We start from the raw sequence: 115343 nt of genomic DNA on the forward strand, positions 1-115343 counted from the left end.
CTGCTCTCCTCGAACCGATAGGGACGGCGAGGTGGGCAGTGCTACTACGAGCTGGGCAGTCCCCTCTTGAGCCACGCCTCGTCACGGTGCCCGGCGAAACGCAGTCCAGATGAGAGCCACACCCAAAGCTGAGTGAGCAGCCGCGATTGAGAGCGTCCCGCCAGACACCTGGATCGAGTCTGGCCAGACACCGATCCTGCGTGAAGTCTCTTAGTAGCCGCGATCCGAGTGCCACGGATGGTGACCACCTGCGTCCGGAGGGACGTCCGGACATGTCGATGAGCGTCCGGCCGGTCCGGCCCGTAACGCAGGACGGGGACGGGCCCGGCGCGGAGAGCGGTCCTCCGCGCCGGGCCGCGAGATCGGGTGGGGTCAGCTGGCCGCGCAGGTGGCCGTCGCGCCCGGGCCGGTGCCGGTGCCCTGGAAGCCGAAGTTGGTCGACTGCCGAGCGCCGACGTGTCCGTTGTAGCTCACGTTGGTGAACCGAACGGTCCCGCTGGCGCCGCTGGCCTGGGCGTTCCAAGCGCCGGTGATCGCGGCGCCCCCGGGCAGCGTGACGGTGACCGTCCAGCCGTTGATGTCCGCAGAGCCGGCAGTGACCGTCACGCTTGCGGTGAAGCCGCCGGACCACTGGTTGACCGCCACCGACGCGGAGCAGCCGTTACCGACCGGCGGCGTGGTGGTGGGGGGAGCGGTGGTCGGCGGCGCGGTCGTCGGCAGGGCCGTGGTCGGGGGAGTGGTGGTCGGCGGCGTGGTGGTCGGCGGTGCGGTGGTGGGTGGGTTGGGCGCATCGTTGGCCAGGCTGTAGGCCAGGTCGGGCTGGAACGAACCGGCCGTGTACCGGCAGCCGTCCGCCTCCCCCGGCGGCTTCACCCAGAGGTACGCGTCGATGTTGCTGTCGCCGGTGTTGGTCGTCGGGTACGTCCCGATGCGCCGGTCGGTGTTGTCGTCGGCGCACCAGTCCCCGCTGGCACCCCCGTTGCGGCTGGTGTCGATGACTTGGCGCTTGCCCGGGATGCCCATGCCGGAGAGGGCGGAGATGACCGCCCGGCCGAAGTTCGCCTCGCCCGAGGTGGAGTTGAAGTTGGACACGTTGGTGAAGAAGCCGTCGGCGTACTGTACGCCGGCTGCCCGGAGCCGGTTGGCCTGCTCGCTCGCGCTGTTCCAGGTGGAGTGGCCGCCGTCGAGGTACACCTTGGCGTTGGGGTTGGCCGACTTGATGGTCTGGGTGGCCGTCGTGAGCGCCTGGTTGCGCGCGCTGATCTCCCCGCTGCTCAGGCACGTCTGCAGGGCGAGCGAGTCGGTTTCCAGGATGATCATGACAGTCTGGTTGCCGAGTCCTCTGGCGAAGTTGGACACCCACGTCTGGTACTGGTTGAGGTCCGGCGCCCCGCCTGCGCTGGCCCCGCCGCAGTCCCGGTTGGTGATCTCGTACACCGAAAGCACGGGGATCTGCTGCGCCGCGTTGGCGGCACTGATGAACCCGGAAACCTCGGACTGCACGGTCGACGGGTTGAAGTTGGCGAACCAGCGGGCCTGCGGCTGACTCGCGATCTTGTCTCGGATGACGGCGGCACGCGAGTCGCCGGGATTGGCGGCGACCCAGCGGACAACGGCCGAGCTCGGGTCGCGGTAGAGCGACCCGGACACCGTGCCGGCGGAGGCGCCGCCCACCGCGAGGCCAACGCCGGCGGCGGCGATGCCCGCGATTGCCGCCACACTGATGGCCGCCGATCTGCGGCGCCGGGGGGAGAGGATAGCCACGACGTGTTTCCTCCTGATCACATAGATGCATCTAAGTCGGTGGGAGCGTTCCCATGGACGGTAGCGGAGGTGCGCCCCGCTGCCAAGATGTGAAGACTCGTCGATGAGGCAGCGACCGGCTGCCCGGGCGAACGGTGCAGACAATGCCGTCGTGAGCCCAGGCGTACCGTCGCTGCGCCCAGCAGGGTCGCGGCGGCCAGCGGCAGCCACAGCGCCGCCGCGCCCAGGCTGAGCAGACCGGTGACGATGATGGGATCGACGGCCCGGGCCAGGCCGTAGCTGAGCTGCCAGCGGGCGAGCGCGCGCCCCATCAGGTGTGGCGGTGCTGACTCGATCACCAGCGGAACACTGCTGCCGGTGTAGAGAATTTCACCCAGCGTGTAAGGCACGACGGCCAGCGCGACGAGCACCGTGCCGGGGCGGGCTCCGGTCGCTCCGCCGAGCCAGAAGGCGAGGTAGGAGGCGGCGAGCAACAGGCCCGACCAGAACAGCACGGTGCGGTGCGGCCACTTCGCCAGGCGCACTACCACGACCAGTTGCAGCGCAATCACCATGACGGTGTTGGCGACGAAGATGCCCGAGGACCACGCCAAGGACGCGTGCAGGCCCTGCACCAGCAGCAGCGGCAGGGCGATCTCGAGAATGTCGGCGTGAAACGCGTACGGAATGCCGGCCAGGGCAAGGGTGGTAACGGTGCGTAGGCCGGCGCCGCGCGCTTCCGTCGTTGCCGCAGCCGGGGCGGGGGCCGGAACATCGTGATGGGGCAGCGGCACCCGGGCGATCACCGCCGCGCCGAACGCGCACCCGAGCGCCGTCGCCAGCGCGAGCCAGCGGAGGACCTCCGGCCCGGTCGTGACCAGAATCGTACCGAGCAGGGCGCCGGCGCCCAGGCCGGCGTTGCGCAGCGAGCGGCCCGCGGCCAGCGCCGCCGCACGCTGGGCCGGGCCGGCGAGCGCGGCGACAAGCGCGGAGTTGGTGGGTGGAGCGATCTGCGTGCCGACGCCGATGAGCACCGCGCCGGTCGCGAATCCGGCAATGCCGGGTACCAGGGCGAGCAGCAGCGACCCCACCGCTCGCACCAGTAGGGCGGCGACGGCGGGGGCACGCCGCGCCCCGCGGTCGATCCACCATCCGGCGAGCGGGACGGCGCCGAGGCCGGCCAGCATGCCGACGGTCAGTGTCATTCCGGCCTGGGGCCCGCTGAGCCCGATCAGCACGGCGTAGATGACGATGAACGGGCGCAGCATCCCGGAGGTCGCTGCCTCGACAGTGGCGCTGAGCGCATAGCGGCCGCCGCCCGGGATGCGGACCAGTTCACGAAGCGTCGTACGGGTGGTCGTCACGGCTCCGATCGTCCGGCCACACGGCTGCCGAGGGATTCAGGTTGGCCAGCGTCGTGAATCCACGGCTCGTCGATTGACAAACGACGTCAATCGGTCTGCCCCGGCGCGCACCCCTGCCATGATCGGTACCGTGGTCACCTCGGTCGACATCGCCGGCGTACCAGCCGATCGGATCCGGATAACGCCGTCGCCGCTCGCGGAGCTCGGCGCGGTGCTGCACGTGCTCGCGGAGCCGCAGCATCATCCGGACACCGCCGCGGCGGTTGCCATGATGGCGGCTGCCCTTCCCGCAGAGCTGGCTCCGGAACTCGAGGAATTCGGTCTGCTCTGGCACTCCGGCCGGGCCGACTTTCTCTTCCCGTCCGATCCACGACCGAGCCTGCGCGAGGAACTGGACGACGTCGACCGCCTGGACGACGAGCGCTGGGTCGCTGCGGCGCTCGCCGCCCATCGGGCCGTCTCACCGGCGCCGCGAATGTGGTCGCCGCTGCGTGACCCGATCGTGCGGCAACGGGCGCTGGCCGCGGCCCGCGCCCGAGGGCCGCGGCAGGCGGCGTGGGCCGAGCGGGTGCTCGCCGATCCGGCCGCCGAGCGTGAGCGGGTACGACGCTTTCTGCTCGCCTGCGAGTCCGCCTTCTTCGGCACGGTCTGGAGACGCGTCCGCCCAGCGCTCGCCGAGGAAGCCGACCGTCGACGCTTCGACCTGGCCCGCGAGGGTATCGGCGCCCTCGGCCGGATCTCGCACGCAATCGGGGTCGACACCGAGCGGGGCGTTCTGACAATCGACAAGCTGCAGGACCAGACCGCAGACGGTCGCGGCGGCGGGATGACGCTCATCCCGAGCGCGTACGGCGCACCGCACATGACCGTCGTGTACGCGCCCGGCTGGCTGCCCGTGCTGCAGTACCCGGCACCGGGCTGGGACCCGCGCCCGGTGTTGCGGGTGGCCGAGCTGGATGCTCGGCTGACCGCGCTTGCGCACCCGTTGCGGTTACGTTTTTGCCGCACGCTCGCCCGAGGTCCGCACACGACCGGCGAGCTGGCCGACTTTTGGCGGGTCACGGCGCCGGAGGTGTCCAGGCACCTCGCGGTGCTGAAGGCCGCCGGGCTGCTGATCTCGGCGCGCCGGGGGCGCTACGTGACGTACCGCCTGGACATGGAGGCCTGCACCGGACTGGGGCAGCAACTGGTGGACATCCTCGGGCGCTGAACATCCTGCTCGCAGCCTCCGGCCAGCCGGCCCGGCGGGGGAGTGCCGCGGTCCTGCTCCCGACACCAGCCGGCAACATCCGCGCAGCAGACGATCAACCATCTGCACGACCTCCGGCTCCGAGTCGAACTCCCAGCGCAGCACCTTGCCGGCCTCGACCGCATGCAATCGCCTGCGCCTCGCCCGGAACTGGGCGCCGCGCGGACCCGCAGATCAGCCGACCGTGCTCCGGGATGAGGCGGTGCCGTAACTCTGGATCGCAGGCCGGCCGGAACCAACGACAGCCCGCCAGGGTGGCAGATGGCCGATATGCGCATGCCTGGATGCTCTCAGTGGGAAGATGCAGACGTGCGAAATGCGTCGACTGGAATGACCATGCCTCAGATCTCGCCGCTTACCGGCGAGCCGATCAAACGTGCCGACGCCGAGCGGCTCGCGGGGGTCCTCAAGGCCCTCGCGGACCCCGCCCGGCTGCGCCTGCTCAGCCTGATCCAGTCGTCCCCCGAGGGGGAGGCGTCCGTCTCCGATCTGACCGCGCCGCTCGGGCTCTCGCAGCCCACGGTCAGTCACCACCTGCGCATCCTCACCGAGGCCGGCTTGCTGGAGCGGGAGAAGCGCGGTGTCTGGGCGTACTACCGACTGGTGCCGGCCGCGATCGCGATGATCGCGGATCTGCTGACTCCGCCGCGGAAGCGAGCGGCGCGGAAGACCCGCTGACGCTTCACCGATCTGACCGGCATCGGCCTCCGAGGTCTTGCGGCCCCACAGCCTCTCGCGACGCGCGTCTGCGACCGGCACGAGGGGCAGCGCCTGTTCCGGCGGCCGTGGGCGCGGTACGACGGAACAGGGGCAACCGGCAGATCGCCCACGCGGTCGACCGCGTGCTCCGCCCGATCGACCTGCGCGGACCCGGTCTGGTCGGCGCCCGGCGCACACGCCGGCCGCGGACCCACGACCGCGACGCGCGCCGGACCGGGTCAGCGGAACTGGAGCCGGTTGACCGTGTCGAAGAACCGGGCACCGAGCGGCGGTGACCAGGTAGCGGGTGCGGGGCCGGCGGGCGGTCACGGCCCGCTCGATCACTCGCGCCACGGTGTCCGGCGTCGCCGACAGAAGCTTGTTCTCGGCACCTCCACCGTGCTGACATGCTCGGCAACCGCGTGGCCCCCGGGCCGCTCGACCGGTACCTGGCCCGCACCGGATGCGAGTCCCAGCAGACGGGCCACCCCGCCGACCGCGACCATTCTCATTGCTGGCCGGGCTGGGGCGTGGGTGCTGCCGTCAGACTCGTGGTCATCATCGTGACAACTTTCTGATGGCCTAGCAGGCCGCGCCGTGGAGCCGCCTCACGGTAAAGGGGCGCCTAACCCGGTGAACCATCGCTCGGCATCGGGCTCATTGTTCAGCCCGACAAGGCGGGACGTTGTGCAGGTACGCGATGCCGCATGCCTCACCGCCCGATGTGCTCTCATGTCTGGGGCGGCATCTTGGGTCGCCTTCCTCACCTTCGCGTTGAGTGCCTGCACCGAACGGAGATGGTTGTGCAACCGACGTGGCTCGTGATGCTTGCGTGGGCCTCGCTCCTTGTGGTGTTGGCCAGCACCGCCGTTGTCGCTGTTGACCAATTTGTTCTCGGATATCGTCAGCCGGTCAAGATCATGGAGATAGTCTGGCCGGCAACCGCCCTCTACCTCGGCCCGGCAGCCGTCCTGAGCTACCGAAAATGGGGTAGACCCCAGTCTCCCCGGTGGTTGGATCGGCACGGCAACCCGCCCCCGGCGTCGCGACATGCTCCCACGACAATCCAAACTTATCATTGTGCAACGCACTGCACTCTGGGTGTCATCATTGCTACGCCTATCACCTACGGCGTGGGCATCGAAATATTCGGCAGCACCCTGTGGCCCGAAGTCGTCGGCGATTATGTAGGCGCAGTGGTCATCGGTGTTGCATTTCGCTACTCTACTGAGGCTCACACGGGTGGTCGAAGGGCATGGGCCGCAATGCGGAAATTTCTCCGAGGCGACCTGCTGACCGTGTCCGTCTTCGAGTTCGCCCTATTGGTTTGGCTGGCGCTGATGCATCTCCGTGTTTTCCACGAGACCCTGCAGCCCAGTAGTCCGGTTTTTTGGCTCATTATCCAGGTCGGGTTGATCATCGGCTTCTTCGCCGCTTGGCCGCCAACCTGGTTGCTGATCCGCCGCGGCATCAAGACGGAATTGCTGGGCACGCCGCAGTAGGTGGTAATGCGCGCCATGAGCCGGAGGGGGCACGTTGAGCCAACGGGCGATGTTGAGAACCTCAATGGCCAGGTGATCAGCTGGCTGCCCCGCCGCTCATCGCGATGTCGCCGTTGAGACCAGAGGGGTAGAAGCCCCCGGAACTCGCCGGGCTCGCGTTGAGGTAAACGATATTCAGGATCGCCTCGGCCGAGCGGCCGTAGGCGATGCCGTTGGCGTCCGTCGGGATGAGGTTCGCCTCGGTGCTGGTGCCGATGCCCTGGTCGTCGTCGACCGGTCCGTCGAGACTGTTGCGGGCGTCGGAGAGCTTCTGCACGCCCGCGAAGACGGCATCGTCGATCATGCCTTCGTTGTAGAGCGCGGAGCGGACGATCCCGGCGTGGTACGCCTCCGTAGCGAGCAGACCCGCGGCAGCGTCCAGGTAGGTCTTGTTGGACAGCAGCGGTGCCGCGCCCTTGAAAGCGGAGACGCCGACGTCTTCGAACAGGAACGCGGCGAACAGAAAGTTGAGATCGTTGGCGTACGGGTCGAACATCTCGCCCGACTTGATGAGCCCGGCCGCGGTGGCCGCCGCGGTGAAGCTCGTGTCGAGGGAGATCTTCGGACGGGAAACGGCGTGCTCCCCGAGGGCGGACCGCAGGAAGGCCACATGCTGCTGCTCGTCGGAGGCGATCTCTCGTGCGAACTTGCGCACTGTCGGGTTGCTGAAGTTGACCATGCCCCCGCCGCTCACCTCACCCCGGGTGCCGGTACCGGTTGTCATCTCGTCCGGCAGTCCCTGCCCGGTGGTGGCGCGAAGGTAGAACTCGGCTTCGAGGTATTCGAGGTTGAGGGCGAAGTTCAGGATCGTCGCGTCACTTGGCCCCGAGCCATCCGGCGATTGCGCTGCAGGATTCGTCGGGTCTGTCATCGACGAGAGCTTCTGTCGATCGTCATCCGACTCCGCACTGCGCGACACCGCCTCTTTGATGAACTTCTTTACCATGGAAGTCGACCCCCGTTCCGATCCACGACACGCCGGATGTTCCATCGATATGTGGCCGATGCGCCGCGCGCTGAATGCCGTCGCCGCTGACGCTAGTGCGTGGCTGTGTCGGCCGTACTTCTTCCGAAGAACCTTCATCCTTGGGAGGTGCACGGCGGGGATGGGCGGTCGTCGATGTGACTGAGAGAGGCAGCGTGAACTGATTCAGGTGGTGTCCAGGTGACCACGCTGGTGCAGGACGAACAGCAGCGCCATGGCCGGCACGACGAGCAGCAGCGCCGCGGCGGCGACAAGGGTGAGCGACGCCAGGGTGGCGTCGGGAGCGGCGGCCTCGTCGATGCGGAGGTGGGTGCCCAGCAGGTACGGGTACTGCGCGACACCCCAGCCCGCCACCACCGTGCCGGCCGCGCCGACGGCGAGCGCCTGCAGCAACCGCGGCGCCGCCCGATGCAGCAGCGCGATGCTGGCCAGCCCGCACGCCGCGGAGATCAGCACCAAGGGCAGGCCGCGGCTGGTCAGCCCGTCGAACAGGCGGCCGGCGTCGGCGTGCAGGATGGCGATCCCCGCCAGCGCCACGGCCCCGGTCGTCACGGCGCTGGCCTGGGCCCGACGGCGGAACCAGCCCTCCAGGCGGGCGTCAGCGCGCGTGCGGGCTTCGGCGGTGAGGAACACCGCGGCGACGAACGCGCACACCCCGACCGCGAGCACCCCGCCGAGCAGCGACGTCGGGTTGACCCAGCTCGTCACGGGATCGCCGTGCCCGTCGGCGGGCACCCGCCCGGAGGCGATTCCACCGGCGACCGTACCGAGGAAGAACGGCGTGATCACCGACGAGGCGGCGAACGCCGCCCCGGTCGCCCGCTGCTGGTCGGTCTTCACCACCACCTTCCGGAACGCGAACCCGCTGCCGCGGACCACGATGCCCAGAGCGGCGAGGCCGAGCGGGATGTAGAGCGTGGTCATGATCGCGGCGAACGCGGCCGGGAAGCCCGTCCATAGCATCACCAGGCAGAAGATCAGCCATACGTGGTTGGCCTCCCACACCGGCGCCAACGTCTGATCGATCAGGTGCCGTGAGTTTCGCCCGCGTCCCGCACCACCGGCGGTGAGATCCCAGAACCCGGCACCGTAGTCCGCGCCACCGAGCACGGCGTAGGCGGTGACGCCGATGAACAACACGACGGCGGCGAACGTACTCATGCATGACCTGCCGCCGGCGTGGCCTCCGGGCCCCGGGCCGGGCCGTAGGGCACGTCCGTCTCGGTCGCCCCGCCCTGGTCGCGCCAGCGGCGGCGCAGTAGCCGCAGGACGTACACGGTGGTGGCGCCGACCGCGACGTACAGCGCCACGGTGGCGGTGAAGAACAGCCACAGGTTGCCGGACGTGGTGACCGCGTCCCGGGTGAGGAGGTGACCGACGACCGTCCACGGCTGCCGGCCGACCTCGGTGACCACCCAGCCCGCCTCCAGCGCCACCACCGCGAGCACCCCACTGATCGTGGTCGCCCGCAGGAACCACCTGCTGCGCGGCAGGTCACGGCGTCGCCACCAGGCCAGGGCGTACCAGGCGGAGAGGCCCAGCAACGCCGTGCCGATACCGACCATCACGTCGAAGCTCAGGTGGACGATCGCGACCAGCCGGTCCGGCGGCCGCACCTCGGCAGGGATGGCGTCCAGTCCCTGGATGCGGGTGGACGGCGAGTAGCCGGACAACAGCGACGCCCCCGAGGGAATCTTGATGCCGCCGTGCACCTTCCCGTTCGCGTAGAAGCCGCCCAGCACCTCCGGCACGTGGGTGCCTGTGGTCGGTACGGCCTCGATCGCGGCGAACTTTGCCGGTTCGTTCCGGTAGACCTCGCGCGCGGCGAGGTCGCCGACGAAGATCTGCACCGGGGTGACCAGCGCCGCGACGGTCAGCGGTATCGCCAGGCCGAGCCGGTGGTACCGGTCGCGGCGGCCGCGCAGCATCCCGGCGGCGTACACGCCGGCGACGACGAACCCGGCGACCATGTACGCGGCCAGCAGCATGTGGAGGGCCTCGTACCAGAATGCCCCGTTGAAGATCACCTCCAGCGGGCGGACCTCCACGATCTTGCCGTCCCGCATGGTGAATCCGCCCGGCTGGTTCATCCACGCGTTCGCCGCGACCACCGACAGCGTGCCGCCGATCCCGGACAGGACCACCGGCACACCGGTCCAGAAGTGCGGCCACGGCCGCATCCGCCGCCACCCGAAGACGTAGATGGCGACGAAGATCGCCTCCAGGAAGAAGAACAGACCCTCGATCGCGAACGGGATGCCGAACGCCGCGCCGTAGGCGCCCATCAGACGCGGCCAGAGCAGCCCGAGCTCGAACGACAGCACCGTCCCGGACACCGCGCCGACGGCGAACAGCACCGCCGCCACCTGCGACCAGCGGCGGGCCAGCAGCAGCGCGGTCTCGTCGTTCCGACGAATGCCCCGGGCGTTCGCGATCAGCATCAGGAAGGTGAAGGCCACCCCGAACGGCACCAGGATGATGTGGAAGCCGAGAGTGAAGGCCATCTGCTCCCGGGCCGGCAGCAGCTGCGCCGGATCGGCCGGCACCAGAGCGGCGCCGACCGTCACCAGTGACAGACCAGCCATGGCCCGTGCTACCCGGTCACGGCTGCCGCAAACGTACCGATGGGGTGAGGATCGGGCAGAGCGCAGGGTAACGGGCGGCCCCCGGGGGCCCGCAGCCGCAGTGCCTAGTCAGCGACGTGGATGACGATCTTCCCTCGGCGTTTGGCCGTCTCAAGCGCCTCGTAACCTGAGCGCGTCTCGCTGAGGGGCACCACCCTGTCCAGCACCGGCCTCAACTGACCGTTGTCGACGAGCTCGGCGATGGAACGCAGCGCGTTCCGGTCGGGCTCGACGATGAAGTACACCCCGCGTACGCCATGCCGGGCTGCTTCCTGCTGGTCGGGTGGGGTCACGAGGGTGACCAGCACACCGCCCGACTTCAGGACCGACCAGGACCGCGACTGGGTGGCTCCTCCGACGAGATCAACGACCACGTCGACGTCGCGAACGTGATCCTCGAAACGGTCGTGCGCGTAGTCGATGACCTGCTCGGCACCCAGACCCTTGACGAATTCCACGTCGGCCGCCGCCGCCGTGGCGCTGACGCGAGCACCGAGACCGGCCGCGAGTTGCACCACGTAGATCCCCACGCCGCCGGCGCCGCCCTGCACCAGCACGTGCTGACCGGCCTGCAGGTCGGCGTGGTCCACCAGCGCCTGCCACGCTGTCAACGCGGCCAAGGGGAGCGCTGCGGCGTGGTCGTGATCAACGCTGGCGGGTTTGGCCGCCAGGACGGCCGCGGGCAGGGCGACGTACTCGGCGGCAGCGCCATCGCTGGTGAAAGGGATCAACCCGTAGACGGCCTCTCCCTCGGCGGGGCTCTCCACCCCCGCCCCGCACGCCGCGACGACGCCGGCGAACTCATGCGACGGGATGATCGGAGTGCGCTCAGGCCCTGACCCGTCCGAGCTGTGCGTCCACGTCTGCGGCCAGGTGAGCTCAGTGGGTGTCATGGAGGCAGCCTTCACCGCCACCAACACCTCACCGGGCCCCGGCTCAGGCCGCGGCGCCTCCTCGTACACGAGCTGCTCCGGCCCGCCTCTGGTGTGAGCTCTCACGGCGTGCATCGTGCTCATCCGACGACTGCCCCCTCCCGGCCACATGTTGATCGGCCCGCCGGCCGCCGCTGGGGACAAGCCGGAGGCCAACTCCCGCATTATCGGGCGGTTCGGCAGCGCGGCGGTGGGACTTCCGTAACCCTTGCCCCTTCGGTTCAGATGCGCGGAATCAGGGACGTCGTACGCGATCTAGCGTCCGCTCCGGCCGGTGGGACGTCAGGGCGGTGAGGTGCGCGCGCCCTCGGTGCGTGTGGCGGGTTCAAGCGGGTAATGGTCCCCAGCACGCCGACCGTCGACACAGCGACTAGGAGCGAGCGATGGGCACACGACACGCCTCGGCCGATGACGTCGCTTCCGTAGGCCTCTCGGTCCTGCGCTCCGCACTGGCGGCGAACATCCTGTGGATCGGTGCCCTCAAGTTCAAGCAGTACGAGGTCGAGAATGACGAGCCCCTGGTCACCTCGAGTCCGCTGTTCTCCCGGTTCCGCGCGAAGCTGGGCGCCCGAAAGCTCAACCGACTCATCGGGGTCACGGAGATCACCGTAGGCTCCCTGATCGCCGCGAAGCCGGTGGCGCCCAGAGCGTCGGCGATCGGTAGCTTCGGGGCGGTCGGGATGTTCCTCACCACCCTCAGCTTCCTGGCCACGACGCCCGAGGCTCGGCAGGAAGGGCAGGGAGTCTTGAGTCTTTCCCAGCTGGGCCAATTCCTGTTGAAGGACACAGTGCTCCTCGGTGCCGCCCTCATGACAGCTGCCGAGTCGCTGCGCGCCGCCCGCTCCTGCTAAGCCTCTCGGCGAGCGCCCGATGCGTACGGTTCTGAACTCGCCATGCTGGCTCTGCCGGCCGTGCCGATGTGCGGGTTGCGGGCAGCGAGGACAGTGAGCAGGGCGGCGACGATGGCGAGTCCGCCGTATCCGAGGACGATTTGCGATAGCGCGAAGGTCTTCGATAGTTCCCCGGAAATGAGGCTGGGGAAGGCGGCGCCGCTGTAGCAGAGGACGTAGATCAGGCTGAAGATCGGTGCCCGGTCGGCCAGGCTGCTGTCGTGCAGCAGGCCGCGGGTGGCGGCGCTGATGGCGATGCCTTGACCGGCACCGGCGACGACGGTTGCGGCGACGAACAACGCCAGGGTGCCGATGGTGATCGCGGTGATGATGCCGATCCACCCGGCCAGGAAGATGATCATGCCGATGCGTTGGGCCGCCGCGGATTTGAACCGCCCGCCGAGGGGAGCGCCGAGAACGCTGGGGGCCATGTAGGCGGCGAACACCAGTCCGAGGACGAGCGGGCTGTGAGTGTGGAGCTGATCGTCGACCAGCGCGGGCACGAAGGCCTGGTAGAAGGCCCCGGTCGCCCAGGTGGCCAGGAACACCGCCGCCGCGACAGGGAGCAGATGCCTGACCCGGGCCGGTACGCGGACCCGCGGTGACAGCGATCGCCACGCGCCCGCCGTTGGCCTTGCGGTTTCCGGGCTGATGACGATGAGCGCGGCGGACAGTACGAGGAGACCGGAGCAGACCAGGTAGATGAGGTCGCGTGGCCAGGGACCGAACTGGACCAGAGCGCCGGAGGTGATGGCACCGAGGGTGAGGCCGAGCATGGGTCCCTGGCTGGAGGCGACGGCGGCCAACCACTGCGGCCTGTTGGGTGCGGCGTCGACGATGTAGGAGGTGAGGCTGCTGCTGGCCAAGCCGGTACCCACCCCCATCAGCAGCCGACCGGCCAGCAGGGTGCCGATGTCGTGTACCTGCAGCAGCAGCAGACAGCCCAGCAGGAGCAGGCCGAGGCTGGCGATCGCGGTGCGCCGTCGACCCAGATGATTGGACAGTCGCCCCAGCACCAACAGTGCGGCGATCGTGCCGACGGCGGTGGTGACGACGGCCATCGAGATGCCGGCGTTGGTGAACCCGTCCTCAGCCCGGTAGACGTTGAAGAGGGGGATCGGCGCGGCCGACGCGGCAAACGTGGCCACCAGGGAGACCACCGCAGATGAGAACGCCAGCCGGAGCGTCCCGCCCCGGCCAGCCGGGTTGATCACTGGTGCCATGCGTTGCATCGATACGTGCCTTCTCCTTGGTCTGAACCGGCCCCAGAGTTTCTGGAGGCTTCGGGTGGATGCGCAGACACTCGACCGGTCCGCTGAGGTGTGCCCTACGAGTCGTCCGACCCCGACCACGTCGCTGACGTTCATGCAGGAGGGCCTGATAGCTGGCCCCGAGTCATGGACGAACGCGGATGACCGTCTTCCCCTTGGTCCGCTCGGTCGGGTTGAGAGCGGCGACGGCGTCGTCGAGGGCGGCCACGGTGCCGATGTTCGTCCGCACGCGTCCGTCCCGGACCCGCCGGACGATCTCACCCAGCTGGGCGCGGTCGGACACGACGACGAAGTCGATCGCCAGGCCCTCAGCGGGCCGCGCCTCCGGCGGGCCGGTGACGGTCACCAGCGTCCCTCCGGCTCGAACCAGACCCGCAGACCGCTTCTGGATGTCGCCGCCGATGACATCGAAGACCAGATCGACTCCGCCGACGTCTTCCAGGGTGTCGCTGTCGAGGTCGACGAACTCGTGCGCGCCGTAGTCGACTGCGGTCTGCCGGCCGCTGGCACGTCCGGTGCCGATGACGTAGGCGCCGGCCTGACGGGCGAGTTGCGTCGCCATCGAGCCGACTGCGCCGGCCGCGCCATGCACCAGGATGCTCTGCCCCGCCAGGAGGTGGCCGTGATCGAACAGCCCCTGCCACGCGGTCAGGCCCGCCATCGCGACGCCGGCGCCCACCGTGAAGTCAACGTCGCCGGGCAGCGGCGCAAGGTTGCGCGCCTCGACGACGACATACTCCGCCAGTGTGCCGTCGCGAGTCCAGTCCGTCAGGCCGAACACCCGCTGTCCCACCGACAACCCGGTTGTTCCATAGCTGAGAGCGGTGACCACCCCCGCCACCTCGTGGCCGGGGATCGACGGCGTCCGGTCACGGCCGAGGCGATCGATCCAGGTCGAGGGCCACTCCAGCTCATTCCCGGTGAATCCCGATCCATGAACGGCAACGACGACATCGCCGTAGTTCGCGCCCTCAAGGCTGGCCAGCGCTGCCGCGTCCGGCTCGGGCCGCTCCACGAGCCTCATCCCCGCCGTTCCCGCGGCCCGGTCCGTCACCACGATCGCTTTCATCCGACTACCTCTCTCAGTAACGGTCCTGGTCTGTCCGCGCCCTTGCCGATGGCCCCGGATGATCTTCTTGCCCCTGGTCGTTCGGTCGCCTTGACGGCGGCGTCGCCATCGTCGAGGGCCGCGACGGCGCCGGTGTCGGTCCGCAGCCGACGGTCCCGGACCTGCCGGCGGCTCGAGCGGTCTGCGATTGCGCCGGTGGGCGGGGCCACCCAGGCCGTCAGCAGGCGGGTTCAGGACACGTGGGTGTGTCCCTGGGCTGCTCCCGGGTGCTCGGGGTCGATGAGGTCGGCGTACGCGGGGTTGTGGTCGATGAAGGTGCGCACGACCGGGCACATGATGGTGACCGTCTTGCCTCGCCCACGCACGTCGTTCAAGACGCGTCGGATCAGCTCGGTGGCGATGCCCTGTCCGCGGAATTCGGGGATCACCGACGTGGCCAGCAGCACGAGCCGGTCGTTGCCGGCGACGTTGTAGGGCAGCCCGGCCACCTCTCGGTCCCCGACGGTGGCGCCGTAGATGCCGAGTTTCTCGTCGTTGACGACGTGCAGGTCGAACGCGGGGGCGTGGGGCTCGCCGATCACCTCGTCGATGAGGACGGCCTGGTCCTGGTGGAGGGTGCCGTCCTCGTCGGGGTGTCCGGCCTCGTCCGGGTACGCGAAGGCGTAGTGGGCCGGCTCGGCAGCGTCGGTCATGGAGAGTTCGCCTTCGTTGATGGTCATCAGATCACTTCCGGGTCGTGGCGGTAGTCGTGCTCGCCCAGCCGCATGTCGTCGAAGGGGAGGCGAAAGCCATCGACGCACCTCGCGCTCCTGAGTCCTTACGGGCGAACGCGGATGATCGTCTTTCCCGTCATCCGCTCGGTCCGGTTGAAGGCGGCGACGGCGTCGTCGAGGGCCGCGACGGTGCCGATGTTCGTCCGCAGCCGGCCATCCCTGATCCGCTGGACGACCTCACCCAGCTGCGCGCGATCGGCCTCGACAACGAAATCAACCGTCAGGCCGTCCGCCGGCTGCGCTTCGGGCGGGCCAGCAATGGTCACCAGCGTTCCTCCCGCTCGGACCAGGCCCGCGGAGCGCTTCTGGATGTCGCCACCGATCACGTCGAAGACCAGATCGACGCCGGTGACGTCTTCCAGGGTGTCGTTGTCGAGGTCGACGAACTCCTGCGCGCCGAAGTCGAGCGCGGTCTGGCGGTCGGCGGCCCGTCCGGTGCCGATGACGTAGGCGCCGGCCTTTCTGGCGAGCTGGGTCACCATCGAGCCGACTCCACCGGCCGCACCATGTACGAGGACGGCCTGCCCCGCCTGGAAACGGCCGTGCACGAACAGTCCCTGCCACGCGGTCAGGCCTGAAATCGGCAGGCTCGCGCCCACCGTGAAGTCGACGTCGCCGGGCAGCGGCGCGAGGTTGCGTGCCTCGACGGCGGCGTACTCCGCCAGGGTGCCGTCGCGGTTCCAGTCCGTGAGGCCGAACACCCGCTGTCCCACCGACAGTCCCGTCGTGCCATACCCGAGGGCGCTGACCACTCCGGCCAGCTCGTGCCCGGGGATCGACGGCGTCCGGTCCCGGCCAAGCCGATCGGTCCAGGTCGAGGGCCACGTCAGCTCACCCGGAGTGAATCCCGACGCATGAACCTGGACAACGACGTCGTTCAGCGCCGGCTTCGGGTCAGGCCGCTCCACCAGCGTCATCCCGGCCATTCCCGCTGCCTGGTCCGTCACGACGATCGCCTTCATGGGAACTGTCTCCTCGGTCATTTGTCTCTCTGGTGCCGATGCGGCAGGCGGGGAAAGCCCGTTTCGGCGTCTGATGGCCAGGGGTTACCGGGACGCAGCCGGCCGGTCTGGCCAGCGCCGGCTTGCCACGTGCCTCGCTGAACACGCGTCGCTCACAGCGGACGCGAAGGATCGTCTTGCCAGTCGGGCGCCCCGAACGTAGCTGCGCGAAAACTGGTCTGTCAAGTCCAGTTGAGGGGCAGCAGGATGCTATAGTGAGGGCGATTCAACGCAGGTCATACGGTACGACTGAGGCACCCAGTCGACCAGTCCCGGACATTGTTTCCGGACTCCGCAGTCCAATTCCGAGCGGTCGGCGGTTGCAACCCGCACATTAGGTGCATTTCGCCTGATCCCGTAGCTTCGCACCCAAAGGGCGGGAAGTGAGAGCTGTGCACCAGCGGGCCCTGGAGAACGCCGGGTACGGCGAATGCCGCACGCTGTTCATCGAGTGACACCAACGACAAGTAGGGAGACGACGTGACCACCGAAAAGGCGATCCTCGCAGGCGGCTGCTTCTGGGGGATGGAGGAGCTGTTCCGCCGCCAGCCCGGCGTCGTTTCCACGCGCGTCGGTTACAGCGGCGGAGACGTCCCGAACGCCACCTACCGCAACCACGGAACCCACGCGGAGTCCATTGAGGTCGTCTACGACACCGAGAAGACCGACTTCCGCGCGCTGCTCGAGTTCTTCTTCCAGATCCACGACCCCTCGACGAAGAACCGCCAGGGCAACGACATCGGCACCAGCTACCGCTCGGCGATCTTCTACACGAGCGACGAGCAGAAGCGGGTCGCCGAGGACACGATCGCCGACGTCGACGCCTCGGGCCTGTGGCCCGGTAAGGTCGTCACCGAGGTCACCCCGGCAGGCGACTTCTGGGCGGCTGAGCCCGAGCACCAGAACTACCTGCAGACCTACCCCAACGGTTACACCTGCCACTTCCCCCGCCCCGGGTGGAAGCTCCCGAAGCGGGCGACGGCCTGACACCTCCGGCGCGCGGACCCCGGGTCCGCGCGCCGGCCGGGGCCAGGTGCCAGCGACAGGATGAGGACCGAATAGTCCGGGAAAGCCTCACCCTGTCGATGATCGCGGGGACCTGGCACCCGTTCGACCCAGATGGCCGCGCGCTTCATCATTCACCAGGACGCGAATGCGGCATGCCGCCGAGCGGACTTCAAGGTCCCATTTTCCAGGGATTATCTGGCGCGCTGGATACACTTGGCCGATGAGCGACGAGCAGGTGGCCGCGCCGACGAGTCGGCGGAGGATCAGCCAACGGGGCCTCGCGACGCGAGAGCGGATCCTCGAGGCGGCGAACCGGCTGATGTTCGTACGCGGAGTGAACGCGACGACCCTTGACGACATCCGCGAGGCAAGCCAGACCAGCAAGTCTCAGCTTTATCACCACTTCGCCGACAAGCAGGAGCTCGTGCGAGCGTTGGTCAGATATCGGGGCGCGCTTGTGCTTCAGCGCGAGCGCGGAGGGCTCGAACGGCTGAGATCGTTCTCGGGGCTGGTCCGGTGGCGCAACGCGTTGGTCCAGGCCAACTCGCTCAACAACGGCAGATACGGGTGCGGCCTCGGGTCGATGGCGGTCGAGCTGTCCGATCAAGATGAGCAGGCTCGATCGATGCTGCTGGAGACGTTCGCGGAGTGGGAAAAGCTGATCAGCGATGGTCTGCACCGGATGCGGGACAGCGGCGCCCTGCGCCAGGACGCCGACCCGGAGAAGCTGGCCACGGGGTTGATGGCGGCTTTGCAGGGCGGCTATTTGTTGGCGAACGCCGCACACAACGTCGCACCCATGGAAGTCGCGCTGGACATGGCGCTGGACCACATCAAGTCCTACCTCTCGGAGCCGTCCGGCGAGCCGACCCGCTGATCGAGCCCTTGTCAACGCCTGACGAGCGTCGACTGGTCAGGCGCCGGCAGCTGGCAGGTAAGTCGTCATCCTGAGGCCTGAACGACCGAAATCTTACCGGACTAACGAGTCCAACTGTGAGATTGGCATTGATTGGTCCCCAGCTGGGAGTATCTTGGCCCTAGCCGCCTTCCAGTGCAGCTTAACACCCCCGATGATGGCTGTTGAGGGCTGGGCGGCTCTGGCGATGAGCGGTCAATTGGACTATCCGGTCCGCCCGAGGCTAGCCTTCGGAGGTACCCGGTTGCGGGACCATGCGCCCGGCCGCAGCCCCCGCTCAGACTGCGGCTCGGCTGCTGCTGGATCCGCGTACCTGGACCGTCACTATCAGGATCTACAGGAAGGCGCGGCTGGTGGAAACCAATCAGGATCGTGTCGTCGCATCCGCCCGAGCTGTCCTCCCGGCCACCGAGCGCCGGCGCACGGACGTGACCACCGGCGGCTTCACGTTCGTCGCGGATGAACCGCACAACGGCGCGCTCGGCGACGGCCCGACGCCGACGGAGTACCTGTTGATGGCGCTCGCGTCGTGCACTGCTCAGACGCTCCGGCAGTACGTCGACTACAAGTACGACACCGCGGGTGACATCACCGTCGAGATCGACTACCACGAACCCGAGCAGGAGGGCGCAGAGCGTTACCTGCAGCGCACGATCACGCTGAGCGAAGAGCCTGACCCCGACGACCTGAAGGTGATGCATGACATTGCCGAGAAGTCCCCGGTGACCCTGCTGATCCAGTTCGCCTGGAGCGTGCGGACCGAGTTCGTCGGGCCGCGCTGAGATCAGGCCCGCCCACTGCTCGGCGATCACGGCCGAGCAGCACCCGGCTGTCGGTCCGCCCCTGGGGCGGCGACAGTGTTCATGAGCCGGCCGCATCCGGAAGGGCATCGGCGGGCCGTGTCGCTCGCTCCACACCCGGCCACAGATGGGCAGCGCGATCAGTACTGAAGCGGGCGGTCGCGTGCCCGCAGCGCGGCACGTGATCTAGCTATCCATGCTGGCACGGCCAGCGCGCCCGGAGGTGACGTGTGACCGAAACCAAGATGAACGGCCGAACGGCCTGGAAGCCGAGTCTGGCGGCCCCGCTGCGAGCCTTTGTGCGGACCGAGGCCGGCAGCGCCGGCGTGCTCGTGGCCGCCATCATCGCCGCACTGCTCTGGGCCAACATCGACCCCGGCTCCTACGAAGCCATCTGGCGCACCCCACTGTCCCTACGCCTCGGGCACCTCGAGCTCTCCCGCGACCTGCACACCTGGATCAACAGTGGCTTGATGACGCTGTTCTTCCTGGTCGTCGGCCTTGAGACACGGCGCGAGTTCGACCTCGGCGACCTACGCGACCGGCAACGTTTCGTGCTGCCCGCCGTGGCCGGCGTGATCGGCATGCTGATCCCGGTGCTGATCTTCCTGGTGATCAACCATGGCGGGCCGGGCGCGCACGGCTGGGGCGTGGCCATGTCGACCGACACCGCCCTCGCACTGGGCCTGCTGGCACTGCTCGGCCGGGGCGTGCCCGACCGGGTCCGGATCTTCCTGCTCACCGTGTTCGTGGTCGACGACCTGATCGCACTCATCGTCATCGCCCTGGTCTACAGCGACGACATCAAGCTGATGCCCATCGTGGTGGCCGTAGCGGCGTTCGCGGTCATGCTGGCCATCCGCACAGCCGGCGTCCGACGTGGCTCGGCGTACGCGCCGGTCGCCATCGTGATGTGGGGCGCGCTGCTGGTCAGCGGAGTCGACCCGGTGGTGGCCGGACTCGCCATCGGGTTGACCGCGTTCGCCTACTCTCCCGGCCGAGCTGAGCTCGAGCAGGTCAGCGGGCTGTTCCGGTCGTTCCGTGAGCAGCCGACGCCCAAGCTCGCGCGTACGGCGTCGATCGGCCTCGCGAACACGCTGTCGCCCAACGACCGCCTTCAGCGCATCTACCACCCCTGGTCCAGCTACGTCATCGTGCCGCTGTTCGGCCTGGCCAACGCTGGCATCAGCATCGACGGCCCGTTCCTGGCCCGGGCGTTCGCGTCACCGGTCACCTGGGGCGTGCTGCTTGGATACGTCGTCGGGAAGCCGCTCGCCGTGATCGGCACCTCGGCCGGGCTCACCTGGATCTCACACGGTCGCATCCGGCCGGCCGTGGGCTGGGCGGGCGTGCTCGGCAGCGGCACGATCGCCGGTGTCAGCTTCACGGTGTCGCTGCTGATCGCGAGCCTGGCCTTCACCGGCGACCAACTGGCCGAGGCCAAAGTCGGGGTACTCAGCGCCGCGATCGTAGCCTCAGCGCTGACCTGGACCGCGTTCCGCGTCACCAACATGTTGCCCAGGGACAAGCGCATCCGGGCGCTCTTCGGCGACATGACGGAGCTCGTCGACCTCATCCCGGACGTCGACGAGAAGCGGGACCACGTCCGCGGCCCCGCCGATGCGTCGGTGACGCTGGTGCAGTACGGCGACTTCCAGTGCCCGTACTGCGGGATGGCCGAGCCGGCCGTCCGGCAACTGCTGGGCGACTCCGACCTGCGATTCGTGTGGCGCCACCTGCCTCTGCCGGACGTGCACCCGCAGGCCCGGCTGGCAGCCGAGGCCGCCGAAGCAGCGGCGGCCCAGGGCAAGTTCTGGCAGATGCACGACCTGCTGCTCGACCACCAGGACAAGCTGAACCCCACTGATCTGATCAACTACGCCGGTGACCTCGGCCTGGATCAGGAACGCTTCCACGAGGATCTGACAAGTCACGCCCATGCCGGCCGCATCGAAAGCGACATCGACTCGGCCGACAACAGCGGAGTGTCCGGCACCCCGACGTTCTTCATCAACGGCCGCCGGCACTACGGCGCCTACGACATCACGACGTTGACCGCCGCCATTCATATGGCGCGAGCCCGGGCCCGCCTCGGCCGCAGGGCACCGGCAACCCGCAGATGGGCGCATTCCCTTGACTCGACAGCACGCCGGTAGGCCGTCAGACGGCCTCGGACTCGGCGACCGCGGCGGCGGTGTCGGTGGCGCGGCGGTTAGGCTGTGTGGATGCAGGAGGCGGTGTCCGGGAACGACCTCGATGGCTGACGCGGACGATATCCGTCACCTGGCGCTGGCGCTGCCTCACGTGGTCGAGATCGACAGTGACGGCTTCGACTTCCGGGTCGCCAACAAAGGGTTCGCCTGGTCCTACCCCGAGCGCAGACCCGGTATGGCGCGCCGCATCCGGACCGACATCGCGGTTCTGTATGTGGGCGACGAAGCGGAGAAGCAGGCGTTGCTCCTCGGCGAGCCCGAGGTCTTCTTCACCACGTCCGCGTATGACGGGTTGCCCCTCGTCATGCTGCGGATGGCGCAGGTGAGCGTCGATCGTCTGAAGGAGCTCGTCACCGACGCGTGGCGCATGCGCGCCCCAGAATCGCTCGTCGGTGACCTCGATGACGGCAGTGGTGACCCGTCACCGTGATCGGGCGCCCACGCCGTCACTGCCGCACACGCTCGCCGGACAGAGTTCCGGCAGGGCTCAGAGCCAGGGTGGTGGGCCCTCGAAGGTGAGGGTGTGCACGTCGAACAGGACCGCCGCCTCCACGCCCAGCGCCGGCCCGCCCTGGCGGGCCGCCCAGGTCAGGAACGGCCCGGGTTCAGGTCCGGCCACACCGAGGCCCTGGGTGTATTCAGCGTGCGCGGCCAGCGAGGCGATGCCGCGCCGCAACGGTTCACCGGTGACATCCACGCCGTGCGTGGGGCGTTCGGCGCCGCCGAAGCAGACGTAGCGCACGCCGCCCCAGGGCGGCAGCCCTTCGTCCACCAGTTCCGGGAAGATCCACCGGTTGCCCGCGTCGCGGGCGGCGTCCAGCGTCGCGAGTCCCACTGCCCGGTGGTCGGCCTGGTTGGTCATACCGCCCACCATGCGGACGGTGAACGCGCCCGAGACGATCACGTCGGGCCGGTGGCGGCGGATCACCCGCACGATGTCGCGGCGCAGGTCCGGACCGTACTCGACGACGCCGTCGCGGTGGTCGAGGAACTCCACGACGTGTACGCCGACCTCGCGGGCCCCGGCGCGCTCCTCCGCCTCGCGCAACGGCGCCGCCTGGTCCGGGTGTATCGCGTCGATCCCCGCCTCGCCCCGGGTCGCCAACAGGTAGGTGACCTGCTTGCCCTGAGCGGTCCAGCGGGCGATCGCCGAGGCCGCACCGTACTCGATGTCGTCGGGGTGTGCGGCCACCGCGAGACAGCGGTCCCAGTCCTCCGGCAGTGCCGGCAGAAGCTCGTCCACGGTTCCGACCGTAGCGGCCTTTCCGTCCGTCCGGCACCGCCGTGTCGGCAACACTGACATCCGCCGGGCCGGTGATACTGGCCGGGTGGACCCCAGCCGGCTCCACCCGCAGGCGCGGGCGGCGATGCAAGTCCAGCAGCGTGTCCCGCTCACGCGGGCGAACCTGCCGGCGGCACGGCTCAGCATGGTCCAGGCGACTCCCGCCGAGGTGGGCAGCGGACCGGCGATCCGGTCCGTGATGACCGTCGACCCCGGTGGCGTTTCCGCCCGCCTCTATCGCGACGGCGGTGACGACGCGAAGCCGGTGGTCATCTACGCGCACGGCGGAGGCTGGGTGATGGGCGGCGTGGACACCCACGACGGTTTCTGCCGGCACCTGGCGGCCACGTCCGGCTGGGCCGTCCTCTCCGTGGACTACCGGCTCGCGCCCGAGCATCCATACCCGGCCCCGGTGGACGACATGGTGCGCGCGCTCACCTGGCTGCGCGGGCCCGAGGCGCCTCGGCACGGCCTCGATCCACGCCGGACAGCCGTGGCCGGTGACTCCTCGGGAGGGCACCTGGCGGCGGTGACCGCCCGGCGTGCCCGGGACGCCGGGATCCGGCTTGCGGGACAGATCCTCGTCTGCCCGGTCATCGACCCCGTGGCCGACTACCCGGCGCTGGACGAGTACGGCCTGGACCGGGACGAGATGCGGTTCTTCTGGGACGCGTTCGCCCCACCCGGCGTGGACCGTACGCAGCCGGATCTGGACCCCCTGCGGGCCGACCTCACCGGCCTGCCGCCCGCCGTGATCATCACCGCCGAGCTCGACCTGTTGTCCGCCGAGGGGGAGCGGTATGCCGCCGGGCTGCTGGCGGCGGGCGTTCCCGTCACCGCAGTCCGGTACCAGGGACTGATCCACAATTTCCCGCGGAAGCTGGCACTGTTCGACGCCGCGCATGTCGCCCTGGCCCAGGTGGCCGCTGTGCTGCACCGTTGGTCAGAGGAGGAAGCAGGAGCACCACCGGACGGCGCGGGCCGGTGACGGCGGCCACTCGGATCAGCGCTTCCTCGGCGAGCTTCCGACTTGTGCAGATGCGCAAAGTCGTCCTTGTGTCAACGATGACATCGCGGTGAGGGTGAGCGAACCCCGTGCCGCAAGGAGTCGGCCGGGCGCTGGACACCTTGCAGGAGCACAGATGCGCAGACTCAAGGCACCACCGGCTCTCGCCCTCCTGGCGGCGGCCGCCCTCCTCGGCACCACCGCCCAGGCCGCGAACGCGGCGACCCGTTCGCCGACGGGCACGACGACGGCCGCGGAGGCCTCCGTCCCGGTCACCGTGGCGCCCGCTACGGACACCCCCGCGCTCGTGGACGACCTGGCCGAGCCGGTCGACGCCACCATCGCACCGGACAAGGCCGCCAAGACCCACCTCGCGGGCCACAAGGACCGCTACAAGATGGCCGACCCGGCCGGCACGCTCACCACGGCGAGCGTCGACACGCGGGGCGCGCGGGAGACGGTCCGGCTGAACCAGAAGTACAAGGGCCTGCCCGTGTTCGGCGCCCAGTACGTGGTGCGGATGGAGAAGAAGGCCGGCAAGCGCATCGTGACCGGCACATCGGGCAGCTACTTCACCGACCTGGACGTCGACACGACGGCCACCCCGATGCCCGCGGACGTCGCGATCTCCCGCGCGGTCGAGGACGTGCGCAGGAGCCTGCACCCCGGTGCGGCCGTCGTGGCCGGCGCCCCGCGGCGCGGCACGAAGCCCGACGCTGCCCACGCCGACCTCAGTGGCACCGACCAGGGACTCGTGGTCATGCCGACCGGCACCGGCGTGCTCGCGCGGCGCGTGCTCGTCAAGGGCAAGGACGTCGTCACGGGCCAGCCCGTGCTCCGTGACGTGTACGTGGGCGCGACGAACGGGGTGACGCTGCTCAGCGTCAGCCGGATCAAGCCGTTCGCCACCGCGCAGCAGGCCGCCGCCCTGGCCGCCGGCGGGACCGCCGTCGCGCCGCAGCCGGCGACGGAGCCGCCGGCGTCGGGCAACGGTACGACGCCGGTCGTCGGCGAGGGCAGGAGCCTGCACGGTGCCACCGTGCCGGTCCCGCTGGTCCGGACCGACGACGCGAACTCCTACCTCATGATCGACCAGACCCACACCCTCGCGGACGGCCGGACGGTGCCGATCACCACCTGGGACGCTCGGGGCCGGGACTACTACGAGCTGCTCGACGGCGAGTTGCCCGAGGGCGTCGGGCCGTTCGCGTCGCCGTCGAGCACGCTCGGCGCGGACCTCACCGACGCCGGCGCCGTGGACGCGGCCTGGGACGCCGCGAAGGTGTTCGAGTGGTTCCAGACGAAGCTCGGGCGCAACAGCCTGGACGGCGACGGCATGCCGATCAACTCGATCGTCGGCATCACCTACGGCGGCTACCCGTTCGTCAACGCCTACTGGGACGGCACCCGCATGGTGTACGGCAGCGGCGACGACGAGTACCTGCCGCTGGCCGCCGACCCGGACGTCGTGGGCCACGAGATGACGCACGGCGTGGTGGAGAACTCCGCGAGCCTCGTCTACGCCGGCCAGCCGGGCGCGCTCAACGAGGCCATCGCCGACTACTTCGGCAACGCCATCGACCTCGACGCGGCGGGCACGTCGATGTCCGACCCCGAGGCGAGCCTGATCGGCGGCGACCTCTGCCGCACCCTGGCGCCCACGAAGTGCGCGCTGCGCAACCTCGACGACGGCGCCACCACGGCGGACTTCCAGCACCTCATGGACACGCCGCAGATGGACGACGGCGGCGTGCACCTCAACTCGACGATCGTGTCCGGGGCGCTGTGGGACCTGCGTCAGGCGTTCGGCGGCCCCGTCGCCGACAGGATCGTCTACCGGGCGCTCACCGACTACCTCACGCCCATGTCCGACTTCGTCGACGCCCGCGACGCGGTGCTCGCCTCCGCCAAGTCCTTCGGCCTGAGCAACAAGGACTACAAGGTGGTGCAGGCGGCGTTCGACTCGCGCGGGATCACCGCGAAGTGGAAGGCGAGCCTGTACGGCAAGAACACCGACCTGCTGGTCGACCGGCTCAACACCGGGCTGTACATCGACATGAAGGCGAGCATGGCCGGCGGCTGGTTCACCGTGCCGCGCTCGGACGCGAACCACACCCAGCCGCCGTCGATCTGGGTGGGCCGCACCGACGGCAAGGTGGCGCCGTACCGGATCTCCCCGGACGACGGGAACACGCACGGCTTCCCGCACACCGATGGCAAGCGGGTCGTGTGGCTGTCGATCGCGGACAACCCCGACTCGCCGACGTGGGAGACCAACCGCATCCTGTCGGCGCCCGTCGGTGGCGGCGACGTCGAGGAGCTCTACAGCTCCCCGTACCGGATCGACGGCCTGGGCTTCGACGGCGACGTCCTCGCGTGGAGCCAGTACGACCCGGCGCAGGGGTACCTCGACGTCGTGCGCTACCTGCAGGGCAGCTCGCGGACCGTGCACACCCTGGCGCACCCCGACTGGGTCGGGAACGCGACGGCACCGAGCGTCAAGAACGGGAAGATCTCCTACGTCCGGTACGAGGACTACGCGCAGCCCAACCCCGACGGCACCTGGTGGTCGCTGGGCGTCGAGGTGTACGACGTCGCGAAGGGGACGACGACCTTCGCCGGCGGTGACCCCGGCGCCGAGACGATGAGCTACCCCGAGGTGTCCGCCACGGGCGTTGCCTGGGTGACCAACCGCGACTACGGCCGCTACGTCGACGGCGAATGGAGCCAGGGGACGTACCACGACTCCGTGCGGCTGTTCGACTTCGCCACCGGCACGAGCCACCTGCTCTTCGAGGAGAACTCACCGCAGGCGATCCGTGCCGACGTCCTCACGCTGTCCGACACGACCCTCACGGTCACCGAGGAGGCCCCCGTGGACCTCTGGCTCGCGCACGGCGGCTACCCGGACAACTCGCTCAACCCGAAGCTCAAGCAGTACACGTTCGACGGAAGCTCCGTCGGCCCGGCGTCGTGCAGCCCGGGCGCGCAGATGTTCGCGACGGCGGGCACGGGGCGCGAGGTGATCTTCATGGACTCGTCGGCGGGCGGTTTCGGCCTGGCGTACGCGACGGGAGCCAAGTCCTGCAAGTGAGCCCCTGCTAGAGGCGCTGGCGCGCCGGGACCCCTGAGAGCGGTCCCGGCGCGCCGTCATATGCGGCATCCCGTCCTCACCTACGCCTTCAGCCACCCCCGCTCCGCCGCCAGCAGCGCGATCTGGAAGCGGGTCCGGGCGCCGAGCAGGGAACCCGCACCGCTGACATGTTTCTGCACGGTACGGCGGCTCACCTTGAGCACGCGGGCGATCGCCTCGTCCTTCATCCCGGTTGCCATCATGTGCAGGATCTCCAGCGTCCGCCGATCCGGCCCCTCGGCTGCCGGACTGCCCTTCGGGGCCGGCCCATCGTGTCGGCTCGCCAGCGACACCGGGTCGGCGCGCTCCCAGACGCTCTCGAACAGCGCCACCAGCGCCACCACCAGCGCGGGGGAGTGCACCACCAGTGAACCCGCCGCCGGGCGGTCCCCGCGCACCGGCAGCAGAGCCGCCGCCCGGTCGAACACCACCAACTTCACCGGAAGCCCGGACGCCAGCCGCAGTTCCCCGCCCTGACCCGTACCGCGCAGGGCCGTCTCGAGCGACACGGCGTCGGTGAAGCCCTCCGTCTCGTACACCGACCGCATCCGCACTCCGGGGGCAATCCCCGACTCGCCGACGGGCGCCTGCGCGGCCGTCACGTACGGCGGCTTGGCCAGATGCAGTACCTCGACCGAACTCCCCTTCAGCAGCTGACCGTAGCGCGCCGGCACCTCGTCCTCGCGCTCCAGCACCTCCACCAGGTGCGCGGCGCGTGGCCCGGACACCGCCTCGTACACCTCGTGAAGCCGCTCCACGATGCCCTCGACGTGGGCCAGCTCGGCCCGCCGCCGGGCCAGCAGGGCGCTGAGCGACGGCCGTGGGGGACCGGCCGCCCAGCGCGGCGCCGCGCCCTCGATCCGCAGCACCAGCGCGGACTCCGCAAGGTGCCGCAGTGCTCGTTCCGCCTCCGCCGGGGACACCCCGACCACCGCCGCCACCTCGGTGACGTCCGCCGACGGCACGGTGACCAGGTGCTCCAACACCCGCCCGGCCAGTGGATCCAGACCGGTTGCCGCCCACGGGCTGCCTGCGGTTCCGTCCATACGTTCCGGCACTCCTAGGGTCGAGCTTGGTCCGCTTCGGCGGACACCATCGGTGTGGTGGTCGGGCCGCCGGGGCGGCGTCGTGGTCGGCGGGACTGCGGTGGCCCGGGCTGCGATGCAGCCGGTGCATGTTCTACCAGCCGCAATGGCAACCGAGGACGCCCGTACCAGCCGATGGGTGTCGAGGCCCCCGCTCCCGCACCCGCGCACACACTGAGATCAGCGGAGCCGGGCGGCAGCGGATGGGTGTGCGGCCGACGGCAGTCCTGCGCACCGGATCAAGCCGGGTTCCGGGACCGGCCGGCTTGGCACGTGGCGTTCGGCCGGACGACGACCACATGGTCTGCCGCTGCTCGTCGGACGGCGCCGGCGCGCCCTCGACGGGATGCGCGGAGAGTAGCTGGTGCCTCATGACGGTCCTGCGACAGCTCATGCCTGGAATGGCGACGGGTCAGGCGGTCAGCCGGCGCGCGACTGCGGGGATCACGATGGCGGCGGCGACCAGGTGGGTGAGCATCAGCAGCACCCTGGTGGCCGCCCCGGCGTCGACGATCACGTCCGGCACCAGCGACAGGACGGTCAGCAGCACCGTCGTGCGGACGAACGTGGGCCGCGGACGCCGGGCGAAACGGGACAGCAGCGCGGCGATGAGCACGCCGATCAGCGAGAAGACAGCGGTCAGCACGCCGAACCCCGCGACCGGGATCGGGGCGCCGGCCAGGTCGAGGCTGACCCCTGCCGCGTGGCCGGCGGCGGCGACGGCCATGGTGGCGGCGCTCGCGGCGGCCGCGGCGACGACACCGCTCCGGATCAGCGCACCGACGGTCGAAGCGGTGGCGTGGGTCGTGTTCGCGGTGGTGGTCATCGTGCCCTCCGGTGGGTTTATGGACCGGCTCGGTGCCGGGCTCTCACCACGACGACGAACAGGCCCAACCCCAATCGACAGGCACACCCAGATCTTTTCGGAGACACTCGCCCCCGGTGCGGCAGCTCCCGGGCAGCCCTGCCGCGCAGCCCGTCGACCCGGTGCGCTCTCGTTGGCCGTTCCGCCGTTGACTGCCGGGCTGGCTCCGGCCCGGAGCATCCTCATCTCCGCCGCCGACACAAGAGGCGTCAGAGGAGAAGGCGGTTCGTCTCGGCCCTGCCGATCTCCAGGCCATCGCGATACAGCACCGCTCGGGCGTAGGTGGTCGAGCCGCCGGTTACCAGGATGTCCGACCAGTGGACGTCAAAGCAGTACCGACAGTGGAAAACCTGCTCCGCCCCGTCATCGACACGGTGAACCGAAACGGCGACGTCGATCGATCGGGCGTTCTCGACGTTGTCCAGCGCCGCCGTCCCGGTGAAGCGCCCCCACACCGCCGAACGGCGGGGTGAGTACCGCAGCTCGACCACGCCGAGATGAACGTTGCCGTAACCGGCGGGGACGTGACTTGTCCAGATCAGCTTCCGGGCGTGCATGGTGCGCTTGTCGGGCACGCAGCCACACCGCTCCGGATCGGCGCCGTCGACCACCGGCTCCGGCGGCAGCGGTGAGTCCGGATGCGAGCCGCCCGGACCGGCCCCCTCGCCCTCCCATCGGGACCGCCAGATGTCCGGGTCATCGCCGCACACCTGAGTGAACGCCTCGACCAGCGTCCAGCTGGGATACCGGCGACCGTTCTCGACCATGGACAACGCGGCGATCGAGTAGCCGGACCGTGCGGAGAGCTGCCGAAGGCTGAGCCCGCTGCGATGGCGCAGATCCCGCAACCCGAGGGACAGCGTCGGCGCACCGTCGTTGGAGGGTCGCCGCGCCCCGCCCCGATCACCCACGATGAACCAATCGCTCGTTGTCAGCCCGGCGCCGTTCACTCCTGTTCACATCGCCAGGGCAACCCTTTACCGGTCGAATCCTAGTGCGCGAACCTGATCCGGCAGGCGACGCCCAGCAGCAGGAGCATCGATGCCATCAGCCCACCGGGACCGTGCGGGCGTCCGCGCCGAACAACCCTGGAGAAGCCGGTGAACACCGAACCTGAACCCCACCCGGACGCCACGCGTCTCACCCGCACCTACGACGCTCCGGCAGAGCTCATCTGGGAGCTGATGACCACCGCGGCCGGTCTCGAAAAGTGGTGGGCCCCGGATGGCTTTGACATCCGCGTCAGCGAGGTCGAGCTCAAGCCCGGCGGCCGGCTGCGATACACCATGACCGCGACCGCGCCGGAAACGATCGCATTCGTCGAAAGCACCGGCAACCCGGTCTCGGTCGAGCTGTGTAAGACCTTCACCGAGGTCACCGCGCCGGCGCGCCTGGCCTACCTGTCACTCATCGACTTCGTACCCGACCAGGAGCCGTACGAGCATCTGACCGTCATCGACATCGAGCCTGCCGGTGACCGTACGAACGTGATCATGACGCTCGACCCGCTGCACGACGACACCTGGACGCAGGGGTACCGCGCCCACCGAGGCGAGGAACTCGGCAAGCTCGAGACGCTGCTCAGGCGAGTCCCGGGCTAAATCGCATGGCACGAGGGACCCGGATGACTCGACGGCGATCAGCAGAGGACCGACGTTCAGCTGCTCAAGGTGAACCCCCGCCCAGGCTGAGTCCGGCCTGGTTGGCCGAGGGCTACCGGCGGTATGGCGTGATCGGGGCCGTCGTCGCGTCATCACTCATGATCGGGGCGGCGGTGGGTAAGGGTGCGCTCGACGCGATCAGCGACAAGTCGCGCCAGGCCGTGACCTCGACGCTCAACAAGCCGGCTCAGCGGAGCGCGCCACAAGACCCGCTGCGGATCTCGGTCCGCACGGCAGCGGGCGACGTCGAGTGCCCTCGGACCAGCTTCATACTGCCAAGCCTCGCCGCGCTGCGCGGCTCACCGTCTCCGTCGTCCGAGTACGGCTCGGAGGAGTGGGTCCTCTCCCATGGCGGTGTCCCGGCCGTCGGCGTCGTCTACTTCACCGTTCAGACACCGTCGGCCAGTGCCGTGCTGCTCACCGGTATGCGCGCGGTGGTGGACCGCCGGCAGCCGGCCAACGGTGTCCGGGCAGGCCTCACCAGTCAATGCGGCGGCGAGGTCGACAGCCGGTACTTCAGCGTTGACCTCCAGGCAGCCAAGCCGAGCGTGACTGCGCAGCCAGCGGTCGACGGCTACACCGGCACGACGATCGCCCCCGCGGTCACCTTCCCCTTCAAGGTTTCCGCCAGCGATCCCGAGGTGTTCATCGCCAACGTCGGCGACGCCACCGGCGACCTGGCCTGGCACCTGGAGTTGGACTGGGTCGCCGACGGCAAGCCGGGCCATTCCCGCCTGCCCGACCACGGTGTCTTCCGCACCAGCTCCGCCCCGCAGACGAACGTCGACCGACTCGAACAGCTGCTCGACAGGAGCTGAGCACGCCGCGGGCAGCCAGGCCGCCCGGGCCGCCGCGGGTCCAGCACCTCGGCGAGTGCGTCCGGCGCCGCTATCGGCCGTGACCGTCATCTCGTCCGGACCGTGGGCGTCATGGGTAAGCCACCTACCGGTTCCGGTCGACCTGGCATCCTGGGGGGATGTGCAGGAACATTCGTGTGCTTCACAACTTCGAGCCGCCGGTGACCGACGATGAGATCGAAGCCGCCGCCATCCAGTACGTGCGCAAGGTCAGCGGCACGACACGGCCGTCCGCGGCGAATGAGGAGGCGTTCGGCGAGGCGGTCCGCGCTGTCACGGCAGCCACCCGAACCCTGCTGGACAGCCTCGTGACGAAGGCGCCGCCCCGCGACCGCGAGGTGGAGGCGGCAAAGGCCAAGGCGCGCGCCGCCGAACGGTACGGTCTTCGAGAGACGACATCGGGCTGACGCGCCCGGTCCAGCCCACCCTCGGTAGGGCTTCCTGCTCGGAAACCTGAACCGGGCGGCTACCCGAAGCGATCGGCCAGCTTCGTCAGCTTGGCGACGTACGCCGGCCAGTCGTGGCCGTGCGGGATGTTGGTGGTCTCCCGCCGCAGGCCGATCGCCGTGTCGTGCTGCTCGCGCATGATGTCGGCGTGACCGGCGTGACGAGCGAGGTCGCAGGTCACGTGGACGATGATCCTCTGCAACGTCACGTCCTGCTCACCTGGCCGCCACCACGACACCCGCCCCGGCGCGTCCAGCGGTAGCTGCTCGATCGTCTGATCCGCGAACACCCCGACCCGGCGATACAGGTCGATCAGCCCATCCTTCGTCTCGTCCTCCCGCGCGAACCAGTCTGCCTGCGGGTCCTCCTCGAACGCCTGCATCGGGACCAGTTCCTCCGGCGTCGGGAACTCGCGGCCGAAGGTGGGCCCGAAGTAGCCGGCCTCGACATTGAGGCAATGCTTGACGATTCCCAACAGGTTGTTGCCGGTCGCCGTGCGGGGCAGTCTGGCGTCGCGTTCGCTCAGCCCGTCGAGCTTCCAGATCAGGTCTTCGCGGGTCGCCTGCAGGTAGTGGTGCAGGGCAGCCTTCGCATCGCCCAGGTCAGCCATGCCCGCCAGTCTTCCTCATCCGCCCGAGCATCGTGCCCCGTGTCGCCTGCAAGATCATCCCCGGCTGGAGCGGTCGGTTGCCGGCGCGGCGTTGCCTGGAGCCGGACCCTGATCCAGCGGCGGTTCAGCACCGGTAAATGACGCGAAAAGTACCCGCGATGTTACGAGGATGTTTCCAAGATTGCCGGCAGGTAAAACGTTGTCCCGCAAGATCGCCACCGCTCCTACATTTCGGCCACCGCCACCCCGCCGTGGCGGCCGGCACCGAATGTGGAGGACGACGTGCCACGACCGAAGACACCCCCGCTCGGACGGATCAGGCGCGCCCCGGTGAGCGTGCTCGCCACCGCCGCGCTGATCGCCGCGGGGCTGGCGACCGCGCCGGCCGGCGCCGCAGCGGCGGCACCGCCGTCCGGCAGCGGAGCGACCGCCCGCTACCTCGTACAACTCGCCGAGCAGCCGTTGGCCGGCTACACCGGCGGCGTACCCGGACTCGCCGCCACCAAGCCGACCGGCGCCGGCCGGCTCGACCCGAATTCCCGCGCCGCCACGGCGTACCGGGAGCACCTGCGTCGGCAGCGCGGCACGGTGCTGGCCAGGGTGAACATTCCCACCAGCCAGGCGCAGGCCACCTTCGACACCGCCTTCAACGGCTTCGCCGTGGAGCTGAACCGCTCGCAGGTGGCCCGGCTGCGCGCCACCCCCGGCGTGACCGCGGTGTACGCGGACCAGAAGGTGCACGCGACCACCTCACACACTCCCGACTACCTCGGTCTGACCGGGCAGGGTGGGGTGTGGCAGCAGCAGTTCGGCGACGTGTCCCACGCCGGTGAGGGCGTCATCGTCGGGGTCATCGACAGCGGCTTCTGGCCGGAGAGCGCGAGTTTCGCCCCGCTGCCGACCCCGCGCCCGGATCAGGCGACCATCGACGCGAAGTGGAAGGGCACCTGCGACGTCGGCACCGAAGCGCCCATCACCTGCAACAACAAGGTGATCGGGGCGCGCTGGTACAACGACAGCAGGTTGGCCGACGCGTTCGCCGACGAGTACCACTCGCCCCGCGACCGCAACGGTCACGGCACCCACACCGCGAGCACCGCCGCCGGCGACCACGGCGTGCCGGCCTCGATCGGCGACCAGTCCCTGGGGGCGATCTCCGGGATGGCGCCGGCCGCCCGGCTGGCGATCTACAAGGCGCTCTACGACACCGGCGCCGGCTCGGCGGCGGGCAGCAGCATCGACATCGTGCACGCCATCGACGACGCGGTCGCCGACGGCGTCGACGTGATCAACTACTCGGTCGGCGACGACATGGAGAACTTCGGCGCGATCGAGCAGGCGTTCCTCAACGCCGCCGCCGCCGGGGTGTTCGTCTCGGCCGCGGCCGGCAACGCCGGCCCCGAGGCCGGCACCGTCGACAACTCGACTCCCTGGGTGACCACGGTCGCCGCGAGCACCACCGACCAGCAGTACAGCCGCACCCTCACCCTCGGCAACGGCACCACCATCATCGGGGTGGGTGTGGGCGGCACCGCCGTCGGGCCAGCACCGCTGGTCTCGGCGAAGTCCAGCGCGCTGCACCCCGACGACACGCAGAACGCCGAACTCTGCGCCGAGGGCGCCCTCGACCCGGTCAAGGTCAAGGGGGCGATCGTGTTCTGCCGGCGCGGGGTCATCGACCGGGTGGCGAAGAGTGCCGCCGTGGCGAAGGCCGGTGGCGTCGGCATGGTGCTCTACAACGACACGGTCAACTCCCTGGACCCCGACCTGCACGCGGTGCCCACCGTGCACATCTCCGACACCGACGCCCCGGCCGTCGCGAACTACCTCGCGGCGGGCCGCGCGACGGCGACGATCTCGGCGGGCATCCTGACCGCGGTCGAGGCGCCGCAGGTCGCCGGCTTCTCCTCGGCAGGGCCGTCGTACTTCAACGGCGGCAACCTGCTCAAGCCGGACATCAGCGCGCCCGGCGTGGGCATCGCCGCGGCGTTCTCCCCGGCGATCGGCGGGCAGAGCTTCGCGCTCGAATCGGGCACCTCGATGGCAGCCCCGCACATCGCCGGCATCGCCGCGCTGCTGCGGGCCCGGCACCCGGGCTGGTCACCGATGGCGATCCGGTCGGCGCTCATGACGACCGCCGTGGACACCACGGACAAGGGCAACGCGATCAAGCTGGGGGACACCGACGCCACGCCGTTCAACTACGGCGCCGGCGAGGTCCGCCCGGGCGGAGCCTTCGACCCGGGCCTGGTCTACGACTCCAGCCAGCAGGATTGGCAGCGGTACCTGTGCGGGCTGGCCGCGAAGGGCAACCAGGTACCCGCCGACGACTGCGCCACGACCGGCGCGATCGAGACGAGCCAGCTCAACTACCCGTCGATCGCGACGGGCGACATGGTCGGCACCCAGACCATCACTCGCACCGTCACCAACGTCAGCGACCGCAAGGGCACCTACAGGTCCTCGGTGCAGGCACCCGCCGGTTACGCGGTCGAGGTCACCCCGGCCAGCCTGACCGTGCTCCCGGGACGGACCGCCACCTTCACGGTGAAGATCACCAACAAGGCCGGCGCGGTCGACGCCTGGGCCGACGGCTCGTTGACGTGGCGGGACGACTCCGGGCACCAGGTCAGGATTCCGCTGGTCGTGAAGAACAGCGGGCTGATCGCGCCCGACAGTATCGCCGGCACCGGCACCTCCGGCAGCGTCACGATGACCGCGCAGGCCGGGTACCGGGGCACCCTGGCCGCGCAGCCGATCGGCCTGACCGCCGGCACCAGCACCACGGCCACCCTGCGCGGCGACGCGCCCTTCTGGGACTGGAACTCGCCGGACAAACTGCCCGACCCGCTGCCGGCATCGCTTCACCGGGGCGCGGTCCACGTACCGGCCGGCACGGTCAATCCGCAGGTCGTCGTCACCGGGGAGAAGCCGCTCTGCGTCGACATCGACTGGGGTGCCGACCCGCTGCCCCCGTGCGCCGACTTCATGTTCTACGTCTACGACAGCACGGGCAAACTCGTCGAGTACAAGTACGGCACCGCCGCCGGCGCCAACGTGGTGCTGCCCGGCGCCGGCGACTACACCCTGATCATCGAGCAGTTGTACACCCTGAACACGCCGGCCGGTCAGGAGGTCAACACGTACACCATCACCACCCTGCTGCCCGGCGTGCCCGGCACGTCGGCCGGGAAGCTGACCATCAGTCCCAAGCAGGTCAGCGTGATGGCCGGCGCGAAGGTGAACCTGACGCTGCGCTGGTCCGGGCTGACCCCCGGGCGCCGGTACATCGGCGTGGTGGTGCTGAGCGACGGTAAGGATCAGTTGAAGACCCTGCCGATCACGGTGCGGTCGTAACCGCCGATCCCCGTGGCCGGGTGGGCCGGCGGTGTGCCACAGGTCACCGCCGGCCCGCCCGGCCGTCCGCCGGATCAGGCCCGGATGATTGGCTGCCCGCGCGAGCGGCGACGGGCGGTTTGACGGTCACGACACGCGGGGCGGGTTCGAGTCCCTGGTCCGCCCTGGACGCCTGCGCGGACCCATCCAGTTCGTCGGCCGGGCGGCCGAGCTGGCGATGTTGCGCCACCTCGTCGAGACGCCACCCTGTCTGGTCCTGCTGGAGGGCGAGCCCGGCATCGGCAAGAGCCGGCTCGTCGCGGAGCTGCTCGCCGGCTCCACCCGCCGCCGGTTGGTCGGCGAGTGTGACGACGTGCCGGAGCCATTCCCGCTCGGTGCCCTGCTCGACGCCATCCGTACCGGCGCCGACGAGCTGGGCCCGGTCAACCCGGTAGCCGGCGCGCTCGCCCCGCTGCTGCCCGAGCTGGCCGACCGGCTGCCGCCCGCACCGCCCCCGCTGAACGACCCACCGGCCGAACGGCACCGGCTGCTCCGTGCGGTGGCCGCGGTGCTCACCGCGCTCACGCCCGCCGTGCTGGTGCTCGAAGACCTGCACTGGGCCGACCCGGCGACCTGCGAGTTCCTCGCCTACCTCGGCGCCCACCCGGTCGCCGGCCTGGCCGTCGTGCTCACCGCCCGGCCCCCGGCCCCCACCGGCGGCACGCCCATCCACGACGCGCTGGCCCGCACCCCACCGGGGGCGGTGCGGCGGATCGCGCTGCCACCACTGGGCGCCGGCGACGTGCGCGAGCTGGCCGCCCGCACGCTGCGGCTCGCCGACCCGCCGGACCGGCTCACCACCGCGCTGCTGGACCGCACCGCCGGCATCCCGTTCGTGCTGGAGGAGGTGCTGCGCTCCCTCGCCGAACGGGGCGGCGACCCGCTCGCCGACGACACGGTCCCCTTCGTGCTGCGGGACGTGCTGCTCTGGCGGCTGCGCTCGCTCGACGAGTCCACCCGCGAGGTGCTCGGCGCCGCCGCCGTGCTCGGCCTCGTGCCGAACCGTCGTATCCTCGCCGCCATGCTCCGCCTCCCCGGCGACGCGGTCCGCGCGGCGTTGGACGCGGCGCAGCATGCCGGCCTGCTGCACGAGGCCACCGACGGGCTGCGGTTCCGTCACGACCTGGCCCGTCAGGTGGTGTACGACCTGCTCTCTCCTGGCACTCGGCACTGGCTGCACCTGCGTGCCGCCCGGGTACTGGAGCAGTCGTTGCCCCGGCCGGTGGCGCAGCTCGCCCACCACTACCGGCTGGCCGGCAGCAGCGCGGACTTCGTCCGCAACGCCGAAGCCGCCGCCGACCTGGCCACCGAGCGCGGCGACGACGCCACCGCCGCCCGGTTCCTGTTGCAGACCATGGACCTCGCCGAGCTGCCTCGTCCGGTGCGGGTCCGGCTCGCCGCGAAGCTGGGCCGCGCCGCCATCGACGGCCTCAGCCAGGCGCCCGTGATTCCAGTCCTGCAGCGGCTGCTCGCCGACCGGCGCCTGCCGCCGGGCGCCCGCGGCGAACTGGGCCTGGTGTTCGGGCGGATGCTGCGGCAGCAGGGCGAGGCGCTGCGCGGGTACACCGAGATCGAACGGGCCGTGCCGTACCTGCGCGCCCCACGACGCCGGGCCCAGGCGCTCGCGGTGCTGGCCGCGCCGGACACGGTGGTCGGCCGGCACGTGCGCGACCACCTGGCCCGTTGCGCGGCGGCCGAGGAGGCCGCGGCGGCCAGCGGCGACCCGGTCGCCCACCTGGAGGTGCGGATCGCCCGCGCCTCGCTGCTGCTGGAGCTCGGTGACCCGACGGCCTGGCTGGTCATCGACGAGATGCGCGCCTCGCCGGTCCTCGCCGACCAGCCCCGCGAACACGTCCGCGCCTGCCTGAACTGGGCCCAGGGCGCCCTGCACGCCGGGCACCTGGACCGGGCCGCGGCCCTGGCCTCGGCCGCCCGGCGGCTGATGGAGGCGAACGAGTACGAGCGGCTGCTCGGCCTCGTGGAGGTGACCGAACTGGCGCTCGACCGGGCCGCCGGGCGGCTCGACGGGCTGGCGGACCGCCTCGCTCGGCTGGCCGCCACCCCGGAACGTATCCCGTTCGCCGGGCTCGACGTCCGCGCCGAACTCGCCACGGTCCTCGCCCGCTCCGGGTCGCCGGCCGAGGCGGAGCGCCAGTTCCGGGACGTGATCGCCGAGGCCCGGCGGGTCGGCGCGATCCTGCCGCTGGTGCAGGCCAACTCGGGGCTGGCCCGCCTGCTGCTGCCCGACCGGCCCGACGACGCGGTGCGGCACGCGCGTGACGCGGTCTCTCTCGTCCGGGACAAGGGCATCTGGGCCTGGGCGGCGGAGGCGGTCCTCGTGCTGGCCGAGGCCGCGGTGACCGCGGGCGAGCCGGGACGGGCCGCGCCGATGGTCGCCGAACTCGGCGCCGGCATCGAGGGCCGTGACGCGCCCGTCGCCCTGAGCACCCTGCGCCGCTGCCGCGAACTGGTGCCCGCCTGACCCGGCGCCTTGAGAAGTTCGCACCGGATGAGTTGGCCGCGTAAGAGCCGGGTGGGCGTGCCACTATCGTTCTGGCGTGCACATCCGTTTCGACGTCCCCGCCGATCCCGCCTACCCGGGCCGGGTCGCCGCTGCGCTGAGCAGTGTCCGGCTGCGCAAGTACGGCTATATCGGCGCGGTGCTGGCGGCGGTCGGGGTGATCGGCTTCGCCGTCTCGCGGGGGGTCGCGTGGGGCGACCGGATCTCGTCGCTGTGCGTGGTGCTGATCGTGGCTGGGCTGCTGTCGATGCTGTACTCGCCGTGGGTACGGTGGCGCGCCCGGCGCCGCTCCGGTCGCTACGCCGTCGAGGGCGCCTACGACATCACCGACGACAACATCATGATGCGCAGCGGCTCGGAGTCCGGCGGCATCGCCTGGGACGGGGTCGCGCAGGTCAGGGACACCCCCGAGTTCTGGATCGTCTACGTCGGCCGGATGCCGGCCACCGTGATCCCACGCCGTTTGATGTCTGCCGAGGACGCCGAGACGTTGCGAGCCTTCATGACCAAGCGTGGGCTGCTTCAGCGTCGCTGAACTCACCCGCCGCGAAGTGCGCGGTCGGTTCTGCCGGCCGATCTCCGCTGGTCCTCGAAGTGGAACGCGAAGGCGCCCGCCTCGACGCGGTGGATGAGTTCGGCAACACTGCCGGCTCGCGCTGTCCCATCCGCTGCTGGTGATGTCGCCCACCAGCGCAGGAGCAGGGTCCCTGCGATTAGGGTCTGCGCATGGTGGACGACATCGTTCTGCGACTCGACCGCGCAACCGCCGAAGATCTCTACGTCACGCTGTACGAGGTCGGAGAGCACATCGCGGCCGGCGCAGCCATCACTCCGCCCACCGCCGCCGAGGTGGACCGCCTGGGCACTCTTCTGCGGGACCTGGGCCACGCCCTTGGCCGTTCCTGCTCTCCCTACTGCGACCACCTCTAGTTCGTGAGGGCCGAGCGGCGCCGGCGTTCACCTTCGCCGCCGGGATCGGACCGGCCTCGACCCTCGTTCTCGCCCGGCCACGAGCGACCGCGCCCGGATCGCCGCATGGTGCCCTCCGAAGCGGGGCCACCGTTCCTGCCGCCCGGGCTCCGGTCCATGCCGGCGGCTCACGGCAGAACCCCCGAGAAGTCCCGGCGAGTTCTGCGGTTCAGCGGAATGCCGATCGTGACCCGGCGAACGCGGCTGGCGCCCAGCCCTTTGGGGGAGGAGCCGTTCGGCGCGGGCGAACCGGTTGCACCGGGCGATCAGCGGGTCGACAAGGGCGCGGGCGACGAGGGGAGAGGCGCTCTTCAGGAGGATCGGATCCAGGTACCGGACCGGGACGGGATCGTGAACGGTGTGTGCGCTGGTGCGGTCGCCGGAAGCACAGGCGACCAGGAGCCAGGAGTCGAGGAATGTGCCGTCGGCACTGACGCCGAACGGACCGCCGCCGGCGCTGGCTGGGCCGGCGTGGCCGTGGACGCAGGGGAACGGGAGCAGGGCAAGGCGCGCGCGCCAATTGGCCCAGGACAGCAGGATGTGAGGACGCGTAGACATGAGCTCTCTCAAGACCTGACGGAAGGCACGGGAAAAGAGCCGACGGCGACGTCGGCGACCGATGCGGTGAACGTGTCAGGTCTAAAGAGCAGGCGGGGTCACGCGGGGTGAAGTCCTCTCGTGAGTGGGTCGGAGAAGAAGACCCACCGACACGGTAGGGCGGGGCGGGAGGGCGAGGCCAGCCATTTTGGCTGGGTGCCGAGCACCGAGGGACGGGGTCGGCCAGCGGGGCGTCGGCCACGCGGCGGTCGCCCCGGTCCGGCCGGCCATCGGGACGGCTCCAGGGACGAAGGTCAGTTCCGCAGTGTGCGCACGGCGGTCGACGACACCGCGGCCAGTTCGGGCCGCGCAGGCAGAAACACCGTGGGAACACCCAGCGACTGGTTCATCGCGGCGAGCTGGTACTCGGCTTGAAGGTCGCTGGTGTTACGCACCCCGCGGACGATCACCCCCACGTCGTGCTGACGGCAGTAGGCGGAGGTCAACCCGCTCCACGCCGCAACGGTGACCGAGGTCCACCCGACCGGCAGGATGGCCCGAACGGCGGCCGCCCGCGCCTCCTCGTCGGTGCCCGGACGCTTGCTGCTGTTGACCGCGACGAGCACGACCACTTCGTCGAAGAGCTCGCGCGCCCGTTCCACCACATTCACATGCCCGGGGGTGAAGGGATCGAAGGTGCCGGGGTAGACGGCGCGCACACGTACACGACCGGGGGTGCGTGCTGTCGAGCGTGGCCCTGCCGGCGGTTCGGGTGTCACGGCCGCAGGACCCGCTGCGCATCGCGGATGACCTGCTCGGAGGCCAGTGGGGCCCAGGAGGCGAACAGCTCCCGGAAGTAGGCGCCGTGCCGGTCCGCCACCGCAGGATCGTGCTCGATGACGTCCAGCTCGTTGACGATGCTCAGGTCCACCAGCGACCGGAGTTGAGCCGCGTCCGGCGTTCGCACCTGACCGACGAAGCGGTCGAAGACCTGGCCGGTCTGAGCCAGCTCCCGCCAGCTGCGGTCACGGTCGCAGGCGCCGTACAGATAGACGAGCTCCTCGGCGTCGGGCCCGACGAGATCCCGCAGCACCGCACGATCGGCCCGGTCGAGCAGGGCGAGGTCGAACCCGTCGGTGCCGTAGACGGCGTGGGTGAGGCCGGCGGCCTGCACGTCACTGCCGCAGCCGAGCACGGCGAGTCGTGCGCTGACGCGACAGAGGTGGGCGTACAGGGTGCCCCCGGGATGCGCGATCTGCTCGGCCCCCTGCCGGCGGAGCCAGACCCGCACACCTTCGTCGGTGCTCATGTCCCGACTGTAGGTATCGGTTGCCGGATTCGCGGGCCCCGGGGAGTGCGCAACATGTCACAGCGCCCGGCATGCCGCCCGGTCGGCCCCGATGGTCGGACCGGGTCGTCCGCGCCCCGGCGGAGCGGTGGGGGATGCTGGGTCGGTGCACATCACGATCCTCAGCCCGCTCGCCGTCGACGGCCGGCCGGTCCGGGGCGACCGGCTCGCGACGGTGATCCGCGTGCTCGTCGACGCGCGTGGGCGGGCGGTCTCCTCCGCGCTGCTGGTGGACGCCGTGTGGGGCGGCACGCCGCCCGACGACGCGACCGGCGCCGTCCAGGCGCTCGTGTCCCGGGTACGCCGGCTCGGGCTGCCCGTGGTCGCGGGTCCAGGGGGATACCGCCTGCCCCTGGAGGAGATCACCGTTGACGCCGTCGAGGCGCGGGCGCTCGCCGAGCGGGGACGTGCCGCACTCCGGACCGGTGACCTCGCGGCCACCCGCAGCTCGGCCGACCAGGCCCGGGCCCTGTTCCCCGAGGTCCCCGAGCTCGTCACCGCCGCGGAGACGCGCCTGTTCGCGGACGTCACCGCGCTCCGCGCGGAGGCGGCACTCGCCGGTGCGGGGCCGTTCGACGAGGCTGACCTGCGCCGGCTCGTCGCCCGCACGCCACCGGACGAGCCGTCGGCCGCCCTGCTCGTGCGCGTGCTCGCCGCCCAGGGCCGGGACGCCGAGGCGCTCGAGGTGATCGACGGGCTTCGTGCCGAACTGGCCGACCGGTACGGCACCGACCCGTCGTCCGTGGTCACACAGGTCCACCTGGCGCTGCTGCGCGGCGAACTCACCACCCCGGCTGTCGCGACGCCGCCCCGGCAGCCGACGCGAACCGCCCTGCCCGCCGCCTGGCGCCGACCGGTCACCGCCCTCGTCGGTCGGGAGCGGGACGTCGAGACCGTGAGCGAGGCGCTCACCGAGGCGGCCCTGGTGACGATCGTGGCCACCGGCGGCGCCGGCAAGACCCGGCTCGCCGCCGAGGTGGCCCGCCGCGCGGCGGCGGCCGGGCAGCCGGTCCGCGTGATCGAACTCGCGGGTCTGCGCGCATCCGACGAGGTGCTGCCCACGGTGCTCGCGGCGCTCGGCGGCGGGGACACCTCGACGACCGGAGGCAACCTGGGCCTCGAACGGAGGGTCCTCAGCCCCGAGGAACGGCTCCGCGCCGCAGCGCCCGACCTCGACGGGCTCGTGGTGCTGGACAACTGCGAGCACGTTCTCGACATGGTGGCCACCGTCGTCGCGGACCTGGTCGCGGTGACCTCGCCGGAGGTCACGGTGCTCGCGACGAGCCGGGCCCCGTTGGGCCTGGCCGGTGAGCGGGTCCACCGGCTGACCGCGTTGCCGGACGCCGATGCACTCGGGCTGCTCGAATCCCGGGCGCGGGCCGGCGGCGCCGTGCCGACCTGGGACACCGCACGGGCGCTCGCGCTGTGTCACCGGCTCGACAACCTGCCGCTGGCGCTCGAACTGGCCGCCGCTCGACTGCGGCACATGCCGATCGACGACGTGCTGGCCGGGCTGACCGACCGGTTCGCGCTCCTCGACGACGCGCTGCGGGGCCTGCCGGAGCGGCACGCGAGCCTGTGGGCGATGGTCGACTGGAGCCGGGAACTGCTCGCACCCGACGACCGCGCGCTGCTGCAGCGGGTCGCGGTCATCCCCGCGCCGTTCACCGCGGACCTCGCCGCCGCGGTCGCGCAGACCCCCGACGTACGGCGCGGCCTGGCGACGCTCGTCGAACAGTCCCTGCTGACCCTCGTCGAGGGGGACGGCCCGCCCCGCTACCGGATGCTCGAGACCGTCCGCGAGTACGGCGAAGCCCGCCTCGGCGCGGCCGGCGACCGCGATCGGGCCATGGCCGGCCTGGTCGGTTGGGCCCGGGAGCAGGCCGTCGTCCTCGCCGACCGGTTCATCGGGCCCGGCCAGATCGAGGCCCTCGCCCGCTGCGCCGCCGAGCAGGACAACCTGGTCGCGGGCCTGCGCTGGGCTTACGGCCTCGACGACGAGCCGGCCACGATCGACATCGCGACCGCGCTGTTCCACCTCTGGTCGGTGCGCGGCCTGCACCTCGAGGTCGCCGGCTGGGCGCGGGGTCTGCTGCACGCCGAGGACCCGGACCGGCGGCGAGCATCGGCGATCCTGCGCGGCCGGGCCGCCGGCCGGCCGCTGCCCGACGCCGACCGGCTCGCCTGGACCTGCCTGCTGATCGGCGTCAACGCCGGCATCAGCAACGAGCTCCGGCTCGCCGTGCTCGCCCGGCGCGCGCTGCGGACGCTCCTCGCCGAGCGGCCCGCCGAGGTGTCGGCCCGGCAGACCGTGCTCGCGTCGGCGATCCCCGAGTTCGACGCGTCCGACCTCGACGGGAGCATGAAGGGCGCCGCCGAGATGATCGCGCACCCGGACCCGTACGTGCAGGGACTCGGCCTGTTCGCCCGCGCCGCCATCCGGGAGAACGGCGGCATGCCCGAGGCCTCGATCGTCGACGCCGAGCAGGCGTACCGGCAGTTCGAGATCGCCGGTGACCACTGGGGCATGGCGATGGCGGCGGGCGCCGTCGGTCAGTTCTTCCTCCCGGGCGGTGACGCCCGCTCGGCCGACTGGCTGGCGCGCAGCGTCCACCACATGGAGCTGGTCGGCGCGACGCAGGACGCCCGCTCGATCCGGGTACGGCTGGACGTGCAGCGTGCGCTCACCGGCGACCCGGAAGCGGAGCGGCGGCTGCACGAGACGGCGAGCCAGGCTGAGGAGGTGGACATCGCGCAGGCGCGCCTCGGGCTGGCCCACCTCGCCTGGCAGCGCCAGCGCTACGACGACGTGCTCGCCCACGTCGACGGGGTGACCCGGACCCTGGCCGGGTGGACCGGGCCGCCGCCGCAGCCGCGGGTCATCCTCCGGGTCGCGGCGGCGGTCCTGCACCTGCGGGTGGCCGAGGCGCGGCGGGCGTCGGGAGACGCCGCCGACGCCCACGCGGCCGCGTTGCTGAGGCTCGCCCGGGACGAGGCGCTGTCCTCGCGGGACCTGCCGGTGATCGGGGCCCTGGCGGTGGGCGGCGCCGAACTGGCGGCCTACCGCGGTGACGCCGGAACGGCCCGCGAGCTGTCCGCGCTCGGGATCCGGATCGGCGCCCACGACATGACCTTCTTCCCGCCCGGAGACGGCGAACGGCTCAACGCCGCCCTCGGTGACGAGGGGCAGCGTGAGCCGTTGCTGGCCGCGTGGCGGGAGCGGCCCGTCGCCGCGACCACCGCCCGGATCCGCGAGCTGATGGACGACCTGCTCGGCTGAACTCAGATCTTCCGGCGGTACGCGCGCAACGCCAGCGGCATGAAGACCGCCACGAAGCCGGCGCACCAGGCGAGCGTCCACCACACGTGCGAGCCGACCGGGGTGCCGAGGAACAGCCCGCGCACCGCCGCCACCAGGTGGGTCATCGGGTTGACGTCCACGAAGGCCTGCATCCAGCCCGGCAGGGTGTCGGCGCTGACGAACACGTTGGACGCGAAGCTCATCGGCATGATCAGCGCGAACATCAGGCCCTGCACGGCGCCCGGGGTGCGCACCTTCATCCCCACGAGAACCGGCAGCCAACTCAGGCAGAGGGCGAACAGCACCGCGAGCAGGCAGCCGGCGATCGCCCGGAGCGGATCGGAGTCGATCCGGAAACCGAGCACGTAGCCGATCGCGAGAGTCGAGATCGTGACGATCACGTACCGTACGACGTCGCCCAGGACCGCGCCGACCAGCGGCGCAGAGCGGGGGACCGGCAGCGAGCGGAACCGGTCGAAGATGCCCTTCGCGATGTCGGTGTTGAGGTTGACACCGATCGCGATGGCGCCGGTGGCGATGGTCTGCGCCAGGATTCCGGGCAACAGGAACTGCAGGTAGTCGTGGGTGGATCCGGCGACCGCGCCGCCGAAGATGTAGACGAAGATGACGAGGAACAGCACCGGCTGCAGCGTGACGTCGATGAGCGCCTCGGGCGTACGCCAGGTCTTGATGAGGCTGCGCTTGGCGAGCGCCAACGAGTGCCGGGCGAGCCGGAACGGTCGTGGTGTCGCCGCGACCGCCGACAGCGGGGAACTCGCCCGGGACGGTGTGTCGATCACGGTGCTCATGCCACGACCTCCATGGGACGGGTGGTCTCGTCGTCGGATGCCGTACGCCCGGTGAGCGTGAAGAACACCTCGTCGAGGCTCGGCAGGTGCAGGGACAGTTCGGTGACCGCGATGCCGGCGGCGGCGAACCGCGCGACGCTCTCGGTCAGGGCCGCGTCGTCGGCGACCGGCACCGCGAGCACCCCTTGCGGATCTCGTCGGCCTGCGCGCCGGAGCCGACCTCGGTCAGGATCGCCGCGGTCCGGGACAGCTGTGCGGGATCGGACGGCCGGACCTCGAGGGTCTGGCCGCCGACGACCCGCTTGAGCCCTTCGGGTGTGTCGTGCGCGATGACCCGCCCGTGGTCGATCACCGTGATGGCGTCCGCGAGCGCGTCGGCCTCCTCCAGGTACTGCGTGGTGAGCAGTACGGTCGAGCCGTTGGTGACCAGCGACCGCACCACCTCCCACATGTCCTCACGCTTGGCCGGGTCGAGCCCGGTCGTCGGCTCGTCCAGGAAGATCACGTCGGGGGAGCCGACGAGGCTGGCGGCCAGATCCAGCCGCCGCCGCATGCCGCCGGAGTAGGTCTTGGCCTGCCGGTCGGCGGCGTCGGTCAGGTCGAACCAGTCGAGCAGTTCGGCGGCCCGCCGGCGCGCGCCGGCGCGCCCCAGCTCCAGCAGGGTGCCGAACAGCTCCAGGTTCTGCCGCCCGGTCAGGTCCTCGTCGACCGAGGCGTACTGGCCGGTGAGTCCGATGCTCTGCCGGACCCGCTCGGCGTCGCGGACGACGTCGAAGCCGCCGATCCGGGCGGTGCCGCCGTCCGGGGTCAGGAGCGTGGAGAGGATGCGTACGGCAGTGGTCTTGCCGGCGCCGTTGGGGCCGAGCACCCCGAGCACCGTCCCCCGGGGCACCGCGAGGTCGACGCCCTGCAGCGCCCTCGTCTTCCCGAAGGTCTTGACGAGGCCCTCCGCCTCGATCATCAGGTCAGCTGTCATGCGAGACAGCGTGCGCCGGCCGCCTGACACGGAGCTGACACGGCACCGACACGCTCACCGAGGGCGGGCGGACCGCCTCGTTGATCAGGCCTGGTTGCCCCCTCCGGTGGACCGGAGGGGGCGGCAGCGGCGGCCTCCGCGGGACCCCACCGACGTCACCAGGTCGTGGGCTTGCCCTTCTGGAACAGCCAGACGTCGAAGAACGCGCCGAGGTTCTGCCCGGATTCCCGCTCGGCGAGGGCGATGAAGTCGGCCGTCGCGGCGTTGCTGTGCCGGTGGCTGGCCGCCCACTCACGCAGGATCCGGAAGAAGGTGGCGTCGCCGACCTTGCCGCGCAACGCGTGCAGGGTCATCGCCCCCCGGTTGTACGGGATGTTGCTGAACATGTCCTCCGGGCCGGGGTCGGCGAGGACGATCTGCCAGAACGGCGACGACGCGGCCCGACCGTAGTTGCTGCTGCTGGTGAAGGTCTGGTTGACCGACGCGCCGCCGTTGTACTCGGTGTACATCCACTGGGCGTAGGTGGCGAAGCCCTCGTTGAGCCAGATGTCCGACCACCGCCGCGGGGAGACGGAGTCGCCGTACCACTGGTGTGCCAGCTCGTGCGCCATCGTGCCGACGCTCGGCGCGCTGGAGAAGATGGGCTTGGTCTGGGTCTCCAGGGCGTAGCCCACGTCGGGCGCCCGGTCGATGATCGCGCCGGTCGAGGCGAACGGGTACGGGCCGAACGTCGCGGAGAAGAAGTCGATCATCTTCGGGATCTGCGCGACCGCGGCGGCGGACCCGGCGACCTGCCGCGGGTCGATCGCGACGTACACGGGGATCCCGTTCGGCGTGGTCGACTCGGTGACCACGAAGTTGCCGATGGTGATCGTCGCCAGGTAGGTGGCCATCGGTTCGGTCGAGTCCCAGGTGAAGGTGGTCCAGCCGTCCCGGGTCCCGGTGGACAGGAGTTGGCCGTTGCCGACGGCGGTGAGCCCCTCCGGCACCTTCGCGGTGAACCGGAAGGTCGCCTTGTCGGTCGGGTGGTCGTTGGTGGGCAGCCAGGCCGGGGCGCCCTGCGGCTCACCGGCGACGAAGGCGCCGTCGTCGGTGGGCACCCAGCCTTCGATCGACCCGTCCGGGTCGGTGATCGGGCCCGGTACGCCGGCGTACTTCACCACCACGGTGAAGGCCTGCCCGGTCTTGAGCTTCGGGCGGGGCGTGACGACCAGTTCCTGGCCGTCACGGACGAAGCCGTCCTCGTGCCCGTTGACCGTCAGCGACGAGATGTCCGGACCGCGGAAGTCCAGGTTGAACCGGTCGAGATCCTGCGTGGCGATCGCGCTGATGGTGGCGGTGGCGGCCATGAACCGGGTTGCCGGGTCGTAGGAGAAGTTGATGTCGTAGTGCTGGACGTCGTATCCGCCGTTGCCCTCGTCGGGGAAGTACGGGTCGCCGACGCTCGCGGCACCGGCCGAGTAGCGCGGGGCCCCGGGCCTGCCAGGTGCTGCGCCGGCCGCGTCCGGTACCACCATCGACCCGACGGTCACCATAGCGACCGTGGCCAGCGCGGCACCGCGCAAGCGTGGGACTGTCATGTGAATCCTCCCCGTTGGACTGCCCTGGCACCCTGGCCGCCGGACGTGTAACCCCAATCCACCAGCACCGACCGGGCATCGTCAAGGTCTACTGGCGAGCTATCGCAGCGTGGCGAGGGTATCGGCGGTCAACTGGTCAGCCGGACGAACTTCTCCCAGGGGCCGATGGCGGTGCGGTTGGCGATCAGTGGCCGGGTGCCGGCCTGTTCCGCGGTCACGTACCGGTTGTTCGCGTTGGCCAGCAGGCTGGCCGTGCCGTCGGTGTTGGTGATGAGGCGGAACTTCTCCCAGGACCCGACGGCGGTGCGGTTGGCGACCAGCGGTGAGGCGCCGGCGTTCTCCGCCGTGACGTACCGGCCGTTGACTCGGGCGCGGAACGCCACGAACCCACCGCCCGCATCGATCTGGTCGAACAGCTGGGATGGACCGGTCACCGTCCCGTTGGCGATCAGGACTGAGGCGCCGTCGTTGTCCGCCGCGACGTACCGGAGGTTCACGTTGGCTAACAGGCTGACAAGGGCCGGCGGTGTGACGGCGCGGAACTTCTCCCAGGGGCCGATGGCGGTGCGGTTGGCGATCAGTGGCCGGGTGCCGGCCTGTTCCGCGGTCACGTACCGGTTGTTCGCGTTGGCCAGCAGGCTGGCCGTGCCGTCGGTGTTGGTGATGAGGCGGAACTTCTCCCAGGACCCGACGGCGGTGCGGTTGGCGACCAGCGGTGAGGCGCCGGCGTTCTCCGCCGTGACGTACCGGCCGTTGACCCGGGCGCGGAACGCCACGAACCCGGCCCCTGCATCAATCTGGTCGAACTGCTCCCAGGGACCGATCTCGGTCCGGTTGGCGATCAAGGCCGAGGAGCCGGCGTTCGCCGCAGTCACGTAATGGTTGTTGATGGTCGCCAGCAGGCTGGTCGCGGGGCCGCCGAGCAGTCGGCCCAGGGAGGCGTGGTCGCCCCTGAAGACGTCCAGATCGGCCGAGGAGAAGTCGGAGGCCGGGATGGCGGCGCCCGCGGCGTGCTGCCAGATGGTGAACGACGACCAGCCGGCCGGCAACGGCGGCGGGTTCTGAGAATAGTTGGCGATGAACAGCGGGTTCGCCGCGAAGCTTTGGCTGCCGCCCGTGCAGGGATTCCACCAGTTCGTGTTGGTGTAGATCATGGCCTGCCGACCGGTGCGCACCGCGATCTCGGTGACGAAGTCCCGGACCCAGGCCACCAGTTGGGCGGGTGTCATGTTGTAGCAGTCGTTCAGGCCCCAATCGGTTCGGGGCCACTCGATGTCCAGCATCGGCGGGAGGCTGCGTCCATCGGCGACGTAGGGGGCGAAGCCGAGCAGGACGTCCGCCTGCTGCTTGCCGCTGCTCAGGTCGGGGCGGGCTCGGTGGTACGCCCCGGTGTACAGGCCGTTGGCCCGGGCGCCGGCATGGTTGGTGGCGTAGAAGGGATCAGGATTGTTGTGCGGGACCGCTCGACCGTCCTGCTCGCTGACCCGGATATAGGCGAACTTAGCACCGCCCCGGGCTGCCGCGGCCCAGTCGAACGATGGTCCCTGGAAGTAGGACACGTCAACGCCGGTAATCGAGTATCCGCTCGGGGTCGGCAGCGCCTGGGCCGGCGAGGCGCCCCCGACCAGCCCCACGAACCCCAACGCCGCACCCAGCAGCACAGCCAGACCTCTGCGTACCATGGCTCGCCTCCAGACACCAGCCAAGGCGCAACGCCGCGTCCGTACAGAGCGTAAGCACGTTACGGGACGCGCGGGTATGGGTCACATGTCCATAGCTGGCGCTCGTCCGGCCGGGCTGGCATGTTCGGCTGCGGGCTGACGATCTGGCACCCCTCTGTGTCAACAGGCTGCGGCGAGGGTTGTCCTAGGCTGGGGTGTGGCGGGTCCGGGAAGTGACTTTTCCGAAGTGTCGATCTCGGGGTTCAGGTCGGCCGCGCTGGATTGCAGAGTCGCCCCCATGTGTCCTCCCGGGCCCGTCCTGACCAGCTTCGCGTCGGCCACCATCTGGCGGTAGACGATGTCGGACAGCCGCCGCTTCAGTGCCCGTAGGGCCTCCATCGGTGTCTTGCCCGCGGCCAGTCTGCGTCGGTAGTAGCGGCGTCCTTCGGTGTCACGGCGCAACTGGACGATGGCCATGATGTGCAAGGCCCGGTTGATGCGCCGGTTCCCGGCACGAGACAGACGATGGCGTTGCTGGTCGCCGGACGAGGCGTCGATCGGTGCGGTGCCGTTCCATGAGGCGAAGTGGGCGCGGCTGGTGAACCGGGCGATGTCTGCGATGTCGCCGAGCAGGCGGGCCGCGCCGGACGGTCCGATGCCGGTCAGGTTCATCAGCCGGCTTCCGGTGCTGTTGACCAGGTCGGTGAGCTCCTGTTTCGCGATCTTGATCTTCTTGTCGATGACGACGAGCTCGCCGATCAGCTCGCAGGCCAGCCGGCGGCGGGTCTTGCCGACCACATCGCGCGGGCGGACGGTGCCGAGCAGGGCGCGGGCCTGCTGGGCGGACAGGTCCTTCTTCGCGCCGCCGGGCACCAGTTCGAGCAGCAGGTGATGCAGCCGGGAGACCACTTCGGTGCGGGCCCGGCCGAGCTGGTCACGGCGGTCGACCAGCAGCCGTAACGCGACCGTGGTGTCGTCGGTGACGACCTGCCGCAGGCCTTCGGTGCGCAGGGCGACCACGGCGACGCTGCGGGCGTCGACCGGGTCGGTCTTGCGGCCCTGGCCGGTGGCGAACACGCGGGCCCGGGCGGACAGCTTCGCGGGAACGTCCACGACGGTCTCACCGTCGGCGACCAGGCGTTGAGCGACGTGCCGGCCGATGCCGTTGCAGCCCTCGACCGCCCAAACGCGGTCTTTGTGCTTGCGGCCGGCGGCGAGCATGCCCTGGTAGCCGTCGCGGTCGGTGCCGAACCGGCCCTGCCCGAGTGCCTTCTCCCGCGAATTGATGATTTCGATGGTGGCGGAACGCTTGTGCGGGTCCACGCCGATGATGACCTGAGCCATCGTGTCCTCCCTCGATCCGACAGTGTTCGTCGACGGGAGGGCAGCGCTACCTCGAGCCGGGCAGTCCCCTCTTGAGCCTCTCACCGCCGCGGTGACCGGCGGGGCGCACGCCAGATGAGAGCCACACCAACCTACGGTGGGCAGCCGCGATGAGAGCGACCCCACCGGTCACCTCGACCAAGCCTGGCCGGGCTGCGGTCGTACCACCAGCTAATAGGTAGCCGCGAAGTGCGCGCCACGCTTCCAGCCTTCTGGTGGATATCGGCGCCGAGCGCTGCCGTTGCCGAGGTGGGTCATCTACTGGACGGCTCCCATGTCTCCGCTCCTCACGTCCATGCGGTACGCGAGCACGTCGGCAGCGCGAGGCAGCAGGATCGGAGGGTCGGCTTGTCGCATAGCAAGAATCGCGGCTAAAGCCCCACGGGTCAGCGCCGAATCGATCGTCCGCTGCGTGGTGGTGGGAAGGGACTTCCAAGTCGCCCTGGCAGCGCAGAGGGAGCAGGGCACGTCGACGTGTTCTGGCAGACCGACCGCGCATCGCCGGCCACAGCCCGGGCACAGATAGTCGATCACGACGCGATTCTCAGCTCTGGCGTACCTTCCCGCCAGCCGGATTTCGGGCACGCGCTGAGTCCCCAAGTGGCCACCTGCTCATGGCCTGAGAGCGCCGGAAGCCCACCGACCGCCATCCCGTGGCAGGTGGTGCGAAGGGCCGCCGCAATGTGGTCACCGGTCCAGCCGCACCGCGAGCGGCCGGACCGGTGAAGCTACCTGCGTTTCCCATCGTCCTGATCGTGGTCACCAAGGGGAGCTTCTCATTCTTCTCCTGGCTCCGGTGCGCCCCAGCCGTCGGGAACGGACAGGCCGGCCAGCCGTCGGGCCAGGACGGCGGCGCCGACCTGTGCGGCCTGGGCGCCGAAGGCCGAGCGCAGCACCGGGGGCGGGGTCCGCCAGGCGAGGGCCGCGCGCAGGGCGTCGCGTACCGGATCGAAGAACAGCGCACCCGCGTCCGCCAGCCCACCGCCGAGAACGATGCGGGCCGGGTCGAGGGTCAGGGTGAGGGTGGCCAGGGCGGTCCCCAGCGCCAGGGTCGCGTCGTTCCAGACGGCGGCGGCGACCGGATCGGTGGCCACCGCGTCGGCGATGGCCCGGCTGTCCGAGTCCGGGGTGCCGCCGAGTCGGGCGTAGCGGCGGGCCAGCCCGCCGGCGGAGGCGTACACCTCCAGGCAGCCCCGCTGCCCGCAGCTGCACGGCTCTCCGCCGGGGTGGACCGGCATGTGGCCGACCTCGCCGGCCGAGCCGGTCGCGCCGGGCACCGGCTCGCCGTGCACCACCACCGCCGCGGCGATGCCGGTGCCCAGCGGCAGCAGCAGGAAGTTGTCGAGGCCACGGGCCGCCCCGGCCACCGCCTCGGCGACGCCGGCCGCCCGCGCGTCGTGCCCGACCGCCGCCGGGAGCCCGAGGTCGTCCCCGACGAGGGCGCGGAGCGGCACGTCGCGGAACCGGAGGTTGGCGGCGTACCGCACCACCCCGTTCGTCTCGTCGACGAGGCCCGGCGTGACCACGCCGATCGCGGCGGGTGTGGCGCCGAGATCGAGCGCGTCGTCGCGCAGCCGGAGGCACAGGGAGCGGACCGCCTTGACCGGGTCGTCGTCCGCGCGTGACGGCACGGTCAGCGTGTGCCGGCGCCGGCCGTCCTCGCCGACCACGGCCCCCTTGATGGTGGTTCCGCCGACGTCGACGGCGAGGACGGACTGGCCTTCGGGTCGGGTCACGCGATCACCCGGTCACCACGGCGAGGTCCGCGGTGAAGTCGCGGTCCAGGGGAAACACCGGTCGCACCACATTCCGGTACGGCAGCCGCGCGAGGTCCTGGTCGACCCCGCCCGGGGTCAGGGCGAGCAGCCAGTCGCCGGCCGCGTCGAACAGTTCGGGTTCGAGATAGCCGATCTTCACCACGACGAGATCCATCTCGTCGACCTTGATGCCCAGCCGGGCGTAGGACTCGAGCAGGCGGTACTGCATCCGGCGGGACGTGACGAGGACGCTGAGCCCGCCGACCCGTACGCTGACGCACCGCCCGCCGTCGGGATCGTCGGCGACCGCCTCCAGGATCCCGTCCAGCGCAAGCGGCCCCGGGTCCCGGGAGTCGATCCGCCCGCCCACGGTCACCCGGACCGGTGAGCCGAGCGGCCGGTCGGCGACCTGCGCCACGGCCTGCGGGTCGACCAGCGAGGCGAACACGGCACGGCGGGAGCCGTCGCGGATCTCGGGGCGGGCCAGCATCCGTGCCGCGGCGAAGGTGACGTCGTCGGCGCCGCCGGCGCCCGGGTTGTCGCCGGAGTCGCTGATGAAGAACGGTCGGCGGGCCGGATCGGCGACCGCGGCCAGGGCGGTGTCGAGGCACTCGTCCATCGAGCCGGTGGGTGCGACGAAGGCGAACTCGTCGCGGGCCGCCCAGAAGTGCCCGCCGAGCTCGCGGGCCGCGTCGGCGGTGGCCGTGGCGTCGGTGCCGGTGACGACGACCGCGCCCCGGCAGCGGGGCTGGTCGGCCCAGGCGAACCCGATCCAGATCGCCGCGTCGATGACGCCGTCGCGGGCCTCCACCTCGGGGATCCGCGCGTAGAGTCCGCGGGCCGGCTCCTCGCGGGTGCTGGTCATCTCGCCCGGCAGCAGGATCGGCACGTGCACCAGAGCTTTGTGCGGGCGCTGCTGCCGGCGCAGCGCCTCGACCAGGTTCCGGGCGGCGCGTTCACGGGTCTCCCACACGTCGACGTGCGGGGCGGTGCGGTAGCAGGTGAGCAGGTCGCAGGCGTCGAAGAGGACCCGCGAGACGTTGCCGTGCAGGTCCATCGCGGCGGAGACGAACGGCTCCGGCCCGAGTACCGACCGGATGGCGGTGACGAGGTCACCCTCCGCGTCGTCGCGTCCGACGACGGTCATCGCGCCGTGGATGTCCAGCAGCATGCCGTCCAGGGGGCCGGCCGCGCCCAGCTTCTCCACCAGCTCGGTGGCCCAGGCCTCGTACGTCGCGGCGTCCACCGCTCCGCCGGGCAGGGCCCGGGCGTGCACGAGCGGGATCCACTCGACGTCGGCGGCCCAGGGCTGGGCGGGGGAAAGCCAGTCGTAACGCGCCAGCAGGGCATCGCCCCGGGTGACCTCGAAGTCGTCGGCGGTGCTCAGGTGCGGCGAGAACGTGCTGGACTCGATGTGGATGCCGCCGATGGCGACGCGGAGGGGACGGGGCACGGGTGTTGCTCCTCAGGAGGGTCGTACGTCGGTCGTCGTGCGCAGCAGGTGCCCGAGGCCGACCAGGGCCGCATCCGGGCCCGCGACGCTGGCTTCGATGGTCAGGGACTGGGTCACGGGCGGTAGGCAGCGCTCGTAGAGCATCCCGCGGGTCGCGGCCACGTAGACGTCGAGACTGGACAGTGCGCCGCCGATGACGACGGCGTCGGGGTTGAGGAAGTTGACCAGGCCGGAGAGGGCGACGCCGAGCAGCCGGCCGGCGTGGCGCACCATCGTCACCACGGTCGGGTCGGCGTCGCTGACCGCCGAAACGATCTCCCGGATGCTGGTCGCCGGGGAGCCCTGCTCGGCCAGCTGGCGGGCCAGGGCGGCCCCGCTGGCAACGGTCTCCAGGCAGCCCCGGCTGCCACAGGAGCACTCCCGCTCGCCGCTGTCCGCCACGCGGACGTGGGTGACGTCGCCGCTGAGGCCGCGCCCGCCCCGGTAGATCTGACCGGCGCTGACCAGGCAGCCGCCGATGCCGGTGCCGGCCTTGACGTAGATCATGTCGCCGAACTCGTCCCGGCGGGTGACGTACTCGCCGATCGCCGCCGCCTTGGCGTCGTTGTCGACGACCACCGGCACCGGGAAGCGCTCGGCGAGGCGGGCCCTCGCGTCGACGCCGCTCCAGCCGGGCATCCGGGCTGGGCCGATCAGCCGCCCACCGGGGAACTCGACCGGACCCGGCAGGGCCATGCCGACCCCGAGCAACTCCTGGCCGGCGGCGGTCGCCGCCTGCAGCCGGTCGAACGTCGCGGCGACCACCTCGAACACCTCTGCCGGTCCGGCCGCGATGTCGATGGCCACTTCTTCGGTGGTGCGCAGCCCGCCGTCGGGCGCGCACAGCCCCACCCGGGCGTGCCGGCCGCCCAGCTCCGCGACGGCGAGGATCCCCTTGGTCTCCCGCAGGCGCAGGATCCGGGGGCGCCGTCCCCCGGTGGACCGGCCCACCCCCTCCTCGAGGATGACGCCCTCCTCCAGCAGCCGGCGCACCACGCTCGTGACGGTGGAGGGGGCGACCTGCAACGCCTCGATGAGGTCGGCGCGCGAGGTGACCGTGCCGCTGGCCAGCAGGCTCAGGGTCTGGTCTCGCAGCGTGGCGGAGATCGATGGTTCCAAGGGTGCCTCTCCTTGTTCGGGCGGTCCTCCGGCGCCGCCTCAGTGTCGCAGTGCCCGGCGGGGTACGCGCCGGAGCCCACGCGAAGAGTATCGGTCGATGCTTCGCCGACTTAGATCGTACCCTGGCCGAAGTGGCCGAATAAAGAGGGTAAGTTTCGTTGACTCGCGACTTCGGCCCGGATACATTCTCCGCGTCGAACGTCGAGGAGCAGCACCGTCGGCCGAACGCGTGGCACCGCCGGTAGCGCCCGGAGACGCGGGGCAGTGCACATCAATCGAGGAGATTCATGAGGAGCAGATTTCCCCGGCGAGCCCTCCGCGGCGCGGTGGCGGTGGCCAGCGCGGTCGCCCTCGGGGCGGGCCTGGTCGCCTGCGGCGGCGGCAACGACTCGTCGAAGGACGGCGGGAGTCAGGGCAAGGACACCGCGACCGTCGCCTTCCGCACGCCCAACTGGATCCTGCCGATCTCGGCGCCCGGCTTCACCCAGGGCGAGAACGCCATCTTCGGCCAGGCGCTGTACCGGTCCCTCTACCAGTACAAGCTGGACGGCTCGGCGCAGTACAACATCGACCCGCAGCGCTCGATGGCCGAGCCGCCGGTGGTGAGCGACGGCGGCAAGACCCTGACCATCACGTTGAAGGACAACACCTGGTCCGACGGCAAGCCCGTCACGACCAGGGACATCCAGTTCTGGTACGACCTGGTCAGCGCGAACAAGGACAAGTGGGCGTCCTACCGGGCCGGCGGCCTCCCGGACAACATCGCCCAGTGGTCGGTCAAGGACGACAAGACCTTCTCGATCACCACCACGAAGGTCTTCAACACCGCGTGGTTCGTCGACAACCAGCTCAACAAGATCACCCCGATGCCGCAGCACGCCTGGGACAAGGACTCCGCCACCGCGGCGGTGAGCAACCTGGCCAGCACGCCGGCGGGCGCGAAGAAGGTCTTCGACTTCCTCACCACGGCCGCCAAGGACCCCAAGACGTACGACTCGAACGAGCTGTGGAAGGTCACCAGCGGCCCCTGGAAGCTGGCGAAGTACGTGCCGAACGGCGAGGTCACCCTCGCCGCGCAGCCGAGCTACTCGGGTGTGGACAAGCCGAAGCTCGCCAAGATCGTGCTGCGGCCGTTCACCGGCGACGACGCCGAGTTCAACGTGCTGCGTGCCGGTGACATCGACTACGGGTACGTGCCGGCGGCCAACCTCTCCCAGGAGGGCTACCTCAAGTCCAAGGGCTACACGGTCTCGCCGTGGTACGGCTGGTCCGTCACCTACCTCCAGCTGAACTTCAACAACCCGAAGACCGGGGTGCTGTTCAAGCAGCCGTACCTGCGGCAGTCGCTGCAGATGCTCATCGACCAGCCGACGATCAGCAAGGTGATCTGGTCCGGCACGGCCGCGCCGACCTGCGGCCCGGTGCCGGCCAAACCGGGCACCAACGGCGCCGACGCCGCCGGCTGCGCGTACTCGTTCGACCCGGCCAAGGCGAAGGAACTGCTGGAGAGCCACGGCTGGAAGGTGACCCCGGACGGGCAGACCACCTGCCAGACGCCGGGCAGCGGGCCGAACCAGTGCGGTGACGGCATCGCCGCCGGCACGCCGCTGAACCTCACCGTGACCAGCCAGACCGGTTTCGCCGCCACGACGAAGATGTTCGCCGAGATCAAGTCGCAGATGGCCAAGCTCGGCATCCAGCTGACCATCAAGGAGGTGCCCGACTCGGTCGCGGTCACCCCGGCTTGCAAGCCGACGGAAGCCACCTGCTCGTGGGACATGTCCTTCTTCGGTTCGCAGGGCAGCTGGTACTACCCGGCGTTCGCCAGCGGCGAGCGGCTCTTCGCCACCGGCGCCCCGGTGAACCTGGGCAGCTACAGCAACCCCGAGGCCGACAAGCTCATCGAGGCCACCCAGTTCTCCGGCGACGAGAGCGCCCTCAAGGCCTACAACGACTTCCTCGCCAAGGACCTGCCGGTGCTCTGGATGCCCAACCCGGTGTTCCAGATCTCGGCGTACCGCTCCGGTCTGCAGGGGGTCGAGCCGCAGGACCCGATGAACTTCATGTACTTCCAGGACTGGTCCTGGAAGTAACCGATCACTGATCGTCCCGGCCCCGGCGGCGCCCACCGCGCCGCCGGGGCCCCGACCAGGGAGGAGGCACGGCCCAGGTGGTCCGGTACCTCATCACGCGCTTGGGTCAGGCCCTCGTCGTCGTCGTGCTCGTCACGGTGATCGCGTTCCTCATCCTGCACCTGCTGCCCGGGGGCGCGGCGCGCGCCACCCTCGGCAAGGAGGCGACGCTGGAGCAGTTGGCGGCGTTCAACCACGACATGGGCTACGACCGGCCCTGGATCCAGCAGTACGGCATGTACGTGCAACGCCTGCTGCAGGGCGACCTGGGCTACTCGTACCAGCTCAACCAGTCGGTCGTCGAGGCGATCAGCCAGCGGCTGCCCAAGACGATGGTGCTGTCGCTGCTGTCGACCGTGCTCGCCATCGTGCTGGCGATCCCGCTCGGGGTGATCCAGGCGGTACGCCGCAACCGCTGGCCCGACTACGCCATCACCTCGCTGTCGCTGCTGGCGTACGCCACGCCCATCTTCTTCATGGGCCTCATGCTGATCATCCTGTTCTCGCAGGTCTGGCCGATCCTGCCGCCCGAGGCGCCGCAGGGCTTCACGGTGGCGGAGGTGCTCGCCGACCCGGCCGGGCTGGTCCTGCCCACGATCACCCTGGCCATCGTCACCATCGCGGTCTACTCGCGGTACGTCCGCTCCGCCATGGTCGACAACCTCAACGAGAACTACGTGCGCACCGCCCGCAGCAAGGGCCTCTCCGAGCGGCGGGTGGTGCTGCGGCACACGCTGCGCAACGGGTTGTTCCCGGTCATCGCGCTGCTCGGGATGTACCTGCCCGCGCTGTTCAGCGGGGCGTTGGTCGTCGAGTCGCTGTTCAACTTCCCCGGCATGGGGCAGCTGTTCTGGCAGGCGGCGCTCAAGCGTGACTTCCCGATCCTGCTCGGGGTCACCGTCATCATCTCGATCGCGACGGTGGTCGGCGCGCTCGTCGCCGACCTGCTCTACGCCGCCGTCGATCCCCGGGTCCGACTCCAGCGGAGCGCGTCATGACCACACTCTCCGAGGGCGTCCGTCCAGGTGCCGTCCCCGACCAGCCGGCCGACGCCGAGGCGCCGGTGCGCGGCCTCTGGCGGCAGGGACTTGTCGTCTTCTGCGAGAACCGGCTCGCCCTGGTGGGCCTGGGCCTGTTCGTCCTGCTGGCCGGGATCTGCTTCCTCGGTCCGCTCTTCTACCACACCGACCAGGTGCACACGGACCTCACCGCGGTCCACCTGGCCCCCGGTCAGCAGGGGCATCCGCTCGGCACCGACGGGGTCGGCTACGACCAGTTGGGGCGGCTCATGCTCGGCGGGCAGACCTCGATCATCGTCGGGCTCGCCGCCGGGATCCTGGCCACCGCCCTGGGCACGATCTGGGGCGCCGTCGCCGGGTTCGCCGGCGGCTGGGTGGACTCCGCGATGATGCGGGTGGTCGACGCGATGATGTCGATCCCGTCGCTGTTCCTCTTCATGCTGCTCGCCGCCATCGTCACACCGAGCGTGTCGATGCTCATCGTCATCATCGGCGCGTTCGCCTGGCTGGGACCGGCCCGGCTGGTCCGGGGTGACGCCCTGACCCTGCGCTCCCGCGAGTACGTCCAGGCCATGCGGGGGATGGGTGGCACCGGCGGCCGGGCGGTGCGTCGGCACATCGTGCCGAACGCCATCGGGACGGTGATCGTCAACGCGACCTTCCAGGTCGCCGACGCGATCCTCTACGTCGCGTACCTGTCCTTCCTCGGACTGGGCGTCCCCCCGCCGGCGGCGAACTGGGGCGGGATGCTCTCCGACGGCCTGGCGGACACCTACAGCGGCCACTGGTGGCTGCTGTACCCGCCCGGCATCGCCATCATCCTCATCGTCCTCGCCTTCAACTTCATCGGCGACGGGTTGAGGGACGCCTTCGAGGTCCGCCTCCGGCGACGCTGAGCAGGAGCAGAAAATGAGCGAATCGACCGTCCGACACGCGCCGGCAGGGGGCCAGCCCCTGCTGGAGCTGCGCGATCTCGACACCGACATCGCGCTGCGCCGCGGCACGGTGCACGCCCTGGACGGGGTCAGCCTCCAGGTCATGCCGGGGGAGACCCTCGGCGTGGTGGGGGAGTCCGGCAGCGGCAAGACGATGACGGCGCTCTCCGTCATGGGCCTGCTGCCGCCCGGCGGCCGGGTGTCCGGGGGGCAGATCCTCTTCGAGGGCCGGGACCTGCGAGCGCTGCCGACGGACGAGGTACGCCGGATCCGTGGCGTCCGTATGGGCATGGTCTTCCAGGACCCGCTCACCTCGCTCAACCCGACCATGCGGATCGGCGTCCAGGTCGGCGAACCGCTGCGGGTGCACGAGCGGGTCGGCCGGGCGGAGGCCCGGGAGCGGACCATCGAGATCCTGCGCCGGGTGGGGATGCCGCGCCCGGAGCGGATCGTCGACAACTACCCGCACGAGCTGTCCGGCGGGATGCGGCAGCGGGTCGCCATCGCGATGGCGCTGATCTGCTCGCCCCGCCTGCTCATCGCCGACGAGCCGACCACGGCGCTGGACGTCACCACCCAACGGCAGATCCTCGAACTCATCGACGACCTGCGGGAAGAGTTCGGGATGGCCGTCATCCTGGTCACCCACGACCTCGGGGTGATCGCCGGCCGCGCCGACCGGGTCGCCGTCATGTACGCCGGACGGGTGGTCGAGACCGCCGCGACCGGAGAGCTGTTCCGCTCGCCGCGGCACCGCTACACCGAGGCGCTGATGGAGGCGCTGCCCGAGTCGGCGATCCGGGACTCCGGTGAACACGCCCGGCTCTACAGCATCCCGGGCCTGCCGCCGGACCTGTCCCGGCCCCTGACCGGCTGCCGCTTCGCGCCACGCTGCCGGCACGCCACCGACGACTGCCGGAGCACCGACCCCACCCTGTCGACCGGCGGGCACCAGCACGCCTGCCTGCACCCGGTGCCCGCCGCACCGGTCACCCTGCCGAACCCGGTGCGGGGCGAGCCGGAGCCGACCGGTGCGACCGCCGCTCCGGCACGGGTCGCGGCGGCGTCGGAGCCGGCCGCCTCGACGGATGGCGCGGGGGAGCCGGCCACGACGCCCGTCCTGTCGGTGCGGGACCTGGTCAAGAACTACGCAGCGCACGGCCGTGGGCTGCTGCGCCGGACCGCCGGGCAGGTGAGCGCCGTGGCGGGTGTGTCGTTCGACGTCGGCCCGGGCGAGACGTTCGGGCTGGTCGGCGAGTCCGGCTGCGGCAAGTCCACCGTGGGCCGGCTGGCCGTCGGGCTGGAGCAGCCGAGCGCCGGGCAGATCATGCTGGACGGCACGGACATCGCCGGTCTGGCCGGACGGGAGCGCCGCCGGATGCACCGGCACGTCCAACTGATGTTCCAGGACAGCTACGCCGCGATGAACCCGCGGATGCGCGTCGACGCCATCCTCGCCGAACCCCTGGAGATCCAGAAGGTGGGCGGCCCGGCGGCGCGGCGGGCGCGGATCGCGACGCTGCTCGACCAGGTGGGGCTGTCGCGGCGGGTCCTGGAACGCTACCCCCACGAGTTCTCCGGCGGTCAGCTGCAGCGCATCGGGCTGGCTCGTTCGCTGGCCCTGCAACCGCGGCTGATCGTCGGCGACGAGCCGGTGAGCGCGCTGGACGTGTCCATCCAGGCGCAGGTGCTCAACCTCATGCGGGACCTGCAGCGGGAACTCGGCCTGGCGTACGTCTTCATCAGCCACGACCTGTCCGTCGTCGACTACATGGCCGACCGGATCGGCGTCATGTACCTCGGCAAGCTCGTCGAGGTCGGGCCCGCGCGGGACGTGGTCCGGGCCGCCCGGCACCCGTACACGCAGGCGCTCATCGACGCCGTCCCCTCCGTCACGCCGAACCCCGCTGCCGCGCGCGACGGGATGACCATCCGGGGCGAGCTGCCCAGCGCGCTGAACCCGCCCACCGGGTGCCGGTTCCGGACCCGCTGCCCGCTGGCGCAGGAGGTCTGCGAGACCGAGCCGCCGCTGGCCGGCGACGCGCACCAGGTGGCCTGCCACTTCCCGCTGCGTCCGGAGTCGACGGCGGCGTCCGCCCGGGCCGGAGCGGCCGCGTGACCACCGTCGAGATCTGCGTGAGCGACGTGCCGACCGCGCTGGTGGCCGAGGCCGCCGGAGCCGACCGGCTGGAGCTCTGCGCCGACCTCGGCCAGGGCGGCACCACCCCGAGCCCGGGGACGGTCGAGGTCGCGCTGCGGACGTTGCGCCGGGTGGGCGTACGGGTCATGGTCCGTCCCCGTGGCGGCGACTTCCGGGTGAGCGGGATCGAGGAGCAGGTCATGCTCGCCGACATCGAGGCCATCCGCGGTCTGCCCAATCCGCACGGTCTCGCGGTCGGGGTGGTGGTCGGTGCCCTCACCGCCGACGGCGGCCTCGATCTGCCCGTGCTGCGGCGCCTCATCGAGGCGGCGGGACCGCTGCCGGTGACGGTGCACAAGGCCTTCGACGAGGTCGGCGACCAGCTGCGGGCGATCGAGGAACTCGTCGACCTCGGGGCCGACGCGGTGCTCACCTCCGGCGGGGCGCCGACCGCGCTGGCCGGTGCCACGCGGATCGCCGCCCTGCGGCAGCGGGCCGGCGACCGGCTGCGGATCATCGCCGGCGGCGGCATCCGGTCGCACAACGTCCGGCAGGTGCTCGCGGCCACCGGAGCGCGGGAGGTGCACCTGCGGGCGCCGGTGCGGCGCGACGGACGCGAGGCCACGGACGGCACCGAGGTACGCCGGGTCGTCGAGGCCACGCGTGCGCAGACGGATCCGGCCCAGAGGAACAGCTCTCTTCGTCGGGAGTAGCGGATCGTCCCGTGTCGCGTCGTCGCCAGGGCCTGGCCGACCGCATGCACGCCGAGGTCACGTCGGGCTGAGCTGGGATTCGGTGCCGGTCGGGCAGATCCAGTGTCACCGTGCCCGCCACCGGCGCAACGTAGAGGCCAGCGCTGCCCGGGAACAGGGCGGCCGCGGGGCGGAATATCGGGGCGAAGCCATCCCGGCGTCAGGGCGGCGGCCGCCCCGCTTCGGCCGCCGCAGGGTCGCGGCTCACCGTCGTACGCGACGCACTAGACGTGCGTGATGACGTTCTTGCCGTACGCGGTGAGGGTCTTCTCCTTGTCGTCATGCATGAGGTAGAGGGCGAAGTTGTGGACCCCGATTTCCTTGAGCTCCTGCAACCGGTCGACATGGGCCGACTCGGGGCCGAGCAGGCAGAATCGGTCGACGATGGCGTCGGGGACGAAGTCGGTGGACGGGTTGCCGGCGCGGCCGTGGTGTGCGTAGTCGTAGCCCTCGCGGCCGGTGATGTAGTCGGTCAGCGCCTTCGGCACCACGCCGGAGTCGCCGTAGCGGGCGACCAGGTCGGCCACGTGGTTGCCGACCATGCCGCCGAACCAGCGCAGCTGATCCCGTTGGCGTACGAGGTTCGTACCCACATAGGCGGGGGCGGCCACGCACATGGTGATCGCGTCCGGATCCCGGCCGGCGGCGCTGGCCGCGTCGCGTACCGTGCCGATCGTCCAGCGGGCGATGTCCGGGTCGGCGGTCTGCAGGATGAAGCCGTCGGCCTGCTCGCCGACCAGCCGCAGCGCCTTCGGGCCGTAGGCGGCCATCCAGATCTCGAGCTTGCCGTCACGCACCCACGGGATGCGCACCGGTGTGCCGTGGTGTTCGACCTCGCGTCCCTCGGCCAGTTCCTTGATCACGCGCATGGCGCTTCTGAGGGTGGCCAGACTCGCCGGCGGTTGGCCGATGACCCGGCGGGCCGAGTCGCCGCGGCCGATCCCACAGACGGTCCGGTTGCCGAACATGTCGTTGAGGGTGGCGAAGAGGGACGCGGTGACCGACCAGTCGCGGGTGCTCGGGTTGGTCACCATCGGTCCGACGATCAGGTGCTTGGTCGCGGCGAGGACCTGTGAGTAGATGACGAACGGCTCCTGCCACAGGACGCAGGAGTCGAACGTCCACCCGTAGCGGAACCCGCTGTCCTCGGCGGCGGCGAGGCCCGCCACGACGTCGCGAGCGGGCGGGTCGGTCTGCAGTACGACACCGAAGTCCACGGTCAGCTCCTCGTCAGACCAGGTACTGGCTGAGGTCGCGCTTCAGGAACGTGCCGTGCCCGGCGGCGCCGTGGAAGGCGTTGTCGTCGACGACGATCCGGCCGCGCGACAACACGGTGGAGACCTTCCCGGTCAGCCGCATGCCCTCGTACGCGGAATAATCCACGTTCATGTGGTGGCTGCCGGCGGAGATGGTCTGCTCGGCCGTCGGGTCGTACACCGTGATGTCGGCGTCCGCGCCCGGGGCGATGACGCCCTTGCGTGGATGGAGACCGAACATCCGGGCGGGCGTGGTCGAGCTGATCTCGACCCAGCGCGGCAGGGTGATCTCGCCCTTCACGACGCCCTGGTAGAGCAGGTCCATCCGGTGCTCGACACCCGGCATCCCATTGGGGATCTTCGAGAAGTCTCCCCGGCCCAGCTCCTTCTGGTCCTTGAAGCAGAACGGGCAGTGGTCGGTCGACACCAGCGACAGGTCGTTGGTGCGCAGGCCCCGCCACAGTTCCGCCTGGTGCTCCCTGGGCCGCAGCGGGGGAGAGGCCACGTACTTCGCGCCCTCGAAGTCGGGCCTCGCCAGGTCGTCCAGCGACAGGAACAGGTACTGCGGGCAGGTCTCGGCGAACACGTTCTGCCCGGTGTCGCGGGCCTGGGTGACCGCGTCGAGGGCGTGCGCGGCGGACAGGTGCACGATGTACAGCGGTGCGCCGGTGACCTTCGCCAGGGTGATCGCCCGGGAGGTTGCCTCGCCTTCCAGCTCGGGCGGCCGGGTCAGCCCGTGCTGTACGGGGTCGGTCCGCCCACTCGCCAGTGCCTGCGCGACGAGCTGGTCGATGGCGATGCCGTTCTCCGCGTGCATCATGATCATCGATCCGGTGTCCCGGGCCTTCTGCATCGCCCGCAGGATCTCCCCGTCCGTGGCGTAGAAGACACCCGGGTAGGCCATGAACATCTTGAAGGTGTTCACGCCGGCGTCGATGCAGGCCTCCATCTCCTTGAGCGACGTGTCGTTGACGTCCGAGACGATCATGTGGAACCCGTAGTCGATCGCACAGTTGCCGTCGGCCTTGCTGTGCCACTTGTCCAGCGCGGACAGCAGCGACGTTCCCTTGCCCTGCACGGCGAAGTCGATGATCGTGGTCGTGCCGCCCCAGGCCGCCGCGATCGTCCCGCTCTCGAAGGTGTCGGCCGAGAAGGTGCCCCCGAACGGCATCTCCATGTGGGTGTGGCCGTCGATGCCGCCTGGCACCACGTACTTCCCGGCGGCGTCGATCACTCGCTCGGCGCCGGATGCCCACTGCTCGGCCAGACCTGAGTCCGGCGCGGCGAGCGCGGCGATCCGCTCGCCCTCCACCAGCACGTCCGCCAGGTACTCCCCGGTGGCGTTGACGACTGTTCCGTTGCGGATGACGATGCTCACGGCGTCACCAGCGATTCGTAGGTCTCCGGCCGGCGGTCGCGGTAGAACGCCCACAGGTCGCGCACCTCGGCCAGCCTGTCCATGTCGAGATCGCGGATGACGACCTCTTCTTCGGTGTCCGACGCGGCGTCGCCGACCAGTTGTCCCCGCGGGTCCACGAAGTAGGACTGGCCGTAGAAGTCGTTGTCGCCCAACGGTTCCACGCCGACGCGGTTGATCGTGCCGACGTAGTACTCGTTGGCGACCGCGGCGGCCGGCTGCTCGAGGCGCCAGAGGTACTCCGACAGGCCCCGGCTCGTGGCCGAGGGGTTGAAGACGATCTTCGCGCCGGCCAGCCCCAGCGCCCGCCAGCCTTCCGGGAAGTGCCGTTCGTAGCAGATGTAGACGCCGATGCGGCCCACCGCGGTGTCGAACACCGGATAGCCGAGGTTTCCCGGCCGGAAGTAGAACTTCTCCCAGAACCCCTTCACCTGCGGGATGTGGTTCTTGCGGTGCTTGCCGAGGTAGGTGCCGTCGGCGTCGATCACCGCCGCGGTGTTGTAGTAGACGCCCGGTTGTTCCTGCTCGTACATCGGCACGATCAGCACCACACCGTGCTGCTCGGCGAGCTCACGCATCAGCGCGGTCGTCGGCCCGTCGGGGATCGCCTCGGTGTACGAGTAGTAGTCGGCGTCCTGCACCTGGCAGAAGTACGGACCGTAGAACAACTCCTGCAGGCAGACGACCTGTGCGCCCTGCGACGCGGCGCTGCGGATCGCCTCCACCGCGTTCGCGATCATCGACTCCTTGTCGCCGGTCCACTTCTGCTGCACCAGCCCGGCTCGGACGATGTTGCTCACCTGATTTCCTCCTTCGCGTGGCTGCCGCGCGGCGGCATCGACAGCGCCAGGTAAACGACGAACGCGCCGACCAGACCGGCGACCCAGCTGTAGTCGTAGAGCGGCTTGAGCCACGGGATGAACCCGTCCTCGGGGAACGGCCCCTTGCCCGGTGCGGAGTAGGCGCCACCCACCGCGAGGACCGCGCCGACGACCGTGGCGACGATGGCCGCCCAGTTCCAGCCGCCGGAGAACCAGTACCGGCCCTCGGGACGGTAGAGGGCGGGCAACCGGAGGCGCGTGCGGCTGCGGACCCAGTAGCCGGCGATGAGCACCCCGGCGACGGCGCCGAGCAGGCCGCCGTAGAACCCGAGCCACACGAAGATGTAGATGTTGGGGTCCTGCACCAGCCGCCACGGCTGGATCAGGATGCCGAGCACGCCGGTGATCAGGCCCCCGGTCCGGAAGTTGACCAGCCGGGGCGCGGCGTTGGAGAAGTCGTACGCCGGGCTGACCGTGTTCGCGGCGACGTTCACCGACAGCGTCGCGACCACGACCGTGAACAGGCCCAGCGCGACGACCAGCGGGTTCTCGAACTTGGCGGCGAGCTGGATGGGGTCCCAGATCGCCTCGCCGTAGATCACGGCCGTGCCCGAGGTGATCATGATCGACAGGATGGCGAAGAACGACATCGTGGTGGGTAGGCCGAGGACCTGGCCGTACGCCTGCTGCCGCTGGCTGCCGCCGAACCGGGTGAAGTCGGGGATGTTCAGCGACAGGGTCGCCCAGAAGGCGATCATCCCCATCAGTGACGGCGCGAACAGCTTCCAGAAGTCGGCGCCCCAGCCCAGCTTCGACGGCTCGGACAGGATCGGGCCGAGCCCGCCCGCCTCGACCATGACCCAGATCAGCAGGGCGACGGCCACCACGATGACGAACGGCGCGGCCCAGTTCTCGAAGCGGCGCAGGGTGTCCATGCCCCGCCAGATGATCGCCATCTCGATCGCCCAGAACAGGAAGAAGGAGGCCCACAGCGTCCACGGGTAGTCCATGATCCGCGCCGCGTCGACCCACCAGGAGCCCAGCAGGTTCCCGGCGATCGCGTAGATCGCCTCGCCGCCGATCCAGGTCTGGATGCCGAACCAGCCGCACGCGATGAAGGCGCGGAGCAGGGCCGGGAGGTTCGCGCCGCGGACTCCGTAGAACGCCCGGGCGAAGACCGGGAACGGAATTCCGTACTTGGTGCCCGCGTGGCTGTTCAACAGCATCGGGATCAGGACGAGCAGGTTGCCCAGCGTGATGGTGAGGAACGCCTGCACCCAGTTCATACCGAGCTGGATGAGCCCGGCGGCGAGCAGGTAGGTGGGGATGTTGTGCGCCATGCCGATCCACAGCGCCGCGAAGTTGTACGTGGTCCAGGTGCGCCTCTCGATGGGCACCGGGGCGAGCTCTTCGTTGAAGTAGCGGCTGTCGGCGATCGTGGAGAAGTCACGCAACTCGACTCGGCCATCCGGATGGGTGATCTGCGTTCCGGGTTCGACCGCGGTGGTTTCGGCCGGGGGCAGGGGTTCGACGGTCATCGGTCACCTCCTGTTACGGTGCCGCAACACTGGCCGACCAACCCGGCTCACGCGCTCCTGGTGGGCGGTTCAGCGCGATCTTTATCTGGGAATGGTGGGTGTCGCGAGCCCGCCACGGGCAGCGGCAAAGTGTCCACGCTTGCCGTGATCGGGGCACACTCTGTCCACGGCATGCCCGCACCCCACCTGTCAATCAGTACGGTGGGTGGATTAGCGCTGCGAGGGTCCTACGCGTCGAGTTCGTGCACCAGGAGCGCGACGTACAGCGACAGCACCGACTCCGGGTCCTCCAGCGACACCCCGAGCACCTGCGCGATCCGCGACAGCTGCTGGTAGTAGGCCGTACGCGACAGGTGCGCCGCGGCGGCCGCCGCCGACTTGTTCCCGCCCTGCTCGCAGTAGCAGCGCAGCAGCTCCACCAGCCGGCTGCGCTGGTGGGCGTCCCGCGCCAGCAGCGGGCCCAACTCCCGGTCTGCGAACGCCTGGACCCGCTCGTCCTCTCGCAACAGATGCAACAGGCCGCGCAGGCGCACGTTGTCCAGCTTGTGGTAGAGCTGCGCACCGGGGGTGCGGAGGGCCGCCCCCGCGACGTGGGCGGCCTCACCGAGGCTGCGGCGCACCTCGGCGGCGTGTGACACGGTGGTGCCGACCGCTACCAGCACCGGGCCGGCCGTCGAGCGGTGTACCTCCTCGGCCAGCCGACGCAGTACCGCGTCGACCCGGGCGTGGGCGGGCAGCGACAACAGCGCCCGTACGCTCGTGTCGTCCACGACGCCCACCAGGGCGGGTACCGACACCCGCCGTGCGGCCGACGCGGTCACCTCGGCGAGGTCGCGCAAAACCTCCTGAGTGGCCAGCGCAGGCGCGCGTGGCGTCACGTGCCCGGGCCGGATCGCCACCCCGACGAGCTGCCGCCGTTCGAGGCCGACGCCCAGCGCGGCCGCCCGGGCGGCCAGATCCGGCGGCGGTACCGCCTGACCGAGCAGTTGCGCGAGCAACATCCGATGCGTCTGGCGTTCCAGGCTCTCCCGATCACGCGCCACGAGCCGATGCACCGCCAGCGCCGACGCGGCCCGCTCCGCGACCACCATGTGCCGGTGCGGCGGAGGGTCCGGCGAGAGCAGCACCAGGCGTCCCCAGTCGGCGCCCTGCGCGCCGACCACCGTGACCAGCCAGCCGGCCTCCTCGTCGTAGGCCGTTCGCTCGGGCACGGCCACGGACCGGGACCGCTGACTCCAGTCCGCGAGCAGCTCGGTGGGGTCCTGCCCAGCCGCGTCGTACGCGAGCACCTCGTGCCCCAGCGTCTCCAGCACGACGGGCAGCCCGGAGATCCTGGCCACCTCGCGCAGCACCTCCGCGGGCTCGGCCCCGGCCACGGTGAGGGAGGTGAACGTCTCGTGCACCTGCTCGGCGGCCCGCAGCTCGGCGAGTTGGGCGTCGACGATCAGCGCCACCACCGCCTCGGTGACGGACACGAACCGCGTCTCTTCCGCGAGCGTGATCAGGGGGAGTCGGTGCCGGTCGGCCGCCGTCACGAGCGCCTCGGGTACGTGATCGTTCCACCGGCGGACCAACTCGATGACCAGTCCCGCCGCGTGGACCGCGGCCAGGTCGTCCACGTAGCCCGTGAGCGCCGCCGGCTCCTCGGGCAGCGCGATGCCGGTGGTCAGTACCAGTTCCCCACCGCGGAGCAGGTGCGCGATGTCGGCGACCTCCGCCACGTGGACCCAGCGCACCCGGCCCTGCATCCCCGCCGACCCGGCCACCACCTGCGGCCTCGCGCGCCGGAACACCGGCAGCGCGACAGCTTCTGCGACGGAGGGATACATCGCGACCTCCCTACTGCCGGGATTGCACACAACGTAATGGCAGCGGCTGCAGAGCGGTACAGGTTGCACATAGCGGTTGGACAACGAATGCCGCCACACTCGGCCTACCGGCGGAGATACGGAGGACGCGATGGCGCACCGCGAGCTGCTGACCAGACACCGGTCCGTGATGCCGAAGTGGCTGGCGCTGTACTACGAACAGCCGATCGAGTTCGCCAGCGCGTCCGGTCGCCGGGTGACCGACCGGGAGGGACGCACCTACCTCGACTTCTTCGCCGGCATCCTCACCAACGCGATCGGCTACGACGTGGCCGAGATCAGCGACGCGGTCCGGTCGCAGATCGACACCGGCGTGCTGCACTCCTCCACGCTCTACCTGATCCAGTCGCAGGTCGAGCTCGCGGAGAAGATCGCGGAGCTCTCCGGGATTCCGGACGCCAAGGTGTTCTTCACCAACTCGGGCACCGAGGCGAACGAGACCGCGCTGATGCTCGCCACCCAGTACCGGCGCAGCGAGCAGGTGCTCGCCCTGCGCAACTCCTACCACGGCCGCGCGTTCGCCACCGTCGGCATCACCGGCATCCGCGGCTGGTCGGCCAGCGCGCTCAGCCCCGTCAAGGTGAGCTGGGTGCACGGCGGCTACCGCTACCGCAGCCCCTTCCGGGACCTGTCCGACGCGGACTACGTCCGCGCCTGCGTCGCCGACCTGCGCGAGATCATCGAGACGACGACCGCGGGTGACGTCGCGTGCATGATCGTTGAACCGATCCAGGGCGTCGGCGGCTTCGCCACCCCACCAGACGGGCTGTTCGGCGAGTTCAAGAGGGTGCTCGACGAGTACGGGATCCTCCTCGTCTCCGACGAGGTGCAGACCGGCTGGGGTCGCACCGGCGAGCACTTCTGGGGCATCCAGGCGCACGGCGTCGTACCCGACGCGATCACCTTCGCCAAAGGCCTGGGCAACGGCCTGGCGATCGGCGGAGTCATCGCCCGGGCAGACCTCATGGACTGCCTCGGCGCCAACTCGATCTCCACCTTCGGGGGCAACCCGCTCGCCACCGCCGGCGCTCTGGCCTCGCTCAACTATCTCCTGCAGCACGACCTCCAGGCCAACGCCGCAGACCTGGGTGCCCGGCTGCTCGACGGCCTCCGTGCGGCCGCGCAGGCGCATCCCGTGGTCGGCGACGTCCGCGGCAAGGGCCTGATGATCGCGCTGGAACTCGTCAGACCCGACGGCGCGCCCCACCCGGCGGCCGCCGCCGCACTGCTGGAGGAATCCCGGGAACGTGGACTGCTCGTCGGCAAGGGCGGCCTGTACGGCAACGTCATCCGCCTGGCACCACCGATGACGCTGACCCGGGCCGAGGCGGACGAGGCGCTGGAGATCCTCACTCAGTCGATCGAGGCCGTGGCCAAGGAGGTGCAGCAGCGATGAGGACCACCCACTGGATCGGCGGCAAGCCGTGGAACGGCGTCGCCGAACGCGCCGGCGACATCTACGACCCCGCCACCGGACAGGTCGCAGGGCACGTCGACTTCGCGACCGCCGCGGTCGTCGACCAGGCCGTCGCCGCCGCCGGCGAGGCCTTCACCCGCTGGCGTACGGCTTCCCTCGCCCAGCGGTCGAACGTGATGTTCGCCTTCCGGGAACTGCTGAACGCCCGCCGGCCCGAACTAGCCAAGATCATCACCGCCGAGCACGGCAAGGTGCTGTCCGACGCCGCGGGGGAGATCCAACGCGGGCTGGAGAACGTGGAGTTCGCCTGCGGCATCTCGCCGATGCTCAAGGGCGGGTTCAGCGAAAACGCCTCCACCCAGGTCGACGTGTACTCCATCCGGCAGCCGCTCGGCGTGGTCGGCGTGATCACCCCGTTCAACTTCCCCGCCATGGTGCCGCTGTGGTTCGCGCCGAACGCTATCGCATGCGGCAACAGCGTGGTCCTCAAGCCGAGCGAGAAGGACCCGTCCGCGGCGAACTTCCTCGCCGAACTGTTCGCCGAGGCCGGGCTACCGGACGGAGTGTTCAACGTCGTGCATGGCGACAAGGAGGCAGTCGACCGTATTCTCGAACACCCGGCGGTGAAGGCGATCTCCTTCGTCGGCTCCACCCCGATCGCCCGCTACGTCTACGAGACCGGCACCCGCAACGGCAAGCGTGTGCAGGCGCTCGGCGGCGCGAAGAACCACATGGTCGTCCTGCCCGACGCCGACCTCGACCTTGCCGCCGACGCCGCGGTCTCGGCCGGCTTCGGCTCGGCCGGCGAGCGCTGCATGGCCATCTCCGTCGTCGTGGCCGTCGACCCGGTCGGCGACGCGCTGGTCGGCAAGATCAGCGAGCGGATCGCCGCGCTCCGAGTCGGCGACGGCCGTCGGCCGGGCTGCGAGATGGGACCGCTGGTCACCGGCGCCCACCGCGACCGGGTGGTGTCGTACCTGGACGCCGGACGGGCCGCGGGGGCCGAGCTGGTGGTCGACGGGCGAAGTCACCCGATCGACGGTGAGCGGGCCGGCTTCTGGCTCGGGCCGACCCTCTTCGATCACGTGGACACCGACATGTCCATCTACACCGACGAAATCTTCGGACCGGTGCTCTCGGTGCTGCGCGTGCCCAGCTACGACGACGCCGTCGAGGTGGTCAACACCAACCGCTACGGCAACGGCACCGCCATCTTCACCAACGACGGCGGGGCAGCCCGGCGCTACCAGAACGAGATCGAGATCGGCATGGTCGGAGTGAACGTCCCGATCCCGGTCCCGGTCTCGTACTACTCCTTCGGCGGGTGGAAGGACTCCCTGTTCGGTGACGCGCACGCGTACGGGCCGGAGGGAGTGAGCTTTTTCGTCAGATCCAAGGTGGTCACCAGCCGGTGGCTCGACCCCTCCCACGGTGGCGTGAACCTCGGCTTCCCACAGAACAGCTGAGCACCAGAACCCCGGCAGGTCCGATCATCACGGGCCGCTCGTGGTAGCCGTTGATCAGTTGAATTTCGGCTGCCCCTGCGCGTGGCGGGTCGGTGCCATTACGCTTCGCAGGGCAGTCCAGCAGGGGAGTGCCCGTCCACATGAGCGGGAGTCAGCGACGGTGCCGAAGGCCTACTGGATCACCACCTACCGGTCCATCAGCGACGACGAGAAGGTCGCCGCATACGCGGAACTGGCGGGGCCGGCGCTGCGCGCCGCCGGCGGCACGTTCCTTGCGCGCGGCCTGCCGGCGCACGCGTTCGAGTCCGGCGTGCTGGAGCGCACGACGCTTATCGAGTTCGACAGCGTCGACGCCGCGCTCGCCGCCCACGAGACCCCCGCCTACCAGGAGGCGCTGCGGGCGCTCGGCGACGGCGCCGACCGCGACCTGCGCATCATCGAAGCGACGCCGTGAGGCCGGCCGACGGGCGCGGGTGGCAAGGACGGGCCGCCGCAGGCCAGCACGAGGGACGGCCAACCGCGCCAGGGCAACGAAACGTGCCGCCGACCAGGCGATCCGCTCTGGCGGACCGCTGCCGGCTGATCGCCGACTCGCCCGCCTTCGACGTGGGCACGGCCGACCGGGCCAGCATCGCGAGCGTGCGGGCTGAGGGTGGCAATCGACCGACCGGCCGCGCCGGCGACCCAGCGCCGGCGCGACCGGTGGCCGGTCAGGACAGTTGCAGCCGCGGCTCCAGGATCACCTCGAAGAGGCGGTCCCACGGCAGCTCGACGCGCGCCGACTCGAACCGCGCCAGGGTCGCCGTGAACGTCTTCGCGCCCCGCCGCCCCAGCACGATGCGGTGCCCCGCGAAGTGGTCGGCGAAGTACCGCTCGGTCAGCGGCACCAGCCGTTCCCGCACCCAGCCGTCGAAGTAGGTCTTCTGCTCGGGCGTGAGCGCGAGCGGGTCCCAGCCCTGCGCCCGCGCGTGCGCGTACGCCTCGACCTGCACGATGTTCTTCCACGGGTCGTCCTTGACGAACCGGTAGAGCAGGTACTCGGCGTGCGCCTGGCCCGGCCCGCGCAGCTCCGGCGCCCCGAAGCCGCTGCCGGAGGAGCGCAGGTACGCCCACCGGGCGGTGCCGTGCCCGAGCGCCAGGCCGAGGGCGTTGCCGCCGGTGTTCCACCCCGAGTACGACAGCAGCGCCGCGAGGTCCAGCCGGCTCTCCATCCGCGCCACCAGGTCATGGTCCGCCTTGTTGACGATGAGCGGGTCCACCACGATGACCGGGGTGCCGGCGGCCAGCAGGTCGCCGACCCGCCCGACGAAGGCGTCCAGGTCGGCGGCCCGCTGGGCCGGCGCCGCCGAGGGGGTGTTCACGGCGAGCACGATGTCCGCCTCGCCGCCGACGACGCGCCCGCCCACGGCGGCCACGTGCCGGCGGATGTTCTCCGCGAACGGGATGCCCTCCAGCTGGGCCGTCCAGTTCTCGCCCGAGACGCCGGCGTACTCGACGCGGTAGGTGGGCGTCCGGCCGGCCGCGATGACGCGGGCGACCAGCAGCGCGTCGACCTCGTCGGCACCGGGGAAGATCTCCACCCGGTCGCCGACGCCGAGGTGGGCGACCAGATCCTCCAGCTCCACCCGCTCGGCCCGGGCCAGGCCGACCGGCGCGGTGTCGTCCTCGGAGAGCACGAGGTGACTGATGGTGCCGTCGGCGACCCACTCGACCATGAGCCGGTTGACCTGGTGGTTGCGGGCCCGCGCGGCGAGGTAGTCCTCGACGACCTGGTCGGGAATCTGCGCCCGGACGGCGTCCAGCTGGGCCCGCAGCTCCTCCTGCCCGAGGTTCACCACCTGGTCGTAGAGCTTCGCCCAGCTGACCAGCGCGTCGCGGTACCGGTCCAGCTCGGTGCCGGTGCTGGTGATCGCGAGGCGCTGGATGGTGTCGTGCACCTCGATCACCGCGTCCGGCCGGGTCGCGCGCAGGTTCCGGACGGCGGCCAGGTTGTCCAGCGCGGCGGCCAGGGTCGGTGCGGCGGTGCGGGAGGCGATCAGGCCGCCGTAGGCGAGCATGCTGACCGAGATCACGTACCCGTCGGCGCTGTCGGTGGTGCCGAGCCAGCGGGCGATGGCGGCCCCGTCGCCGGGGGTGAAGAAGCGGCCCAGCAGTTCCCGTGGCGGCAGCTGCACGCGGGTGCCGGCACTGGCCGCGGTCATCTGCGGGGCGTACGTGTTGACCGGCCGGTCGTCCAACGGCACCAGTGCCACGGTCGGCTGCCGCCCGGCGGGCCCGGCGAGGGCCGGTCGGCCGATGGCCGCGGTGGCCAGCCCGGCCACGCCGGTGGCCAGGAGGGTACGTCTTCTCATGCTCACTCCCTCTTCTCCGGTGCGCTCGCCGCGCGGGGGGTGGCCGGCACGAGCCGGCGGGTGATCCACAGCGGTGAGGTGACGGCGTTGCCCATCACCACCGCGTGCGCACCCGCGTCGAAGGCCTGGCCGATCTGTTCCGTGGTGCGGTACCGCCCTTCGGCGATCACCGGCACGGACAGCTGTGCGGCGAGTCGCGCCACGAGCCCGAGGTCGGGCCCGTCAGTCGGTGGGCTGGCCGGGGTGTAGCCGGACAGTGTGGTGGCGACGGCGTCGGCGCCGGCCTCGACGGCGGCGACGCCCTCGGCCGCGGTGGCGACGTCGGCGAGGATCAGCACGTCGGTCCGTTCGCGGATCAGGCGGACCGTTTCGGCGAAGGTGCGCCCGTCCGGCCGCGGGCGGTCGGTGGCGTCGACCGCGACGATGTCCGCGCCGGCCAGCGCCACGTCGAGGGCGTGGGCCGCGGTCGGGGTGATGACCACGCCCTCGGTGCCGTGCTTGTAGAGCCCGATCACCGGGACGTCGACGACGGGGCGCACCGCGGCGACGTCGCCGGGCCCGTTGACCCGGACCGCCACCGCGCCGCCGCGCACCACCGCGGCCGCCACCCGGGCCTGCACGTACGGGTCGCGCATCGGGTCGCCGGGGTCGTCGGGCAGCGGCTGGCAGGACACCACCAGGCCGCCGGCCAGGTCGTCGAGCACGTTCACGCGGTGGTCCTTTCGAAGTCGAGGCTGTCCATGGCCAGCCGGGCCGCGCCGACCACGACGGCGTCGGCGCCCAGGGTGGCGGGCAGCAGCGGGACGCCGGCCCAGCCCGCGGGCAGCTCGGCCGAGTAGGCGGCCGACGCGGCGGGCAGCAGGGCACCGCCCGCCCCGCCCGCCACGAGGACGGCGTCCGGGTCGAGCAGGGCCACCAGCCCCGCCAGGGCCGCGCCGAGGGCGGTGCCGGCCCGGTCCACGACCCGCCGGGCGGCCGCCTCGCCGGCTGCAGCGCGCTCGGCGACGGTCCGGCCGGTGACCCGGCTTCCGGTCTCGATGGCGTACGCGGCGGCCAGCCCGCTGCCCGAGGCGATCGCCTCCAGGTGCCCGTACCGGCCGCACCCGCAGCGCAGCCGGTCGGCGCCGGGTGCCGGCAGGTGCCCGACCTCGCCGGCGGCGCCGCGGGCGCCCCCCTCGACGCGGCCGTGCCGGACGACCGCCCCGCCCAGCCCGGTGCCGACGGCGACCAGCAGCACATGGGCGCGGTCCCGTCCGGCGCCGGCCCAGCATTCGCCGAGCGCGGCGGCGTTCACGTCGTTGGTGACCCGCACCGCTCGGCCCAGCCGGGCGGCCAGCGCGTCGGCGACCGGGGTGCCGGTCCAGCCGGGCAGGCTGTCGGTGGCGTACCGGATGCCGCCCGTCGTGGGGTCGACCGTGCCGGCGGTGCCCACGCCCACCGGCCCGGTGGTCGCGCCGAGCAGGACGGCGGCCAGCCGGGCGGCGGCGTCCAGCACGGCCTCCGGCCCGGACCGGGCGGGCGTGGGGACCTCGCGGCGCTCCCGCACCCGCCCGCCCCGGTCGACCAGTGCGGCCGCCGTCTTGGTGCCGCCGATGTCGATGCCGACGACCGGTGTCGTCATCCCTTGAGGCCGGTGTGCGCGAGGCCCTCGACGAACTGCTTCTGCGCGATGACGAAGACCACCAGGACCGGCAGCGCGGTCATCGACGCGGCGGCCAGCTGGACGTCCCACATGGGGCCGCCGTAGGCGTCGACGAACTGGGTGAGCGCCTGGGGCAGGGTGAACTTCTCCGGCGAGGAGAGGAACACGATCGGCTCCAGGTAGAGGTTCCAGCTGTGCAGGAAGGTGAAGATGGCCACCGCGCCCAGCGCGGGCCGCGACAGCGGCAGGGCGATCCGCCAGAAGGTGGCGAATCGGCCGAGCCCGTCGACCCGGGCGGCCTCCTCCAGCTCGCCGGGGAGGCTGATGAAGAACTGCCGCATGATGAACGTCGCCAGCACGCTGGGCGCGCCGAAGATCGGCACCAGGATCAGCGGCCAGTGGGTGTTGACCAGGCCGAGCTTGAAGAACATCTGGAACAGCGGAACGATCGTCACCTCGCTGGGAATGAGCAGGCCCGCGAGGACGACCAGGAACAGGACGTTCTGGCCGCGGAATCGGATGCGCGCGAAGGCGTAACCGGCCAGCGCCGACACGGCCAGGGTGCCGACCGTGACGAGCAGCGCGATGTAGAGGCTGTTCAGGTACTGCTGCCCGAACGGCTGCAACTCGAACACCCGCCGGTACGCGTCGAGCCGCGGGTGGGTCGGCAGCAGGTCCGGCGGGAAGGCGAAGATGTCCGCCACCGGCTTCAGCGACGAGGTGACCATCCACCAGGTCGGGAAGACGAACGGGATCGACAGGACCAGCAGCACCCCGTAGAGCACCAGCTTGGTCCGCCGCGACAGGTCACGACTCATGGAAGACCCACCTCTTGCGCATCTGCCACTGCAGCACGGTGAGCGCGAGCACGATGGCGAACAGGACGATCGACAGCGTGGCGCCGTAGCCGAAGTGATGGAACTGGAAGGCCTGCTGGTACAGGTAGTAGACGAGCACGGTCGTCGACGTGCCCGGCCCGCCCTGGGTGAGCACCGCGATCTGTGCGAAGACCTGCAGCGACCCGACCACGGTGATGATCGACGTGAGCAGGATCGTCGGGCTGATGAGCGGCACCGTGATGCGCCAGAACTGGCGCAGCCGGCTCGCCCCGTCCACCTGCGCGGCCTCGTACAGGTCCGCCGGCACGCCCTGCAGGGCGGCCAGGAACAGCACCATGTTCAGGCCGACGTTCTTGAACACCTGCACGACGATGACCGACACCATCGCGGTGCCCTCGCCGCGCAGCCAGTTCGGCCCGTCGATCCCGACGGTGTCGAGCAGGCTGTTCAGCCCGCCGTTGTCCTGCAGCAGGAAGCCCCACACGATGGTCCAGGCCACCAGCGAGACCACGACGGGAGAGAAGAACAGCGTGCGGAACAGGATGGTGCCGCGCAGCCGCTGGTTGAGCAGGACGGCCAGCAGCAAGGCCAGGCCGAGGTTGAGCACCACGAGGCCGACGGAGAACAGCCCGGTGGCGCGCAGCACCGCGCCGAGGTTGGGGTCGTCGACGAGCGCCTGGTAGTTGTCGGTGCCGACGAACTCGAACGTCCCGGCGAGCACGTTCCACTCGTGCAGGCTGTACCAGACCACGAGGATCAGCGGCAGGATCACGAAGACGGCGCTGCCGAGCAGTTGCGGGGTGATGAACAGGTAACCGGCAAGGTGGTCCCGGCGGCGGGTGGTCCAGAACGGCCGGGCCGGGCCCGGGGCGGGCCCGGCAGCAGCCGGGCCCACCCTGGTGTCCGTCTGGGTCATGATCGTCAGCCCTACTTCGCCAGCAGCGGCTGGATCTTGGTGCAGACGCCGTTGAGCACGGCCTTGACGTCCGCGTTCGGCTGCCACAGCGGGTCGAGGCCGGCGCGGACCTGCTGGCTCAGCTCGGCCTGGCCGGCGTGGCTGGGCTTGACCACGCCGTTGGTGATGCCGTCGATGACGACCTTCTGCAGCTGCTCCGGCTTGAGCTTCGGGTTCGTCTTGGCGAGCGTCTCGGCGGTCAGCTGGGACTGCCGGGGCGGCGGGAAGAACTGGGCGAGCTTCGCCGAGTTGGTGGGGTTGGTGAAGAAGGCCAGGAAGTCGGCGGCCTGCTTGGCGTGCGGGCTCTTCTTCATCACCCCGAGGCCGGCCTGGCCGACCACCGCGTAGTTCCCCTTCGGCCCGGCCGGCAGCGGCACCAGGTCCCACCCGAAGCCGCCGTCCTTCAGCAGCGACGCGCGGGAGATCTGGGTGACCGTCATGGCCGAGTCACCGGCGAAGAAGTCGGCCGTCGTGCCCGGACCGGGCAGCGCCTTCTGGGTGAAGGTGGCCTTGTGCAGGGTGGTCATCGCGTCGACCATCTCCGGGCTGTTGAAGCCGCAGGTCTTGCCGTCCTCGCTCCACGCCCGGGCGCCCCACCCGGTCCAGAAAGTGGACAGGTTGTCCCAGCCCTTGTAGTCGAAGTCCCGGATGACCAGGCCGGCCTTGCCGGACCTCGCCGCCGCCGCGGCGGCGGTGGTCAGGGCGTTGTCCCAGGTCCACTGCCCGGACGCGATCAGCTCGGCCGGGGTCTTCTGCCCGGCCTTCTTGATCATGTCGGTGTTGACGAACACCCCGAACGGCGAGGTGGAGAAGGGGTACGCGAACAGCTTCCCGTCGTTCTGCCAGAGCTTGAGGGTGGCGGGGGAGAGGTCCTCGTACTGGTAGCCCTCGGCCTTCTTGAGGGTGTCGTCCAGCGGCGCGAGCGCGCCCGAGGCGACGAAGTCGGGGGCCGAGTTCTCGAACACCCAGGCGAGGTCGGGCGCGTTCCCGCCGGCGATCTGGGTGGTCAGGGTCGTGGTGTAGTTGTCGAACGGCAGCGGGTCGAACTTGATCTCGGCGACGTCCGGGTGGCTCTTGCGGTACTCGTCGGCGATCTCGTTGAACAGCTTGAGGTGCGCCTCGTTGGCCGACCAGACGGTCATCCGCAGCTTCGCCGGGCCGCTGTCGGCCGACTCGCCACCGCCGCCGCAGGCGGTCAGGGCGAGCGCGCCGGCCAGCGCCACGGCGACGCCGCGCAGGGCCTTTCCTGCTCTCACAATTTTCTCCTCACCGGGGGTGTGTGTTCAGTAGCCCGCGATCCGCGGCCAGCGCTGTTCCACGCCGGCCGCGGTGAGGCGGTCCTGGAAGTCGGCCAGCAGACGGGGGGTGTTGCGGACCGCACGCGGGGACTCGCCCCGCGCCAGACAGAAGTCGGCGAGCAGGCCGGCGACCTCGCCGACGTTCCACTCGACCGGGTGCAGCCGGTAGCTGCCGTTGGTGACGTGGGTGGTGCCGATGTTCTTGCCGGCGGGCAGCAGGTTCTCCATCCGCCGGGGGATCAGCGCGCCGAGCGGGATCTCGAACGGGCAGGAGCCGACGTCGATGTAGTTGTCGCCGCCGGTCGACGGGTGCAGGTCGATCCGGTACATGCCCACGCCCACCGCGTCCGGGTACTCGACCGCGCCGTGCTCGCCCCGGACCGCCAGGGACAGATCCTGCTCGGCGACGGTGTACTCGGCCCGGATCCGGCGGGACTCGCGGATGTACGGGGCCTGGGCCAGGCCGTCGGCGCTGCCGGTCACGTCGCCGCGCAGCCGCAGGCCGGGGAAGCCGGTGCCGCCGTCGGGCCGGGGCGCCTCGGTCTGCAGCCAGTAGAGCACCGAGTACGACAGCTCGCGGGCCTTGGCCAGGTGCCACGACGCGTTCGGCACGTCGATGACCGGGCCCTCGAAGTAGTCGATCATCGGCCAGTTCACCAGCGTGATGTCGCTGCCGTACGCGCCGTCGGTGAAGTTGCGGCGCGCGGCGATCCGCCGGAACGTCCACAGGTTGCCGTCACCGGGGTTGACGCGCTGGTCGGCGTTGACGCTCAGCGGGTCGTCGTCCGGGTTGGGGGTGAAGCTGCGCTCGACGATCTCCAGGGTGCGCGGGTGCGGCGACTTCCAGGACAGCAGCCGGTCACCCCAGAAGTCGGGCTTGTAGTCGCGCCAGAAGTCGTATCCGGCGGGCCGGTCGATGGTGTGGTCGCCGTCGACGTGGTCGATGGCGAAGCAGACGGACACCGCCTGCATGTTCATCGGCTGGGCCTCGGCCGGGGCGCTCGGCTCACCGGTCTCCGCCCGCGACTCGAACCCGGTGACGTACTCGGTGCCGGTCAGCGGCAGCAGCTCGCCGGTCTCGGTGGCGTCCAGCACGTACGGGGCGACCACGTCGATCCGCTCGTCCCGGTCGCGGTGCGCGAGGGTCACGCCGGTCACCCGGTCGCCGTCGGTCTCCGCGGCGACCGGCCGGTACGGCTGCAGCACCCGCAGCCGGCCCGAGCCCCGGTACGGGGCGAGCATCTCCTCGATGACGGCGACGGCCACCCGCGGCTCGTGGCAGAGCCGGCTCACCCAGCCCGCACCGGGGTTGAGGTCGGTCCAGGCCCGGGACCGTTCGGTCAGCGGGTAGTGACGGCGGTAGTAGCCGCGGATGCCGTTGCGCAGCGCCCGGTAGCTGGCGGTGGCGCCGAACTGCTCGATCCAGGAGTGCTCGTCCGGTGGGACGGCCTGGCTGGTGAGCTGCCCGCCGAGCCAGTCGAACTCCTCGGTCAGGATGACGGACCGGCCGGTCCGGGCCGCGGCGAGCGCCGCGGCGACACCGCCCAGTCCGCCCCCGACGACGAGGACGTCCGCACGCATGATGACCACTTGCTTCCTTCCAGTTGCGCGGCCGGCCGCTCAGCGGCGGTCGACCGCCGGATCAGGGGTGCCGAGGGTGCTGCCCTCGACGAGTTGGCAGGGGAGAAGTCGCTGCTGGAGGCCGCCGGCGCTGCCGTCGATGACGCCGGTGAGCACCTCGACCGACTGCCGGCCCATCTCCTCGCGGGGGATGCGGAACCCGGTGAACACGATGTCGGTGGGGACGGGGACGGTCGGGTCGCCGAGGGTCACGATCGACAGGTCGCCGGGCACGGTGAGGCCGCGCCGCCGGGCGGCGGACTCCAGTGCCACCGCCGTGGCGAAGTCCTCCACGAACGCCGCCGTGCTCCCGTCGGCCAGCAGATCGTCGAGGGTCGCGTCGGCCGCCCCGGCCACCGCGGACACCTGGCGGGCGCTCTCCGCGGTGCTCGCGGCGGCGACGAAGCCCTGGCGGCGGTCCTGCGAGGACTCGGCGGTCGACCCCATGCCCACATACGTCAGGCGGCGGTGGCCGTGCCGCAGCGCCGTCTCGACGAGCCTCGCCACCGCCGAGGCGTAGTCGGCGCCGACGTAGGGGACCGGGCCGCCGGCGTCGTCGCGGCGCCCGACGGCGACGTACGGGTATCCGTCACCGTTGAGCCGCTGCAGCTCCGCGCCGTCGATCTCGCGCCCGAGCAGGATGCACCCGTCGGCCAGCCGCAGCCGGTTGTCCTGGTGGAAGATGCGTCGCCGGCCGTCCACGACCGGTGCGCTGGTGAACAGAAGCAGGTCGCAGCCGACCCGCTCGGCGTACTCCTCGATGCCGAGCAGGAACGGGTGGAAGAAGTCCCGGCTGCCGCTGGGGAAGGCGGGCTCGTACGTGAAGACGCCGATGATCCGGTTGAACCGCGAGGCGAGGCGGCGGGCCACGGGGTCGGCGGCGTAGCCGGTCTCGGCGATGACGCGCAACACCCGGTCCCGGGTCTCCGGGGCGATGCGCACCTCGGCGTCGGTCCGGTTGTTGAGCACCAGCGACACGGTCGCCTGACTGACACCGGCCATCCGCGCGATGTCACGCTGGGTGACGCGTCGGGGGGGAGCGGTCACGTCGGGTCCTTCCGGTGCGGCTAATGCGTATTAGCCTCGGCGTTGGGAAGGAGCCTGGCGTCTGGCCCGGCGTGTGTCAAGAGGTGAGCGCAAGATTTCGCGGCGATGAACCTGCTGGAGTAATGCGCATTAGCCGAATGGTCCGGCCGGTGGACCGCGCGGATCGGCGCGGCGTCGGACACCTCTTGACAGGAGCGCCGCCGAGCGAGCAACATTCGAGAAACATAGATGCTAATACGTATTAGCACGGCGACGCCAGGGCGCGTCAGCCGGTCGATGTCCCCTGTGTTCTCACTGAGAGTCACCCCCGCGCCGCTCGCGAACCGTCACCGCGTCCGATCGCACCGACCGAAGAGGAAGCCGCATGACGAAGCCACCCGTTCCGTCGTCTCGACGCGCCGCCCTGGCCACGGCCAGCGCCGGCCTGCTCGTCGCCGCCCTGGCCGGCGCCGCACCGGCCGCCGCGGACCCCGGCCTCGACTTCCCGCACTTCACCTACCAGGGCACCGCCTTCGACAAGAGCGCCCTCGCCTACAACCCGACGAACGAGTTCATCTTCCCGAGCGTCATCCGGGCCGCCGACTACTTCCCCCACCCGCTCGGCACCTACTACCTGTACTACGCGCCGCACGAGCGGCCCGGCGGGATCGCCCTCGCGTACGCCGACTCGATCGACGGCCCGTGGACCGAGTACGCCGCCAACCCCCTGATCAGCAACACCTGGCTGCCGTACTACGCCACGGTCAGCCACATCTCCTCGCCGCACGCCGTGTGGATCGAGGGGGAGCGCAAGCTCTTCCTCTACTTCCACGGCGAGAACTCCATCACCCGGTACGCGACCTCCGACGACGGCATCCACTTCGACTACGGCGGCACCGCGGTCAGCCGGAACGAGACGACCGGCGGCGAGACCTCCTACGCCCGGGTGTTCGAGCAGTCCGTGCCCCGCCTGGGAACCCGGTATCTGATGCTCTTCATGGACAACCCGACCGCGGCGCTGCCCGGACCGACCGGGCCGGTGTCGCGGCGGATCCGCTGGGCGGTCTCCAACGACGCGCGGACCTGGACCATGCAGCCCGAACCGATCGTGACCCCGCAGGGCGACGAGGGCCCGAACGCCTCGGGGCCGTTCTTCCTGCGCTGGAACGACCGCAACCTGGTGATCTACCACGCCGCCGACGGCAACATGCACGCGGTGGACGTGGGGGAGGGCTTCGACCAGGAGATCCACCTCGGCGTCGTGCACGACTCGATGACCGCAGCCCCCGACCTCGGCCGCTCGGCCGCGCCGACGTTCTACTTCGACGGCCGGACCGCGCACATGTACTACGAGGCCGGCGCCCGGCTCACCGCGACCATCGGGCACGCCACCGCCACCCTGGCGAACCCGCTGCCGGTGCGGCAGCTCGACTGCGCGGTGGACCGACCGGTGCTGTGGCCGCCGGACCACGAGCTGGTCGACGTCGACGTGACCGTGGACCTGCGCGACGGCGTGCTCGGCCCGAACGCGTTCGCCCTGACCGGCGTGACCGGGGGTGCCGCCGCGGACGTCAGCGACTTCGTCACCGGCACGGCGGACACGAGCGGCAAGCTGCGGGCCGAGCGGGCCGGCGACGGCGGTGACCGGGTCTACCAGCTCACGTACGCCGGCCACGACGAGATCGGCCGGCCGGTCGGCTGCACCGTCACCGTCACCGTCCCGCACGACCAGGGCGCCAACTGATCGTCCCGCCCGGCGAAGCCGGCCGGCACCGCTGGGTGCCGGCCGGCTCCGGTGGCCGGTGCACCCGGGACTGCGGTGGACGCGGCCCGGCGTGGAGAATGCGCCACGTGCTACGTGATCTGGACAGCATCGACTGGGCGTCGTTGACGCACGCCTACGGAAGTGCCGAGGACGTGCCTGGCCTCATTCGCGATCTGCGGTCATCCGACGCCGAGGTCCGTAGGGCGGCAATGTACGAGCTGTACGGCAACATCTACCACCAGGGCTCCCGCTACGAGGCCACCGCATACGCGGTCCCGTTCCTGCTGGAGCTGGTGGCCGACCCCGCCACGCCCGCCCGGCACGAAGTGATTCAGCTGCTCTCCTGCCTCGCTGTCGGCTACACGCCCTACGACATACCCGCCAAGGGCTTCCCCATCGCCGAAATCCGCAACGATGTGGCCCAGGTCCCCGAGGAGACCTGGCGCCGCTGGTCGCAGGCGATGATGGATTGGTACGAGGTCGTCAGTACAGGGCAGAGGCAGCCTTTTCCGCTTACCAAGCCCGAGGGGCGCCTGCTCGAGCGCCGGCACGTGCTTGCCGCGTACGACGCGGTCCGGGCCGGCGTCCCGCTGCTGTTGACCTGCCTGGATGACGCAGACGCCGAGGTGGTCGGGGAGGTGATCCATGCCTTGGCCTGGTTCTCGGAGGAGTCGGCGTCGATCCGCCCCCGTCTGCTCGCCATCGCCTCCGACGACCAGCGCCCGGCGTCGACCGTGGGAGGGGCGCTGATCGCGCTGGGGCTGGTCGGCGGTGCGGTGACGCAGCCGCTCGCGGACCTGCTCGACCGGAACCTGGCCGGCCCAGATCCCGACCGGAGATGGGCGGCCGCTGTGGCGTGGGCGCAGCTCGCCGGTGACCAGGTGCCGGGCCCGGCGATAGCCGAGCTACGCCGGTGGGCGGCCATTCGCAACCCGGACGCCGCAGAGACGATCTGGGGTGCGAGCCCCAGCCACGTGGCACTCGACGTGCTCGACGCCTTCGCCGCGCCGGTGGCCGAGGAGGTGCGGTCGGACCTCGTTGCGGCGGTGCTCGCCGCTCAACCCACGTCGAACTGGCACAACCACTTCAACGGGGTGCTGGGGTGCGCGTTTCCGCAGATGGAATCGGATCACGGCCGCGGCTTCGAGGAACTGACGGCGGCGCAGCGGGCGGTGGTCGCCTGGCTCGTCGACAACCCCCATGTGTTCGGCTCTTCGGGGCCGCAGGGCCCGCTCCGCCAACACGGCCTGCCGACCACCCACGAGGCGCTACGGGCCTACGCCGGCCTGGACGGGTGACAGCCACCGCAGGGGGTTGGTCGGTCCGCGGTCTTGATCGCTCCGTGCGTCCGAGGCCCGGGACCGTCCGGCGTTCATCGAGCTGCTGGCGTCGCCGGAGGTGCACACCTACCTCGGCGGCCCCCGCCCGCGTGAGCAGTGGCTCGGCCTGCGGCCCCCGGTCTCCCGGTCCGTGTGAGCCCGGTGCCTTGCCTATGATCGTCGGCGTGACGACGCGGCTTGTGCAGATCAACATGAAGGCTCGGGACGACTCCGCGCTGGGCGGTTTCTGGGCGGAGGTGCTCGGCTGGGGAGTCGCCAGCGAGGAACCCGGCGTGACGAACCTCGAACCCGACGGCTTCGTCTACCCCGACCCCGTCGCCGTCTGCATCGACCTCGTCGTCTCCCCGGAACCCAAGACGGTGAAGAACCGCGTGCACGTCGACCTCGCCACCACCTCGACGGCCCATCAGGCGGAGCTGATCACCCGTCTCAAGGATCTCGGTGCGACACCCGCCGACGTGGGCCAGGGCGACGTCCCGTGGACGGTCCTGGCCGACCCGGAGGGCAACGAGTTCTGCGTGCTGGACCCCCCGCCGCTCCACCGGGACACCGGACCGATCGCCGCGGTCGTGGTCGACTGCGCGGATCCGCGAGCCATGGCCCGCTTCTGGGGCGAGGCCATGGACTGGACCCTGCACGAGGTGACCGACCACCACGCGGTGCTGCGCTCCGCCAAGGACGTCGGCCCATACCTGCGGTTCGTCCGCACACCCGACGTGAAGACCGTGTGGAACCGCGTCCATCTCGACGTCCGCCCGTACCCGGGTGACGACCTGGCGGCCGAGGCGGCCAGACTGCGCGCTCTGGGCGCCACCTCCGTCGACCTGGACCGGAGCATCCCGTGGACGGTCCTGGCCGACCCCGAAGGCAACGAGTTCTGCCTCCTCACCCCGGCCTGACCCGGCCTCCGCGCCCTGGGGCGGCGCGGGATGTCAGTCCAGGACCGTCGCCGAGCATCCTTCGTCAACCGCGTACGCGCCTGCCGAGATCGCGCCGAGGCTCGTGGGGTGGAGAGTCAGCGAGACGACGCCGCCGGGCAGTACACGCGAGCTCTCTTCGACGGTTGCGAACGTCGCGGGCGTCGACCCGTCCGGGAACAGGCGCTTCCCCGTGCCGACGACGACCGGGTACTGGAGCAGCCGGTAGACATCGACGAGGCCTGCCTGGTGCAGCGTCTGCACGAGTTTCCAACTGCCGTGCACCTGGAGTTCCTTGCCGGGGAGCTCCTTGAGGCGGCGTACCTCATCGGCCAGGTCACCGCGTAGGACCGTCGTCGGGCTCCAATCGGCCTCATCGTCGGTCAGCGTAGAGCTGACGACATACTTCGGCAGCGTGTTGAGCTTGGCGGCGATCAGGTCGTCAGGGTCGGTGACCTTCGGCCAGTACCCGCCGAGCAGGCCGAAGCTGGTGCGGCCGAAGAGGAACGCATCGGCCTCACGGAACCAGCTCTCCACCACCTCGTCGGTGTGCGTCGAGGCGTGCGGCACGAGCCACCCGCCCCGGTCGAAGCCGCCGGAGCGGTCCTCGTCGGGGGCTCCGGGTCCTTGCATGACGCCGTCGAGACTGACGAAGGTGTTGACGCTGAGCAGCACAGTTCTCCCCCTGAAATTCGCGTCGCGGACAGCCGGCCGGGGCCGGTCGGCAGATGGACGCTAGCTGCCGGGCCCAGGGTGGGTCTTGTACAGGAACGACATCGCGGCGAAGTGGCCCGCCTGCAGCTCGCGTGCGGTGCACCCGACGTAGCGACGCAGCGCATGCGCGAGATGGGCCTGGTCGAAGTACCCCAACGTCTCGACCACCGCGCGCCAGTCAAGGCCGTCGCGCAGCATCGTGGCTGCGGCGTTCGCGCGGTCGATCTGCCTTACGGCGGTTCGCGACAGCCCGGTGACCGCTCGGTAGCGACGCTGCAGGGTTCGCTCGGTCGGGCCGGCTTCGGATTGCTCGGTGACCTGCTCCCCGTCTCCGAGATGCGATCGCACCAGCAGACCCGCGTCCTGCAAGCGCCGGACGAAGTGCTCGACGTTCTCAAACGTCGGCGCCTCCCATCCCTCGCCGGCGATGACGATCCTGCCCGATTCCGTCACTGGGAACGACACGTATCCATCGACGACCGAGGCGGCCGGGTGCGGCCGAAGAACCGCGCCGAATGCGAACCGGACGCCGAGGAACTCGGTGTCCGGCGGGACCAGCGCGGTAGTCGCCCTGGTCTCCGGCCCGCGCAGGCTGGCGAGGAGGCGTCCCTGCGTCCGCGAGAGGATCAGATGCCAGCAGGTGCGTGCCGCCGACGTCATCGTTCCCTCCGCGTCAGAGCGGGTGCGCCAGACGCGGTCGACAAGGCTCACGTCGATCTCGGTGTCGCGATGCTCGAACCGCAAGCCCACGGCCTCCTCCGTCTTCACCAGCCGAGGTTCCCTGCCGAGGCTACCGACGTCGACCATCAGGACCGCCACGACCACGAGCGACTCTGACCGGCTTCGATGCGGGCCCTAGCCGGACCACACCTCGTCGAGCGGCACGTCGGGGTCGGCGAGCCGGTCGAGGTCGACCGGGTCGGGCGAGGTGACGAGGCGCCGGATCGACGGGACGACGTCCCACACGTTGACGTTCATGCCGGCGAGCACCCGTCCGCCCGCGGTCCAGAAGGCGATGAACTCCCGCTTGGCGGCGTCGCCGCGCACGACGACCCGGTCGGACGCTCCGGGCGGGGCGTGTCCGACGTACTCCATGCCCAGGTCGTACTGGTCGGTGTAGAAGTAGGGCAGGTCGTCGTAGCTGACCGGCTGCCCGAGCATGCCGCGCGCCGCCGCCGGGCCGCTGTGGAGCGCGTTGGCCCAGTGCTCGACGCGCAGGTGCCGGCGCAGCAGGGGATGGTAGGCGTTCGCGACGTCACCGGCCGCGTGGATGTCCGGGTCGGCGGTGCGCAGGGCCGCGTCGACGACGATTCCGTTGTCGACGGGGAGGCCCGCGTCCGTCGCCAGCTCGGTGTTCGGCCGCACGCCCACGGCGACCACGACGGCATCGGCGGGCAGCTCGGTGCCGTCGCCCAGCAGGACCGAGGAGACGCGACCGGCGCCGCGGATCTCGCGCACCTCGGCGTCGAAGTGGAAGGTGACGCCGTGGTCGCGGTGCAGGTTGGCGAACACCCGGGCGATCTCGTCGCCGAGCACCCGGCGCAACGGCAGCGCCGCGGTCTCGACGACGTCGACGGTGGCGCCGCGCTGCCGGGCTGCCGCGGCGACCTCCAGGCCGATCCACCCCGCCCCGACGATCACGAGGTGCGCGCCGTCGACGAGCGCCGCGCCGATCCGCCGGCTGTCGGCGAGGGTACGCAGCCGCAGCACCCCGTCGAGGTCGACGCCGGGCGCCGCGAGGTCGCGAGGCGTGGCGCCGGTGGTCAGCAGCAGCTTGTCGTACCGGATGCGCTGGCCGTCGGCGAGCCGGACCTCCCGGGCGGAGCGGTCGACGGCGACGGCGCGGACGGCGGTGCGCAGGTCGACGTCGTGCTGGGCGTACCACCCGGCCTCGTGCACGTACACGCTGTCGGGTTCGGCGCCACCGGTCAGCAGCCCCTTGGACAGTGGTGGCCGCTCGTACGGTCGCTCGGGCTCGTCGCCGATCACGACGACGCCGCCGTCGAAGCCCTCCTCCCGCAGCGTCTGCGCGGCCCGCGCGCCGGCGAGCCCGGCGCCCACGATCACGAACGTGTCGCTTGTCGACATCGGTCCAGCTCCTCTCGGGGTACGTGATTCAGCGGGGGCCGACCCCGGTCAGGGTGAAGAACTCGGCGCGTGAGCGGTGGTCCTCGCGCAGGGTGCCGAGCAGGGTGGAGGTGATGGTGCTGCTGCCGACGGCCCGGACGCCGCGCAGCGTCATGCAGAGGTGTTCGGCTTCGATGACCACGCCGACCCCGCGCGGGCGCAGGTGGCTGGTCAGCCAGTCGGCGATCTGTTTGGTGAGGCGTTCCTGGACCTGGGGGCCGTGGGCGAACAGCTCGACCACCCGGGCCAGTTTGGACAGTCCCAGGATGCGCTCGCCGGGCAGGTAGCCGACGTGCGCCACGCCGACGAACGGCAGCAGGTGGTGTTCGCAGACCGACCGGATCGGGATGGCCCGGGCCAGCACCAACTCGTCGTAGCCCTCGTCGTTGTCGAAGGTGGTCAGCTGGAACTCGCGTGGGGTGAGCAGTTCGGCGTAGGCGCGGGCCATCCGGCCCGGGGTGTCGGCGAGCCCGTCGGCGGAGAGGTCGACGCCGAGCGCGGTCAGGAACTCCGCGGCCGCCCGTTCGGCGGCGGCCGGGTCGCGGCGGGGGCGCTGGTGCTGCACCCGGAGGGCGGTGACGCCCACCTCAGCGACCTCCCACGCCGAGGGCCGCGAGCGCGGCCAGGACCAGCGTGGCGGCGGCGAACAGGCCGTGGCCGACCACCACCGGCACGGGGAACCGGGACTCGGCGGTCCCGGAGCGGCGGGCGGGGATCCAGCGGGCCAGCATGGTGAACCCGAGCAGCGCCACCGGCACGAGCGCCCCGAACGCGACCCACGCGAGCAGGTCGTTGTCGACGGCCAGGTAGGCGATCCACAGCACCAGCCCGATCGCGGCCAGGGCGGCGTGGCCGAACACCAGGCCCGGCGCCAGTCGGCTGCCGCTTCCCGGCCGGTGGCCGCCCCGGCTGATCCAGGTGCCGAGCATGACGAAGCCACCGGCGGCCGTGATCAGCCAGGTGACGAGTGCGGCGATGCCCATCAGGAGTTCTCCTTGTCTGCGTGGTGGTAGCCCCGCGCCTGGGTGGTCTCGTCGGCGACGCGCACGCCGTACCGGTAGGCCAGTTCGCCGCCGAGGTAGCCGGCGACGGCCAGCCCGGCGAGGCTGAGTGCCGAGAGCACGAGCGGCCCCGCGGCCACCGGACCCGGCGGGTCGTCGGCCCGGAGGGCGAAGTTCACCGCGTACGCGCCGGTGACCGCGAGGGTGGTCGCCATGTGCGTGAGCGCGGTGCGGTGCACGCGGGTCCCGGTGGGGATGGCGAACAGGTCCAGGAAGCCGGCGAGCGCGGCGGCGAGCGCGCCGAGGACGCCGAGGCCGATGAGCCACCGTGCGCCGTCGGCCAGGTCCGGTGACCCGGGTAGGAACCGGGTGGCCAGGTCGAAGGCGAAGCTGGCCACCCAGGCGCCGATCGGCACCGCCACCAGCGCGGGATGAAGCGGGTGGCCGTAGCGACCGGCCAGGTTGGTCACCGGGTGCTTGGCCTGATCCATGGGTCGCACGGGAACCCCCAGGTGATTTTCACCAACGCTCATTGGTGATAGCGATCATGCTGCCCCAGCGCGCCGAGAATTTCAATAGCCTTCGTTGGTGATAACCTCGGGACCGTGAGCACGGGGGAGCGCTGGAACGCGATGGCCGCGCTCGTCGACCGGTCCCGACGGGCGCTCTACGACTACGTGTGCCGGGCCGATCACCCGGTCACCCGCGAGGAGGCGGCCGAGGCGCACGGCATGTCCCGCAACCTCACCGCCTTCCACCTCGACAAGCTCGTCGAGTCCGGGCTGCTGCGGACCCACTACCAGGCGCCGGCCGACCAGCCCCGGGGCCGGGGCCGGACGCCGAAGGTCTACGAGGCGGCCGGCGACGGCGTGACGATCACCGTTCCCGAGCGGCGCTACGAGCTCATCGCCGAGATCCTCGCCGACGCGGTCGCCGACGACCCCCACGACGCCCCCGAGGCGGCGCGGCGGCATGCCCGGCAGCGCGGCCGGGACATCGGCGCCCGGGTACGCGACGCCGGAGAGGACCTCGTCGCCGTGCTGGCCGGCCTCGGCTTCGAACCCGAGACGCTCGGCGACCAGGTGCTGCTGCGCAACTGCCCGTTCCACGCCCTGGCCAGCCGGCAGACCGCACTGGTGTGCGGGCTCAACCACGCGTTCCTCACCGGCATGGTCGACGCTGCCGGCCGGGCCGACCTGCTGCCCCGGCTCGCGCCACGCCCCGGCGCCTGCTGCGTCCGGTTGGACGCCGTCCCCGAGCGGTAAATCCTGCTCCAACGCCTGCCGCACGACCGAGGAAGCGCGGCCCCTCCGGTGTGTGGCCCGGCCAGCCGGGTACCCGCAGGGCCCGTGAACCGGCTCAGGGGGAGGCGCGCATGAGCGACGTGACCGGGCATTCGGGCCGCGACGGACGAAGCGGCAGCCCGACCGACCGTCTGGCGCAGGACGTGGCGGACGTCGTCCGCGAGGAGATCCGCGACGTCCGCGGGCAGTTGACCGAGGCCGCCCGCCCGGCCGGGCTGGGCATCGCGCTGCTGGCCACCGCGGGCGGTTGCCTGGTCCTCGGCGCCGGTGCGGCCTCCACCACGATCCTGCGCCTGCTGGAGTCCTTCCTGCCGCGCCGGCTGGCATCCGCGGGCCTCACCGCCGGCTACCTGGCCACCGCGGTGGTCCTCGGCGGGATGGGGCTGGAGCAACTGCGCGCGGCCGGTGGCAGCTCGGCCCGGCTCGCCGACGAGGTGCGGGACATGGTGTCCGCGACCGCCTCCCGGGTGGTCCCGGCCGGCACCGACGCCGCCCGTGACGAATGGGGCCGGTAATCGGGTTCGGGGGGGGAGGACGTCATGCCGGACAAGCACGAGCAGGCCGAGCAGATGCGCGACGACGTGCCGTCGACCGTCGCGCGTTCGGACGACAAGGCGGTCCGCACGTACAAGAAGACGCTGGAGTCGGCCGAGGAGACCTATGGCGACGGGGAGCGGGCGCACCGCACGGCGTTCGCGTCGTTGAAGCACACCCACGAGAAGGTCGGCGACCACTGGGAGCCCAAGGAGCACAAGGGGCCGTCGGACCCGCAGGCGGCGCTGGGCACCCCGGCCTCCCGCGACCGGGCCCGCCCGACCGCCCAGGGGGTCGACGCCAACGCCAGCAAGGGGCACCTCGAGGAGGTGGCCCGCCGGGTGGGCATCGACGATCCGGCGAGCCTGGACAGAGACGCGCTGGTCCAGGCCATCGAGAAGGCCAACGCCCGGGCCACCGCCCGCGCCCGGCGGAGGTGAACCGACGGCCCGGGGCTTCCGTCTGACTGCGCGCACGCAGCGGGCGCCGCCCGTGCCGTCCTCCCCGCCGAACGTCCTCCGGGCGCCACACCTGCCCCAGCGGCGCTACCGTGACCCTGACGGAAGGTGCGATCCGCTCCGCGAACCGGGGGACTGCCGATGACGGGCGCTGCGGGCTCGGAGGTGGAGGTGCTCGTGGTCGGCGCGGGGCCGACCGGCCTCACCATGGCCGGGCAGCTCGCCCGGCACGGCGTGCGGGTACGCCTGGTCGACCGGGCATTGGACCGGGTGCACGAGTCGCGGGCGCTGGCCGTTCAGCCCCGCACGTTGGAGGTGCTCGCCGGTACCGGGCTGGCCGACGAGATGGTGGCGGCCGGCAACCCGGCGGTCCGGTTGACCCTGCACGCGGGGCGACGGCAGCGAGCCGCGCCGCTGTTCGACCTGGGCCTGCCCGACACCGCGTACCCGTATCTGCTGTTCCTGTCGCAGGCGGAGACCGAACGGCTGCTCGGCGAGCACCTCGCAACCCTCGGGGTCGGCGTCGAACGCGGCGTCGAACTGGTCGGGCTCGACCACTCCGACCGGGCCGCCGTCGCGACGCTGCGCCACCGCGACGGCCGCGAGGAGCGCGTGTCCGCCCGGTACGTGGTGGGTTGCGACGGCGCGCACAGCGCCGTGCGGCAGTTCGCCGGGATCGGCTTCGAGGGCGGCGCGTACCCGCAGACGTTCGTGTTGGCCGACCTGGAGGTCGACGGTGTCGACCGCGACGCGGCACACGCCTTCCTCGCCGGGCGCGGGCTGCTGTTCCTCTTCCCGCTCGGCCACCCGACCAGTTGGCGGATGGTGGCCATGCGACCCCCCGACGACCCGACCCCGGCCGGCGCGCCGGTCCACCTCGCCGAACTGCAGGCGCTTGCCGACGCGTACGCGGGCGGCGCGCTGCGGTTGCGCGACCCGGTGTGGGCGACGAACTTCCGGCTGCATCACCGGGCCGCCACCACCTACCGGGCCGGACCGGTCTTCCTGGCCGGCGATGCCGCGCACATCCACAGCCCGGCGGGCGCGCAGGGCATGAACACCGGCATCCAGGACGCGGTGAACCTCGGCTGGAAACTCGCCCAGGTGCTGCACACCGACGCCGACCCGGCGCTGCTGGACAGTTACCACGCGGAGCGGGCACCGGTCGGCCGGATGGTGCTCCGGTTCAGCGACCGGGCCTTCACCGTCGCCACCTCGACCAACCCGCTGGTCCGCTTCGCCCGGACCCGGCTGGCTCCCGCCCTGCTGCCAGCGGTCCTCGCGCCCCGCTTCGTGCGAGCCACGGCCTTCCGCACGGTCGCTCAGCTCGCGATCCGCTACCCGCGCAGCCCGCTGTCCACCGACGGGTCCCAGGCGCCGCGCGGCGGTCCGCGAGCCGGGGACCGGCTGCCCGACGCCCCGCTGGTCGACGGCGGGTCGCTGCACCGGCTCACCGCCGCGCCCGGCTGGCACCTGCTGCTCTGCGGACCGCCCGAGGGCTGGCCCGCGCACGAGATCGACGACCTGACCCGGCGCCACCGTGGCCACCTCACCGCACATCAACTGGCCGGCACGAGCGGGTCGGGCCCGGAGGCCGGTGCCCAGGTGCTGCGCCGGCTCGGCATCACGTCCGGCGCGCACGCCGCCTATCTGGTGCGGCCGGACGGGCACGTCGGCTATCGCGCGGGCGGCACCGACCTGACCGGCCTGCGTGCCTACCTGCGCCGCTGGCTCGGGCGCGGCCGTCAACCGTAGTACTCGACCAGGCCGAACTCGTGGTCCTCCGGGTCGGCCATGTCGACGACCACGCCCTCCTCGTGGTCGTGCCGCTCACCGGTGAACCGGCCGGGAACATCGAGGGCCCCACAGAAGTGGATCTCTGCCGTAAGGTGCGCTGATGCGTCGCCACGTACCACTGACCCTGCTTCTCGCACCGCTGCTCGTCGCCGCGTGCACCACCGATCCGGCCGCCCCGGCCCCCGGCTCCTCCGCCCCCACGACCACGCCGAGCCCCACCGCCCCCGCCGTGGACTACACCGCCTGGCAGGCCGGGCGCTCGACCCCGGTCGCCGACAAGGTCTACCCGGCCCGGGGCACCGACGCCCTGGACGTCCTGCACTACGACCTGGCGCTGGACTGGGCGCCGGCGACCAGGACCCTCACGGGCACGGCCACCCTGAGGATCCGGCCCACCAAGGACGCTCCCGCCCTCGTCCTGGACTTCATGCCCTACCAGGTCGACGGGGTGACGCTGGACGACACGGCGGTCACCGGCACCGTCGCCAAGGAGAAGCTGACCGTGACCGCGCCGGTCGTCGCCGACAAGCCGGTGACGCTGGTGGTCAAGTACCACGGCAAGCCGAAGACGACGCCGATGCCCTCGCACCGCAAGGACGTGGAGGACCTGGGCCTCACCGTCACCAAGGAGGGCGGCCTCTGGACGATGCAGGAGCCGTTCGGGGCGTTCACCTGGTACCCGGCCAACGACCAGCCGTCCGACGAGGCCCTCTACGACATCCGGGTGACCGTCCCGGCGGGCTGGTCCGCGATCGCCAGCGGCACCCCGGCCGGGCAGTCCGGGACCACGTTCACCTACCGCAGCGCCGACCCGGTCGCGACGTACCTGACCACCCTGGCGGTCGGGAAGTACCAGAAGCTGACCGTCAAGGGGCCGCGCGGCATCCCGCTGACCTTCTGGTACCGCAAGGGCGCCGACGACAAGCTGCTGCCGTACCTCAAGAAGTCCCCCCAGTATCTGACCTGGCTGGAGAAGAAGTTCGGTCCCTATCCGTTCCCGTCCGGTGGCGTCGTGGTGGTGGACTCGGCGTCCGGCATGGAGACCCAGCAGATGATCACCATGGGCCGCAAGATCGAGAACACCAAGGCCCGCCGCGACCGCTGGGGAAGCGACCTGCTGCACGAGTACGCCCACCAGTGGTTCGGCGACTCCGTCACGCCGACCACCTGGACCGACCTGTGGCTGAACGAGGGCTGGGCCCAGTACGCCCAGGACCTGTACACCAAGGACACCCTGCACCTCAGTGACGCCAGCCTGGACCGGTACCTGCGCGACGCCGATACCGCCATGCGCAAGAAGCTCGGCCCGCCCGGCAAGCCCAACCCGAAGAACTTCGCCGAGGGCAACGTCTACCTCTGCCCCGAGGCCATGCTCCACGAGATCCACCGGAAGCTGGGTGACAAGGCGTTCTTCGCGCTGGCCCGCGCCTGGGTGCAGGAGCAGCGCAACACCCAGCAGGACCGGGCCTCGTTCATCGCCTTCGTCAACAAGCAGACCGGCCGCGACTTCACCAAGCTCATCAACACCTGGCTGGACTCGAAGACCACACCGAAGACCGTCGCCGTCGCGTGAGGCGGTGTCGGTCCGCGGCCGGCCCGCGTCAGGTGGCGCAGCTGGCCGGCGTCACGGTGACCGTGCTGGCGTTCGACATGGCGGGCGACCGGATCAGGCGCATCTGGGCGGTCCGCAACCCCGCGAAGCTCCGGCCGTGGACGACGGGCTGACCCGCGGGCGGAGCGGGAGCTGAGCCTCGGGTGAGCTTGCGGAAGTCCTCTATTCTGCGGCCATGACACGTCGAGCAGCGGCGGCCGCCATCGCCGCGGGAGCCCTGCTACTCCTGGGATGCTCGGCCGGCGCGCGGACGGAGAACGAACCCGCCCCGGCGCCGACCGTCAGCGCGCACGCCACCACCACCGCCACGGCGATCGAGCTGCTGAGGTCGGGCACGGCGTTCATCGATCAGACGAGCTTCCGCGCCGACGTCGACATCGCGAGTCAGGTCACCACGCTGTCGCGCAACGACAACGTCAACAAGCGCGCCGTCGCCACGATCTCGGCGCTCGGTCGGGTCACCGAGATCCGGATGATCGGCGACGACGTCTACCTGAGGACCGAGCTGGACCTGCCCGGTGTCGGCCACGAATGGCTGACCCTCGACCCGGCCCGGGTGCCGTCGGGCTTCGCCGTCAGCTTCGCCCCGGGCCGGAACGACCCCGGCGGCTCGGCGCGCCTCATCGACGCGATCGTCACGGCCCGAGCGGACGGCCCGCACATCGTCGGAACGATCGACCTGACCAGGATCGGCAGCGGCAACGGGATCAGCCTCCGCCCCGGTCCGGACGGCTTTCCCGACAGTGCGCGCAGCAACCCGTTCCAGGCCTCGCTCGATGCCGATGGCCGGCTGGTCAGTTTCTCGATCCCCGCCGCCAACGGCATGCCGAACGCGTCCCTGCGCTACAGCGACTTCGGCGCGCGGGTCGACGTCACCCGGCCGCCCGGAGCGGTCGCCGCCCCCGACGCCCTCTATCCCCAGCTCGGCCTGGGCGGCTGAGACCGGAAGGTGCGCCGGTACGCCGACGGGCTGACCCCGACGAGTTCCTTGAACCGGTCGCGGAACGTGGTCGTCGAGGCGAAGCCCGTCACCTGCCCCACCCGCTCGACGGGCAGGTCGCTGGTCTCCAGCAGGTGTTGCGCCCGCCGCACCCGATGGTGGGTGAGCCACCGCATCGGCGTGGTCCCGGTCTGGGCACGGAAGCGCCGCAGCAGGGTGCGTACGCTGACGGCCGCCTCGGCTGCCATGTCGTCGAGGTCGATGTCGCGCACGGCATTGCTGGCCAGCCAGTGCATCAGCGGCGCCAGGGAGCCGCTCGCGGTCGGTGGTTCGTGGGTGATGAACTGTGCCTGGCCGCCGGCGCGTTCCAGCGGCATCACCGAGGCGCGGGCGACCTCCGCCGCGACGGCGGCCCCGTGGTCGCGCCGGACCATGTGCAGGCACAGGTCGAGCCCGGCGGCCGCCCCCGCCGAGGTGAGCACGTCGCGCTCGTCGACGTAGAGCAGGTTCGGCTCGACGGTGACGGCCGGATGCCTGCGGGCCAGCTCCGCGGCGGCGGCCCAGTGGGTGGTGGCCCGGCGGCCGTCGAGCAGGCCGGCGTCGGCCAGGATGAAGGCGCCCACACAGATCGACGCCACCCGGGCGCCCCGCGCGGCCGCCGCCCGCACGGCCGCCAGCAGTGGCGCCGAGGCCGGCGCTGCGAGGTCCGCGACGCCGGGCACGATCACCGTGTCCGCTTCGCGCAGGGAGTCGAGACGCCAGGGCGCCCGCAGCACGAAGGAACCGGCGTCGACCTCCCGGCGCTCGGCACACACCTTCACCTGGTAGGCCGGCGCGCCGTCCGCCAGCCGCGCCCTGCCGAACACCTCGAGCGCGGTCGCCAGGTCGAAACCGACGACCCCGTCGAACGCCGCCACCGCCACCGTGTGCACCCGTCGAAGGTACCGCCGTACGCCGTGGCGCTGAGCCGTCGATGGTTGGCGCTCGCGCCACTGTTCGCTCCGCTGCCCCGGTCGTAGGTTCGCTGCATGATCGTGATCGCGCCCGTGCTGATCGGGCTGGCCTACGCCGCGCTGAACTCGTTGATCCCCGCCGTGCACCGCCGACCCGTCAACGCGATCATGGTGGCCGGCGCCGGTGCCGCCTACCTCAGCGGCGGCTTCGGGGTCTGGGAATTGCTGTTCACCGCGGCGATGACGTACGCCGCCTTCCGGGGGCTGCGATCCTGGCGGTGGATCGGCGTGGCGTGGCTGATGCACACCGCCTGGGACCTGCTGCACCACCGGTACGGCGAACCGATCCTGCCGTTCGCGGCGCACTCCTCGCTGGGCTGCGCGATCTGCGACCCGGTCATCGCCGCGTGGTGCCTGGCCGGCGGCAGGTCCGTGCCAGAGCTGTGGCGGTTCTGGACCCACCCGACGGCGGGCCGCCGCACCGCCACCGGCGACGCCGCGTAGACACCGGACACGGCCGTCGTTCCCACGACGCACACGCCCGGATGCCACAATCCCGGTATGCCGTCGGACGCCTGGGCCGCGTTGGCGAACCCGTTCGTGGAAGGTGCGTACGCCTCGGTCAAGGGGCGGGTGCGGACGTACGTCCTCCACCACCAGCTGCTGCGGCACCTTCCCGAACCGCCGGCGAGCGTCCTCGACGTGGGCGGCGGCGCGGCCCACCAGTCGTTGCCGCTGGCCCGACTCGGGTACGACGTGACCGTCCTGGACCCGTCGCCGGCCATGCTGGCCAAGGCCGAGCAGCGGCTCCGGGACGAGCCGGACGACGTCCGGCGGCGGGTCCGGCTGGTCGAGGCGCCCGGCGAGCAGGCCGAGGCGGCGACCGGTGGGCAGCGGTTCGCCGCGGTGCTCTGCCACGGCGTGCTGATGTATCTCGAACGACCCGAGCCGCTGGTCTCCGCGCTGTGCCGCTGCGCGGCGCCCGGAGGTGTCGTCTCGGTCATGGCGCTCAACGCCCGCACGCTGGCCGTCCGTCCGGCACTCGACCACCGCTGGGCCGACGCCCTGGCCGCCTTCGACGCCGCCGGCGAGGTCGGGGTGCTCGGTGTCGACACCCGCGCCGACACCGTCGAGGACCTGTCCGTCCTCCTGCGGCGGGGCGGGGTGGACCCCGAGGAGTGGTACGGCGTCTGGCTGTTCTCGGACTGGCGGGACCTGCCGGCCGACGGCACGGATGTGGCGGCCGTGGCCGCCGTCGAGTTCGAAGCGAGTGTCCGGGACCCGTACCGGCAGCTCAGCCGGGTGTTCCACCTGATCGGGCGGGCCCGGGCACTGGCGGACGGCGATAAAGCCTGACTAAAGTCAGGCATATGAACTCGGAGCTCATCGCCACCGTGCGGCGGTTCAACCGGACGGTCACCCAGCGGGTCGGCGCGCTCGACGACCAGTACATGTCCCGCGACCGGCCCCTCGCGCAGGCGCGGCTGCTGTGGGAGATCGGCCCCGACGGTGCCGAGGTCGCGGCGCTGCGCGCCCGGCTCGGCCTGGACTCCGGGTACCTCAGCCGGCTCCTGCGCACCCTGGAGGGCGACGGACTCGTGCGCGTCGGCCCGGCGGGCCGGGCCGGCGGCGACGGGCGGGTGCGAGTCGCCGTCCTCACCGAGGCCGGGCGGTCGGAGTGGGCCGAGCTGGACGAACGGTCCGACGAGCTGGCCCGGTCCATCCTCGAACCGCTCGGCGACCAGCGCCGCGAGCGCCTGGTCGCGGCGATGGCCGAGGTGGAGCGCCTGCTCGTCAGCTCGATGGTGGTCGTCGAGCCGTGCCCACCGGGAGATCCCCGGGCTCGGGCCTGCGTGCGGGCCTACGCCCACGAGGTCGCGCAGCGCTTCGACGACGGATTCGACCCGGCCCGGAGCAAGCCGGTCCGCGACGAGGAACTCATCCCACCCGCCGGCGTGTTCCTGCTCGCCACCCTCAACGGCGAGCCGGTCGGCTGCGGCGCGATCAAGCTCCACGCCGACGCGCCCGCGGAGATCAAGCGCGTCTGGGTGGCCGACGGCGTCCGGGGGCTCGGGGTCGGGCGACGCCTGCTGGCGCAACTGGAGCGGTACGCCGCCGAGCGCGGCTGGACCGCCGTCCGGCTGGACACCAACCGCAACCTGACCGAGGCGATCGCCCTGTACCGCGCGGCCGGCTACCGGGAGGTCGCGCCGTACAACGACGAGCCGTACGCGCACCACTGGTTCGAGAAGTCCCTGGCGCCCGTGACGTGACGGGTCTGCATACCGGCGCGGTACGACCCGAAGAGTATGGTCAGCAAATCCATTGATCTCAATATGCTGTCCGCAGTCTCGAATCAGGTGTGCCCACAAGGCGCGCCGGTCCTGATGCGGAGGAATACATGGTTCGCTGGCGCACCCTCACCGGCCTGTTGGCCACCGCGTTGGCCGCGGTGACCGCGGGCAGCCTCACTCTCGCCGCACCCGCCGTCGCCGACCCCACACCGATCACGCCGAACGTCGTCGGCGGCACCCGCGCCGCACAGGGCGAATTCCCGTTCATGGTGCGTCTCTCGATGGGCTGCGGCGGCGCGCTGTACAGCCCCCGCCTGGTGCTCACCGCCGCGCACTGCGTCGGGCGTACGGGCACCAACACCAGCATCACGGCGACCCTGGGCGTGGTCGACCTCCAGTCGTCCAGCCGGATCACGGTGCGGTCGAACTACGTCTACCGGGCCCCCGGCTACAACGGCAGCGGCAAGGACTGGGCGCTGATCCGCCTGGCCACCCCGGTCAGTGGGCTGAGCACCCTGAAGATCGCCAACACCACGACCTACGACAACGGCACGTTCACCATCGCCGGCTGGGGCGCGGCGACCGAGGGCGGCGGGCAGCAGCGGTACCTGCTCAAGGCCACCGTGCCGTTCGTCAGTGACGCCATTTGCAACGCCAACTACGGCGGCGACCTCATTCCCGCCGAGGAGATCTGCGCCGGGTACGCCGGCGGCGGCGTGGACACCTGCCAGGGCGACTCGGGCGGGCCGATGTTCCGTCGCGACGCCGCCAACGCCTGGATTCAGGTGGGCATCGTGAGCTGGGGCAACGGCTGCGCCCGCCCCAACTACCCCGGCGTCTACACCCAGGTGAGCTACTTCTCCTCGGCCATCGCCTCGGCCGCGGCGAGCCTCGGCGGCTGACCACGCGGCCTGACGGGCGGCCCGGCGTACGACCAGCCGGGCCGCCCTCGTGTGCGTCGCGTTCGCAGGGCTCGGGTCAGGCGTAGAGCGGCTTGCCCGTCTCCAGCAGCGACTTCAGGTCGCTGAGGACCTCGGCCCAGCCGCCACCCGCGCTCTCGATCTCGCCGTTCACCTGGGCCAGGGTCTGCGGCGCGCCGGCCAGCTCGTGCGTCACGGTGAGCGAGCTGACGCCGTTGCCCCGCTCCGCGATCTCGTAGGTCAACCGGGTGGCCGGCTCGTCCAGCCAGGTCGGCCGCCAGGTCTGCACCAGCCGGACCGGCGGGTCCACCTCGATCACCTCGCCCTCCACCGGCACCTCCGGCATGCCGGCCTCGCGGTGCTCGGGGATGGACAGGGCCCGGTAGGTGCCGCCGGGCCGCAGGTCGTATTCGACGATGCCCTGGTAGCCGTACTGCCGGGTCCACTCCGGCTTGGTGATCGCGTCCCAGATCGCCTGCGGGGTGGCCTTGATGTAGACCCGGTAGACCTTGGTCGTCCCGGTCGTCGTGGTGGTCATCGCTTCTCCTTCGGGTCGTCGCGTTCGAGTTCCGCCTTGAGTTCCAGCAGCGTCGCGGTGTGGTGCGCGGTGTACTTGTCGATCCACCGGTCGTGGATCAGCCGGATCGGCACCGGGTTGAGGAAGTGCAGCTTCTCCCGGCCCTGCCGGCGGGTGACCACGAGACCGGCGTCCTCCAGCAGGCGCAGGTGCTTCATGACACCGAAGCGGGTCATCGCCAGCTCCGACTCCAGCTCCGTCAACGTCTGGCCGTCGCGGACGAAGAGCCGGTCGAGCAGGGCGCGTCGGGTCGGGTCGGCGAGCGCCTTGAACACCAGATCGTCGTCGTCGCTCACAAGACGAGAATAGGTGACCAGATGGTCACATGTCAACGGCGGCGAGGGGTGGTCGTGGTCGTACCCGCCTCCTAGTCTCGGCTGGTGACCGTGCACGAGCTGTCCCGCGGCGACGCCCGCCGCCTCGCGGTGCGCGCCCAACTGCTGGCCGCCGACCGCCCCGGCGGGATGTTCGACGTCGTCCGCCGGTTGACGCTGCTGCAGAACGACCCGACGTCCGCCGTGGCGCCCAGCGCCGACCTGGTCCTGTGGAGCCGCCTCGGCTCCTCGTACGCTCCGGCGCAGCTGCGCGACGCCCTCGACGAGCAGACCCTGCTGGAGCTGCACGGCCTCATCCGCCCGCCGGAAGACCTCGCGCTGTACCGGGCGGAGATGGCCGAGTGGCCCGGCCGTCCGCCGCTGCGCGACTGGCAGGAGGGCCTGCGCGACTGGGTGGACGCCAACCGGGGCTGCCGGCTGGACATCCTCGCGAGGCTCCGCGCCGACGGCCCGCTGCCGGCCCGTGAGCTGCCGGACACCTGCGAGGTTCCCTGGCGTTCCACCGGCTGGACGAACGACCGCAACGTCCGCAAGATGATCGACTTTCTGGTCCAGCGCGGCGAGGTCGCGGCCGCCGGCCGGCGCGGCGCCGACCGGCTGTGGGACCTTGCCGACCGGGTCTACCCCGACGAGGTGGTGCCCTACGAGGAGGCGCGGCGGATCCGCAACGAGCGGCGGCTGCGCGCGCTCGGCATCGCGCGCGCCCGTGCTCCGGAGAGCCCGGGGGAGCCGAACGACGTGGGCGCGGCGGGCGAGTCCGCGGTGGTCGAGGGCGTGAAGGGCCAGTGGCGGGTCGACCCGGAGCTGTTGGACCAACCGTTCACCGGCCGTGCCGCGTTGCTGTCCCCGCTGGACCGGCTCGTCTACGACCGCCGGCGGCTGACCGAGCTGTTCGAGTACGACTACCAGCTGGAGATGTACAAGCCGGCCGCCAAGCGCCGCTGGGGCTACTGGGCGCTGCCGATCCTGTACGGGGACCGGCTGGTCGGCAAGCTCGACGCCACCGCCGACCGCAGGGCCGGTGTGCTCCGGGTGGACGCGATCCACCAGGATGTCCCGTTCACCAGGGCGATGACGAACGCGGTGCGGCACGAGATCGAGGACCTGGCGGACTGGCTCCGCCTGACCCTGGCCCTGGCGTCCTGACCCCTGCTCCCCGGGACGTCCGGGTCGACGCGCCGGGGGTCAGGCCCGGTCGGCGACCAGCACCCGGCCGTGGCGGAGCGACCTGGCACGGGACACCGGCAGGGCGAGCGTCCGCGCCGTGTCGAGCAGGCTCTCCTCCCGGGTGACGCGGTAGCCCTGCCGGGTGAGCAGGGCGGCCAGGGCGGCGGGCGTCCAGGTGGAGCGCCACGGCTCGTTCGCCCAGACGCTCGACCGGCCGGCGGAGGCCGTCAGCAACCGAGCGACCACCCGGCCCAGGGTGGCGGAGACGGCGGGGCTCTGATAGTTGACGACCAGGCGACTGCCCGCGGCGGAACAGGCGGCGAGCTCGGCGACCGTGGCGGCCACCTCTGCTCTCGTCAGGTACGGCACGACGCCCTCCCAGAGCCAGGTCGTGGCGAGGTCGGCCCGGTGCCCGTGCGCCGCCAGCGTCCCGGCCAGCCGGTCGCGGCTGAAGTCCACCGGGACGAACGTGGGCGGCGGGCCGGGCAGGCCCGCGGCGCGGTCGCGCTTGTCCTGCTGGGTGGCCGGCTGGTCGACCTCGAAGACCGTCACCCCGGCGAGTTCCGGCATCCGCCAGGCGCGGCCGTCCAGCCCGGCGCCGAGGATCACCAGCTGCGGAGACGGGTGGGCGCGGATCGCGTCGTCGATGGCGATCGTGCGGGGTGCCATCAGCTCGGCGGTCGCGCGTACCGTCTCGTAGTCGAGCCGCTGCTGCCACGCCGCGGGTGGGGCGCCGGCCCGGACCCACTGGACCGCCTCCCGCTCGTCGGGACGCAGCAGGGGCAGGGCGGTCGGGTCCGCGAAGCGGCCGGGAGCGACCAGCCCGTCCGCCGCGGCGCGACCCTGGCACACCAGCACTGCCGTGCGGCTCGCCCGCGGCGTTCTCGACATCGCGTCCTTCTCTCCCGCGGGGACGTCGGCTCCGCGGCCGACGGTAACGTCGGGCACGGCCCGGCGCCGCTGACATTTGTCACGGGCGTGGCCGTCCGCCCCCGGCGGATCCGTCAGCCGTCGATCCGGGTGATGTTGCGGATCTTGTTGGCGGCGTCCAGCGCCGCCACCTTGTACGCCTCGGCCAGCGTCGGGTAGTTGAACACCGCGTCCACCAGGTAGTCGACGGTGCCCCCGCAGCCCATCACCGCCTGCCCGATGTGGACGATCTCGGTGGCCCCGGTGCCGAACACGTGCACGCCGAGCAGCCGCCCGTCGCCCGGCGAGACGAGCAGCTTCAACATGCCGTACGAGTCACCCACGATCTGGCCGCGGGCCAGCTCGCGGTAGCGGGCGATGCCCACCTCGAACGGGGTCGAGCTGTCGGTCAACTCCTCCTCGGTCCTCCCGACGAAGCTGATCTCGGGGATCGTGTAGATGCCGATCGGTTGCAGCTCGGGCATGGCGCGCACCGGCTCGCCGCAGGCGTGCTGCGCGGCCAGCCGGCCCTGCTCCATGGACGTGGACGCCAGTGCCGGGAAGCCGATGACGTCGCCGACCGCGTAGATGTTGTCGACCGCCGTGCGGTAGGTCGCGTCGACCTGGATGCGGCCCCGGTGGTCCGCCGCCAGCCCGGCCGCCTCCAGCGCCAGGTCGTCGGTCTGGCCCTGGCGGCCGGCCGAGTACATGACCGTGTCGGCGACGATCTTCTTGCCGCTCTTCAGGACGCACAGCGCGGCGGTCTGGTGTTTCTCCACCGCGGCGACCTCCTCGCCGAAGCGGAACGTCACGGACAGGTCCCGCAGGTGGTACTTGAGCGACTCGACGATCTCCTCGTCGCAGAAGTCGAGCATCCGGTCGCGGCGCTCCACCACGGTCACCTTGGTGCCGAGCGCGGCGAACAGGGACGCGTACTCCATGCCGATCACGCCGGCGCCGACCACGACCATGCTGCGGGGCACGGCCTGGAGGTTGATGACCCCGTCGGAGTCCACGATGGTCCGGTCGTCGAAGTCGACGCTGTCCGGGCGGGCCGGCCGGGTGCCGGCGGCGATGACGATCTTGTCGAAGGTGACCCGGGACTCCCGGCCGGAGCCGCCGTCGACCCAGACCGCGTGCGCGTCGGCGAACCGGCCGGTGCCGGTGATCATCGCGACCCGGTTGCGGGCCAACTGGTTGCGGATGACGTCCGTCTGCCGGCTGATCACGTGCTGGGTCCGGGCGGCCAGGTCGCTGACCGTGATCTCCTCCTTGACCCGGTAGCTGCTGCCGTAGAGGTCGCGCTGGTTCAGGCCCGTGAGGTAGAGGACGGCCTCGCGCAGCGTCTTCGACGGGACGGTGCCCGTGTTGATGCACACCCCGCCGATCATGTCGCGGCGGTCCACGATGCCGACCCGCCGGCCCAGCTTGGCCGCGGCGATCGCGGCCTTCTGACCGCTCGGTCCGGAGCCCAGCACCAGCAGGTCGTAGTCGTACACAGTCGTCAGCCTGGCAGCATGTGCCGGCCCGCGCCAGAGCTGCCCGACGGCTGTCCCGGGCCCGACGGCTCGGCCGGCCGGTCGACCAGCGCGGCCAGCTTCTTCGGTGCCCGGACGCAGTAGCTCTCGGTGAGCAGTTCGCCGACCTCGTCCCAGTCGGTCCGGTCGTCGAGCACCATGCCGACGACGTCGGCCCCCCAGTCGGGCTTGAAGAACGGGTGCCCGCCGGCGAGCAGCCCGGCGATCTCGTCGCCGGGGGAGCGGAACGTGAGCACGCAGATCGGCTCGTCGCTCGCGGCGGCGCGGGCGGCCTGGTGGTCGGGGCCGACGGTGGTCACGTGGGCGAAGGTCCGCTTGCGGATCCGCCACCGGGTGCCCACCCACGCCGGTTCCTCGTAGGTCTCCGGCAGGCCGAGGCAGACGGGCCGGAGTCGGTCGAGGATCTCGGGTGGGACGTCGCCGGGATCGGTCACGCGCGGGACGCTACGCCGTCCCTCCGACAGTTCCGCGCGGTCGCCGTGCCCGACCGGTCGCCGGCGCGGGCGGTGGGTGCCGGACACCGGGGCCGACGATCGGCGGGCTCCCGTCGAACCGGACGTCGGCTCCGGTGTCCGGCGGCACTGCGCGGGTCAGAACCGCAGCCCGCGCAGGTAGCGGTAACCGACCTCGGCGGTCTGCTGCGGCGTCACGTCCGGCGTGTCGTTCTCGACGATGTACTCGAGCACGGAGTGCTTCCGGAAGATCCGGGCGAAGTCGATGGTCCCGGTGCCGAGGTCGGCCATGTCGCCGGTGGACCCGTCCCGGTCCTTGACGTGGTACTGCAGGACGCGCTGCGGCGCCGAGCGGATGACGTCGAGCGTGAAGCCCTCGGGGTCCGCGACCCCGTCGCCGGAGTTGATGCCGCCGGTGACCGCCCAGTAGAGGTCGACCTCCAGGTGGACGAGCCGGGGGTCGAGTTCCCCGGTCAGCACGTCCCAGGGACGCCGGCCGTTGCCGAGGTCGATGGTGAACTCGTGGGCGTGGTTGTGGTAGCCGTAGCGCAGGCCGGCCGCCCTCGCCGCGGCGGCCTCCACGTTCATCTGCTCGGCGCAGCGCTTCCACTCGTCCGCGTTCTCGGAGTACAGGTACGGCACCACCAGAAACTGTTGCCCCAGGGTGACCGCGTTCTCGATCTTCTGCTCCAGCTCGGCGGGACTGGCGCTGATCCCGTCGTGGCTCGAGCTGGCCCTGATGCCGATGCCGTCGAGGAACCGGCGCAGCTGGGCGGCGGTGCGCCCGAAGTAGCCGAGCGCCAGCTCCACGCGCGGGTACCCGATCCGGGCGAGGTGGGCGAGGGTGGCGTCGTAGCCGGGCGGACCCGACAGGGCGTCGCGCACCGTCCAGAGCTGAATGCTGATCAGGCCCGGGGGCACGTGGCCCCGCCCGGTCTCGTGACCGGTGGCGGCCGCGGCCGTCGCGCCGATGCCGGAGGACGCGAGCCCGATGCCGGCGAGGGTGGCCAGCGAGCCGCGCAGCAGGCTGCGCCGGTCGACGGAGCGCCGCAGCGCGGCCATCCCATCATGTCCGTAACACATGGCGTCTCCTTGTCGAGGGTTACGCGCATCGTGTACGTGGCCGACGCTACAAAAGGGAATTGCGAATGTCCATAGCTTTCATCGATGGCGGCGAGACTTTCGCCTCGGTGCGACGAAAGTGGTTGGTCAGTCCAGCACCTCGACGGCGTCACCGACGCTGACCGTACGACCCGCGGGGGAGGACCCGCCCGGTTCGGCCCGCACCACCATCTGCAGACCGAAGAGGAGCTTCTGGCCGACGTTCCGCCGGGCGGCGAGCATCCGGAGCGGCTCCCGCCCCCGCTCCCCGGTCTCCTGGTCGATCGTCGCGACCAGACAGCGGTCACACTCGTCGACGCCGTGGAACTCGGCCCCGCCGATCCTGATCCGCCGGCCGACCCACCCGGCTTCCGCCCATGGCGCGGCACCGCTGACCACCAGGTTGGGGCGGAACCGGCTCATCGGCAGCGGGCCCTCGGGGCTGCCCGACTCCCGCAGCCAGCCGTTGAACGCGTCCAGCGACGCGGTGGTGGCCAGCAGCAGCGGGGTGCCGTCGGCGAAGCTCAGTTCGGCGCCGGTGCCGGCCGGAACCGGCCAGGGAACGCGGTTGCCGGCCGGGTCGCCGAGCCAGACCAGCCGGGCGGCGCGACGCAGCAGCCGGTGGAGCCAGTCGTCCGCCTCGGGGCCCGCGGCGCGTGCCGGCGCGGGTGGCCGCCCCCGGAACACCCGGACCCGGATCGCCGCGCCGCCGGCCGGTTCGGCCAGATCGAGCGGGGACAGCCCCGGCGCGTCCAGGGTCAGCCCGCCCGGCCGGGACACCGCCCGCACGGTCACCAGTTCCCGGTGCTCGCGCTGGGTCAGGCCGACCCCGTGGTCGTCCACGATCAGCCAGCGCCGGTCGCCGTCCAGGCCCCACGGCTCGACCCGCACCGTGTCGCGGTCCATCCGGCGGCACCCCTTCACGGGGTACGTGTGAAGCGAGGCGACCCGCATCCGGCCAGGATGACACGACGCGGCGCGCGGCCGCTACGACCGCTCATCGGATGGGCGGTCCACGCCCCGGGCCAGCTGGTCGCGGCGACGGACGAGGTACGCCACCTCGGCGGTGTTGCCGGCCAGCCCGATGGCCCGGTCGTACGCGGCCCGCGACTCCTCGCTGCGGCCCAGCCGGCGCAGGAGGTCCGCCCGGGTGGCGTGGAAGGCGTGGTAGCCGTCCAGCGGCAGACCGTTCACCTCCGCCAGGGCGACCTCCGGACCGTCGAGTTCGGCGACCGCGATCGCCCGGTTGAGCCGCACGATCGGCGAGGGGTCGAGGCGGACCAACTGGTCGTAGAGCGCGACGACCTGCGACCAGTCGGTGTCGCGGACATCGGGGGCGTCGGTGTGGAGGGCGTTGATCGCGGCGAGGATCTGGTAACGCCCCGGCGCCTGGCCGGAGGCGAGGCGCGCGCGGAGCAGGGCGTGGCCCTCGGCGATCAGCTCGCGGTCCCAGGCGCCGCGGTCCTGTTCGGCGAGGGTGACGAGTTCACCGCTCGCCGACACCCGCGCGGCCCGCCGGGCCTCCGTCAGGAGCATCAGCGCCAGGAGTCCGGAGACCTCGCCGTCCGCCGGCATCAGGGCACGGACGAGTCGGGTCAGCCGGATCGCCTCGGCGGTCAGGTCGGCGCGGACCGCCTCCTTCCCGGGGTCCGAGGCCAGGTAGCCCTCGTTGAAGATCAGGTAGAGGACGGCCAGCACCCCGGTGACCCGGGCCGGGAGGTCCTCACGCAACGGCACGCCGTAGGGGATCCTCGCCGCCTTGATCTTCGCTTTCGCGCGGGTGATCCGCCGGCTCATGGCGGTCTCCTGGACGAGGAACGCGCGGGCTATCTCGGGCACGGTGAGCCCGCCGACCATCCGCAGGGTCAGCGCGATCCGTACCTCCATGGCGAGTGCGGGGTGGCAGCAGGTGAAGACGAGGCGGAGCCGATCGTCGTCGATGGCGCCGAGCGGCTCGGCGGCGGCGGACAGCATCAGCGCCTCCCTGTGCTTCTCCTCGCGCCTGACCTCGCGCCGGAGCCGGTCGATGGCCTTGCGGTGCGCGGTGGTCGTGAGCCACGCGCCCGGACTCGGCGGGACCCCGTCGACCGGCCAGCGCTCGACGGCGGTCGCGAACGCCTCGGCGGCCATCTCCTCGGCGATGTCGAGGTCGCCGAAGCGCCCGGCCAGGGTCGCGACCACCCGGGCCCACTCCGCGCGATGGACCTGGGTGATCAGCTCGCCGACGTCGCTCATCAACCCAGGAACGGTCGGAGCTCGACCCTACGGTTGCAGTGCCTGGACCCCAGGGCGGCGAGCCGGAGCGCCAGGTCGAGGTGGGGAGCCTCGATGATCCAGAAGCCGATGACATGTTCCTTCGACTCCACATACGGCCCGTCGGTGAACACCGGCTCCCCGTGCCGGCCGTCGACGACGGTGGCCGTGCCGGGCGCCGCCAGACCGCCGGCGAAGACCCAGTGGCCGTCGGCCTGGAGCTGCGTGTTGAAGGCGTCGATCGCGGCCATCTCCTCCGCGGTGGCGAGGTCGGTCGTGTCGTGGAGCACGGAAATCAGGTACTGCGCCATCGGGGTCATCTCCTGTCGTCCGGTGTCCGCCCGTCGGGGCGCCTCACCCCTGCTACGAACGCCGCCGCCTCGATCCGACACGTTCCACCGAGAATCCTGACGGATTCCGGTGCGCCGGCGGTCTCCGGTCTCACGCCGGAGGCGTCTCGCCCGTGCTGGTCAACGGAGTGCCGTCCAGAGCCGTGTCGGTCAGGGTCATCCGCAGGCGTACATTGATCTCGGTCCTGCTGTGCGGCCAACGGGTGAGCTGGAACAGGATGAACCCGCTCCGCTGCTGCCCCCGCACCATCTCACCCATCGGGCGGCTGTCGATCCCCTCGAAGAGCCAGGCGTACACACCCTGCAGGTCCGCCTCCCGCCAGCCCTGCAGATCGGCGGCGTGCGCCGCCAGGGCGAGTTTCTCCGCAAGGTACGGCGGATCGGCGACGCTCCGGAACTCGACATCCAGGCGGTCGAACCGGTGTCCCTCGCCGAACTGCCAGTGCGCGACGACCTGGCTGACCCCCTGCGCCACCGGCCGGGCCTCCAGGATCCACGCGTACTCGTCCAGGAACGGGGCGTGCCGCTCCAGCCACATCCGCTCATCCGCCCGCCGCACCACCCAGGGGAGCGGGATCTCGGCGAATTCGGGCCACTCGACCTCGGGGCAGTCCCAACCGCCGATCCACGACCTGACCTTCTCCCGGTTGGCGAGGAACCTCGCCCTGAGCGCGGCGACGTCCGGTCGCTCCGATCGGCGAAACATCACGCTGCCTCCTCCGCGACCCGGTGCCGCCCGGCACACCGCTCCGGTCTGCAGTCTGGCAGCCATCGGCGACGGTCTCAGTCCCGTGCCGAGCGGCGGCGGTGGTGAGACGCCTCTGCAGAGAGATGTCTGCCGGCGGTGCGGACCTGGCGTTTCCGGACCGGCCACAGGACGGCGGTGATGATCAGCAGCAGCGGTGGCCCCTGAAGGAAATGGGCGAGCCACGCGCCGGGCAGACTCGGCCCGCCCCACGACTGGGCGAGATGATCCGCGCCGAAGATCGGGTAGAGCACTCCGCGCGCGATGAAGACGGCCCACGCCGGGGCCAGCAGCGCGAAGGACACGATCTCGAAGGGCAGCGCGACCAGGCGGTACCGCACGGGCACCCGGGCGTCCGCCCCGCGCGGTGCGCCGACCTGGACGCGGAGCAGCCGCGTCGCCAGCTCGCGCGAAATCCGGCCCGTGAACGCGGCGGCGCCGAACGGCCCGCAGACGAGCCCGAGGATGGTCACGGGCAACGCCACGACGGCGTACGCCTGGTAACCCAGCACGGCGGCGATCCTGCCGCGCCGGTCCGTCCGGCCGCCCTGGCCGGAGGGTGGGTGGTGCGGCGACGTGGTGGTGCTGGCTGGCCACATGGGATCTCCCGACTCGACAGGTCACGTTTCGAGGGCGGCGCTGACGCCTCCACCGGACAACCACCATGCTCGTGGCGGCGCCGGCCGCGGATCATCGGCGGCGAGCCCGGAAAACGGGATCGGCCGAGCGCCCGACGGGATCGCCCGGCTACGCCTGGAGGCGGAGGCGTGACCCGGCCCGACGATCGATGGCCGGCGCTCCCCGCGCGGGTACCGTCGCGGCATGAGCCACAGCGATCTCAGGGACGCACCGACGGTGGCGCTGCCGCTGGCCGGGAAGGCGGCGCTGCTGCTCCGCGGACTCGGGCCGGTGGCCTGGCAACGCGTCGACACCGTCGTCGCGGTGGCACTCCTGGTGGGCCTGACCGGGCCGCAGCTGCTCGGCGCCCGCCCCGGCGACGATCCGCCGCTGGCGATCCTGGCCCTGGGCGCGGGCGCCTCGCTTCCGCTGGCCTTCCGGCGACAGCGGCCCGTGCCGGTCCTCGCGATCACGGTGGCGTGCGCGGTGACCGCCAGCCTCCTCGGCATCGGGTACACCCCGTTCGGCAGCAACGCCGGGCCCGCCGTGGGCCTGGCCATGTACACCGTGGCCGACCGGATGAGCCGGCGGGTCTCGCTCGGAGCCCTGGCCGGCGTGGTCGCCGCGACCTTCTGCTCCGCGTGGGTGGCGACCTGGCTGCACGGCGGTCAGGAGAACGCCGTCCACGTGGTCGCGGCGGCGGTCGGCTGGCTGGTCGGCGACACGGTGCGCACCCGCCGCGCCTTCCGCACCGAAATGGCCGTCTGGCAACGCCGGGAGCTGGCCGAGCGCACCCGGCTCGCCATCGCCGAGGAGCGGGTCCGGGTCTCCCGGGAGGTCCACGACGTGATCTCGCACAATCTCAGCGTCATCGCCGTACGGTCGGGCATCGGGCGCCTGCTGTTCGACACCCGGCCCGACGAGGCCCGCACGGCCCTGGCCGAGATCGAGACGGTCAGTCGCAAGGCTCTCGGCGAGGTGCGCCGGCTGCTCGGCGCGGTCCGCGGTGAGGGCCACACCGCCCCGGCGCCCACGCTGGCCGACCTCCCCGCGCTGGTGGCCGAGGTGACGTCCTCGGGGGTCGAGGTGACGCTGGAGCGGGCCGAGCTGCCACCCGTCCTGCCGTCGGCGTTGGAGCTGACCGTCTACCGGATCGTCCAGGAGGCCCTGACCAACGTCGTCAAACACGCGGGCCGCACCCGCGCCCGGGTGGTCGTCTCGTACGCCGACGAGGTGCTGCTGGTCGAGGTCTCCGACGACGGATCCCGGGATGGCGAGGGGCGGCAGGCCGGGGAACCGGGATGGGGCCTGGTCGGTATCCGGGAGCGCGCGGCGCTGTTCGGCGGCACGGCCGAGACGGGGCTGCGCCGCGACGGTGGTTTCCAGGTGTCCGTGCGGTTCCCGGTGTCCGTGGAGCCCGAGCGTGGAGCGGACCGATGAGCGTCCGGGTGCTGGTGGTGGACGACGAGGCTCTCATCCGGGCCGGGTTCCGGGTCCTGGTCGACTCCGACCCTGACCTGGCCGTGGTGGGCGAGGCCGCCGACGGCGCGCAGGCCATCCGGATGGTGCACGCCCTGCGGCCCGACGTGGTGCTGATCGACATCCGCATGCCCACCATGGACGGCCTGGAAGCCACCCGGCGCATCGCGCACGACGATTCGGCGTCCACCACCCGGGTGCTCGTGGTGACCACCTTCGACCGCGACGAGTACGTGTTCGAGGCGCTGCGCGCGGGAGCCAGCGGCTTCGTCCTCAAGGACACCCCGCCCGAGCATCTCATCGAGGCGATCAAGGTGGTGGCCGCCGGGGAGGCGCTGCTCACGCCCACCCTCACCCGCCGGTTGATCACCGAATTCGTCCGGAGCGCCGTCCCGCCCCGGCCGCCGGCGCCGGCCGCTCTGGCCGGGCTCACGCAGCGGGAACGCGAGGTGCTCGTGCAGGTCGCGGCCGGCCGGTCGAACGCCGAGTTGGCGCACGTCCTGCACATCAGCCGGGCAACGGCGAAGACCCACGTCAGCAACCTGCTGTCGAAGCTGGACGCCCGCGACCGCGTTCAGCTGGTCGTCCTCGCGTACGAGTCCGGCCTCGTCAACCCCGGTGCCGGCCCGGTCCCGCCTCCCGGATGAGGCGTGCCGGTCACCGTGCGACGAACTCGTAGGTGGTGGTCAGGCCCTCGGGCAGGTCCGGAACCAGGGCGTTGGTGCCGTCGACGGTCTGGACGTAGCGCCGACCCTGGAAGAGCGAGTACGTCCCGTCCGGGACCTTCTCGATCCTGAAGAGCTGCTTCTGCTCGGCGGGGTCGCACTCCCGTGCGCGGACGCTGCCCGGCGCGGCGTCGTGCACGACGGTCATGCAGACCCGGCCGGCGGCGCCCGGCGTGGCCAGCATGATCTGGAACTTGTCGCCCGCGGGGCGCAGCACCCACACGGCCCGGGCGTCGATGCCCTGCTCGGTGGTGGCCCGGACCCGGTCGCCGTCCCGGTCGACGGCGAGCGCGGCCCCGCCCATGCCGGGCACCACGATCAGGGTCTGCCGCCGGCCGCCGAGGATCTCCTGTTCCGTCGAGGCGGTCCCGGACGGCACGACCGACGCCGGCGCCGGGCCCACCGAGCCCACCGGGCCGGCAGGCTCGTCCGGTGTCTCGACGTGGTCCCGCGTCTGCAGCAGGGCGGTGCCGGCGGCCGCCACCAGCACGGTCAACGCCGCCCCGGTGACCGCGGTGCGGCGCCGCCGCCGGTCGCTGCGACGGCGCAGGCTCTCTGCCGGCGGCAGCGTCGTGACACGCCGGACTCCGTCGGCGATCGCCCTGAGGTCGTCGCGAGGATCAGCCATGGTGGGTCTCCTCGGGGTACGTCTCGGTCAGCATCTGCGCCATCGCTCTCCGGCCTCGGGCGAGGTATGTCTTGACGGTTCCGACGGGCGCCCGCATCTCGGCGGCCACCTCGGCGACGCTGAGATCGTTCAGGTGGTAGAGCACCAGGGCGCGGCGCTGGTTGGCGTTCAGCCGCCGCAGCGCCTGCAGCAGGGCGACGTGGTCCTCGTTGAGCCCGGGCACGATCTGGTCGGCCGCGGCCCGGCGGTGCGCGCGGATCCGGTTGAAGGTCTTGCGCCAGCTGCTCACCGCGATCCGGGAGGCGACCCGGCGGACCCAGGCCTCCGGGCTGTCCGCCTCCCGCACGGTCCGCCAGCGCTGCCAGGCCCGCATGAAGGCCTCGGCGACGGCGTCCTCCGCCTCGCCGCGGTTGCCGGTCAGCATGTAGACGTGACCGACGATCCGTCCCGCGCAGGCCGCGTAGAGGGCGTCGAACTCTTCGGCGTCACCCATCTGGCCTGCCCCCGAGCCTCGTACCGTCACCGCGGCATGCAACAGGGGAGCGTTGCCGGGTCGCGCCGCACGGGCCGAGATTGTGACCACGATCACAGGGGGGATGATCAACCCGTCGGCCCGACCAGGCGTCATCGTGCCGTCCCGGGAGAGGCCCGGGGCGGAGAGGACGATGTGCGACGACGGCAACGACGCGCCCTGACGGCGGGGGTGCTCGCGACCGCGCTGGCGGTGGCGGGCCTGACGGCCCCTTCCGCGGACGCGCAGGAGAGGCCCGCGCCCACGGCCTCGGGCACGAGCACGGGCGGCACCTTCACCCTGATCACCGGGGACCGGGTGTCGCTGGGCGCGGACGGCCGCCCCGACATCCAGCGGGCACCCGGGCGGGCGGACATGCGGTTCGTGAGCACCCGGGAAGGGGGCCACCAGTACGTCGTCCCGGTGGACGCGGTGCCGCTGCTGCACGACGGTCGACTCGACCGGCGGCTGTTCGACCTCACCACGCTCGGCGAGTTCGGCTACGACGACCGGACGCCGGAACTGCCGCTGCTGGTCGCGTACCCGGAGGACGCCGCGGCGCAGGCGCGGTCCGCCACCGTCGGGGGTGCCGGGCGGGTGCGGGCCGACCTGCCCGCCGCCCACGCCCTCGCCGTGCGCGCGGACATCGACGACCGGGTCACGCTCTGGTCGTCACTCACCCGCGGCACGCCGTCGGAACGGACCCTCGCCGCCGGGGTCACCCACGTCTGGCTGGACGGCAAGCGCCGGGTGTCCCTGGAGCACAGCGTGCCGCACATCGGTGCGCCCGCGGCCTGGCAGGCCGGCTTCGACGGCACCGGCGTCACCGTCGGGGTCCTGGACACCGGAATCGACGCCAACCACCCCGACTTCGCCGGACACCTCGCGGAGGTTCGGGACTTCACCGGCGGCAACGATCCCGCCGACAACGTGGGTCACGGCACCCACGTGGCCTCGACCATCGTCGGCAGCGGAGCCGCCTCCGGCGGCAGGTCCCGCGGCGTGGCCCCGGGCGCGAAGCTGCTCGTCGGCAAGGTCTGCGCCACCTACGACTGCCAGGACTCGGACATCATCACGGCCATGCAGTGGGCCGCGCCCATGGCCCGGGTCGTCAACCTGAGCGTGGGCGGCACCGACACCCCCGGTCTCGACCCGCTGGAGACCGCGGTCCAGGACCTGAGTACCCGGTACGGCACGCTCTTCGTGGTCGCCGCCGGCAATGAGGGGAAGCCGAAGTCGGTCTCCTCGCCGGCCACCGCGGACGACGCCCTCGCGGTCGCCGCCGTCGACGCCGACGACCAGCGGGCCTACTTCTCCAGCAAGGGTCCCCGCCTCGGCGACAACCACATCAAGCCGGAGATCAGCGCGCCGGGCGTGGACATCGTGGCGGCAGCCCCCGGCGGTGACTACGCCTCCATGTCGGGCACCTCGATGGCGACTCCGCACGTGGCCGGTTCCGCCGCGATCCTCGCCGGACAGCATCCCGACTGGTCCGGGCCGCAGCTCAAGGCCGCCCTCATGGACTCGGCCCAGCCGGCCGCCGAGAACACCCTCTACGAGGTGGGCGTCGGCCGGGTGGACATCGGCCGCGCCGTCGCCCAGCCCATCGCCGCGGAGGTCGGCGCCATCGACTTCCCGGTCCAGCGCTGGCCCCACGCCGACGACACCCCGTTCACCCAGGTCGTCGGCTACCGCAACACGGGCACCGCGCCGGCCACCCTGGCGCTGAGCATCGCCTCGGCGCCGGCCGGGATGGTCACCGTCAGCCCGGCCAACCTGATGGTGCCGGCCGGCGGCCGCGCCGAGGCGACGATCACCGTGGACACCCGGGTGGACGCCGCCGACGGCGTCTACCAGGGCGCGCTGGTCGCCACCGGCGCCGGCGACCTGCGGGTACGGACGCCGTTCGCGCTC

At 71.3% G+C, this 115343-nt stretch carries 102 protein-coding genes and 2 pseudogenes (1 of these 104 running past the window's edge); 45 read left to right on the forward strand and 59 right to left on the reverse strand.

Annotated features, from left to right (window positions below; genetic code table 11):
- Positions 1-372: 372 nt before the first annotated feature.
- Together NFX44_RS13870 and NFX44_RS13875 are read right to left on the reverse strand one after the other, a co-directional pair.
- Positions 373-1764, reverse strand: coding sequence for a glycoside hydrolase family 6 protein (locus NFX44_RS13870; RefSeq protein ID WP_262283944.1), 1392 nt, complete (start codon positions 1762-1764; stop codon positions 373-375).
- Between the two features lie 17 nt (positions 1765-1781).
- Positions 1782-3107 (reverse strand): MFS transporter, encoded by a 1326-nt coding sequence (locus NFX44_RS13875; protein ID WP_262283945.1) that lies wholly within the window; start codon positions 3105-3107, stop codon positions 1782-1784.
- A 130-nt stretch (positions 3108-3237) separates the two neighbouring features.
- Here NFX44_RS13875 and NFX44_RS13880 point away from each other — a divergent pair, with 130 nt between their 5' ends.
- The 4 genes and pseudogenes from NFX44_RS13880 to NFX44_RS13890 all read left to right on the forward strand — a co-directional run bounded on the left by NFX44_RS13880 (position 3238) and on the right by NFX44_RS13890 (position 6557).
- Positions 3238-4317, forward strand: a complete 1080-nt coding sequence (locus NFX44_RS13880) for a DUF5937 family protein (protein WP_262283946.1) — start codon at positions 3238-3240, stop codon at positions 4315-4317.
- Positions 4318-4692: 375 nt separating this feature from the next.
- Positions 4693-5034: a helix-turn-helix transcriptional regulator gene (locus tag NFX44_RS13885; protein WP_262283947.1), complete on the forward strand. Its 342-nt coding sequence runs from the start codon at positions 4693-4695 to the stop codon at positions 5032-5034.
- Between the two features lie 405 nt (positions 5035-5439).
- A pseudogene (locus NFX44_RS33245) lies at positions 5440-5537 on the forward strand (short-chain dehydrogenase); the annotation flags it as partial.
- Between the two features lie 438 nt (positions 5538-5975).
- The gene (locus tag NFX44_RS13890) at positions 5976-6557 is read left to right on the forward strand and encodes a DUF4396 domain-containing protein (RefSeq protein WP_262284281.1); all 582 of its coding nucleotides are present in this window, start codon (positions 5976-5978) and stop codon (positions 6555-6557) included.
- A gap of 76 nt (positions 6558-6633) precedes the next feature.
- On the opposite strand, the gene NFX44_RS13895 is transcribed toward NFX44_RS13890, so the two are convergent.
- The 4 genes from NFX44_RS13895 to NFX44_RS13910 form a co-directional block, all read right to left on the reverse strand.
- Positions 6634-7542, reverse strand: a complete 909-nt coding sequence (locus tag NFX44_RS13895; protein ID WP_262283948.1) for a ferritin-like domain-containing protein — start codon at positions 7540-7542, stop codon at positions 6634-6636.
- A gap of 204 nt (positions 7543-7746) precedes the next feature.
- Positions 7747-8742 carry a cytochrome d ubiquinol oxidase subunit II gene (locus NFX44_RS13900; RefSeq protein ID WP_262283949.1) on the reverse strand — a complete coding sequence of 332 codons (996 nt, stop codon included), beginning with the start codon at positions 8740-8742 and terminating at the stop codon, positions 7747-7749.
- Positions 8739-10166 carry a cytochrome ubiquinol oxidase subunit I gene (locus NFX44_RS13905; RefSeq protein ID WP_262283950.1) on the reverse strand — a complete coding sequence of 476 codons (1428 nt, stop codon included), beginning with the start codon at positions 10164-10166 and terminating at the stop codon, positions 8739-8741. Before NFX44_RS13905 ends, NFX44_RS13900 begins: the two co-directional genes overlap by 4 nt.
- A gap of 104 nt (positions 10167-10270) precedes the next feature.
- Complete coding sequence (locus NFX44_RS13910) at positions 10271-11167, reverse strand: NADP-dependent oxidoreductase (protein ID WP_262283951.1); 897 nt, start codon at positions 11165-11167, stop codon at positions 10271-10273.
- Positions 11168-11520: 353 nt separating this feature from the next.
- On the opposite strand from NFX44_RS13910, the gene NFX44_RS13915 reads away from it, so the two are divergent.
- Positions 11521-11988: a YkgB family protein gene (locus NFX44_RS13915; RefSeq protein ID WP_262283952.1), complete on the forward strand. Its 468-nt coding sequence runs from the start codon at positions 11521-11523 to the stop codon at positions 11986-11988.
- On the opposite strand, the gene NFX44_RS13920 is transcribed toward NFX44_RS13915, so the two are convergent.
- The 4 genes from NFX44_RS13920 to NFX44_RS13935 all read right to left on the reverse strand — a co-directional run bounded on the left by NFX44_RS13920 (position 11985) and on the right by NFX44_RS13935 (position 16102).
- Positions 11985-13250, reverse strand: coding sequence for an MFS transporter (locus tag NFX44_RS13920; protein ID WP_262283953.1), 1266 nt, complete (start codon positions 13248-13250; stop codon positions 11985-11987). The genes NFX44_RS13915 and NFX44_RS13920 overlap by 4 nt on opposite strands.
- 172 nt (positions 13251-13422) lie before the next feature.
- A complete protein-coding gene (locus NFX44_RS13925) occupies positions 13423-14367 on the reverse strand; it encodes an NADP-dependent oxidoreductase (protein ID WP_262283954.1) in 945 nt (314 codons plus the stop codon).
- 230 nt (positions 14368-14597) lie between these two features.
- Entirely contained in the window at positions 14598-15086 is a 489-nt protein-coding gene (locus tag NFX44_RS13930) for a GNAT family N-acetyltransferase (RefSeq protein WP_262283955.1), read from the reverse strand.
- A 98-nt stretch (positions 15087-15184) separates the two neighbouring features.
- A complete protein-coding gene (locus NFX44_RS13935; RefSeq protein ID WP_262283956.1) occupies positions 15185-16102 on the reverse strand; it encodes an NADP-dependent oxidoreductase in 918 nt (305 codons plus the stop codon).
- Positions 16103-16621: 519 nt separating this feature from the next.
- Between NFX44_RS13935 and msrA the strand changes: the two genes are divergently transcribed.
- The 5 genes from msrA (at position 16622) to NFX44_RS13960 (ending at position 21508) form a co-directional block, all read left to right on the forward strand.
- Positions 16622-17128 carry a peptide-methionine (S)-S-oxide reductase MsrA gene (gene msrA, locus NFX44_RS13940; RefSeq protein ID WP_262283957.1) on the forward strand — a complete coding sequence of 169 codons (507 nt, stop codon included), beginning with the start codon at positions 16622-16624 and terminating at the stop codon, positions 17126-17128.
- A gap of 241 nt (positions 17129-17369) precedes the next feature.
- The gene (locus tag NFX44_RS13945) at positions 17370-18026 is read left to right on the forward strand and encodes a TetR/AcrR family transcriptional regulator (RefSeq protein WP_262283958.1); all 657 of its coding nucleotides are present in this window, start codon (positions 17370-17372) and stop codon (positions 18024-18026) included.
- Positions 18027-18418: 392 nt separating this feature from the next.
- Positions 18419-18847, forward strand: a complete 429-nt coding sequence (locus NFX44_RS13950; RefSeq protein ID WP_262283959.1) for an OsmC family protein — start codon at positions 18419-18421, stop codon at positions 18845-18847.
- 317 nt (positions 18848-19164) lie between these two features.
- Positions 19165-21021, forward strand: a complete 1857-nt coding sequence (gene nhaA / locus NFX44_RS13955) for a Na+/H+ antiporter NhaA (protein WP_262283960.1) — start codon at positions 19165-19167, stop codon at positions 21019-21021.
- A gap of 100 nt (positions 21022-21121) precedes the next feature.
- Positions 21122-21508: an MmcQ/YjbR family DNA-binding protein gene (locus NFX44_RS13960; protein ID WP_262283961.1), complete on the forward strand. Its 387-nt coding sequence runs from the start codon at positions 21122-21124 to the stop codon at positions 21506-21508.
- A 57-nt stretch (positions 21509-21565) separates the two neighbouring features.
- Here the strand turns inward: NFX44_RS13960 and NFX44_RS13965 are convergent, their stop codons facing one another.
- The gene (locus NFX44_RS13965) at positions 21566-22321 is read right to left on the reverse strand and encodes a PIG-L deacetylase family protein (protein WP_262283962.1); all 756 of its coding nucleotides are present in this window, start codon (positions 22319-22321) and stop codon (positions 21566-21568) included.
- 85 nt (positions 22322-22406) lie between these two features.
- Here NFX44_RS13965 and NFX44_RS13970 point away from each other — a divergent pair, with 85 nt between their 5' ends.
- Entirely contained in the window at positions 22407-23348 is a 942-nt protein-coding gene (locus NFX44_RS13970; RefSeq protein ID WP_262283963.1) for an alpha/beta hydrolase, read from the forward strand.
- 154 nt (positions 23349-23502) lie between these two features.
- Positions 23503-26460, forward strand: coding sequence for a M4 family metallopeptidase (locus tag NFX44_RS13975; RefSeq protein WP_262283964.1), 2958 nt, complete (start codon positions 23503-23505; stop codon positions 26458-26460).
- An 80-nt stretch (positions 26461-26540) separates the two neighbouring features.
- On the opposite strand, the gene NFX44_RS13980 is transcribed toward NFX44_RS13975, so the two are convergent.
- The 3 genes from NFX44_RS13980 to NFX44_RS13990 form a co-directional block, all read right to left on the reverse strand.
- Positions 26541-27545, reverse strand: coding sequence for a helix-turn-helix transcriptional regulator (locus NFX44_RS13980; protein WP_262283965.1), 1005 nt, complete (start codon positions 27543-27545; stop codon positions 26541-26543).
- Between the two features lie 451 nt (positions 27546-27996).
- Positions 27997-28410, reverse strand: coding sequence for a DUF6069 family protein (locus NFX44_RS13985; protein WP_262283966.1), 414 nt, complete (start codon positions 28408-28410; stop codon positions 27997-27999).
- Between the two features lie 248 nt (positions 28411-28658).
- On the reverse strand, positions 28659-29399 hold the full coding sequence (locus tag NFX44_RS13990) for a helix-turn-helix domain-containing protein (protein ID WP_262283967.1): 741 nt from the start codon (positions 29397-29399) through the stop codon (positions 28659-28661).
- Between the two features lie 150 nt (positions 29400-29549).
- Here NFX44_RS13990 and NFX44_RS13995 point away from each other — a divergent pair, with 150 nt between their 5' ends.
- The 3 genes from NFX44_RS13995 to NFX44_RS14005 all read left to right on the forward strand — a co-directional run bounded on the left by NFX44_RS13995 (position 29550) and on the right by NFX44_RS14005 (position 31374).
- Positions 29550-30050: an SRPBCC domain-containing protein gene (locus NFX44_RS13995; protein ID WP_262283968.1), complete on the forward strand. Its 501-nt coding sequence runs from the start codon at positions 29550-29552 to the stop codon at positions 30048-30050.
- A 101-nt stretch (positions 30051-30151) separates the two neighbouring features.
- Complete coding sequence (locus NFX44_RS14000; protein ID WP_262283969.1) at positions 30152-30928, forward strand: hypothetical protein; 777 nt, start codon at positions 30152-30154, stop codon at positions 30926-30928.
- Positions 30929-31086: 158 nt separating this feature from the next.
- Positions 31087-31374, forward strand: coding sequence for a DUF2277 domain-containing protein (locus NFX44_RS14005; protein WP_262283970.1), 288 nt, complete (start codon positions 31087-31089; stop codon positions 31372-31374).
- A 59-nt stretch (positions 31375-31433) separates the two neighbouring features.
- Here the strand turns inward: NFX44_RS14005 and NFX44_RS14010 are convergent, their stop codons facing one another.
- On the reverse strand, positions 31434-32024 hold the full coding sequence (locus NFX44_RS14010; RefSeq protein ID WP_262283971.1) for a DinB family protein: 591 nt from the start codon (positions 32022-32024) through the stop codon (positions 31434-31436).
- A 282-nt stretch (positions 32025-32306) separates the two neighbouring features.
- Between NFX44_RS14010 and NFX44_RS14015 the strand changes: the two genes are divergently transcribed.
- The 4 genes from NFX44_RS14015 to NFX44_RS14030 all read left to right on the forward strand — a co-directional run bounded on the left by NFX44_RS14015 (position 32307) and on the right by NFX44_RS14030 (position 38871).
- Positions 32307-35381: a S8 family peptidase gene (locus tag NFX44_RS14015; protein WP_262283972.1), complete on the forward strand. Its 3075-nt coding sequence runs from the start codon at positions 32307-32309 to the stop codon at positions 35379-35381.
- An 88-nt stretch (positions 35382-35469) separates the two neighbouring features.
- Positions 35470-37902: an AAA family ATPase gene (locus tag NFX44_RS14020; RefSeq protein WP_262283973.1), complete on the forward strand. Its 2433-nt coding sequence runs from the start codon at positions 35470-35472 to the stop codon at positions 37900-37902.
- A gap of 76 nt (positions 37903-37978) precedes the next feature.
- Positions 37979-38476, forward strand: coding sequence for a YcxB family protein (locus NFX44_RS14025; RefSeq protein WP_262283974.1), 498 nt, complete (start codon positions 37979-37981; stop codon positions 38474-38476).
- 191 nt (positions 38477-38667) lie between these two features.
- The gene (locus NFX44_RS14030; RefSeq protein WP_262283975.1) at positions 38668-38871 is read left to right on the forward strand and encodes a hypothetical protein; all 204 of its coding nucleotides are present in this window, start codon (positions 38668-38670) and stop codon (positions 38869-38871) included.
- Positions 38872-39761: 890 nt separating this feature from the next.
- Here NFX44_RS14030 and coaD read toward each other — a convergent pair.
- The gene (gene coaD, locus NFX44_RS14035) at positions 39762-40166 is read right to left on the reverse strand and encodes a pantetheine-phosphate adenylyltransferase (protein WP_262283976.1); all 405 of its coding nucleotides are present in this window, start codon (positions 40164-40166) and stop codon (positions 39762-39764) included.
- A 56-nt stretch (positions 40167-40222) separates the two neighbouring features.
- The gene (locus NFX44_RS14040; RefSeq protein ID WP_262283977.1) at positions 40223-40756 is read right to left on the reverse strand and encodes a DUF6817 domain-containing protein; all 534 of its coding nucleotides are present in this window, start codon (positions 40754-40756) and stop codon (positions 40223-40225) included.
- A 145-nt stretch (positions 40757-40901) separates the two neighbouring features.
- Between NFX44_RS14040 and NFX44_RS14045 the strand changes: the two genes are divergently transcribed.
- Positions 40902-44075, forward strand: a complete 3174-nt coding sequence (locus tag NFX44_RS14045) for a BTAD domain-containing putative transcriptional regulator (RefSeq protein WP_262283978.1) — start codon at positions 40902-40904, stop codon at positions 44073-44075.
- A 2-nt stretch (positions 44076-44077) separates the two neighbouring features.
- Here the strand turns inward: NFX44_RS14045 and NFX44_RS14050 are convergent, their stop codons facing one another.
- The 8 genes and pseudogenes from NFX44_RS14050 to NFX44_RS14085 form a co-directional block, all read right to left on the reverse strand.
- Positions 44078-44905: an ABC transporter permease gene (locus tag NFX44_RS14050; protein ID WP_262283979.1), complete on the reverse strand. Its 828-nt coding sequence runs from the start codon at positions 44903-44905 to the stop codon at positions 44078-44080.
- Positions 44902-45881: pseudogene (locus NFX44_RS14055) on the reverse strand (ATP-binding cassette domain-containing protein). Before NFX44_RS14055 ends, NFX44_RS14050 begins: the two are co-directional and overlap by 4 nt.
- Positions 45882-46036: 155 nt before the next feature.
- Positions 46037-47461 carry a M1 family metallopeptidase gene (locus NFX44_RS14060; RefSeq protein WP_262283980.1) on the reverse strand — a complete coding sequence of 475 codons (1425 nt, stop codon included), beginning with the start codon at positions 47459-47461 and terminating at the stop codon, positions 46037-46039.
- Between the two features lie 128 nt (positions 47462-47589).
- Complete coding sequence (locus NFX44_RS14065; protein WP_262283981.1) at positions 47590-49143, reverse strand: GH25 family lysozyme; 1554 nt, start codon at positions 49141-49143, stop codon at positions 47590-47592.
- A gap of 159 nt (positions 49144-49302) precedes the next feature.
- A complete protein-coding gene (locus NFX44_RS14070; RefSeq protein WP_262283982.1) occupies positions 49303-50466 on the reverse strand; it encodes an IS110 family transposase in 1164 nt (387 codons plus the stop codon).
- 815 nt (positions 50467-51281) lie between these two features.
- A complete protein-coding gene (locus NFX44_RS14075; RefSeq protein WP_262283983.1) occupies positions 51282-52241 on the reverse strand; it encodes an ROK family protein in 960 nt (319 codons plus the stop codon).
- A 4-nt stretch (positions 52242-52245) separates the two neighbouring features.
- Positions 52246-53715: a M81 family metallopeptidase gene (locus NFX44_RS14080; protein WP_262283984.1), complete on the reverse strand. Its 1470-nt coding sequence runs from the start codon at positions 53713-53715 to the stop codon at positions 52246-52248.
- Between the two features lie 12 nt (positions 53716-53727).
- Positions 53728-54873, reverse strand: a complete 1146-nt coding sequence (locus tag NFX44_RS14085) for an ROK family transcriptional regulator (protein ID WP_262283985.1) — start codon at positions 54871-54873, stop codon at positions 53728-53730.
- Positions 54874-55160: 287 nt separating this feature from the next.
- Here NFX44_RS14085 and NFX44_RS14090 point away from each other — a divergent pair, with 287 nt between their 5' ends.
- From NFX44_RS14090 to NFX44_RS14110, 5 genes are all read left to right on the forward strand, one after another.
- Positions 55161-56966, forward strand: a complete 1806-nt coding sequence (locus NFX44_RS14090) for a peptide ABC transporter substrate-binding protein (protein ID WP_262283986.1) — start codon at positions 55161-55163, stop codon at positions 56964-56966.
- A gap of 77 nt (positions 56967-57043) precedes the next feature.
- A complete protein-coding gene (locus NFX44_RS14095) occupies positions 57044-58003 on the forward strand; it encodes an ABC transporter permease (RefSeq protein WP_151460687.1) in 960 nt (319 codons plus the stop codon).
- Positions 58000-58920, forward strand: a complete 921-nt coding sequence (locus tag NFX44_RS14100; RefSeq protein ID WP_262283987.1) for an ABC transporter permease — start codon at positions 58000-58002, stop codon at positions 58918-58920. The genes NFX44_RS14095 and NFX44_RS14100 overlap by 4 nt, the downstream gene beginning before the upstream one ends.
- A 13-nt stretch (positions 58921-58933) precedes the next feature.
- Positions 58934-61078 (forward strand): ABC transporter ATP-binding protein, encoded by a 2145-nt coding sequence (locus NFX44_RS14105; protein WP_262283988.1) that lies wholly within the window; start codon positions 58934-58936, stop codon positions 61076-61078.
- Positions 61075-61812 carry a copper homeostasis protein CutC gene (locus NFX44_RS14110; RefSeq protein ID WP_262283989.1) on the forward strand — a complete coding sequence of 246 codons (738 nt, stop codon included), beginning with the start codon at positions 61075-61077 and terminating at the stop codon, positions 61810-61812. Before NFX44_RS14105 ends, NFX44_RS14110 begins: the two co-directional genes overlap by 4 nt.
- Before the next feature lie 263 nt (positions 61813-62075).
- Here NFX44_RS14110 and NFX44_RS14115 read toward each other — a convergent pair whose 3' ends face one another.
- The 5 genes from NFX44_RS14115 to NFX44_RS14135 all read right to left on the reverse strand — a co-directional run bounded on the left by NFX44_RS14115 (position 62076) and on the right by NFX44_RS14135 (position 68712).
- Positions 62076-63068: a TIGR03842 family LLM class F420-dependent oxidoreductase gene (locus NFX44_RS14115; protein WP_262283990.1), complete on the reverse strand. Its 993-nt coding sequence runs from the start codon at positions 63066-63068 to the stop codon at positions 62076-62078.
- Between the two features lie 13 nt (positions 63069-63081).
- The gene (gene hydA / locus NFX44_RS14120) at positions 63082-64485 is read right to left on the reverse strand and encodes a dihydropyrimidinase (protein ID WP_262283991.1); all 1404 of its coding nucleotides are present in this window, start codon (positions 64483-64485) and stop codon (positions 63082-63084) included.
- Positions 64482-65324, reverse strand: a complete 843-nt coding sequence (locus NFX44_RS14125; protein WP_262283992.1) for a nitrilase-related carbon-nitrogen hydrolase — start codon at positions 65322-65324, stop codon at positions 64482-64484. Before NFX44_RS14125 ends, hydA begins: the two co-directional genes overlap by 4 nt.
- Positions 65321-66883, reverse strand: coding sequence for an NCS1 family nucleobase:cation symporter-1 (locus tag NFX44_RS14130; protein ID WP_262283993.1), 1563 nt, complete (start codon positions 66881-66883; stop codon positions 65321-65323). The genes NFX44_RS14125 and NFX44_RS14130 overlap by 4 nt, the downstream gene beginning before the upstream one ends.
- A 227-nt stretch (positions 66884-67110) precedes the next feature.
- Complete coding sequence (locus NFX44_RS14135; RefSeq protein ID WP_262283994.1) at positions 67111-68712, reverse strand: PucR family transcriptional regulator ligand-binding domain-containing protein; 1602 nt, start codon at positions 68710-68712, stop codon at positions 67111-67113.
- A 130-nt stretch (positions 68713-68842) separates the two neighbouring features.
- On the opposite strand from NFX44_RS14135, the gene NFX44_RS14140 reads away from it, so the two are divergent.
- From NFX44_RS14140 to NFX44_RS14150, 3 genes are all read left to right on the forward strand, one after another.
- Complete coding sequence (locus NFX44_RS14140; protein ID WP_262283995.1) at positions 68843-70147, forward strand: aspartate aminotransferase family protein; 1305 nt, start codon at positions 68843-68845, stop codon at positions 70145-70147.
- The gene (locus NFX44_RS14145) at positions 70144-71634 is read left to right on the forward strand and encodes a CoA-acylating methylmalonate-semialdehyde dehydrogenase (protein ID WP_262283996.1); all 1491 of its coding nucleotides are present in this window, start codon (positions 70144-70146) and stop codon (positions 71632-71634) included. Before NFX44_RS14140 ends, NFX44_RS14145 begins: the two co-directional genes overlap by 4 nt.
- A gap of 160 nt (positions 71635-71794) precedes the next feature.
- Entirely contained in the window at positions 71795-72088 is a 294-nt protein-coding gene (locus tag NFX44_RS14150; RefSeq protein ID WP_262283997.1) for a DUF1330 domain-containing protein, read from the forward strand.
- Positions 72089-72344: 256 nt separating this feature from the next.
- Here the strand turns inward: NFX44_RS14150 and NFX44_RS14155 are convergent, their stop codons facing one another.
- From NFX44_RS14155 to NFX44_RS14190, 8 genes are read right to left on the reverse strand one after another with little or no spacing between them, the layout of a single operon-like run.
- Positions 72345-73985, reverse strand: a complete 1641-nt coding sequence (locus NFX44_RS14155; protein WP_262283998.1) for a DUF4127 family protein — start codon at positions 73983-73985, stop codon at positions 72345-72347.
- Between the two features lie 2 nt (positions 73986-73987).
- Positions 73988-74695, reverse strand: coding sequence for an N-acetylmannosamine-6-phosphate 2-epimerase (locus tag NFX44_RS14160; RefSeq protein ID WP_262283999.1), 708 nt, complete (start codon positions 74693-74695; stop codon positions 73988-73990).
- Entirely contained in the window at positions 74692-75606 is a 915-nt protein-coding gene (locus tag NFX44_RS14165; protein WP_262284000.1) for an ROK family protein, read from the reverse strand. Before NFX44_RS14165 ends, NFX44_RS14160 begins: the two co-directional genes overlap by 4 nt.
- Positions 75603-76445 carry a carbohydrate ABC transporter permease gene (locus NFX44_RS14170; RefSeq protein WP_262284001.1) on the reverse strand — a complete coding sequence of 281 codons (843 nt, stop codon included), beginning with the start codon at positions 76443-76445 and terminating at the stop codon, positions 75603-75605. Before NFX44_RS14170 ends, NFX44_RS14165 begins: the two co-directional genes overlap by 4 nt.
- Positions 76435-77382: a carbohydrate ABC transporter permease gene (locus NFX44_RS14175; RefSeq protein ID WP_262284002.1), complete on the reverse strand. Its 948-nt coding sequence runs from the start codon at positions 77380-77382 to the stop codon at positions 76435-76437. Before NFX44_RS14175 ends, NFX44_RS14170 begins: the two co-directional genes overlap by 11 nt.
- A gap of 11 nt (positions 77383-77393) precedes the next feature.
- Positions 77394-78677 carry an ABC transporter substrate-binding protein gene (locus NFX44_RS14180; RefSeq protein WP_262284003.1) on the reverse strand — a complete coding sequence of 428 codons (1284 nt, stop codon included), beginning with the start codon at positions 78675-78677 and terminating at the stop codon, positions 77394-77396.
- A 27-nt stretch (positions 78678-78704) separates the two neighbouring features.
- Entirely contained in the window at positions 78705-80300 is a 1596-nt protein-coding gene (locus tag NFX44_RS14185) for an FAD-dependent oxidoreductase (RefSeq protein WP_262284004.1), read from the reverse strand.
- A gap of 39 nt (positions 80301-80339) precedes the next feature.
- Positions 80340-81386: a LacI family DNA-binding transcriptional regulator gene (locus NFX44_RS14190; RefSeq protein WP_262284005.1), complete on the reverse strand. Its 1047-nt coding sequence runs from the start codon at positions 81384-81386 to the stop codon at positions 80340-80342.
- Positions 81387-81750: 364 nt separating this feature from the next.
- On the opposite strand from NFX44_RS14190, the gene NFX44_RS14195 reads away from it, so the two are divergent.
- The 3 genes from NFX44_RS14195 (at position 81751) to NFX44_RS14205 (ending at position 85369) form a co-directional block, all read left to right on the forward strand.
- A complete protein-coding gene (locus NFX44_RS14195) occupies positions 81751-83109 on the forward strand; it encodes a hypothetical protein (RefSeq protein WP_262284006.1) in 1359 nt (452 codons plus the stop codon).
- Between the two features lie 107 nt (positions 83110-83216).
- On the forward strand, positions 83217-84428 hold the full coding sequence (locus NFX44_RS14200) for a hypothetical protein (RefSeq protein ID WP_262284007.1): 1212 nt from the start codon (positions 83217-83219) through the stop codon (positions 84426-84428).
- A gap of 206 nt (positions 84429-84634) precedes the next feature.
- Positions 84635-85369, forward strand: a complete 735-nt coding sequence (locus NFX44_RS14205; protein WP_262284008.1) for a VOC family protein — start codon at positions 84635-84637, stop codon at positions 85367-85369.
- A gap of 33 nt (positions 85370-85402) precedes the next feature.
- Here NFX44_RS14205 and NFX44_RS14210 read toward each other — a convergent pair whose 3' ends face one another.
- From NFX44_RS14210 to NFX44_RS14235, 6 genes are all read right to left on the reverse strand, one after another.
- Positions 85403-86062 carry a dihydrofolate reductase family protein gene (locus NFX44_RS14210; RefSeq protein WP_262284009.1) on the reverse strand — a complete coding sequence of 220 codons (660 nt, stop codon included), beginning with the start codon at positions 86060-86062 and terminating at the stop codon, positions 85403-85405.
- A 60-nt stretch (positions 86063-86122) separates the two neighbouring features.
- Positions 86123-86869, reverse strand: a complete 747-nt coding sequence (locus NFX44_RS14215; protein ID WP_262284010.1) for an AraC family transcriptional regulator — start codon at positions 86867-86869, stop codon at positions 86123-86125.
- Between the two features lie 87 nt (positions 86870-86956).
- Entirely contained in the window at positions 86957-88189 is a 1233-nt protein-coding gene (locus tag NFX44_RS14220; protein ID WP_262284011.1) for an NAD(P)/FAD-dependent oxidoreductase, read from the reverse strand.
- A 28-nt stretch (positions 88190-88217) separates the two neighbouring features.
- Positions 88218-88814 (reverse strand): GTP cyclohydrolase I FolE, encoded by a 597-nt coding sequence (gene folE / locus NFX44_RS14225; RefSeq protein WP_262284012.1) that lies wholly within the window; start codon positions 88812-88814, stop codon positions 88218-88220.
- 1 nt (position 88815) lies between these two features.
- Positions 88816-89211 carry a hypothetical protein gene (locus NFX44_RS14230; protein ID WP_262284013.1) on the reverse strand — a complete coding sequence of 132 codons (396 nt, stop codon included), beginning with the start codon at positions 89209-89211 and terminating at the stop codon, positions 88816-88818.
- Positions 89211-89720 carry a DUF2231 domain-containing protein gene (locus NFX44_RS14235; protein ID WP_262284014.1) on the reverse strand — a complete coding sequence of 170 codons (510 nt, stop codon included), beginning with the start codon at positions 89718-89720 and terminating at the stop codon, positions 89211-89213. Before NFX44_RS14235 ends, NFX44_RS14230 begins: the two co-directional genes overlap by 1 nt.
- A 114-nt stretch (positions 89721-89834) precedes the next feature.
- Here NFX44_RS14235 and NFX44_RS14240 point away from each other — a divergent pair, with 114 nt between their 5' ends.
- The 4 genes from NFX44_RS14240 to NFX44_RS14255 all read left to right on the forward strand — a co-directional run bounded on the left by NFX44_RS14240 (position 89835) and on the right by NFX44_RS14255 (position 93280).
- On the forward strand, positions 89835-90494 hold the full coding sequence (locus tag NFX44_RS14240; RefSeq protein ID WP_262284015.1) for a metalloregulator ArsR/SmtB family transcription factor: 660 nt from the start codon (positions 89835-89837) through the stop codon (positions 90492-90494).
- Positions 90495-90604: 110 nt separating this feature from the next.
- Positions 90605-91048, forward strand: coding sequence for a phage holin family protein (locus NFX44_RS14245; protein ID WP_262284016.1), 444 nt, complete (start codon positions 90605-90607; stop codon positions 91046-91048).
- Positions 91049-91072: 24 nt separating this feature from the next.
- Complete coding sequence (locus NFX44_RS14250; protein ID WP_262284017.1) at positions 91073-91507, forward strand: ChaB family protein; 435 nt, start codon at positions 91073-91075, stop codon at positions 91505-91507.
- 159 nt (positions 91508-91666) lie between these two features.
- Complete coding sequence (locus NFX44_RS14255) at positions 91667-93280, forward strand: FAD-dependent monooxygenase (protein ID WP_262284018.1); 1614 nt, start codon at positions 91667-91669, stop codon at positions 93278-93280.
- Here NFX44_RS14255 and NFX44_RS14260 read toward each other — a convergent pair.
- On the reverse strand, positions 93271-93441 hold the full coding sequence (locus NFX44_RS14260; protein ID WP_262284019.1) for a hypothetical protein: 171 nt from the start codon (positions 93439-93441) through the stop codon (positions 93271-93273). The two genes, NFX44_RS14255 and NFX44_RS14260, sit on opposite strands and share 10 nt — an antisense overlap.
- On the opposite strand from NFX44_RS14260, the gene NFX44_RS14265 reads away from it, so the two are divergent.
- The gene (locus tag NFX44_RS14265; RefSeq protein WP_262284020.1) at positions 93423-94895 is read left to right on the forward strand and encodes a M1 family metallopeptidase; all 1473 of its coding nucleotides are present in this window, start codon (positions 93423-93425) and stop codon (positions 94893-94895) included. The two genes, NFX44_RS14260 and NFX44_RS14265, sit on opposite strands and share 19 nt — an antisense overlap.
- A gap of 214 nt (positions 94896-95109) precedes the next feature.
- Complete coding sequence (locus NFX44_RS14270) at positions 95110-95874, forward strand: hypothetical protein (RefSeq protein ID WP_262284021.1); 765 nt, start codon at positions 95110-95112, stop codon at positions 95872-95874.
- Here NFX44_RS14270 and NFX44_RS14275 read toward each other — a convergent pair.
- Positions 95847-96806 (reverse strand): GlxA family transcriptional regulator, encoded by a 960-nt coding sequence (locus NFX44_RS14275; RefSeq protein WP_262284022.1) that lies wholly within the window; start codon positions 96804-96806, stop codon positions 95847-95849. The genes NFX44_RS14270 and NFX44_RS14275 overlap by 28 nt on opposite strands.
- A gap of 96 nt (positions 96807-96902) precedes the next feature.
- On the opposite strand from NFX44_RS14275, the gene NFX44_RS14280 reads away from it, so the two are divergent.
- From NFX44_RS14280 to NFX44_RS14295, 4 genes are all read left to right on the forward strand, one after another.
- The gene (locus tag NFX44_RS14280) at positions 96903-97331 is read left to right on the forward strand and encodes a DUF6010 family protein (RefSeq protein ID WP_262284023.1); all 429 of its coding nucleotides are present in this window, start codon (positions 96903-96905) and stop codon (positions 97329-97331) included.
- A 57-nt stretch (positions 97332-97388) separates the two neighbouring features.
- Positions 97389-98183 carry a bifunctional 2-polyprenyl-6-hydroxyphenol methylase/3-demethylubiquinol 3-O-methyltransferase UbiG gene (locus tag NFX44_RS14285; protein ID WP_262284024.1) on the forward strand — a complete coding sequence of 265 codons (795 nt, stop codon included), beginning with the start codon at positions 97389-97391 and terminating at the stop codon, positions 98181-98183.
- 14 nt (positions 98184-98197) lie between these two features.
- On the forward strand, positions 98198-99100 hold the full coding sequence (locus NFX44_RS14290) for a helix-turn-helix domain-containing GNAT family N-acetyltransferase (RefSeq protein WP_262284025.1): 903 nt from the start codon (positions 98198-98200) through the stop codon (positions 99098-99100).
- Between the two features lie 128 nt (positions 99101-99228).
- Positions 99229-100023: a trypsin-like serine protease gene (locus NFX44_RS14295; protein WP_262284026.1), complete on the forward strand. Its 795-nt coding sequence runs from the start codon at positions 99229-99231 to the stop codon at positions 100021-100023.
- Positions 100024-100099: 76 nt separating this feature from the next.
- Here the strand turns inward: NFX44_RS14295 and NFX44_RS14300 are convergent, their stop codons facing one another.
- Together NFX44_RS14300 and NFX44_RS14305 are read right to left on the reverse strand one after the other, a co-directional pair.
- Positions 100100-100579, reverse strand: coding sequence for an SRPBCC family protein (locus NFX44_RS14300; RefSeq protein WP_262284027.1), 480 nt, complete (start codon positions 100577-100579; stop codon positions 100100-100102).
- On the reverse strand, positions 100576-100914 hold the full coding sequence (locus NFX44_RS14305) for a helix-turn-helix transcriptional regulator (protein WP_262284028.1): 339 nt from the start codon (positions 100912-100914) through the stop codon (positions 100576-100578). Before NFX44_RS14305 ends, NFX44_RS14300 begins: the two co-directional genes overlap by 4 nt.
- 84 nt (positions 100915-100998) lie before the next feature.
- On the opposite strand from NFX44_RS14305, the gene NFX44_RS14310 reads away from it, so the two are divergent.
- The gene (locus NFX44_RS14310) at positions 100999-102099 is read left to right on the forward strand and encodes a crosslink repair DNA glycosylase YcaQ family protein (RefSeq protein WP_262284029.1); all 1101 of its coding nucleotides are present in this window, start codon (positions 100999-101001) and stop codon (positions 102097-102099) included.
- A gap of 39 nt (positions 102100-102138) precedes the next feature.
- Here NFX44_RS14310 and NFX44_RS14315 read toward each other — a convergent pair whose 3' ends face one another.
- From NFX44_RS14315 to NFX44_RS14355, 9 genes are all read right to left on the reverse strand, one after another.
- Positions 102139-103011: a class I SAM-dependent methyltransferase gene (locus NFX44_RS14315; RefSeq protein ID WP_262284030.1), complete on the reverse strand. Its 873-nt coding sequence runs from the start codon at positions 103009-103011 to the stop codon at positions 102139-102141.
- 113 nt (positions 103012-103124) lie between these two features.
- Positions 103125-104528 (reverse strand): Si-specific NAD(P)(+) transhydrogenase, encoded by a 1404-nt coding sequence (gene sthA / locus NFX44_RS14320; RefSeq protein WP_262284031.1) that lies wholly within the window; start codon positions 104526-104528, stop codon positions 103125-103127.
- 5 nt (positions 104529-104533) lie between these two features.
- The gene (locus NFX44_RS14325; RefSeq protein ID WP_262284032.1) at positions 104534-105001 is read right to left on the reverse strand and encodes an MmcQ/YjbR family DNA-binding protein; all 468 of its coding nucleotides are present in this window, start codon (positions 104999-105001) and stop codon (positions 104534-104536) included.
- Positions 105002-105157: 156 nt separating this feature from the next.
- Positions 105158-106102, reverse strand: a complete 945-nt coding sequence (locus NFX44_RS14330; protein WP_262284033.1) for a sugar phosphate isomerase/epimerase — start codon at positions 106100-106102, stop codon at positions 105158-105160.
- A gap of 126 nt (positions 106103-106228) precedes the next feature.
- Entirely contained in the window at positions 106229-107074 is an 846-nt protein-coding gene (locus tag NFX44_RS14335) for an MOSC domain-containing protein (RefSeq protein WP_262284034.1), read from the reverse strand.
- Positions 107075-107107: 33 nt separating this feature from the next.
- Entirely contained in the window at positions 107108-108355 is a 1248-nt protein-coding gene (locus tag NFX44_RS14340; RefSeq protein ID WP_262284035.1) for an RNA polymerase sigma factor, read from the reverse strand.
- A complete protein-coding gene (locus tag NFX44_RS14345) occupies positions 108355-108684 on the reverse strand; it encodes a YciI family protein (RefSeq protein ID WP_262284036.1) in 330 nt (109 codons plus the stop codon). The genes NFX44_RS14340 and NFX44_RS14345 overlap by 1 nt, the downstream gene beginning before the upstream one ends.
- 130 nt (positions 108685-108814) lie before the next feature.
- Positions 108815-109429 carry a hypothetical protein gene (locus NFX44_RS14350; protein WP_262284037.1) on the reverse strand — a complete coding sequence of 205 codons (615 nt, stop codon included), beginning with the start codon at positions 109427-109429 and terminating at the stop codon, positions 108815-108817.
- A gap of 77 nt (positions 109430-109506) precedes the next feature.
- On the reverse strand, positions 109507-110067 hold the full coding sequence (locus NFX44_RS14355; protein ID WP_262284038.1) for a hypothetical protein: 561 nt from the start codon (positions 110065-110067) through the stop codon (positions 109507-109509).
- A 223-nt stretch (positions 110068-110290) separates the two neighbouring features.
- Here NFX44_RS14355 and NFX44_RS14360 point away from each other — a divergent pair, with 223 nt between their 5' ends.
- Positions 110291-111526 carry a sensor histidine kinase gene (locus NFX44_RS14360; protein WP_262284039.1) on the forward strand — a complete coding sequence of 412 codons (1236 nt, stop codon included), beginning with the start codon at positions 110291-110293 and terminating at the stop codon, positions 111524-111526.
- Positions 111523-112212, forward strand: coding sequence for a response regulator transcription factor (locus NFX44_RS14365; protein WP_262284040.1), 690 nt, complete (start codon positions 111523-111525; stop codon positions 112210-112212). The genes NFX44_RS14360 and NFX44_RS14365 overlap by 4 nt, the downstream gene beginning before the upstream one ends.
- Positions 112213-112222: 10 nt before the next feature.
- Here NFX44_RS14365 and NFX44_RS14370 read toward each other — a convergent pair whose 3' ends face one another.
- On the reverse strand, positions 112223-112918 hold the full coding sequence (locus NFX44_RS14370) for a hypothetical protein (RefSeq protein WP_262284041.1): 696 nt from the start codon (positions 112916-112918) through the stop codon (positions 112223-112225).
- Positions 112911-113411, reverse strand: coding sequence for a SigE family RNA polymerase sigma factor (locus NFX44_RS14375; RefSeq protein ID WP_262284042.1), 501 nt, complete (start codon positions 113409-113411; stop codon positions 112911-112913). The genes NFX44_RS14370 and NFX44_RS14375 overlap by 8 nt, the downstream gene beginning before the upstream one ends.
- Before the next feature lie 174 nt (positions 113412-113585).
- Here NFX44_RS14375 and NFX44_RS14380 point away from each other — a divergent pair, with 174 nt between their 5' ends.
- Positions 113586-115343, forward strand: partial view of a S8 family serine peptidase gene (locus tag NFX44_RS14380; protein WP_262284043.1) — the 5' portion only. 1479 nt of this gene lie beyond the right edge of the window; 1758 of the gene's 3237 nt are visible here — the first part of the coding sequence; it begins with the start codon at positions 113586-113588; its stop codon lies off the right edge, out of view.

The sequence above is a fragment of the Micromonospora sp. MA102 genome, from assembly GCF_025460765.1.
Classification (GTDB): domain Bacteria; phylum Actinomycetota; class Actinomycetes; order Mycobacteriales; family Micromonosporaceae; genus Micromonospora; species Micromonospora halotolerans.

What these genes read in the sequence shown, in the direction of transcription:
- NFX44_RS13885 (WP_262283947.1), top strand. Translation starts at nt 4,693, where the DNA reads ATGCCTCAGATCTCGCCGCTTACCGGCGAGCCGATCAAACGTGCCGAC.
- NFX44_RS13890 (WP_262284281.1), top strand. Translation starts at nt 5,976, where the DNA reads ATGGAGATAGTCTGGCCGGCAACCGCCCTCTACCTCGGCCCGGCAGCC.
- NFX44_RS13895 (WP_262283948.1), bottom strand. Translation starts at nt 7,542, where the DNA reads ATGGTAAAGAAGTTCATCAAAGAGGCGGTGTCGCGCAGTGCGGAGTCG.
- NFX44_RS13900 (WP_262283949.1), bottom strand. Translation starts at nt 8,742, where the DNA reads ATGAGTACGTTCGCCGCCGTCGTGTTGTTCATCGGCGTCACCGCCTAC.
- NFX44_RS13905 (WP_262283950.1), bottom strand. Translation starts at nt 10,166, where the DNA reads ATGGCTGGTCTGTCACTGGTGACGGTCGGCGCCGCTCTGGTGCCGGCC.
- NFX44_RS13915 (WP_262283952.1), top strand. Translation starts at nt 11,521, where the DNA reads ATGGGCACACGACACGCCTCGGCCGATGACGTCGCTTCCGTAGGCCTC.
- NFX44_RS13920 (WP_262283953.1), bottom strand. Translation starts at nt 13,250, where the DNA reads ATGGCACCAGTGATCAACCCGGCTGGCCGGGGCGGGACGCTCCGGCTG.
- NFX44_RS13925 (WP_262283954.1), bottom strand. Translation starts at nt 14,367, where the DNA reads ATGAAAGCGATCGTGGTGACGGACCGGGCCGCGGGAACGGCGGGGATG.
- NFX44_RS13930 (WP_262283955.1), bottom strand. Translation starts at nt 15,086, where the DNA reads ATGACCATCAACGAAGGCGAACTCTCCATGACCGACGCTGCCGAGCCG.
- NFX44_RS13935 (WP_262283956.1), bottom strand. Translation starts at nt 16,102, where the DNA reads ATGAAGGCGATCGTCGTGACGGACCAGGCAGCGGGAATGGCCGGGATG.
- NFX44_RS13945 (WP_262283958.1), top strand. Translation starts at nt 17,370, where the DNA reads ATGAGCGACGAGCAGGTGGCCGCGCCGACGAGTCGGCGGAGGATCAGC.
- NFX44_RS13960 (WP_262283961.1), top strand. Translation starts at nt 21,122, where the DNA reads ATGGCTGACGCGGACGATATCCGTCACCTGGCGCTGGCGCTGCCTCAC.
- NFX44_RS13975 (WP_262283964.1), top strand. Translation starts at nt 23,503, where the DNA reads ATGCGCAGACTCAAGGCACCACCGGCTCTCGCCCTCCTGGCGGCGGCC.
- NFX44_RS13980 (WP_262283965.1), bottom strand. Translation starts at nt 27,545, where the DNA reads ATGGACGGAACCGCAGGCAGCCCGTGGGCGGCAACCGGTCTGGATCCA.
- NFX44_RS13985 (WP_262283966.1), bottom strand. Translation starts at nt 28,410, where the DNA reads ATGACCACCACCGCGAACACGACCCACGCCACCGCTTCGACCGTCGGT.
- NFX44_RS14005 (WP_262283970.1), top strand. Translation starts at nt 31,087, where the DNA reads ATGTGCAGGAACATTCGTGTGCTTCACAACTTCGAGCCGCCGGTGACC.
- NFX44_RS14010 (WP_262283971.1), bottom strand. Translation starts at nt 32,024, where the DNA reads ATGGCTGACCTGGGCGATGCGAAGGCTGCCCTGCACCACTACCTGCAG.
- NFX44_RS14030 (WP_262283975.1), top strand. Translation starts at nt 38,668, where the DNA reads ATGGTGGACGACATCGTTCTGCGACTCGACCGCGCAACCGCCGAAGAT.
- NFX44_RS14040 (WP_262283977.1), bottom strand. Translation starts at nt 40,756, where the DNA reads ATGAGCACCGACGAAGGTGTGCGGGTCTGGCTCCGCCGGCAGGGGGCC.
- NFX44_RS14050 (WP_262283979.1), bottom strand. Translation starts at nt 44,905, where the DNA reads ATGAGCACCGTGATCGACACACCGTCCCGGGCGAGTTCCCCGCTGTCG.
- NFX44_RS14060 (WP_262283980.1), bottom strand. Translation starts at nt 47,461, where the DNA reads ATGACAGTCCCACGCTTGCGCGGTGCCGCGCTGGCCACGGTCGCTATG.
- NFX44_RS14065 (WP_262283981.1), bottom strand. Translation starts at nt 49,143, where the DNA reads ATGGTACGCAGAGGTCTGGCTGTGCTGCTGGGTGCGGCGTTGGGGTTC.
- NFX44_RS14070 (WP_262283982.1), bottom strand. Translation starts at nt 50,466, where the DNA reads ATGGCTCAGGTCATCATCGGCGTGGACCCGCACAAGCGTTCCGCCACC.
- NFX44_RS14090 (WP_262283986.1), top strand. Translation starts at nt 55,161, where the DNA reads ATGAGGAGCAGATTTCCCCGGCGAGCCCTCCGCGGCGCGGTGGCGGTG.
- NFX44_RS14100 (WP_262283987.1), top strand. Translation starts at nt 58,000, where the DNA reads ATGACCACACTCTCCGAGGGCGTCCGTCCAGGTGCCGTCCCCGACCAG.
- NFX44_RS14105 (WP_262283988.1), top strand. Translation starts at nt 58,934, where the DNA reads ATGAGCGAATCGACCGTCCGACACGCGCCGGCAGGGGGCCAGCCCCTG.
- NFX44_RS14130 (WP_262283993.1), bottom strand. Translation starts at nt 66,883, where the DNA reads ATGACCGTCGAACCCCTGCCCCCGGCCGAAACCACCGCGGTCGAACCC.
- NFX44_RS14135 (WP_262283994.1), bottom strand. Translation starts at nt 68,712, where the DNA reads ATGTATCCCTCCGTCGCAGAAGCTGTCGCGCTGCCGGTGTTCCGGCGC.
- NFX44_RS14140 (WP_262283995.1), top strand. Translation starts at nt 68,843, where the DNA reads ATGGCGCACCGCGAGCTGCTGACCAGACACCGGTCCGTGATGCCGAAG.
- NFX44_RS14145 (WP_262283996.1), top strand. Translation starts at nt 70,144, where the DNA reads ATGAGGACCACCCACTGGATCGGCGGCAAGCCGTGGAACGGCGTCGCC.
- NFX44_RS14155 (WP_262283998.1), bottom strand. Translation starts at nt 73,985, where the DNA reads ATGAGAAGACGTACCCTCCTGGCCACCGGCGTGGCCGGGCTGGCCACC.
- NFX44_RS14165 (WP_262284000.1), bottom strand. Translation starts at nt 75,606, where the DNA reads ATGACGACACCGGTCGTCGGCATCGACATCGGCGGCACCAAGACGGCG.
- NFX44_RS14170 (WP_262284001.1), bottom strand. Translation starts at nt 76,445, where the DNA reads ATGAGTCGTGACCTGTCGCGGCGGACCAAGCTGGTGCTCTACGGGGTG.
- NFX44_RS14175 (WP_262284002.1), bottom strand. Translation starts at nt 77,382, where the DNA reads ATGACCCAGACGGACACCAGGGTGGGCCCGGCTGCTGCCGGGCCCGCC.
- NFX44_RS14185 (WP_262284004.1), bottom strand. Translation starts at nt 80,300, where the DNA reads ATGCGTGCGGACGTCCTCGTCGTCGGGGGCGGACTGGGCGGTGTCGCC.
- NFX44_RS14195 (WP_262284006.1), top strand. Translation starts at nt 81,751, where the DNA reads ATGACGAAGCCACCCGTTCCGTCGTCTCGACGCGCCGCCCTGGCCACG.
- NFX44_RS14220 (WP_262284011.1), bottom strand. Translation starts at nt 88,189, where the DNA reads ATGTCGACAAGCGACACGTTCGTGATCGTGGGCGCCGGGCTCGCCGGC.
- NFX44_RS14230 (WP_262284013.1), bottom strand. Translation starts at nt 89,211, where the DNA reads ATGGGCATCGCCGCACTCGTCACCTGGCTGATCACGGCCGCCGGTGGC.
- NFX44_RS14235 (WP_262284014.1), bottom strand. Translation starts at nt 89,720, where the DNA reads ATGGATCAGGCCAAGCACCCGGTGACCAACCTGGCCGGTCGCTACGGC.
- NFX44_RS14245 (WP_262284016.1), top strand. Translation starts at nt 90,605, where the DNA reads ATGAGCGACGTGACCGGGCATTCGGGCCGCGACGGACGAAGCGGCAGC.
- NFX44_RS14250 (WP_262284017.1), top strand. Translation starts at nt 91,073, where the DNA reads ATGCCGGACAAGCACGAGCAGGCCGAGCAGATGCGCGACGACGTGCCG.
- NFX44_RS14255 (WP_262284018.1), top strand. Translation starts at nt 91,667, where the DNA reads ATGACGGGCGCTGCGGGCTCGGAGGTGGAGGTGCTCGTGGTCGGCGCG.
- NFX44_RS14265 (WP_262284020.1), top strand. Translation starts at nt 93,423, where the DNA reads ATGCGTCGCCACGTACCACTGACCCTGCTTCTCGCACCGCTGCTCGTC.
- NFX44_RS14270 (WP_262284021.1), top strand. Translation starts at nt 95,110, where the DNA reads ATGACACGTCGAGCAGCGGCGGCCGCCATCGCCGCGGGAGCCCTGCTA.
- NFX44_RS14280 (WP_262284023.1), top strand. Translation starts at nt 96,903, where the DNA reads ATGATCGTGATCGCGCCCGTGCTGATCGGGCTGGCCTACGCCGCGCTG.
- NFX44_RS14285 (WP_262284024.1), top strand. Translation starts at nt 97,389, where the DNA reads ATGCCGTCGGACGCCTGGGCCGCGTTGGCGAACCCGTTCGTGGAAGGT.
- NFX44_RS14290 (WP_262284025.1), top strand. Translation starts at nt 98,198, where the DNA reads ATGAACTCGGAGCTCATCGCCACCGTGCGGCGGTTCAACCGGACGGTC.
- NFX44_RS14295 (WP_262284026.1), top strand. Translation starts at nt 99,229, where the DNA reads ATGGTTCGCTGGCGCACCCTCACCGGCCTGTTGGCCACCGCGTTGGCC.
- NFX44_RS14300 (WP_262284027.1), bottom strand. Translation starts at nt 100,579, where the DNA reads ATGACCACCACGACGACCGGGACGACCAAGGTCTACCGGGTCTACATC.
- NFX44_RS14315 (WP_262284030.1), bottom strand. Translation starts at nt 103,011, where the DNA reads ATGTCGAGAACGCCGCGGGCGAGCCGCACGGCAGTGCTGGTGTGCCAG.
- NFX44_RS14330 (WP_262284033.1), bottom strand. Translation starts at nt 106,102, where the DNA reads ATGTGTTACGGACATGATGGGATGGCCGCGCTGCGGCGCTCCGTCGAC.
- NFX44_RS14335 (WP_262284034.1), bottom strand. Translation starts at nt 107,074, where the DNA reads ATGCGGGTCGCCTCGCTTCACACGTACCCCGTGAAGGGGTGCCGCCGG.
- NFX44_RS14340 (WP_262284035.1), bottom strand. Translation starts at nt 108,355, where the DNA reads ATGAGCGACGTCGGCGAGCTGATCACCCAGGTCCATCGCGCGGAGTGG.
- NFX44_RS14345 (WP_262284036.1), bottom strand. Translation starts at nt 108,684, where the DNA reads ATGGCGCAGTACCTGATTTCCGTGCTCCACGACACGACCGACCTCGCC.
- NFX44_RS14350 (WP_262284037.1), bottom strand. Translation starts at nt 109,429, where the DNA reads ATGTTTCGCCGATCGGAGCGACCGGACGTCGCCGCGCTCAGGGCGAGG.
- NFX44_RS14355 (WP_262284038.1), bottom strand. Translation starts at nt 110,067, where the DNA reads ATGTGGCCAGCCAGCACCACCACGTCGCCGCACCACCCACCCTCCGGC.
- NFX44_RS14360 (WP_262284039.1), top strand. Translation starts at nt 110,291, where the DNA reads ATGAGCCACAGCGATCTCAGGGACGCACCGACGGTGGCGCTGCCGCTG.
- NFX44_RS14365 (WP_262284040.1), top strand. Translation starts at nt 111,523, where the DNA reads ATGAGCGTCCGGGTGCTGGTGGTGGACGACGAGGCTCTCATCCGGGCC.
- NFX44_RS14370 (WP_262284041.1), bottom strand. Translation starts at nt 112,918, where the DNA reads ATGGCTGATCCTCGCGACGACCTCAGGGCGATCGCCGACGGAGTCCGG.
- NFX44_RS14375 (WP_262284042.1), bottom strand. Translation starts at nt 113,411, where the DNA reads ATGGGTGACGCCGAAGAGTTCGACGCCCTCTACGCGGCCTGCGCGGGA.